Here is a 115,343-nt window from a genome sequence, read left to right as displayed (position 1 = left end):
GTTTGCTCTGCTTGTTTAGGCTCAGCGTCAGCTTTTACTGGTTCTGCAGGTACTTGCTTTTCAGCAACAGGCTGTTCTGCTTGTTCAGTTTCAACTGCTACTTTTTCTTTCGCAGGCTTAGCTGGTTTTTCAGCTTTAGGTGCTTGCTCAGTTGTTTCAGTTGTTTGTACTACTTTTGCTTCATCTGCGCTTTCATCTGTTACGCGAACTTTTTTGCGTAAGTTGCGACGTTGACGACGAACCTTAGGTTTAGTTTCCTTTGGTTGCTCAGATTTCGTCTCTGGTGCAGTGTCTTTATTCGTTTGTTCTACATCATCATTACGTTTTTCATTACGTTTTCTGTTGTTAGAATTACGACGACGTTTGTTGCGATTCTCGTTACCTTCTTTTTGCTCAGGCTTATTCGAAGTATTTGTGTTTTCTTCTTTAGCTTGTGCATCGTCAGGACGTTTATTACGAGAGTTGCGACGGCGTTGGTTGTTGCTACGACGACGGTTGTCGTTGTTGCGACGATTATTGCTACGTCTTTGTGCTGCTTTTTTCTCTTCTTGCTCTTTTTCAGCTTCTTCTTCGGCATTGCTGAATAACGACTTGAAGAACTTACCAATTGCAGCAAATAATCCACCTTCTGACTTTTTAGCCGCAGGGGTCGTTTGCTCAGCTTTTGGTGCAGCTTGAGGTGCAGGTGTATTAGGCATAACAACACCTTTAAGAACCGGCTCTTCACGAACTGGTGCTGAAGGCGCTTTAGCCATTTCAAATGCTTCTGGCTCAGGAGCAACAACTTGCTCGTAGCTTACTGTTTCGATTGTTTCGTCTTTACGTAAGCGAACTACTTCGTAATGTGGCGTTTCCATGTGTTGATTAGGAATGATCACAACATCTACGTTATGGCGCTTTTCGATGCGTTGAACACTACGACGTTTTTCATTTAATAGGTAAGCGGCAACAGCCACAGGCACTTGTGCATTTACTTGTGATGTGTTGTCTTTAATTGCTTCTTCTTCGATTAAACGAAGGATAGACAATGCAATTGATTCGTTAGAACGAATTGTACCTTGACCATTACAACGAGGACATGGACCTTGGCTTGCTTCACCTAATGAAGGGCGTAAGCGCTGACGCGACATTTCAAGCAGACCAAAGCGTGAGATCTTACCAATCTGTACACGGGCACGGTCAGGGCGAGCAGCGTCTTTTAAACGATTCTCTACTTCGCGTTGGTGGCGTGGTGGCGTCATATCGATGAAGTCGATAACAATAAGACCACCTAAGTCACGTAAACGTAATTGACGAGCAATTTCGTCTGCCGCTTCTAAGTTAGTATTAAGTGCTGTTTCTTCGATATCACCGCCTTTAGTGGCTTTAGATGAGTTGATATCGATAGACGTAAGCGCTTCAGTTGGGTCAATTACAATTGAACCACCTGATGGTAAGCGAACCTCACGTTGGAAAGCAGACTCAATTTGGCTTTCAATTTGGTAGTGGGTGAATAGTGGTACATCGCCCTGATAAAGCTTAACACGGCTCATGAAGTCAGGACGGAAACGCTCAATATGGGCTTTCGCTTCTTCAAAAACACGTGCTTTATCAATTAAAATTTCACCAATATCACGACGTAAATAGTCACGGATTGCGCGGAAAATTACGTTACTTTCTTGGTGAATTAAGAACGGAGCAGGGCCGCTATCAGCAGCTTGCTGAATCGCTTGCCAATGCACTAATAGTGCTTTTAAGTCGTACTCTAGTTCTTCAAATGATTTACCAACACCTGCAGTACGAACAATTAAGCCCATACCTTTAGGTAGTTCTAAACGGCTTAGTGCTTCTTTAAGTTCAGTACGCTCATCACCTTCGATACGGCGAGAAATACCACCGGCACGAGGGTTGTTAGGCATAAGTACTAAATAGCTACCTGCAACGCTGATAAAAGTCGTTAACGCAGCGCCTTTTTGGCCACGCTCTTCTTTATCAACTTGCACAATTACTTCTTGGCCTTCTTTGATCACGTCACGGATGTTTGGACGACCTTGGAATGTATAGCCTTGTGGGAAGTAGGTGCGAGCTATTTCTTTAAGAGGAAGGAAACCGTGTCTCTCAGCGCCATAATCAACAAAGGCAGCTTCTAGTGACGGTTCGATACGGGTAATTTTACCCTTGTAAATATTTGCTTTTTTTTGTTCGTGACCTGGGCTCTCTATGTCTAAATCATACAGGCGCTGGCCATCAACCAGTGCAACGCGCATTTCTTCTTGCTGCGTCGCATTGATTAGCATACGTTTCATATTGTTACTCTACTAATTCTGTCGCTGACATGACGATATAAACTCGTCTGTTCAGTGGTTTCTGACGGTTGTTTTTGTGCAGTCTCACGACTGGGTAAAGTCAAAACCTGAAGTTGTTTGCTTACATTGAGCATCACTAAGTGTGGCTGACAATAACATGTTCTCACGTTATTAAATTCTTATAGGTGTCAAAACTGCCGCCAATTCTGCGGTTTTAATTTACGAGTTTTGTCCCGAAGTCGACCATGTTCAAATTTTTATTCAATGTCTTGCTACAACAGCTGCTTCTGAATGACGTTGCTACGTCGTCACTATCAGTCAATTTATCTTGTTCAATTGCTTTTTATGTTCATTAATCAACATTCGTGCTCAAATTATTCAGGCAATATATTACGCGCATCGCCGATAATTGAACGCTCGTGTTGGCTGGGTAATTATAAAAGCTTTGGAAAACTTAGCGCGGATCTGTATGATCGGCAACCCAGAATATGCTTCACGAATGTATTAATGTGATAAAAGCACCGTTGTTACTTGCAAACTTTATGTTCGCGACGGTGATTATCCCACTATTACAGTCGCGTTAGCAACTAAATTATTTACTTAAATCAGTGATTAGGCAATGTCAGAAAAAACCGGCTTACAAGTTTCGTTTGTTACCATAGGTGAAGACCATCTAGGTCAACGTATTGATAACTTTCTTATTACTCACCTAAAAGGTGTGCCTAAAAGTGCAGTTTATAAAATCCTTCGTAAAGGCGAAGTGCGAGTAAATAAAAAACGCATAAAACCTGTCTACAAACTACAACTAAATGATGTGGTTCGTATTCCACCTATTAAAGTGGCCGAAAAAGAAGAGTTTGTGCCAAAAAAACTCGATAAAGTAAAACAACTTGAAGACGCCATTTTGTTTGAAGATAAGTATTTAATGGTGATCAACAAGCCTTCGGGTATGGCTGTGCATGGTGGCAGTGGCCTAAGTTATGGCTTAATCGAAGCACTTCGCGTACTTCGCCCTGGAGAGCGTAGTTTAGAGCTTGTACACCGCCTAGACCGTGACACATCAGGTTGCTTGCTTATTTCTAAACGTCGTTCAGTGTTAACTGATTTACATAAACAGTTACGTGAAAAAACCATGGAGAAAAACTATTGGGCATTAGTTGATGGTCAATGGGATTCTAAAACGAAAAATGTTACCGAAGGACTTCGTAAAAACACCTTGAAGTCTGGTGAGCGTGTGGTTCGTGTTGATAATACCGAAGGTAAACCATCACACACGCGTTTTCGTGTGCTTGAGCGATATGCTGAGTGCTCATTAGTGCAAGCGTCGCCGGTAACAGGGCGTACTCACCAAATTCGTGTACATACGCAATGTAAAGGTCATCCAATTGCGTGTGATGATAAATATGGTGTTGCAGAGTTTGATCAATACGTAAATAAGCTGACTGGTTTAAATCGTTTGTTTTTACATGCCCACGATTTACGTTTTATGCACCCTAAAAACGAAACAACCATGCATGTTGAAGCGCCACTCGATAATGCACTTCAAAACTGTATCAAAAAGCTACGTGCCGATAATGAACAAGTTTAAGCTGGTTATTTTTGATTGGGATGGCACTGTGATGGACTCTGTGCCAAAAATTGTTACCTGCTTGCGAAATACTGCGCGAGACTTAGGTATTCCTGTTCCAACAGAGCAACAAGCAAAAGATGTTATTGGTTTATCGCTGGCAAAAGCCACTGAAGTGCTGTTTCCGGCGCATTTACATTTAAGCGACGAACTCGTTGCAGGTTACAAAGCGCAGTACCGTGAGTTAGATGTTACACCTACACCTTTATTTAAAGATGTAGAATCCGTTTTAAAGCAGTTAAGTGATGCAGGTATACAATTGGCTGTGGCTACCGGTAAAGGACGTGAAGGCATCGATAGGCTTCTAAATGAGTCAGGCCTTGGGAAGTACTTTTTGAATGTAAAATGCTCTGACGATGCTGAGTCGAAGCCATCTCCAGATATGCTTGAGCAAATTTTACGTGAGCAGGGCATCGCAAAAAGTGATGCTGTGATGATTGGCGATAGCCAACTCGATATGGCAATGGCTAATGCCGCAGGTATTGCTTGTATTGGAGTGAGTTTTGGTGCTCATAGCCCGGCGCAGTTACAACAACATACGCCGTTATGTGTTGTTGATTCATATCAACAACTTTTGCAGGTTTTAACTACGCCCCTTGCAGCGCTAACACGTCAACACCAAACTCAGCCAGCACTTTAGTTAATGTGATCAGTGGCAGGCCTATCAATGTATTAGGGTCATCGCCACTGAGCTTTTCAAATAAACAGATGCCTAATCCTTCACTTTTAAAGCTACCTGCACAGTTGTATGGCTGCTCTGCATCGCAATAAGCATTGATCTGTTCAAGTGTGAGTTTTTTAAATGTCACATCAAATGGCACCACGGTGGTAATTGCTTTATTGTTTTGTATATCAAATACACTTAAACCCGTTAAAAAGGTCACTGTATGGCCACTAAACGATGATAGCTGCTTAATGGCATTCTCTTTAGTATGAGGTTTACCTAAAATTGTATCGTTGAATACCGCAACTTGATCAGAGCCGATCACTAATCCTTCGCTAAAATGTTGTTTGGCAACTCGGGCTTTTTGCTCGCCTAAACGAGCAACTAATTGCTCTGGTGTTTCAGCTGCGATAGGAGACTCATCAATATCTGGAGAAAAACTTTGAAAAGGTAAGTTAAACTTAGTTAATAATTGCTGTCTAAATGGTGAGCTTGACGCTAATATAAGTGTTGGTTTCATAATAAATTCTGGATGAAAATTGTATTTTGCCAAGGATAAGCCACAATGAATCCGAAAACAAAGCAGAAGATCGTTAAAAACCTACCAAAATTGGTTTTTTACTTTGACTAACTTACTAACTATCTATATGATGCAGCCCCTATGCAAAAGGTGAAAATTCCCATCACTCTTCATCCCAGCAAAGCAGCTCAACATCGTTTAACGTATGACGGTATTGTCCCGCTTGAAAAACTTTCTCGTTTAGAGCAAGTTGTGCAGGAGGAAGCAGGTGAAATAGCGGTAAAGATTCATTGCAAAATTGACGAGCAAGGTTTAGTGGTAATAAGTGGTAACTTATCAACACATGTAACTGTAACTTGTCAACGCTGTAATGGAGAATTAGGGTTGGATTTGGAACAAGACTTTGTGTATTCGCCAATTGGTTTGGATGCAGAGTCAGATCATCTACCTGAAGGTTACGATGAAGTAGAGCTGGACGAAAACGGTGAAATCAACGTATTTGAGTTAATCGAAGACGAACTGATTTTAGCTATTCCAATAGTGCCTACACACAACGAAGCTTCATGCAGTTATTCATCAGAGCCTACTAGCTTTGGTAAATTAGCAGCAAAAGATGACAAACCAAATCCATTTGATATTTTGAAACAACTTAAGAAAGATTCTTAGGAGAAGACTAATGGCTGTACAAAAAAGCAAAAAGTCTCGTGCAAGACGCGGCATGCGCCGTTCACACGATGCGATCAGTGGTCCAACTTTAACTGTAGATCAAGTTTCTGGTGAGACTCACCGTCGTCACCACGTAACTGCTGACGGTTACTACAAAGGCGTTAAAGTAATTTCTAACTAAGAGATTGCTATATGCTGACCAATCTAACCATAGCGTTAGATATGATGGGGGGCGATTACGGCCCCCGTTCATCTATCCCCGCTGCCGTGCAAGCGGTAAATGCTAATACCAACTTAAGACTCATCTTATGTGGTAATCAGCAAGTTATTCTAAAAGAACTCGAAGCACTCGATTCTGTTTCACACCCTCGTTTAATTATTCGCCATTGTAGCGAAGTGGTCACAAATGCGTGTGAACCTGCTTCAGCGGTTCGTTCTAAAAAAGATTCATCAATGCGAGTTGCCCTTGATTTAGTTAAATCGGGTGAAGCGCAAGCGTGTGTTAGCTCTGGTAATACAGGCGCGCTATTTTTTATGGCGCATTATGTATTAAAGATGCTTCCAGGCGTAAAACGTCCTGCATTAATTTCTGCTGTTCCAACCGAACGTAAAAACCCTGTTTATTTACTTGATTTAGGTGCGAATGTGCATTGTGATGCACAAACCCTTTATCAATTTGGCATTATGGGTTCTGTGGTAGCAGGGCAGGCACTTGGGTGTGATAACCCAAGAGTTAGTTTATTGAATATTGGCTCTGAAGACATCAAAGGGCATGAAGGAATAAAACAAGCTGCACAGTTAATGCAGCAGTGTGAATATCTCAACTACACAGGTTACAGTGAAGGTAGTGATATTTTCAGCGGAAAAGCCGATGTTATTGTGTGCGAAGGATTTGTTGGTAATGTGGCATTAAAAACCTGTGAAGGTATTGCCAAACTGATCATGCATAAACTCACCAAAGCCTTACACAAACATTTCTTATACAAAAGTTTAGCGTTTTTATTGCGTCCAGTGATAAAAAAACTCTACAAGCGGGTGAACCCCGACCAGTATAACGGCGCAAGTCTGGTAGGATTGCGCGGTATTGTTGTTAAAAGCCATGGCAATGCCTCACCAAAGGCGTTTCATGCTGCTATTGATGAAGCCGCGCGGGAAGTCGAACGCCAACTCCCTGAAAAAATCGCTGCGATTTTTGAGCAAACACATCCAACAACAAAGTAGTGCAGCATATCTAAAACTTGTTATGCTGCCTGCTACAGAATATTTTTTTGTTTAATTATAAGAGCAAAGTATGGCACATAAAATTGCACTCGTATTTCCAGGTCAAGGCTCACAAACTGTGGGCATGTTATCTGAACTATTAGCTGATTCACAAATTGCTAAAGCAACATTCGCTGAAGCATCTGAAGCTCTTGGCTATGATCTAGCTGCACTTGTACTAAATGGTCCAGAAGAAGAATTAAATCAAACCCATCGTACACAACCAGCACTTCTTACTGCTAGTGTTGCTATTTACCGTCAATGGTTAGACGCAAACCCTGATGCCGATGTTGTTATGGCTGGTCACAGTTTAGGCGAGTATTCAGCATTAGTTTGTGCTGGCGTTGTAAGCTTAAGCGAAGCAGTTAAACTAGTAGAAAATCGTGGTTTATATATGCAAGAAGCAGTACCTGCGGGTGTTGGTTCTATGGCTGCAATCATCGGCTTAGGTGACGACGAAATCAAAGCAGCGTGTGAAGCATCAGCAAATGGTGAAGTTGTTTCACCAGTAAATTACAACTCACCAGGTCAGGTTGTTATCGCTGGCCACAAAGCGGCAGTTGAGCGTGCATCAGAAGCATGTAAAGAAGCAGGTGCTAAACGTGCTTTACCACTTGCAGTAAGCGTACCTTCTCACTGTGAACTAATGAAACCAGCTGCTGAGAAATTAGCTGCTGATTTAGCCGCTTTAACATTTAATACACCTAAGTGTGATGTAATCAACAACGTTGATGTAAAAGCTGAGCAATCAAGTGAAGCAATTAAAGATGCATTAGTACGTCAACTTTACAGCCCAGTTCGCTGGACTGAAACTGTACAAGCATTAGTTGCTCAAGGTATCACACAAAGCTATGAATTTGGCCCAGGTAAAGTATTAACGGGTCTTGCTAAACGAATTGATAAAGCAATGGTATGTGGTGCGGTTAATACGCAAGCTGCTATTGATGAAGCGAAATAAGTAGGAATAGAATGACAAATTTATTTTCTCTTGAGGGCAAGGTTGTCCTAATCACTGGTGCAAGCCGTGGTATTGGTAAAGCGATTGCAAATACGCTAGTTGCACAAGGTGCAAAAGTAGCGGGTACTGCTACAAGCGAATCAGGTGCTGCTAAAATCAGTGAATACCTAGGTGACAACGGTAAAGGTTATGCCCTTAACGTTACAGATCCTGAATCGATTGAGGCGACACTTGCTGCGATCAAGGCTGATTTAGGCGATATCGACGTATTAGTTAACAATGCGGGTATTACTCGCGATAACTTATTAATGCGTATGAAAGACGGTGAGTGGGATGACATCATCGATACTAACCTAAGCTCAATTTTCCGTTTATCTAAGGCTGTTTTACGCCCTATGATGAAAAAGAAAAATGGCCGTATCATTAATATCGGTTCTGTTGTGGGCACTATGGGTAATGCGGGTCAAGCTAACTATGCTGCAGCGAAAGCGGGTGTAATTGGTTTTACTAAGTCATTAGCACGCGAAGTGGCATCACGTGGCATTACAGTGAACGTTGTTGCACCTGGTTTTATCCAAACAGATATGACAGATGAGCTGACTGAAGACCAAAAAGCAGCTACGCTTGCAAATGTACCTGCAGGGCGTTTAGGCCAACCTGAAGAAATCGCTGCTGCGGTATGTTATTTAGCATCTGACGCTGCTGCGTATGTATCAGGCGAAACATTGCACGTAAATGGCGCGATGTACATGGTTTAATGAAAGTTAGCAAAAATTTGCTAACGAAAGATTATCGAAAATTGTTGAATTTTTTGTGATCTTGCTTTAAACATACTTGAATTCGCTATTAAAATAAGCGATAAATGAACAAATACTATTCGAGAGGTTTGACCAGATAAGTAATTATCAGCAAATCCTTGAATCACAGAATTATGCGGCGTAAACTACGCCGCAATCTGAAAATAACGCATTGGCGTTTTTAATAAAGGAAAGAAGAATGAGCGACATCCAAGAACGCGTAAAGAAAATTATCATTGAGCAACTAGGTGTTAAAGAAGAAGAAGTAAAACATGAAGCTTCTTTCGTTGACGACTTAGGTGCTGATTCACTTGACACTGTAGAACTAGTAATGGCTCTTGAAGAAGAGTTCGACACTGAGATCCCAGACGAAGAAGCTGAAAAGATCACTACAGTTCAAGCTGCAATCGATTACGTTACAGCTCACGCTGAGTAATTTTACGCATTTTGATTTTAAGGGCAGCATTAAGCTGCCCTTAGTCTATCTATAGAATGATACTAATAAATTTGGTATACACCCCACCTAAAATAATTTCCTTATTGGAGGCAACCCGTGGCTAAACGTCGAGTCGTCGTAACTGGCTTAGGAATGTTGACACCGCTAGGTAATGATGTTGAATCTACTTGGCAAGGTTTGTTAAACGGTAAAAGTGGTATTCAAACTATCACGCATTTCGATACCTCAAGTTTCGGCACCAAATTCGCAGGTTTGCTGAATGACTTTGATGCATCAGCTTACATGTCACCGAAAGATGCAAAGAAAATGGATTTGTTTATCCAATATGGCATTGCAGCGGGTGTACAAGCACTACAAGATTCTGGTCTAGAGATCACTGAAGAAAACGCCACTCGTGTTGGTGTAGCAGTGGGTTCTGGCATCGGTGGTTTAACTTTAATTGAAGAAAACCACATCAAACTATTAAATAGCGGCCCGCGTAAGCTTTCTCCGTTCTACGTGCCTTCGACCATTATCAATATGATTTCTGGTCATTTATCGATTATGCACGGTTTACGTGGCCCTAATATTTCAATCGTTACAGCCTGTACTACAGGTCTACATAACATTGGTCATGCTGCACGTATGATTGCATACGGCGATGCAGATGCAATGGTAGCCGGTGGTGCTGAAAAAGCATCGACACCAATTGGTATGGGTGGCTTTAATGCTGCACGTGCATTATCAACTCGTAACGACGATCCACAAGCAGCATCTCGTCCTTGGGATAAAGACCGTGACGGTTTTGTTCTTGCTGATGGTGCAGGTGTTATCGTACTTGAAGAATATGAGCATGCTAAAGCACGTGGCGCGAAAATCTACGCTGAACTCGTTGGTTTTGGTATGAGTGGTGATGCATATCACATGACATCTCCACCTGAAGATGGTGCTGGCGCAGCTCTAGCGATGGAAAATGCCCTAAATGATGCACAAGTTAATGCAGACCAAGTTGGCTACATTAATGCTCACGGTACATCGACTAATGCAGGCGATAAAGCCGAAACATCAGCTGTTAAAACTATTTTTGGTGATGCAGCGAAAGATGTGATGGTAAGTTCATCTAAATCAATGATGGGTCACTTGTTAGGTGCAGCAGGCTCGGTAGAGTCGATCATTACTATCTTGTCACTAGTTGACCAGAAAGTAAGCCCTACTATCAACCTTGATAACCCAGATGAAGGTTGTGATTTAGACTACGTACCGCACACTGCACGTGACGCTAAATTGGATTACGCACTATGTAATTCATTTGGTTTTGGTGGTACTAATGGCTCGTTGCTGTTTAAAAAGGTATAATTCTTTTTAACAACGGACTAAAAAGAAGAGCCCAGTTGTTTAACTGGGCTTTTTTGTATGAGTAAATTAAAACAAACAATAAAAATAATCACACCAGACACCACAATAAGCACGCAAGACCGTGGCTTAAATTATGGTGACGGCTTCTTTACCACGGCCTCTGTGGTGAATTCTGTCGTTGAGCACTGGGATTTACACAAAGCGCGTTTAGAAGAATGCGCGCAAAGACTATTTTTCCCCGAATTAGATTTATCTGCAATTGAGCATGAAGTAAATCATGCAATCAGTGATACACAAACCGGTATTTTAAAAATAGTTATCACTCGTGGTGCAGGTGGGCGTGGTTATGGCTTACCAGATACACCAAGTATCCAAGTGTTGATCAGTATAATGCCTGCAGTTTCACGCTATAAAAGTTGGCAACAGCATGGTGTAAACCTAGCGGTCAGCGACGTGAAACTTGCACATCAACCTTTACTTGCAGGTTTAAAAACATTGAACCGTTTAGAGCAAGTGCTTATCAAAAAGCAAATGAGCAGCCTTGAATGTGATGACGTTGTTGTACTTGATTATGATAACAATGTGATTGAGTGCTCTGCTGCAAATATTTTTGCTATTAAAGACGGTCAAGTTATATCACCTAAGTTAGACCGCTGCGGTATCACTGGGGTTTATCTCAGCGCTTTATGTGATAAGTTAGCCATTGAATTTAAAGCAATCCAATTCGATGAGCTTTTAGCTATGGATGCCGTATTTATGTGTAATAGTTTAATGGGCGTGGTGCCCGTTGCTCGAATTGCTGATACACAGTTTGATATTGAATGCAGTAAAGCGCTATTAACGGCGCAGTTTGCCAAGGAGAGTTTGTGATAAAAGTCATTGTTAGCGTGCTGTTATTAGCATTGCTATGTTGTGGTATTGGCTATCAACAGCTTCAATCAGCATTAAAAATGCCGTTAAAGGTTGAAAACAGTACTTTATTTAAAGTAGAACGTGGCACTGGCTTTAATCAGCTTTGCCAAGCATGGCAAACAAAGCAGTGGGTTGATAGCTGCTTTAAATTTCAGGTACTCGCAAAATTAGATCCTACTCTTACCGATTTAAAAGCGGGTCTTTATGAACTGGATACAAGCGCCGTTATTGATAATATTCGTCGTATCAATCAAGGTGCACAAGTGAGCTTTAGCTTCACAATTATTGAAGGTCAGCCACTTCGTGACGTTGTTGCTAATATCCAAAAACAAGCACATTTAACACAAGACTTAGACACAGAAAATTTAGCGACGCAGATAAGTAGCACACAAGAAAATTTAGAAGGCTGGTTGTTCCCTGACACCTATCACTACCATAGTGAAGATACTGCCAGCGGCTTATTAAAACGCGCATACAACAAAATGCAGCAGGAATTAGACACCGCATGGCAAACTAGAGCTGCAGATTTAGTATTAAGTTCACCGTATGAAGCGTTAATACTGGCTTCTATCATCGAAAAAGAAACGGGCCTTGCTTCTGAGCGACCACTAATTTCTGCGGTATTTACCAATCGTTTAAAAACCAATATGCGCTTACAAACCGATCCAACGGTTATTTATGGTATTGGTGCTGATTTTGATGGCGATATAAAACGAAAAGATTTAACAACCTATACACCGTATAACACGTATAAGATAAAAGGCTTGCCGCCAACACCCATAGCCATGCCTTCGAAAGCAGCGATTTTGGCCGCGGTTAATCCACCTGAGTCTGAATATGTGTATTTTGTTGCGAAAGGGGATGGCAGCCATCAATTTTCGAAAACATTGCAAGAACATAATCGAGCGGTAAAGCAGTACCAATTAAACTAACAACCAGAATTGAGTCATATGACAGCGAAATTTATAGTGATTGAAGGCCTAGAAGGGGCCGGAAAATCAACGGCTATTGCCGTATGCCAAGCTTATTTAGAAAACAAGCAAGTCGATTTTATTAATGTACGTGAGCCTGGCGGTACAGCTATGGCTGAAGAGCTGCGTAATATCGTCAAACAGGCTCACCAAGAAAAAGTGACGGGTGAAACAGAGCTGTTAATCATGTATGCAGCACGCTCGCAATTGGTTGCTAATGTTATTAATCCGGCACTTGAAAAGGGCACTTGGGTTTTAGGTGATCGCCATGATCTTTCATCACAAGCATATCAAGGTGGTGGTCGTGGTATTGAACAAACTAAACTCTCTTTTTTAGCTGATATGGTGCTAAATGGTTTAAAGCCTGATTTAACTATTTATTTAGACATTGACCCTGCAGTTGGGCTTGCTCGTGCAAAAGGCCGTGGTGAACTTGATCGTATCGAACAAGAAGCATTAGGCTTTTTTGAGCGCACTCGCGCACGCTACCTTGAAATAGCTAAAACTGATAGCAGTATCAAAACAGTGGATGCAAACCAAACAATGCCAGAAGTACATGCGGCAATCACAACCGTGCTTGATAACTTTTTTGCAGGTTTAAATTAATATGCCTTTGCCGTGGCTTGAAGGGCTTTATCAGCAACTAGCGCAAAGTTTTGCACAGCAACGCTTTCATCATGCTCAGCTATTTAACGGTGATAAAGGTGTTGGCAAACAATGTTTAGTCGATTCGCTCGCCGATGGCTTACTTTGCGCGTCACCTGTAAATTTAAAAGCCTGTGGCAATTGTAAAAGCTGTCAACTTAATCAAGCGGGTACTCACCCTGATAAACGCGTTGTAAAGGTGGAAGGCCAAACAATAGGCGTTGATGAAATTCGTGAGATCAGTGATTTTATCAACCATTCAGCGGCGCAAAATGGTAACAAAGTAGTGGTGCTCGAACAGTGTCACAAAATGACCACTGCAGCTGCTAATGCTTTATTAAAAACCCTTGAAGAGCCAAGTTTGCGCCGTTATTTATTGTTAACGTGCGAACAAACAGCATTATTACCTGCAACAATTTTAAGTCGCTGTGCCGTACACGAAATAAAAGTTAACTCTGAATATACGAAAAAATGGTTAGCATCATTAAATATTGTTAATTATTCATGGTTAGAGTTATTCGTTAGGCAGCCACTTCTTGTTCAGCAGTGGCAAAATGACAACCAACTTGAAGCTGTCGATTCTCTTTATAAATTTGCAACTGAGATAAAAGACAGCCATAATTTCAGTGCGTTAGTCGACATCCTTAATAAAGATCATAGCTTGGTTAATGTATTTGCTTTGTTCTTAACAGAGCATCTTAAAACGCAATTAGTGTTAGGAATGGACTTTTTCAATTATCAGAAAGCACAATCTGCAATTTCAGAGTTTCTTTATAACAGTTCACATGTGCTTGGTTTAAACTTGGAACTAGCCATTTCAAAATTAGCGTTTACTTTACGTGAAAGCCAAAATTAGGAAGTATCGTGCAAGAATTATTAGTAGATATTGAAGACTTAGAAGAATTATATCGCTGTTACATGCCTTATCTAAAAAATGGTGGTTTGTTTGTTCGCACTAATATGCGCTTTGAAATGGGTCATTCATTGGCTTTAAAGGTCACATTACCAGATGCACTAGAGGATGATGTAGTAACAGGTAAAGTTGCTTGGATCACACCGCAAGGTGCACAAAGCTCAAACCCACCAGGTATCGGTGTTAATTTTATCGACGATAAAACCAATTTGAATGCGAAAATCGAAAAACTACTCGGTACTATGTTAAACTCAGGCAATCCGACCTATACCATGTAATAAAAGTAGTACCATGATTGTAGATTCTCATTGTCATTTAGATCGTTTAGATTTTGATAAACTCGACTTAGACTTAGACCAAGTACTCGATAATGCTCGTGCAAAGAAAGTAGAACACTTTTTATGTGTAAGCGTAACTTTAGATCAATTCCCAAGTATGCTGGATAAAATTAAACACTATCCAGATGTTTCTGCATCATGCGGTGTGCATCCACTTGATCAAAAAGACGCACTCGATAAGCAAAAGCTTATTTCACTTGCAAGCCACGACAAAGTGGTAGCTATTGGCGAAACCGGTCTTGATTACTATTACTCAAAAGACACCCATATTGTTCAGCAAGAGAGTTTTGTTGGTCATATCGACGTTGCCAATGAGCTAAATAAGCCGCTTATTATTCATACACGAGACGCTAGAGAAGACACTATTAACTTAATGCGCGCTCACAATGCCGAGAATTGTGGCGGTGTATTGCATTGCTTTACAGAAAATTGGGAAATGGCCAAAAAAGCCATTGATATGGGCTTTTATATTTCGATTTCGGGCATTGTTACGTTTAAAAATGCCGTAGAGTTAAAAGACGTTGTAAAGCAAATTCCGCTAGATCGCTTATTGATCGAAACAGATTCACCGTATTTAGCGCCTGTTCCATATCGTGGTAAAACAAATCAACCAGCCTATGTTGAAGATGTCGCTTATTACATCGCTGAGTTAAAAGGACTTACTTTTAACGAATTAGCTGAAGCAACAACTAACAACTTTTATTCGTTGTTTAATCAAGCTAAAAGGGCGTAATAGTGGACGGCGTATCGAACTTACCTCGGTTAGTTATGGGGCCAATGGTACGCCGAGCAGATTCAGGGCGAGTGTGCTTTCAATTTGTTACAACTAGGCCTTGCCAATACCGAATAGAGTTTAGCGGTGTTGAAACATTCTCTAGCTTAGAATCAATCCAATTAGGGCAACAGCTTTACTTAAATTTCATCAATGTCATGCCAGTCAGTGGCCAGTTTGCAGTTGATTCACTGATCTACTATTCATTACATGATGAAGATAAAAGCCTTGATTTGTCGTCGTTTTGCTATGAACGTGCTGAATCTCCTGCATTTGTGATCCCAAATCGACTCGATAGAATTCTGCATGGTTCGTGTCGTAACCCTCATCACCCTGCAAAAGACAGCCTTGTTGCTGCAGATAATTGGCAAAATGATCAGCGCCAATCTCTTAATGCAGGCGCTGATTTATTATTGTTATCTGGCGATCAAATATATGCGGATGATGTCGCAGGACCTATGCTGCTCGCGATTGAAAAAGTGATTAGCTTGTATGGTGTGTTTCAAGAGCCAGCGCTTGATTTAGATTTACCAGAAGAGTTTGATCAGCAACTTTATCAGCGCCATTTACACTTACCCAAAGTGCCTTGGCAGAAACGAAGCAAATTTGGTGTTGGTTATTGGCTTAAAAAAGATGAGCCACACTTCTCAAGCTTAAAAGCTGAAAACCACTTAATTCATTTTCAAGAATTTATAGCGCTTTATTTATTAAACTTCAGCGCTGTTACTTGGCAGCTAATTGATTTTGAATCAATTGAATGCCCAGCTTTAGCCCCTAAATACGCAAATCTTTTTAAACTTGAAAAGGACGCACTGGTTGGTTTTGCAAAGGGTCTTCAAAGTGTTGAAAGGTTATTCGCCAATGTGTCGACATTAATGATGTTTGACGATCATGATGTTACCGATGATTGGAATTTAACCGCAGGCTGGGAGCAAGCTATTTATCAGCACCCAGCTAGTCGTCGTATTGTAAATAATGGCCTGATTAGTTATTGGTTAATGCAGGGGATTGGTAATGATGCAGGTGATAACTCGCTGTCTTTATTAGCCAGTTTTAAACAAAGCCTGCAACAACAGAGCTGGCATTTTAACGACTTTGATAAGCTAATACTCAATTTTAACCATTGGCATTACGAGCTTAATACCATCCCCAAAGTTGTGGTGCTCGATACCCGAACCCATCGCTGGCGTAATGAGCAAAACTTCAATGAACCATCTGGCTTACTTGATTGGGAAAGGCTCACCGAATTAGAAGAAAGCTTATTGTCTCACGATAAAGTGATTATCGTATCTCCAGCACCGGTGTTTGGTGTTAAATCGATTGAAGCTATCCAAGCAATTTTTAATTTTTGTGGGCAACCTTTGTTGGTTGATGTTGAAAACTGGATGGCCCATGAAGGTTCTGCTAAAAAGCTGTTAGATACTTTTCGCCGTGAAGATACACCAAAAGAAACCTTGATCCTCTCTGGTGATGTTCATTATTCATTTTGTTTTTCAGTGCAAAAGCGCTTTGGTAAACATAAAAACCGGATTTGGCAGTTAACCGCCAGTGGTATTAAAAATGAGTTCCCACGCAAACTTATTAATGTACTCGATAAGCTCGACTCAATTTTATATGCGCCGAAAAGCCCACTTAACTTTTTCACTAAACGTTGGCAAATGGAAGTTGATAAACACCAAACCATAGGCGAAGGGCAAAAGTATTTGGTCAGTAATGCGGCTATCAGCTTAATTGAGCTCAATGACGGTTTGCTTGCTAAATATGAACTTATTCACGCTGATAACCAAATAACTGAATTTGATTTAAACGATAATTAATCGATTGCTTTGCGATTCGCCTCAACGTAGTCAGCAACATTACTTACTGTATCTAACCAAAAACCATTTTTAGGATCTTGTAGATAAACTATGAGCTGCTCTAGGGTGTCGGTGCCTGTAGTGTACTGATTTCGTTTGCCAATATCGTGGCCAGCCAGAATGATCCAACTATTGTTAGTTCGGTGCTGCTCTATGGTTTTTTTAATTTCTTCGAAAGTAAGCCCATCAATGGGTAAGCTAGTTAACTGCGAAAAGTCTGTAAAGTTGGGGTTATTCGCCGTTTCGTCGAGCCAAGTTCGACCTGTTTTAAAGTGCTTGGCTATTAACGGTACATAACTTTTAGTATTTGCACCACGGCCAACAAAGGTGTTACCGCAAGGGTAGGCAAAAGCGGTTGGTGTCACGTTGAGTGTGGCTTTTATATAGTCTTGCCCCTTTAAGATATCTTGCTCCATTTCTTTTAACGTAAATTGTTCAAGCGACACCCAAAGTTCACGAAGCCATTCAAAGTTGCCGGTACACAAGTGGCTTGCCGTATGATTAGCAATTTCGTGACCTGTTTTTACAGCCATTTGCCACTTTTCAACACGTTCTTTTACGTTAAAAGGGGATACATAAAATGTCGCTTTTATTTGGTATTTGTTTAAAAGCGCTAAACCGGTATCAACTTGGCTATGTCTTGCATCATCAAAAGTGATACTGACAGCATTTTTAGCCTTATTAGGGTAGTCAAAGCCTAGGTAGTCACTGCTTTTTGCCAGAGTTTGGCAGCTTATTAAAAATGGTAGTACGACGCACAAGGGTTTAAGCATAATCAATCCTTTATCATTGTTTTTACAATGAAATCAAAAAGGCTAATGCTTTGCTATGCGACTTTTGAATAAAAAAACGCCCAGAACGAATCCGCATTGTTCTGGGCTTAGGGGGTGGCTCGTGTGAGCCTGCGCTAACTATAAAAAAACACCTTCTAAATTCAGTAGGGAGAAGTAGAAAGTACTTTTAAGTGTAGTTAATCAGCAGGAAATTGCACGGTAAATGTACAAATTTTATACTAGTTTAAAATCAGTCTGTTACAGCTTTTTACCTAAATTAGCGCCTTATTTATACAGTCTTTATGCGCAACTTATACCCAAGTTATCAACTGGGTATTTTGGACTAAATCGCGAGGTAAAGAGTTCTTAATTTTATTCTTTTGCCACTTACCTAGGCCTACTGGACAACCACATAACATTAAAACTACTTCACCATTATCTTGCGTTGGTTTTTCGAGCCTAATATCTTTACCGTTAAAGTAATCGTTTGCTTGGCAAGCAGACATCTCAAAGGTATTTTTATCGCAATCTTGGCCAAAGACAGTGGCAAACTCGTGAGTTAAGCGAACACCACCTTTGTGGATCACACCAAGTTGAATACCTAAACGTGAGTATTTAATTTTATCTTGCAGTTCATCAAAGCCATCTGGAAACAACCAAAGCTCTTTATCACGCTGCATTAACGTGCCTTTGAGTGATTTTAGACCGAACTGTTTTTTAATTGTTTGCATAAACGCTTGGCTTTGCTTTTTATCAAACTCAGCAAACGGAAATGCACCTTTTTTAACTTTTTGATTAGGGTTATCGCTTGACGCTATTTTTTTAAATTTAGCGATGAAGAAACCTTCACTGTCGTAAGTTTGCGGCCAAACATGTAAATAACCTTCGCTGGTTGTCGCTTTGTCTGCGCCATCAAACAGGGTATCGAGCGATTGTACTTCGATGCAATCCGGAAACTCTGCTAATAGATACTCACAAACTTGTTGGTTTTCAAGGGGTGTTAAAGTACATGTTGAATAAACTAGAGTACCGCCAGGCTTTAGGGCATAAAAGGCACTTTTGATAAGGGCTTTTTGCACAGCAGCAATATCAATATTAGATTCGATTGACCAATTCTTTAGGGCGTCTGCATCTTTACGAACCGTGCCTTCACCTGAACACGGGGCATCTAGCAAAATGCTGTCGAAGCACTCATACATGTAATCCCCGAATATCACACCGTCAAAATGTGATAATGCACAATTACCCACACCCATACGTTTGAGGGTTGCTGCCAATACTTTTAAGCGTGACGATGACAACTCATTGGCCACTAACACGCCACTATTATCCATCATTGCGGCGATTTGTGATGTTTTTGAACCTGGAGCCGATGCCATATCAAGTACCGCATCGCTTTGCTTAACTTCGGCTCTCAGTGCTACCGGCGGTAACATTGAGCTGGCTTCTTGCACATACATAGCACCACTTAAGTGTAAATCGGTATTACCAATTGCAAGGGCGGCTTCTTCGTCGCTTGGTCGTGTTAGCCAGAATCCTTCTTCGCACCATGGAATTGCTGTTAATTCCCATCCTTTTTTGGCACATTGACGCTGAAATTCATCGACTGACATTTTTAAAGTATTTACGCGAACTGAGCGTCTAAGTGGGCGGCGACAGGCTGCAATAAAGTCGTCTAATGATAAATGTTCAGGAAGGTAGCTTTTTACATCATCAATAAATGAGTCAGGAATATATGTATTAGCGTCCACTAAATGGCTCTCACATCACGTAATAATAGCTGGATCATACCATTTATAGCGCTATCGGGGGATATTTTTAGCTTTTTAAGAGCGAGATTGAAGTGTCGACATATTACCAATATAAATGTTCTTTATAGCCATTATTTTTGATAAATATCATTTTATGTCGACATTTTGCTGGTTTTTTTAGTCTGTTTTTCCGATCTCAAGGTTGACACATGCAATGATAGGGCGCATAGTGAACTCACAAATTGTCGACAATCTTAATTTAGTACTTTGATAGACCTATTTATGACAGAGCAAAAAGCCAACGATAACTACAACGATATCACGATAACAACTGCATCAGACCAAGTGTTTGTCGACATGCGTCGTGAAATTGTACAAGGCACCATTGAGCAGGGCAGCAAAATTTCTGAGCCAGAACTTGCTAAACGCTATGGTGTAAGCCGTGCCACCTTACGTGAGGCACTAAATCGTTTAGAGAGCTGTTATTTGGTCGAGCGTAAAGCGAATGTCGGTTGTCGTGTTGTTGCGCTAACCGCCGAGCGTTTAATCGAAGTCTATCAGGTTCGTAGTGCCCTAGAAGGGCTGGCTTGTCGGTTAGCTGCCGACAACATGGAACCTGAAGAAGTGCAGGGTTTAAAACAGTTATTGAACCAGCACTTACAAACACAGCGTGTAAAAGAAGGTGAATCATACTACCAGGAAGCGGGCGACCTTGATTTTCATTATCGCATTATTAAAGGGTCGAAAAACGCACACTTAATTCATCTTTTATGTAATGAGTTGTACCAGTTAATTCGTATGTACCGTGTACAAATGGGGATGGTTGGGCCGCGTGTATCAAAAGCGTTTGATGAACACTTAGCTATTATTAATGCCATTGAAAACCATGACGGTGAATTAGCCGAAATGCTTATGAAGCGCCATATTAGTGCGTCTCAGGCAAATATTCAGACGAAGTTTGACTTACTCGCAGCAAAAAATCAGTAGCGCCGTAGTTAAACAGTCACAATTTAGATTTAAAAAATAGAGTCAGCCAAAGAGCTGAAACCGTTCAAAGATAGGAGTTATCCAATGTCAGCAGGATTAAAGTTCAAACAGGCAATCGCCAACAACAAGCCATTACAAGTGGTTGGCACCGTCAACGCGTACTGCGCAATGATGGCAGAGAAAACCGGTCACCAAGCACTTTACCTCTCAGGTGCGGGTGTTGCTAACGCATCATACGGCATGCCAGATTTAGGTATGACTAGCCTTGATAACGTACTTGAAGATATTCGTCGAATCACCAGCGCTACCGACTTACCGCTTCTTGTTGATGCTGACACAGGTTGGGGCGGTGCTTTTAATATTGCTCGTACCGTTAAAGAAATGACCAAAGCAGGCGCAGCAGGCTTCCATATTGAAGACCAAGTAGCACAAAAACGTTGTGGTCACCGTCCTAATAAAGAGATCGTGTCTAAAGATGAAATGGTTGACCGTATTAAAGCTGCGGTTGATGCCAAAACAGACAGTGATTTTTACATTATGGCGCGTACTGATGCATTCCAAAAAGAAGGCTTAAATGCAGCGATTGACCGCGCAGCAGCGTGTGTTGAAGCTGGTGCAGACGCTATCTTTGCAGAAGCGGTGCATGATTTAGCAGATTACCAAGCGTTTGCTAAAGCGTTAAATGTGCCAATTCTTGCGAACATCACCGAATTTGGTCAAACACCACTTTATACAAAAGAGCAATTGAGCGAAGTGGGTGTTGAAATTGTACTTTATCCACTTAGTGCATTTAGAGCGATGAACAAAGCTGCACTTAATGTGTATTCGTCTATTCTTAGCGAGGGCTCACAACAAAGCCAAGTAGACAATATGCAAACACGTGCGGAATTATATGAGTTTTTAGATTATCACTCATATGAAAACACACTCGATAACCTTTTCTCAGCTAAAAAATCATAACGACAACATATAAGGAGAACACTCATGGTAGATAAAGCATTAGGCGGCGCAGGTTTACGTGGTCAAGTAGCAGGTGAAACAGCACTGTGTACAGTAGGTAAGTCAGGTTCAGGTTTAACTTATTGTGGTTATGATATTAGTGAATTAGCAGATAAAGCGCAGTTTGAAGAAGTGTCTTTTTTACTGTCGCGTGGTGAATTACCAACAGAGTCTGAGCTTACTGAATATAAAGCAAAGTTAAAATCACTACGTGGTTTACCAGATGCACTAAAAACAGTGCTTGAGAACATTCCTAAAGACGCGCACCCAATGGATGTAATGCGTACGGGTTGTTCTATGCTAGGTAACCTAGAAATGGAGCAAGATTTCTCAGAAGCGAATGATGCGATTGATCGCCTAGTTGCCGTATTCCCAAGCATTATTTGTTACTGGTATCGTTTTAGCCATGACGGCGTTCGTATTGAAACTGAAACAGATGATGATTCGGTAGGTGCACACTTCTTACGTTTATTACATGACGAAGCACCATCAGCACTGTTTGAGCAAGTAATGAATGTGTCTTTAATTCTTTATGCAGAGCATGAGTTTAATGCATCAACATTCACTGCGCGCGTGTGTGCATCTACATTGTCGGATATTCACTCTTGTGTAACGGGTGCGATTGGTAGCTTACGTGGCCCATTACACGGTGGTGCGAACGAAGCCGCTATGGATATGATTGAAGGCTTCACAAGCCCAGATCAAGCTGAAGATGCATTAATGGGTATGCTTGAGCGTAAAGACAAGATCATGGGCTTTGGTCACGCCATTTACCGTGAATCAGATCCACGTAACGTGATCATCAAAAAGTGGTCAGAAAAACTGGCAGCAGAAGTGGGTGATGATGTGCTTTATCCTGTGTCTGTTCGCTGTGAAGAAGTTATGTGGCGTGAAAAGAAATTATTCTGTAATGCTGATTTCTTCCATGCATCTGCGTATCACTTCATGGGTATCCCAACTAAGTTATTCACGCCAATTTTCGTGATGAGCCGTGTAACAGGTTGGACAGCACACGTGAAAGAGCAACGTGCTAATAACCGTATTATTCGCCCAAGTGCAGATTATACGGGCCCAGAAGCGCGTAGCTATACGCCAATTTCTGAGCGTTAATCTTAATTAAATCAGTGATAGGGGTAGCTTAGCTGCCCCTTTATGAAGGGGCGAAATAAATACAAAAACAATCAGCCCATCTTTGTTCACCGTCACCAAGTACAAGTAGAATCATCATGAATACAAATTTTAGAAAACCATTAGCAGGCACCGGAGTCGATTACTTTGATACTCGCGCTGCTGTTGATGCAATTAAACCAGGCAGCTATGCCACACTTCCTTACACATCGCGAGTACTTGCCGAAAACTTAGTTCGTCGCTGTGATCCTGAAATGCTAAATGATGCACTGTCGCAGTTAATTGACCGCAAGCGTGATTTAGATTTTCCATGGTTTCCTGCGCGCGTTGTGTGTCACGATATCTTAGGTCAAACAGCGTTAGTTGATTTAGCAGGTCTGCGTGATGCTATTGCTGCAAAAGGCGGCGATCCTGCAAAAGTGAACCCAGTGGTACCTACACAGTTAATTGTTGACCACTCATTAGCGGTTGAACACGCAGGTTTTGAACCTGACGCATTTGAAAAAAACCGTGCTATTGAAGACCGTCGTAACGATGACCGTTTCCACTTTATCAATTGGACAAAAACAGCATTTAAAAATATTGATGTGATCCCGCCGGGTAACGGCATTATGCATCAGATTAATTTAGAGAAAATGTCACCGGTGATCCAAAAACGTGATGGCGTTGCATTCCCGGATACATTAGTTGGTACAGATAGCCACACACCTATGGTTGATGCGTTAGGTGTTATTGCTGTCGGTGTTGGTGGTCTTGAAGCTGAAAGCGTGATGCTTGGCCGTGCATCTTACATGCGTTTACCTGACATTGTGGGTGTTGAACTAAAAGGCAAGCCACAACCGGGTATTACTGCAACCGACATTGTATTAGCGATCACCGAATTTTTACGTAATGAAAGAGTTGTGTCGACCTACCTTGAGTTTTATGGCGAAGGTGCTGATGCACTAACCTTAGGCGATAGGGCAACAATTTCTAATATGACGCCAGAGTTTGGCGCAACAGCAGCGATGTTCTACATCGATGACAACACACTTGATTATCTACGTTTAACTGGCCGTGAAGAAGAGCAAGTTAAACTAGTTGAAACATACGCAAAAGAGACTGGCCTTTGGAGTGATAGCCTTAAAACGGCTGAATATGAGCGTGTGTTAACCTTTGATCTATCATCAGTTGGTCGCAATATTGCGGGCCCTTCGAATCCACATCGCCGTGTTGCAACTAGCGATCTTGATAAAGCGGGTATCACTGGCGTTGTTGAGAATGAAGAAGGCTTAATGCCAGATGGCGCCTGTATCATTGCAGCAATCACAAGTTGTACTAATACCAGTAACCCACGCAACGTTATTGCTGCAGGTTTACTTGCGCGTAATGCCAACGCTAAAGGTTTAACTCGTAAGCCATGGGTTAAAACATCACTGGCACCGGGTTCTAAAGCGGTTAAGTCTTACTTAGAAGAAGCAAATTTATTACCTGAGCTTGAACAACTAGGCTTTGGTATTGTTGCCTTTGCGTGCACGACCTGTAACGGCATGAGTGGTGCGCTTGACCCAAAGATTCAGCAAGAAGTGATTGACCGTGACCTATACGCAACGGCTGTACTGTCGGGTAACCGTAACTTCGATGGTCGTATTCATCCTTATGCTAAACAAGCATTCTTAGCTTCACCGCCACTGGTTGTTGCTTATGCTATTGCCGGTACTATTCGTTTTGATATCGAAAAAGATGTATTAGGGTATGATCAACAAGGCAACGAAATTCGCCTTATGGATTTATGGCCATCAGATGAAGAAATTGATGCGGTGATCAAACAAAGTGTTAAACCTGAGCAGTTTAAAAAGGTTTACGATCCAATGTTTGATTTAAGTGTAGATTACGGTGAAGACAACGACCCGCTTTACCAATGGCGTCCACAAAGTACTTATATTCGCCGTCCTCCTTATTGGGAAGGCGCATTAGCGGGTGAGCGCTCTTTGAGTGATATGCGTGCGTTAGCTGTGTTGGGCGACAACATCACTACTGACCACTTATCACCTTCGAATGCGATTTTAGCGTCAAGTGCTGCTGGTGAATACCTGGCTAAAATGGGTCTCCCAGAAGAAGATTTTAACTCGTATGCTACTCACCGAGGTGACCATTTAACAGCACAGCGTGCTACATTCGCTAACCCTAAGTTATTGAATGAAATGGTTAAAGAAAATGGTGAAGTGAAGCAAGGTTCATATGCTCGCATTGAACCAGAAGGCAAAGTGACGCGTATGTGGGAAGCTATCGAAACCTACATGCAGCGCAAACAACCGCTTATCATTGTGGCTGGTGCCGATTATGGTCAAGGTTCATCACGTGACTGGGCTGCAAAAGGTGTTCGCTTAGCTGGTGTTCAAGTGATTGCAGCCGAGGGCTTTGAGCGTATTCACCGCACTAACTTAATTGGTATGGGCGTATTACCGCTTGAGTTTAAAGCAGGCACGACGCGAACTACGCTAGGTATTGATGGTAGTGAGAGTTTTAGTGTCAAAGGTGAGCCAACACCAGGCGCAACATTGACACTAGTGATTACCCGTGCCAATGGTGAAATCGTTGAAGTGCCAATGACGTGCCGTTTAGATACCGCTGAAGAAGTGTCAATTTATTCAGCGGGTGGTGTACTGCAACGTTTCGCGCAAGATTTTTTAGAATCTGAGGAGCACTAAGCGATGGCGTTTAAACCACAAATTAAGGTGCCAGCGACCTATATGCGTGGCGGCACCAGTAAAGGGGTGTTCTTTAACTTAACTGACTTACCTGAGCCTGCCCAAGTGGCAGGTGAGGCGCGCGACAATCTGTTATTACGTGTGATTGGCAGCCCCGATCCTTACCAAAAACAAACTGATGGTATGGGCGGTGCAACCTCAAGCACTAGTAAAACGGTGATTTTATCGAAAAGTACTAAAGCTGATCACGATGTTGATTATCTGTTTGGTCAAGTTGCTATCGATAAGGCGTTTGTTGATTGGAGTGGTAACTGCGGTAATTTAACTTCAGCAGTCGGGGCCTTTGCTGTGTCAAACGGTCTTGTTGATGCCAGCAAAATTCCAGAGAACGGCGTTGTTGAAGTTAAATTATGGCAAGTCAATATTAGTAAAACCATCATAGTGCACGTGCCAATTACTAACGGTGAAGTGCAAGAAACTGGTGATTTTGAGCTTGATGGCGTGACCTTTCCAGCCGCTGAAGTGAAACTTGAATTTATGGACCCTGCAGATGGCGAAGGGGCCTTATTTCCAACAGGTAACTTAGTCGATGAATTAGAGGTGCCGGGTATTGGTATGTTGTCTGCAACGATGATCAATGCGGGTATTCCTACAGTTTTCATTAACGCCAGTGAAGTTGGCTACGATGGCACAGAGCTACAAGAAGCCATTAACGGTGATGCATCGGCACTTGAAAAGTTAGAAACGATTCGCGCCTATGGGGCGTTGAAAATGGGGCTAATTTCTCATATTGATGAAGCAAAAGCACGTCAACATACGCCAAAAGTAGCTTGGGTTGCACCAGCTAAAACTTATCATGCATCAAGCGGTAAAGTTGTAAACGAAGCCGATATTGATTTAGTAGTACGTGCTATGTCGATGGGGAAATTGCACCATGCCATGATGGGCACGGCTGCGGTTGCAATAGGTACTGCAGCTGCTATTCCTGGTACCTTGGTAAACCTTGCTGCAGGTGGTGGTGAGCGTCAGGAAGTAAACTTTGGTCATCCTTCTGGCACTTTAAAAGTCGGCGCTGCTGCAACACTTGTTGATGGCAATTGGCAAGTCACAAAAGCAAGTATGAGCCGAAGTGCACGTGTATTAATGGAAGGCTGGGTTCGAGTTCCTCAATAGTACACAGCTGTGCACAGATATAATTTAAATAAAGCGGCGGTTACGCCGCTTTGTCTAATCCGTAGCACTGTTGCTTCATACCTTCAATAAACTCGTCAAACTTGCCGCTCTGTTGCGTGAGTTCTATTTCATCATTTAAGTCTTCTAAAACTTTTTGCCAGTGCGGCGTTGATTTGCTGACAGAAAAATATAGCGGTTTGTATTCAAGCTTGGGCTCTAATGCGACCAGTGATTCTAGTATTTGTCGTTTGCCGCTAATTGATAATTCAGACTTGTAAACGCTTGCTTTTAACACTTCAAGATCTGCCACAATTAGGCTTACGCGGTTGCTAAGTAACAGGTGAATTAGTTGGTACTCATTATTAGCGACGATTGTGTCGATTTCTTTATTATCAATCATGGCATCGAGTTCTTTGGTGTTTTTATATGAGCGAACTACACCAATAGGCAAGTCTTTTACAGAGTTTAAATCCCCATTAAATGGAGTTTGAGTTCCTTTTAATGCCACGAATGATAAATCCCCACCTGGAATAGCATGACTCAAGGCGAGTAAATCGTTGCGGGTTTTATCGAGGAAATTATCTGAAATAACATCATCTTCAATGAAATATTCAGGAAAGAGAATATCAGCGCGACCTAATTCAGCTTCTCTTACGGCGCGTGCCCAAGGATAAAAGCTAATGTGCACGCCATAGCCTTTTTCAAGTAAGGAGCTTACAGCAAATTGGTAAAGCCAGCCTTTGTTGCATAAGTTTTCGTCTATATAAGGAGGCCAATCTAAAGTAACGAGCTTTAAAACATGTTTGGCATCTAAGTTATAACCATATCCGCCGTTGAAACGCACCGCTTCTTCAGTGATGATTTCGCCATTTTTTTCAAAGCTAACAGGCGTAAGGCCCGCAAGAGCTTGATATGAGGCGAATAAAAAAAATACGGTTAGTAGTTTCATAAATTGTTTAAGTTTTTGTTATTTATATAAAGCTTAGCCTTTTGCCGTAAATATACAACCTAGTAACTGTAACAATATCTAACGGATGGAGTACATTTTTCGATCACAGCTTATTTTAATAGGCTTGAGTGACAAAAAGTTTACATTTATATTATGATATCACTTAATGCTTTTGCAGCTTAAGGATAACAACAATGATAAAACCAAGTATCTATATATCACTTCTAACAAGCTCTATGCTTGCTCACGCACAATTACCGCTTAGCGTTACAAGCCCAGATGGACAAATAACTGTAAAACTCGAAAAACAACAAAATCAGCTTGTTTATAGCGTAAATTATGGCAACCAAGAGTTTTTGCAGCAATCACAGCTTGGTTTAAATACCAACCTGGGTGATTTTTCACAAAGCCTAAAATATAAAAGCCATACAACAGCTTCAGTCAATGAAAGCTATAAGCTGCATAATGCGAAGGTGAGTGAAGTAAACTACACGGCAAATTCACTCAAAGCGCAATTTGAAAACCAAGAGGGCAGAATGCTTGGCGTCGAATTTAACGTGTCTGATAGTGATGTTGCATTTCGTTATCAGATATCGGGTGCTGAAACAGATACCCGTATTAAGGTGTTAGCTGAATACAGTGCTTTTAACCTACCAGATAATGCAACTACATTTATAAGCCCACAAGCCTTACCTGAAACGGGCTGGATGCAAACAAAACCAAGTTACGAAGAGCCTTACACCTTTAACGAAGCCCTTGGAACACCGTCAGCGAACGGCGTGGGCTATACCTTTCCTGCATTATTTAAAAATAGCGATAAAGGCTGGTTATTAATTTCTGAAACCGGTGTTGATAGTCATTATGTTGGCTCTAAAATAAGCGAAGGCACAAAAGACGGTGTTTATCGTATTTCATTTCCTCAGGCTGGAGAAAACAATGGCATTGGTGCGACTTATGCCGCTATGGCAATGCCTGCAACCACACCTTGGCGCACCATCACGTTAGCAGCAAGTTTAAAGCCAATTGTTGAATCAACCGTGGCGTTTGATTTGGTTAAACCACTTTATCAAGCAAGCCAAGATTATAAAATGGGTCGTTCAACATGGAGCTGGATTGTTTGGCAAGACCCAAGTATCAACTACGATGATCAAATCAAATTTATCGATTTAGCTGCGTCATTAAACTTTGAATATGTATTAATCGACAATTGGTGGGATAAAAACATTGGCCGCGAGAGAATGGCTGAATTGGTTAAGTACGCTAATGGTAAGGGCGTTGATGTTATTTTGTGGTACAACTCAAATGGCTGGTGGAATGATGCACCACAGACCCCACAAAATAGAATGAACAGTGCACCTGCACGTCGAAATGAAATGGCATGGTTGCAAAGCATTGGTGTTAAAGGGCTTAAAGTAGATTTTTTTGGTGGTGACAAACAAGAGACCATTAAACTCTACGAAGATATTCTCACTGATGCAAATCAGTATGGTTTAGTGATCACCTTTCATGGCAGCACTATCCCGCGTGGCTGGGAAAGAATGTATCCTAACTTCGTCACATCTGAAGCGGTTCTAGCATCGGAAAACCTTGTTTTTCATCAAAATTCGTTAGATTTACATGCCTATAACGCGACTATTTTACCGTTCACTCGTAATGCTATTGGCGCTATGGATTTTGCCCCAGTGTTTTTAAACAAACGCTTATCTCAAGACCAAACCGTCGGCACTATTCGCAAAACCACAGATACATTTGAACTGGCAACAGGTGTGCTTTATCAATCTCCAGTACAGCATTTTGGCCTGACGCCAAATAACCTTGAAGAACAGCCTCAATTTGTTATTGATACTTTAAAGATGATGCCAACGGTATGGGATGAAACACGCTATATTGCAGGTCAGCCGGGTCAAGATGTAACGATCGCAAGGCGTCATCAGCAAACATGGTGGGTAGCAGCCGTGAATGGTGAAAATAAAGCCAAAACATTCGATATCGATTTACCTATGTTAGCGGGCAAAAAAGTCACCCTGTTGTTTGACAAAAAAGATGGCAGTGCTGGTACTAAGCAAGTCACAGTAAGTAACAGTGGCAAGTTAACCTTAAACTTATTAGCTCAAGGTGGCGCACTGATTGTTGGTCGCTAACTGTGAGTTAATAGGCGATAAACAAAACCAAGTAGAGAAAAGCGAGCAGGTTGCTCGCTTTTTTTTGACTATAGTTGCCTTACTAATTTGGGCGTGCTAGATTTCGTTAGGTGTGGTGATGTACTACACCGCTTTAAGGACGACCTTAAAGTTGTAATTTAAATTCGGGGACGACCCCATAAAGAGGTCGACCATGAATTGGATCCTACTTATTACTGCTGGCTTACTTGAAGTCGCTTGGGCTTATGGCCTAAAACAATCAAACGGTTTTACTAAACCACTCATTTCATTCTTTACCATCTTAACCATGGCTGCGAGCTTCTATTGCTTAAGCGTGGCGCTTAAATCATTACCACTCAGTTTGGCTTATGCAGTTTGGGTAGGTATCGGCGTAATTGGCTCTGCAATTATTGGCATGACGTTATTATCTGAAGGCGTAAGTCTATTAAAAATTGCCAGCTTACTGCTGATTGCCCTTGGCATTATTGGTTTGAAACTTGCCAATTAGTGTTTGAATAAAAATCCGATAGGCTGTTGCTCTATCGGATTTTGGGTCTAGATCAAATGCAATTTGGGATTTATTAATTAGTGTAATTTTTTATAATCAACGACTAGTTGCTGTTGTACGCCAAGGCCTTCAATGCCAAGTGTAACTGTGTCGCCGTCTTTTAAGTAAACCGGTGGAGTTTGCCCTAAACCCACACCTGGTGGCGTGCCGGTAGAGATAACATCACCCGGTTGTAAACTCATAAATTGGCTGAGATAACTAACTATAAACGCTGGATCAAACACCATGGTTTTTGTGTTGCCGTTTTGATACTGGGTATCGTTCACCTTTAACCACATATCTAAATTAAGTGGATCAGGAATTTCATCTTTGGTGACTAACCATGGGCCAAGTGGTCCAAATGTGTCACAGCCTTTGCCTTTATCCCATTGTGAACCGCGTTCTAATTGAAAATTTCGTTCAGACACATCGTTACATACACAATAACCGGCAATGTAATCATAAGCGTTTTCAACATCGACATACGAGGCGTGTTTACCAATGACAATGGCAAGTTCAACTTCCCAGTCTAGCTTTTCGCTATTTTTGGGCTTGATTATATTGTCGTTAGGGCCGCTAATAGCGCTGGTGGCCTTGCTAAATACTTCAGGCTCATTGGGAATGGCCATGCCAGATTCTGCAGCGTGATCAGCATAGTTTAAGCCAATGCAAATAAACTTACCTACATCAGCAATACATGAACCGATACGCACCGGCTCTTCAATAAGCGGCAAGGTGTTTAAGTCGATTTGACTAATAAAATTGAGTGTTACTGGTGATAAAGCTTGGCCATTGATGTCTTTGAGCACGTTACTTAAACAACGTAGCTTACCATCGCTATCAATGATGCCGGGTTTCTCTTGGCCAAAAGGGCCGTATCTTAGTAGTTTCATGATGATTCTCTTTACTTCTATTAGTTATTCAAGGTGACGAAACCGCCATCAATGGGAAAATTACTGCCGGTAATAAAGGCTGCATCATCCGAGCAGAGGTAATCGACCAGTCCGGCAATTTCTTCTGGTTTGCCCATACGACCTATAGGTTGACTTTTGGAGAGCTTTTCAAACATTTCAGCTTGATTATCTGGGTAACTTTGGGCTAAAAAATTATCAACAAATGGGGTGTGCACTCGACCAGGCGCAATGCAATTACAGCGGATGCCATCATTTATATAGTCTTTTGCAACGGAATAGGTCATGGTTAATACCGCGCCTTTCGTCATTGAGTAAGCAAACCTCTGAGCAATACCAACCGAAGATGCAACCGAAGCAAGGTTAATAATGACGCCGCTTTTTCGAGATTTCATGCTCTCGATAGCTGCATGAATACAGTTATAAACGCCCTTAACATTAATGTTATAGAGTCTGTCTAAATCAGCTTCTGTGGTGTTTTCGATATTGCCGATATGGGCAATACCGGCGTTGTTAACCAAAATATCAATGGGGTAGTGCTTGGTAATCGTATTTAATAACTCGTGAACTTGTTGATGGTTTGCAACATCGACGGCGTACGCATCGGCACTGCCACTGTCGCGAAGAATTTCATCTTTCACTAAGTTTGCAGCGTCAAGGTTTAAATCAACCACCATGATATGAATGTCTCGTTTTGCCAAACGCAAGCAGATGCTGCGCCCTATGCCACTTCCACCACCGGTTACTAGGGCTATTTTTTTTGTGTTTTGCTGGCTCATAAAAAGTCCTTAACTGGGGAAATTAAAATAATTGGTAAAGTCTCTTGGCATTATCGGACCAAATCTTTCGCTGCTCAGAGACTGGTAGAACACTTATCAGCACATCGCTGATGTAATGCCAGTCGGTATAACAGCCATTCATGTTAACCACTGGCCAGTCGCTGCCCCATAAAATTCGGTTGGCTCCAAATAACTGATAAATGAGTTCGAAGTAGGGGCGATATGTATCGATATCGACACAACCTGCTTTAGCTTGTGACATAAGCCCAGAAAACTTAATTGCAACATTTTTTAAGCATGCAAGTTGATAGAGCATGTCTTCCCAATGTTCAGATTTTGGCTTTGTTAAATCTGGTTTAGCCAGATGATTAATAACGATGTTTAGATGAGGATGCTGCTTAGCAATAGTGAGTACGTGCGGTAAGTGACACTCATGCACTAGGGCATCAAAACAGAGCTTATGCGCCGCTAAAAATTGGAAAATTGGTGTAAATTTAGGGTTTAAGATCCAATCAATTTGCTCAATGTCTTGCAGCATCGGCCGTACACCTTTGAAGTAAGGATCTGAAGCAAATAAGTTTAACTGTCTTATAGCGTTTGTATCGGTAAAGTCGACCCAACCAACAACACCAGCAATAAAACTATGGGACCTAGCAAGTTTCAGTAAAAAACGCGTTTCATCATGTGAGTCGGCCGCTTGCACCACAATAGTGTTAGCAATGTCATTAATAGCAAGGGTCGTAGTGAGCCTTTCTGGTAAATAATCTTGATAAAGCACTGTTAAATCTTCACTTAACCAGCGATAGTCGCCACGGCTCAATTGCCAAAAATGTTGATGGCTATCTATTTTCTTAATCGGGTTGAGTGTGCTGATTGTGTTCATGATGCGTCTCCGCTTTCTGGAGTCGGTGCATGCTGTGCAATGAGACCCGCTGTTTTTAAATCTTGCCAAAACTGGTTCGGGATCACCTGATTAAATAATTCGACGGTTTTGTGCACCCGTTTTTCGTTACCAAGCCCAGGTATAACCGAGGCAACGGCGGGATGCGCCAGTGGAAACTGTAAAGCTGCAGCTGCTAATGTGACATTATGATCAACACAAACAGCTTCAATTTTGGCGACTTTGTCGATGATTTCTTGTGGCGCTGTTTGATAGTTGTAGTATGGGTTTTGAAAATGACGAACGCCCGTTGCTAATATTCCCGAGTTATAGGGCCCACCTAAGATAATAGACGCACCATGCTCTATACATGCAGGTAAAAAATCATCGAGAGGTTGCTGCTCTAATAGTGAGTAACGACCGGCTAATAAAAAGCAATCGAACAGACCAATTGCCATTGCACGTTGGCATATTTCAACTTCGTTAACCCCTAAACCGATAGCTTTAATTTGCCCACTTGCTTTGAGCTCTTCTAACGCGCGGTAGCCGCCTTGCTCAAATTGCATAAAATAAAAGGCATCTCGCTCGCCATGTGTATCAACCCCTAAGTCATGGACGAGTAAAATATCAATTTCAGCTAAGCCTAAGCGTTGCTGGCTATCTTCAAAAGAGCGCATAATGCCATCGTAGCTATAGTCATATTGAGCATCAAAAGGCATTGGCGTGGCAAAGCCATGACGCAGCTGCGTTACATCAGCATGGGGATCAGGTTTGATCAATCTGCCAACCTTGGTTGATAGAATATACTCTTTTTTACCAAGACCGCGCAGGGCATCACCAACACGACGTTCACTTAAGCCAGCGCCATAGCGAGGGGCGGTATCGAATAATGAAATGCCCACATCAATTGCTGCAGTTAAGGTGTTTTTAGCTTCTTCATCGCTCACTGCTTGATATAGGTTACCCATAGAGGCCGCGCCAAAACCGAGGGTTGAAACCTCAATGCCGGTTTTTCCAAGCGGACGCGTTTTAAATGTGTTTTTCATAACCTACCTCTTAAGCAGTTTGTGTTACTTCACCAAAAAATCAGGCAGTTCAGATACAGTGGCACAGCATAGCTGATTCATGATCTGAGTAATTTGCATCATCAAGGCATTGATGGTGTGAATGCCGCCTTTATCGCCAAGGGCACCCACGCCATACACAAAGGGCCTGCCTAGAAATGTAAAGTCAGCGCCGCTTGCAAGTGCACTCACAATATTTGTTCCGCTACGAAGCCCACTATCCATAAAAATTTTGATGTCGTTTGAATACTTGGCAGCGACTGTTTGCAGTGGTTTGACGGGAGATTCACCGGCATCTAGCTGACGCGCGCCATGATTTGACATAACAACCCCATCTGCGCCGAGCGCAATGGCCGCTTGTACATCAGACTCATTAATCAATCCTTTAATGATCAAAGGCCCTTGCCATAAATCGCGAATCGGTTTTAAACCTTCCAGATCAACGCGGCCCATGACGGTTTTATTCATAAAGGCTGCGAGTTCATCGGTAGGCATATTTTTTGGCATATAAGGCTTGAGCGTTTCCATTTCTGGTTTACCAGCAAGCGCTGTTTCATAAAGCCAACGGGGTCTTGCTAGCATCTGCAAAATATTAGACAGTGTCATCTTCGGTGGCATGGCTAGGCCATTTCGAATATCACGTGGCCTGTAGCCAAAGGTAGGCACATCAACGGTGACAACTAGCACAGGGTAATGAGCTGCTTTGATGCGATTGAGTAAATCGAGCCTAATCTTTTTATCGGTCGGGTTATAAAGCTGAAACCACGCATGGCCTTCTGATACTTCTGCGATTCGTTCTAGGCTAGATGATGAAACCGTGCTTAGTACATAAGGAATGTTTTTTTCAGCGGCGGCTTTAGCAAGAATCTCAGGGGCTTTTGGCCACATTAACCCTTGTAAACCAACAGGCGCAATACCAAATGGGGCAGCGTAAGTATGGCCAAATAATTCGACAGTTTGACTGCTACCTGCAAATGGCTTTAATAGTTCACTGCGTAATTGCACACTATTGATGTCATCTCTATTTCGCTTTACACCATGCTCTTGCATACAACCGCCTTCAAGGTAATCGAAGGCAAAGCGAGGAATACGTTTCTTGGCTTTTTTCTTAAGGTCGGCAACGTCTGGGTAAAGGTGGTTAAAGTAATTGCTCATGATGAATTCCTCAGCTTTATTTCAAACACGCAGGCCCAATGCTATCGAAGGTTTTATAGGTTAATAAAAACTCTTGATGTCCCATTTGCTCAGATTTGGTTTGTTCACCATTGCCAACTCGAACAATCAACTCAAAAATCTCATCACCCACTTGCTTAACGGTTTTACTGCCTTCAATAACAGCGCCGGCATTTATATCCATATCATCACTGAGATTTGCATAGGTTTCTGGGTTAGCGCAGATTTTAATAACCGGTGAAATAGCAGAACCAACAACAGAGCCGCGGCCTGTGGTAAATAAGGTGATATGAGCTCCTGAGGCTATCATTTCGACAATTTCTTGGTTGTCTGAAATATTTGGAAAACCAAACATAGGTTCGCCATCGGGCACCACATCCATTAAGAACAAGCCTTTTTTATTTGGCTTTTCTCCTGGTTTGATAATGCCGTTTATTTGCGATGCGCCAGACTTGGCATAGGCGCCCATTGATTTTTCTTCTTGGGTTGTTAAACCGCCTTCAGCATTGCCTGGGGCAAAACTGCCATAGCCCATTTTGGTGTAGTAATTTTCTGCTTTTACAACACAATTAATAAGTTGCTTGGCGAGTTCTGGGCTTTCGGCTCGATGAGCCATGATTTGCTCACAACCGACAAGTTCACCGGTTTCTTCAAAAATGCAGGTAGCATCCGCGCTAATTAATCGGTCAAAACATTTTCCAACTGCCGGATTTGCGCTTATGCCACTGGTGCCATCAGAGCCACCACAAATAGTGCCAATGACAAGTTCATCGATATGCATGTACTCAATTGGGCATTGAGCAAGCTGCTCAAGCATGATTTGGCTTTGCATAATGCCTTTGGCAATAGTGTTTTTTGTGCCACCATTTTGTTGGATCACTAGGGTATTGACTGGGCGACCAGACTCAGCAATCGCATCGCTTAAATATTCACGGTTAAAACCTTCACAGCCTAGTGACACTAATAAAACACCGCCCACATTAGGGTGAGTACAAATGCTTTTCATCATTGCCAGCGCATAGTTATTTGGGTAGCAGCCCGGAAAACCGATTAGTTGCACATCAGGATGATCCATCTTATTGACGATAGAGCGTGCCACATGATGCGCACATTCCACCAAATAAACCACGACTAGGGTATTTCGAATGCCTTTTGAACCATCGTTTCTTAAGTAGCCGCGCATATTATTCTCCCGTTACTGAATGGCGAGTGTGACTGGCAATGTAGTCACTTTTCATATTGTGAAGATGAACATGTTGGCCTGTTTTTATAGCTTCAGTCGAAGAACCAATTGAAGCGCCATACTTTAAAACCTGCTCACCAGCGGCAATATCTTGGCAGGCAATTTTGTGTCCGATAGTGACACTTGAATCGAGTGGTATTACCTGATTTGCAATGTTAATTTGTTCGCCTTTTTGCGCCGATTGGCAGCAAACAATGACATTATCGTGTGGGTGTAACTGTACAAATTTATTCTCAGCCATAGCCATCTCACGTTGTTAATCTGCAACGATTTGAAAAATGAATTTCTTTGTAAAATATGTTTGGGCTTGAAGTGAGTCAACGCGTTTAGCACGTATTTTAAACAGGTTTTTGTATATGAAATTTTGGCTGTGGCGATGTTTTATGTTTAATCATTTGTACAAAAATCACTCTGGCTGATGGTGATTTTCTACATGAAATATGTGCGACTCTATAAACTGGTTTGACATTGTTTTAATCGATTTTACATGGCATAGCGAGTAATCAGTGAGCCTTGTATTAAAAAAACAGGCTTGATTATGAACACACATAAAAGAACACACACAAAACGTAACAAGGACCGCGTCGTATCAAATGACATGCTGATCCCTTTTATTTTGGTTGCGGCACTATTTCCGCTTTGGGGTTTTGCAAACGATATAACCAACCCTTTAGTTAAAGCATTTAAAGATATTTTCTTGATCTCAAACACGCAAAGTAGCTTGGTGCAATTTGCGTTTTATTTAGGCTATGGCGTAATGGCAATTCCTGCCGCGTTGTTTATTCGACGCTTTAGTTATAAATACGGCATTGTTTTAGGGCTTGGTCTTTATGCCGTTGGGGCTTTATTGTTTATTCCAGCAAGTATATATGGCGAGTTTAACTATTTTCTTGCGGCATTATGTATCTTGACCTGCGGTTTAGCGCTGTTAGAGACAACGGCAAACCCGTATATTTTATCAATGGGCAGCCCACAAACTGCCACCAAACGGCTTAATTTAGCACAAGCATTTAACCCAGTTGGCTCTTTATTTGGCATGTTTGTGGCCTCAAACCTGATTTTAAATAATCTTTATATTGCAAAGTTTCGAGCAGCAGAAAAAGCAGCACATCCCGAGTATGCGCAAATGCTACCTTCGGTTGTCGATGGTAAATTAACCGATGCACTACAGCAGTTTGCAGTAACCAACCCTGTACAACACCAACTCATGCAAAGCGCTGATTTAGCGACTATTCGCACTCCGTATGTGGCAATTGCATTGGTTGTGATCTGTTTACTGTTTGTATATTTGTTTTATCGGTTGCCGAATACACAGCTCATGGCATCAGATAAACGCAATCAAGCATTAAAGCCTTTATTTATAAGGCTTATAAACAACAAACCCTATCGTGAAGGGGTAGTAGTACAGGTGTTTTATGTAGGTGCTCAAATTATGTGTTGGACCTTTATTATTCACTACGGCATGGCTGAAGTAGGGCTAAGTGCAGCAGAGGCGCAGCATTTTAATATTATTGCTATGTGCTTTTTTCTTGCGAGCCGATTTTTATGCACCTACCTACTTAATTGGTTTAAAGCGGGGCTGTTATTAATGTGGTTTGCAATAGCCGCTGCGAGCTTGATGTGTTTGGTGGTTTTTATCGGCGGTGAAGTAGGGCTCTACTCTTTGGTCGCCACCTCTGCCTGTATGTCTTTAATGTTTCCAACTATTTATGGCATTGCTCTGAATGGCTTAAAAGCGGATGCAAGTATTGCCTCTGCGGGGCTGGTAATGGCAATCGTTGGCGGGGCATTAATGCCCCCATTACAGGGGATGATTATTGATGCGAACCCCATTGCCTTTTTAAGTGCTGAACAAGCGTCATTTTTAATGCCCATGTTGTGTTTTGTTGCAATTACAATTTTTGCTTATCGCGTTGTATTTATTCATAAACAATAAAAGGAGAGTAAGATGCAGTACTGCCTTACATTAGAGCTAAAAAACGACCCAGAGCTTATAGCTACCTACGAGCAATACCATAGCCCTAAACAAGTTTGGCCTGAAGTCATAAGTGCTATTCGCGATTCAGGAATTACCGACATGGCTATTCATCGTGTTGGCACAACCCTTATCATGATACTGCAAACCGATGATTCATTTAGCTTTACAGAAAAAGAAAAACAAGATGCAATGAACCCAAAGGTGCAAGCATGGGAAAGCCTAATGGAGCAGTTTCAGAATGTAGATAGCAATAATCAACAAGGAAAGTGGCAGTTAGTCGAGAGGATATTTTCTCTAGAAGAGCAGGTGGGTTAGTTTCCGAATATAAGTTTCGAGGGGCTAGTTTCTAGGGGCTAGGAGCTAGGTACTAGGTGTTAGGTACTAGGCGCTAGGCGCTAGGCGCTAGGTGCTAGGTGTTAGGAGCTAGGTGTTAGGAGCTAGGGTAGACCGAGTGGATTCTAACCACCGATTTCGGCGTGGGTCATAGAGAGCGGTAGTGCTCTAACCAACTGAGTAAATCTTTTTAGGTTAATGTACTTATTAATAGAAGTTGTGGAATTAAAAAGAAGCAATAAAGATATAATTGGTACGACCGAGTGGATTCGAACCACTGATTTTGGCGTGGGTCATTGAGAGCGGTAGTGCTCTAACCAACTGAGTAAATCTTTTTAGGTTAATGTACTTATTAATAGAAGTTGTGGAATTACAAAGAAGCAATAAAGATATAATTGGTACGACCGAGTGGATTCGAACCACCGACCTCTACCATGTCAAGGTAGCGCTCTAACCAACTGAGCTACGGTCGTACTGGGATGTTAAAATCAAGATTGGTACAACCGAGTGGATTCGAACCACCGACCTTTGGACCGGGCCATTAAGAGTGGTAGTGCTCTTTCCTTTGGTTATACCTAAATCATGGTACAACCGAGTGGATTCGAACCACCGACCTTTGGACCGGGCCATTAAGAGTGGTAGTGCTCTTTCCTTTGGTTATACCTAAATCGTGGTACAACCGAGTGGATTCGAACCACCGACCCCTACCATGTCAAGGTAGTGCTCTAACCAACTGAGCTACGGTTGTATTTTGATTTAAAACTGTTGTTAGCGTGGCTAAACAACGGAGGCTAATATATAGCGACTAGTTGTGTGAATCAAGCAGCTTTAGCTATTTTTGTGCTAAGTGCTGGTTTTTTATTCATAACGGACTAATTTCGCACGTTCTGTAAAAACCTTGCCACCAAGTAACATGGCTTTTCGCAGAGCGCTTAAGACTTTGTAAAATTGCGGCATTACTGCCGCTATCTACAAACTGGGCCATTTCGGTGTCATGCCATATTTGCTGGTAAAGAGGTTGTAGGGTTTCTAATCGACCCACTAAGAATGATTGATAAGGCTGTAATTGCTCTAAATAAAACTTTTTAAACACATTACTAAGCGTTTGCGCTTTTTGTTTATTCTTGTTGGCAGGGCAGAGATCATCTTTTGAATACTTCATGAGCAGCGCTGTTAATTGTTGATTGTAATGTGTTTGCACCCTTGCTGCCGAAATAAGAAGCTTGTTGTATTTAAAGCGATTTAATACTTCGAGTTGGTTGATGATTTGCTCAGGGTCTACAGCGTTTATTTTGCCGTTATTAATATGCTTGTTTAATTTAGCAATTTGCTCCATCGCGCTCACGGTTTCACTAAAACCTGCGGTGTTTTCATCAATGTGTGTCGAACTTAGCTGCCAGCTTTGCTTAAACTCGCTTTCGTTGAGCAGCATAGCTTTAAAGTAATTTGATAGGTTTGCTTGCTTTTGTACTGCGGTGAGTTTTATTTTTTCAACTAGCTCACCTTGCTCATCAAAGCTTTCTAAGCATTCATTTGCGCTTTGAATAAACTTAATTTGATAACTAAGAACATTAGCAGGCGTTGCTGTTTTGCCAAGCTGGTTATTGTGCTCAGCAATAAGGTTTGCAAGTTTACATTGGCGTAATTGGGCAAGTTCAAGCATGCCAATGGTTGCTTTATCTTCAGTATTTTCAGAAAAGTGGTTAACAGTGAGTGTACTTGGTTTAGAGAGTTTAAAACTTTCAGTTTTAAGTACGTTTTCTAATCTTTGCGCATAGGTGTGATTTACATCACCGGAGGAGGGCGTGCAGGCAATAAGTGCCACACACGCTGTTGCGATGATAGAGTTTAAAAGGCTATTGGTTTTGCAAAAAAGGTGCATGTTTAAATCGCCTATGAACAGTGAACATCAACATAATTGCTGCGGCACTTAACCCCACAATAATGCCTATCCAAAAGCCATGAGGGCCCAGTGCTGGAACAATTAAATCTGTACGAGCAAGTACGAAGCCAAGCGCAAAGCCGATCAACCAATAGGATACAAAGGTGATATAACCAATTGGTGCCGTGTATTTCAATCCACGTAAAATACCATTGGCAGAAACTTGCAGGGCATCTGGTAACTGGTAGATACAAGCAAGTACCATGATTGAAGAGGCAAGGGCCAATACTTCAGGGTTGTCAGAATACAATTGGCTTATAATATCACGGGCAAAAAAGGTCACACTTGCCAGTAAAAAAGCAATAATTGCCGCGAGAATATAACTCGTTTTAACGGCATTTTTTAACTGCTGATAATGTTGTTGGCCAAACAAATTGCCTATTCGAATGCTAATGGCAATTGAGAGGCTTAACGGCATCATAAACAATAATGTCGTTACACTAGCCGCAATTTGGTGACCGGCAACAGCAACCGCACCTAAGTGCGCTATAAACAAAGGAATACAAGCAAATAGTGTAACTTCAAAAAAAGTAGCTAATGAAATTGGAATACCTACTTTGGTGATAGTCCACAAAGTAGCGGGCTTTGGCGCTTCGAAATTGGCTAGCAATGCTTTGGCATCAATCTTTTTGTTAAAGTGACAATAAATAACCTGAGTTAATGCCATTGCTGTAAATACCAGCGCCGTGGCAATACCACAGCCCGCGCCACCGTACGCTTGAAAACCTAATTTACCGTGTATAAATACGTAGTTGGCCGGAATATTAACTGCTAGGCCAATTAAACTAATGTAAAAAGCAGGTTTGGTCATTCCCATACCTTCAGTGATATTTCGGTACACACTGAAAAGTAAAAAGCCAAAAATACCCCATTTAACAAAATGAATATATTGCTCGGCTAATTCTGTAATAGACTGTGAGGTGTCTAATTGACTAAGCACAGTATCAGCAAGGCTTGCCAGCCCTAAACCGATTATGGCAAGTACTAACGCCAGATACAGGCCCTGTTGAAAATAATGACTAATACCTTGTTTATCGTTTGAACCAGCAAACTGCGCTATGATCCCGGTTAACGCCAATAATATGCCTTGCAGTGCAAGCATCAACGGATTCCAAATACCCGTTGCAATAGAAAGTGCTGCCAAGTCTGTTGCACTTACTTGGCCTGCCATCACGGTATCTACAACCGTCATTAAAATAAGGGTTACCTGTGCCAAAAAAACAGGAATGGCTAACGAAATTAACCTTTTGGCTTCCCAACTACAAAAAGACATAAATTACACGACTAAATAAACAGACAGCCATTGTAATCTATTCATAGATCAATAAAAATCGCAGTTATCCATTTAATGAAAAAAGAGAAAGCGATGTTCACTGGAATTGTGCAAACGCAAGCCGTTGTGGTTGATGCTACTAACCAAGGCGGTGTACTAAGGCTAGCTTTAAAAGTAGAGCAGCAATATGCTGAAAACCTGAATATCGGCGCAAGCATAGCCATTAATGGTTGTTGTTTAACCGTGGTGAAGTTTGCATCAGACACTCAAGGGTGCTGTGTTATAAATTTTGATGTGATTGATGAAACATTGAAGTTAACCAACCTAGGTATGCTGGCTGTCAATGATACGGTAAATTTTGAACGTTCAGTGACTTTTGGGACTGAACTAGGTGGGCATATCGTGTCGGGTCACATTCATTGTATGGCCGAGATACTTTCAATTAACCATTTTCAAGATAACTGTAAGATGCAATTAGCATTAGCAAAAGAGTGGCAAAAATACGTTTTGTATAAGGGATTTGTGAGCGTTAACGGGGCAAGCCTCACTGTAGGTGAAGTTGATGAGCAGGGCCTTTGGCTACACCTGATCCCAGAAACACTCTCTATTACCAATCTCGATAACTACCGCGAAGGTGATAAGTTAAATATCGAAGTTGATCAGCAAACTTATACCATTATCAACACGGTCGAAAATTATCTTTCGCAACAAGCAAAATAAATACATCAAACGAGCAAATTAAAAAATTTGCTCGTCGTCACTATCGACATGTAATTCGAGTTTGTTATGTGCGTAATCTATATGCATATTTAAATGAATGGGATTGCAACATGCTGCGCAATCTTCATAGTAATCTTGATCACCGTCACTTGCATCAAGTGCAACATGAATGTGGTGACCACAGTGAGGGCATGAAATCCGTTGTGTGTATTGGTCTTTCATCAGCTTTTACCTTAATCAGGCATGCCTGAGTTCGTTAAATTGCAATCTTCGTTAAACCCTAACTCATCAAAAATGAATCTAGATTTAATTAGATTGATATAACTCACTAACCGAATAGATGTAAGCGTAGTGCTACCAATTCGGTTAGCATCTTTATTAATACGCTTTATAAGCTAAATATAGCTGTGTTTAGCGGTTTGTGACATTCCTTTTACAGTGAATTCTCGCTTATTTCAGTAGCTGATCAATTTGTTGTTTTGCTTCAGTAAGATAGTGCCCAGCAAATATATTGGCATTATTGAGCATAGGGTATAGTTGATAGATGGCTCTACGTTGCTCGTAACCTACCTGCAGAGGATAGATTTCGTTATAGGCATCATAAAAGCTATCAGGCAGTGGCGCATATAGCTCACTCATTGCTATATCGCATTCCCGATCACCATAATAACAAGCAGGGTCAAATACACTGGGTACATTATTATAAAAGCCCATATTTCGACGCCAAAAATCACCGTGCAATAACGAAGGCTCTACAACATGGCTATGCAGTGCGTCTTTAACAAAAGTGATGAAGGAGTCTTGGTTGACAAGCTCAATACCTTTTTCTTGTAATAACTGTAATTGCCAACCAATGCGCTCTTCAGCAAAAAATACATCCCATTTTTTGTGCCAACGATTTGGTTGTAGAGTAGGGCCAAGGAAGTTGTCGTTATCTAAGCCGAACATAGCTTGGGTATGCTTTTGGTGTAAATGGGCAAGGTGCTCTCCCATTTCATGCCAATTGGTATGGGGCTGTTTATCAAGCTCTAACCATTCAAGCACGATAAATGAAAACTCAATATTGCAACCTGTGGTGATGCAATCTGGGATCATAAATAAGCTTTCTTGGGTTAATAGCTCAAGATTAAAGGCTTCGCACTCTAGGCGCTCCAGATCACTCAAGTGAGCAACTTTCACAAAGAAGTGGTGTAGATCATCACCAATTTGGAAGTATTTGTCGTTATTGGGTGATTGTAATTGGCGCTTAAAGGTATGCTTAAAATCAAAGTGCATCGCTTGGCTAATCTGTTCATTCACCGAATTCCACATAATTTTGTTCACCTTTTAACCATATAATTAAACTATGGCAAAAAGACGATGAATTAACAAACCCATAGCGTTAATATTGTTAAAGTTTATCGAAGTATTTATGAGGGGTCAGATGAATAAAAGTCTCATTACTAATTTAGTGGCGCTTGCCTTAGTATTAGTCGGATTTTTATTTGAACAAGCAATTGTGCTTTCTGTTGGTTTATTTGCGTTATCGGGCGCAGTAACTAACTGGCTTGCTATTCACATGCTATTCGAAAAAGTACCATTTTTATACGGCTCTGGGGTTATAACTTTAAAGTTTGCGTCTTTTAAGGTGGCTATTCGTAACTTGGTAATGACCGAGTTCTTCGCCGAAGAGAAAATAGATCAGGTTATGGCGCTCGCTAAGCCAAATATTGATTTAGAGCCAGTGATCAGTGAAGTTAATTTAAGTCCGGCTTATGATTCATTAATTGAGGTTATCGAAAACTCACAATTTGGTGGCATGCTATCAATGTTTGGTGGCCGTGATGCGCTTGAGCCGATGCGTGAACCTTTCATTGAAAAAATGAAAGCAGCGGTGATTGATATTTCAAAGAGCGACGAATTTAAAACGATTCTAGATGAAAAGCTATTTGCCAACTCTCATCTTGGTGGCTCATTGCACAGTACTGTTGAGCGTTTAGTTGATGAGCGTTTGAATGAGCTTACGCCAACCATGGTGAAAGATATTATTCAAACCATGATCAAAGAACATTTAGGTTGGTTAGTGATTTGGGGCGGAGTATTTGGTGGCCTATTTGGCCTGATCGCTGCGCTAGTTTAACGAAGAAGGAATTTGTAGCAGGCCTTTAAAGACCTGCTACAGTGAATTCATCATTATTTAGAACCAGCAATAACAATCACTGTGTCATCAGATACTTTAGCAATATCTTGAATACTTGTTTTTGTTGCTGTTTCAAAATTTAAGTATTTCGCAGAGTTATGAAAACCATAAGTGCTTGCAAACTTATCAGTCGTCATATCATTGCAAAGTAGTTTTTCTGTCATTACTCGTTTGCTTAAGCGTAGATCGCGCATTGTGCTTGATACGTTTAATGGTTTGTTAGAAGCAATGGCCATGCAAGCTTGCGTGCCTACAGAGTCATCTGCTGCGACAAATTGTGCTGCAGTTGCATCAGTTGCTGCTAATGAAGAACCTAAAATTAATGCTGTACCTAGTGCTGTAGTTAACGTATTCATCTTTCTCTCCAGTTGTTGTCCGTATTACGTTTAGTATGTGCGACCTCGCTTTTATGGATACTTCACACTTCCTGTTTGCAGGGCACATTTAAAGTATTACGCTAAACAAGAACAATTGCTGTTAATGAAAATCGACAAGATGTAAGTAAGTATGTAGATGTGAACAAGTAAAACTAACCGCTTGATAAGTGCTATTTTAAAGTGTGAATTTTGACACAAATAGGCTGAATTTTTTTTCATTTATTTTTTTAAAACGTGTTTTGGCTCGTATTAAAGGCTTAATTTTTACGTAGCTGTTACATTTAAGTATTAACTCTAGCTTTTCTTAAAAAGGCTAATCAGAGTATAAGGAGCATGAGTGACCACAAAATTAGCAGGCTATTATCAACAAGCCTATGCATCTGAATCAAAACACTTTAATCAATGTTTTTATTGTGGTTGTGAAGCAACTGAGCGAGATTTTTGTCCGCCACTGCATATGCTGCAAAGCATTATAGATTTAGGCGAAGAGGCTGAATTTATATCAATTCCAGCATGTTATGAGTGCTTTGCATTACTGCATAACGAACGAGTGCTGACGATTGATGGGCGAGTTACAAAGCTTAAAAAGAAACTTTCAACAAAGTATGCAAAAGCGCTGAGAATTTATCACATGTGGCATGAGAGTGAACTTCACGATATGAGTGATGAGTTTGTGCACAGTATTAAAGCAGGCATGAAGTTAGGTGCAGAGGCAGCAGAGCGAGTAGCATTTCAAGGTTATAGCTATGCAACTGAAGATGCCAGTGTCACTATTCGTGAGAAGCGTGCCGAATTTGATGTGCAAGGCAAAGTCTTTTATGACTTTAAAGACGCGCTTAATTACTGCATTAATGATTTACAAGTCGACAGAACAGAATTCTATAAGCTGGTGGTAGAAGATTATAACGGCGATTTTAACCGTGCATTGAGTCAATACCGCCATCGACACGAAAAAGTAACCGCAGCTAACGATGCAGATTCACTAATTAAAAGTTTTGCCAAGCAGCATAAGCAAAACTCTGATTTTGTAACTCGAACTGTGAAACATTTTATCAACAAAGATCCGAGCTTGACGACCGAAGGTGCGTTAGAGCAGCTATATAACAACTACATAAAGAAATAGTGCTCTGTGAGGCTGGTTGTTCGTCTTGAATATTGGTGACTGGCCTCGTTTACTCGCATTAGAATTAACAATTAGTTAAAGTAATTAAATAATAAAAAAGAGGAACGTAAGAATGCAAAAATTTGCACCATCCTTGTTGGTTATGGCGCTTGGTGTCGCGTTAGCGGGTTGCCAAGACAATGGCCCACAAGATCCAAAAGTCTCAATTAACAAAAACCCATACCCAAGCACTTATCAACCACTTGCATCACAAAGTACGTTAATCACTAATGCCACTGTTTTAACCGGCACAGGTGAACGTTTAGATGACGCAGATGTATTCTTTGTTGATGGCAAAGTACAACAAGTAGGTAAAGACCTTTCTGTACAAGCTGATAAAACAATTGATGCAGAAGGTAAATGGGTAACACCAGGTATTATTGACGTGCATTCACATTTAGGTGCATACCCAACTCCATCGGTGGCATCTCACCAAGATGGTAACGAAATGACCAGCCCTGTGACTGCAGAAGTATGGGTTGAGCATTCAGTATGGCCACAAGATCCTGGCTTTAACCGTGCTCGTGAAGGCGGTATTACGTCATTACAAATTCTACCAGGTTCAGCAAACTTAATTGGTGGCCGTGGTGTAACGCTTAAAAACATTCCTTCGCACACGATGCAAGGTATGAAGTTTCCTGAAGCACCGTATGGTTTAAAAATGGCATGTGGTGAAAACCCAAAACGTGTTTATGGCCGTAAAGGTGTTTTACCATCAACGCGTATGGGTAACATGGCGGGCTATCGCACAGCGTGGATTGAAGCGACTGAGTACAAACGCGAGTGGGATAAGTACGAAAGTGATTATGCCGCGGGTAAAAACCCTACAGCACCTCACCGTGACATTAAGCTAGATACGCTAGCTGGTGTGCTAGAAGGTGACATTTTAATCCATAACCACTGTTATAAAGCAGAAGAAATGGCCATGATGATCGACCTTGGTAAAGAGTTCGGTTATCACTCAGGTACTTTCCATCACGGTGTTGAAGCATACAAAATTGCTGACTTACTTGCTGAGAACGGTAACTGTGCGGCACTTTGGCCAGATTGGTGGGGCTTTAAAATGGAAGCCTACGACATGGTTCAAGAGAACGTAGCAATTGTAGATGCTGTTAAAAATTCATGTGCCGTTGTTCACTCTGATTCAGATACAACTATCCAACGCTTAAACCAAGAAGCCGGTAAGGTGATGTATCGCGCGAATGATGTGGGTTATGACATCTCTGAGCAACACGCAATCAAGTGGATCACTTCAAACGCGGCTAAATCGCTAGGTATTGATGATAAAACAGGTTCACTTGAAGCAGGTAAGCAAGCTGATGTGGTTATTTGGAACCAAAACCCATTCAGTGTTTATGCAAAAGCTGAACAAGTATTTATCGATGGTGCCAAAGTTTATGATCGTAACGATGATAAATACCAAGCACAAAGTGATTTCATGCTAGGTCAAAAATAGGAGTAACATTGATGACAAAATTAACTAAATCATTAAAGCTGTCACTTGTTGCTGCTGGCTTATTTTCTGCGACAGCAAGTGCTGCATCGGTAGCGATTGTAAATGCAACACTACACACTTCAACAGAGCAAGGCGTACTTGAAGGCGCAAGCGTTGTTATTGAAGATGGCAAAATTGTTGCTATTAACCCTGCGTCTATCAACGCGGATACAACCATTGATGCAAAAGGCCAAATCGTGACTGCTGGCTTTATTGGTACTATGAACCAATTAGGCTTAGTCGAAGTGGGTGCTGTTGCAGGGTCACGCGATGGTGGTGACGACAAAGCGGGCATTGATTTTGATCCAAGCCTTGCATTCAACCCACGCAGTAGCTTAATTCCTTATGCTCGCAAAGGCGGCATTACTCAAGACGTGATTGTACCAAACGGCGGTGACAGTATCTTTGCGGGTCTTGCATCTGTAGTTGATCTATCAGGTAGCTTTGAAAGCGTAAATAAAAAGCAAGTTGCACTTGTTGTTCATTTAGGTGAAAAGAGTAAAGGCTCACGTGCTATGTCGATGAAAACACTTATCGACAAGCTTGAAGGCGAAAAGTCAGCTAAAAAAGACGACAAAAAAGAGCCATCAACAGAGCAAAAAGTGCTAGCAGCTGTGCTTGCTGGTGATATGCCACTGATTGCGAGTGTTCAACGCGCATCTGACATCTATGAACTTGTTAAGTTAAAAGAAACCTATGGCATCAATTTAGTGATTCATGGCGGTGATGATGCTGTTGTGGTTGCGGATGCTCTAGCTAAAGCGGATGTTCCTGTGATCATCAGCTCGATGGCTAACTTACCGGGTAGCTTTGACTCATTACATGCAAACCTTGCTAACGCAGGTAAGCTTGAAAAAGCCGGTGTAAAAGTCATTATTGGTGTTGCTGGTGATTCAAGCCACAATGTATACCAATTACGTTTTGATGCAGGTAATGCTGTGTCATACGGTATGAGCCAACAAGGTGCACTTAGCGCAGTAACCAGCAATATTGCTGATGTTTTTGGTTTAAACTCAGGCGCAATTGCCAAAGGTAAACGTGCAAACCTAGTTATGTGGTCTGCAGATCCATTTGAGCTTAACTCACACGTAAGCAAAATGTGGATCAACGGTGAAGAGGTTTCAACCGAAGCGCGTCAAGACAAACTACGCGACCGTTATACAACTGATTCAGCGATGCCACGCGCTTATACTAAATAAGCGTTTAAGCATTAAAAAGGCCGCAAATTTGCGGCCTTTTTTTAATACCAATCAGCAATAATACTTAAACATTTTGAGGGATTAAACCTGTCGCTACCTGCGTTAAAAACTTCTCATTTAGAACAACTAAATAACGAAATTTTTGCCTTGTTATCAACGAGGTTTTATTGCCTCAAAATAGCTCACTTAATTAAGCTAATTGGTATAATATTTTTTCAAACTAAAAACTAAAAAATTAGATTACTTAGTTTATAAAGGCTAAGGCCAAATATAAGCAGTATTACTGGCACAATTACAAGGTTAAGTAAAAGCGAATTTGTGTAGCCTTTCATCACCGATTTTTGATTCACTAACCAAACAAGGTAACAGGTCACAATTGGTAGTAATAAACCATTGGCAGCTTGCGCAAAGATGATAACCGCAACCGGATCAAGCCCAAGCGATGCGACCAGTGCACCGAAAACAAGGATAGTGATAGCAACCAGTTTAAAACGTGTATCACTCATTTGTGTTGACCAACCAAGCATGCCGCAAACAGCGTAAGCACCCGCAAGAGGTGCTGTGATTGCGCTAGTAAGCCCGGCAGCACATAAACCGATAGCAAAGAAATAATGAGCCATACCACCTAGAAGTGGCTCAAGCTGCACAGCCATATTGGCCGCTGAAATTTTACCTGCATCGGTACCGTAAAATGCCACAGAGGCTGTTGATAAGATAGCTAACGTGATTATACCACCTAAAGTTATCGAAACACCGGTATCAAGGTTTGTTTCTTTGATTACTTTGTCGATATTTTTTGAACTATCGTGTTTTTCTGCAAGTACCCCGGAGTGTAAAAACAGGTTGTAGGGCACAATTGTTGTGCCTATCAAGGCAAGTACCGTGGTAATTGAATTATCAGGTAAGCTAGGTATAAATCCTTTTAGCACTTCACCAAGTGGCGGAGCTGCCATCACCAGCGTTGAAATAAACACTAAACTCATCAACACCACTAAAACAATTAACGCACCCTCAATGACTTTATGTTTGCCAGTGTACAAAAGTACTGCACTTAAAATTGCAATAAGGGGAGTCCAGAGTAGTGGGCTTACAGAAGGTAGTATTTCTTGCAGTCCTAAACTTGCACCAGTCAGATTGCCTGCTTCATAAGCTGCACTGCCAATGCCAATCGCACTTATTACTAATATTACAGCCAGGGCTTTAAATACCGGTGTTTGAATGGTGGTTCTAAGTGCTGAGGCTAAATCTAGCCCTGTAGCCACACCAAGACGAGCTGCCATAGATTGCAACAAAATAGTCGCTATGACAGAGAACAATAACGTCCAAATAAGAGCAAAGCCAAAATTAGCACCAGCAACACTTGCCGTGGTGATGGTACCTGGGCCAATAAAAGCAGCGGTGACCAGAAGTCCGGGACCTAAACGCATAAAAAACCTTTATTATTAGAGTTTTAGTATTTTTGTGGTGAAATATTATTCATACCACAAAATGATCAATAGGTAAGGGTAAAGGCTCTTAAGGCTGCGGTAAAGTAGAAATAGCAACAAGGCTAACCTGAATCGAAATTTAAGAAAGTTGAATAATGCTAATTGCAAGTAAATCTTATTTAAGTTATTTTGTTGTATATGCAACTATATGTGGTGAACGCTTTTGGAAAACAATAAACACCAAGTAGAAGTGCCTTTAACGGTCTCTATGGGACATTTAACAGGTTTAGCGAGTCGTTTATTTAATCGGCTTTTAACTTCTCGGTTTAAGCAGGCAGGTATAAATATCACTGCGGAACAATGGGGAGTGATCTTAACTTTAAAGCAATATGGCTCCATATCACAGAGCCAAATCTGTGACATTTTGTATCTTGAAAAATCAAGCGTAAGCCGCTCAGTAGAAGTATTAGAGAAAAATGGCTGGATTATGCGAGTTAAGTCGGAAACAGATAGCCGTACTAAATTGGTTAACCTGACAGAGCAGTCACTCGATGTTGTAAGCGAATGCACAAAAATTGCTCAGGGTGTATTAGATGATTCTCAAAATCATATTGATCTTAAAGGTTTAAATGAATCGCAAGAGCTATTAGTTAAGGTTGTCTCAAATCTTCGATCTTTGCTCAAATCTTAAATTATATTTTTTATTAATTAAGGAATTAGTATGTCTAAAAGAAATGCATTAATTACAGGTGGTGCGCGTGGTATTGGTGCAGCTTGCGCAAAGGCATTGGCTGCTGAGGGTTACCGAGTATTTATTAATTATGTAAATAGTTCAGAAGTTGCAAACAAGCTTGCTGATGAAATTATCGCAAATGGTGGTGAGGCTTTTGCTGTTAAAGCAGACGTCCGAGATCCGCTTCAAGTTGAACAAATGATCAACAATATTAGCCAGCATGGCGGAGTTGATGCACTTATCTCAAATGCGAATATGAGTTTTACTTCGAAGCCATTTCTTGATCAAACTTGGCAAGAATTTTCTCAAAAATTAAATGATGAAATGTTTGCGGCTTACAACACAGCTCAACTTGCAGCTAAAGTAATGAAAGAAAAGCAGTTTGGTCGATTAATATTTATTTCAAGTACTTTATCAGAAATGCCAGCACCCGCTTTTATTGCTCACGGTACTGCAAAAGGCGCGCTTGATAGTTTCAATAAATATTTGGCTCAAGAGCTTGGTCCTTATGGGATCACTTCAAATATCGTTGCGCCTGGCCTTGTAGAAACAGATGCAACAAAAGAAGCGCCAGAAGAGTTTAAAGAAATGATTAGGCAACACACACCGACGCAAAAAATTGCTCAACCGGAAGATGTTGCGAACACAGTGCGCTATTTAGCAAGCGAGAAAAGTGGCCATATCACAGGCACTTACAACCCTGTTTGTGGTGGGGCTTATATTCAATAATTTGAATAAACGCACAGCAAAACTAACGGTGCTTTTTAAAGCACCGTTTTAGTTTAGCGACCTGTTAAAATAAATTTAGTTTTCTTAAGTTTCAAATAATACTCACATTTATTATTACTTCATAAATTGCTCAGCAACGCTGTAAAATTTATACACTTTGCGAACAATTGGTACTGAAAAAGCTAAATCATATAAATAACCAATTATAAATCAGTGCTTTAAATTGGTTGGTTTTTTGCAAGGAATAGGCATTCATGTTGTTATAGAAAAGGAAATGAAGATGCCTGAACTTACTTTTTCAGCTTATGCGGCTGTGTATGTTTTTCTAATTATGCTCACTATTCAGTGGATAGTTGCAGCTGTCACAAAAGCCAAACAACCCAATGCGGTGCCTGGTAAACTCGATAATTCATTAAGTCATGACAGCTTTGTGTTTCGTTCACATCGCACGTTTATGAATACCTTAGAAAATACCCCGTTATTTTTAGGTACCGTATTTCTGGGGTTCTTTTTAAACTTGAACAGCAGCGCATTTGCACTGTGTATATGGGTGTATGTGATAGCCAGAATCATTCATATGCTGCTGTATTATGGTGTGGCTACTGAGAAGAACCCAAGCCCACGCAGCTATTTCTTTTTAATCGCTGCTTTGGCAAATATTGTGATGCTCGTTCTGATTGGTTTACGTTTGATTTAAACAGCATTGCTAACAAAAAAAGGCATTGAACGAAAATTCATTCAATGCCTTTTTTAATAGTGAAAACCTAGCTACTCAACGCCGATAAAGCCACCGGTTTGATGTGACCACAGGGCAGCATAGATGCCACCTTGTGCGATTAATTGCTCATGAGAGCCTTGTTCAACCACGCCACCTTCATCAAGCACAATGAGCCTATCCATTTGCGCAATAGTTGATAAACGGTGTGCAATGGCAATTACAGTTTTGCCAGTCATTAAATCGTCTAGGCTAGTTTGAATCGCGGCTTCAACTTCAGAATCAAGAGCACTGGTTGCTTCATCCAATATAAGAATTGGCGCATCTTTTAGAAGGACTCGTGCAATAGCAATACGTTGACGTTGACCACCAGAAAGCTTCACACCGCGTTCACCAACTTGTGCGGCAAAGCCTTTATTGCCTTTACTGTCTTCAAGGTCTTCGATGAACTCAATTGCTTCTGCTTGCTTTGCGGCCGCAAGCATTTCATCTTCAGTTGCATCGGGTCTACCATAAAGAATGTTATCTTTTACTGAGCGGTGTAACAGTGATGTATCTTGCGTCACCATCGCAATGTGCTTACGTAAGCTTTCTTGGCTTACCTCAGCGATGTTTTGACCATCAATACGAATTGTGCCCGAGTCAACATCATAAAAACGCAGTAATAAATTCACTAAGGTAGATTTACCCGCGCCAGAGCGACCCACTAAACCTATTTTTTCACCAGGTTTAATGTCTAAATTTAAGCCATTGATAACAGGGCCGCGATGGGTTTCGTTGGCAGCTTTACCATAGTTAAATTGCACATTCTCAAAGCTTATCGACCCTTCATTAACAGTAAGAGTGCTTGCGTTTTCTTTATCATCCACTTCAATCGGCGTTGATAGTGTTTTCATACCATCAGCAACAGTACCAATGTTTTCAAATAGGCTACTGATCTCCCACATGATCCACTGTGCCATACCGTTTAATCGCAGTGATAAACTCACCGCAATGGCGATAGCACCAACACTAATGGCGCTAATTGACCATAGATATAAAGAGAGGGCAGCAATACTAAATACCAATAAGTAATTTAGCGTGTTGATAGAGAAGTTTAGGCTAGTAACTAAGCGCATTTGCTTATATACCGGTTGTAAAAACACATCCATGCTATCTTTTGCATATTGTTCTTCTCGCTGCGTGTAGGAGAATAATTTGATAGTCGAAATGTTAGTGTAGCTATCAACTACACGTCCGGTCATTTCTGAGCGCGCATCAGCCTGCGAGCTGGCTACTTTCTTGAGCTTTGGTACAAAATACATTTGAATAGCTGCATAAAGAACTAACCAAACTAATAATGGCAACATTAAACGCCAGTCAGATTCTGCGACCAAAAACACCATGGCGCCGAAGTAGACCACGATATACATTAGAACATCGAGCAATTTCATCACTGATTCACGAACAGCTAATGAGATTTGCATTACTTTTGTCGCAATACGGCCGGCAAATTCGTTTTGATAAAAACTAACACTCTGACGAAGCAAATAACGGTGTGCTAACCAACGGATAGACATAGGATAGTTGCCAAGCAGCGCTTGATGTAACACCGCTGAGTGAAAGAACACGACAATAGGTAACACCACCAGCAACATAACCGCCATTTTTGTAAGCTCAGCCTGCTGTTCAACAAACAAGGTATCTGGGGTGTATTGACCAAGCCAATCGACAAGCTGGCCCATGTAACTAAATAGCGATACTTCTAAAATAGCGAGTGCTGCGGCACTTAACGACATCAGCAGCAATGAAAGCTCCATGCCACGGGTATAATGACGGCAAAAAGCAAATAAGCTATTAGGTGGCTGAGAGGGTTGCTCTTTAGGAAACGGATTAGTCATCCGCTCAAATAAACGATACATAGACGACGCTTTTTAAAAATCAAAGTGGCGTTACTATACCATTTGAGTGGTTTTTTAGCAGTTCATTTAATTTAAAAACTAAGATTAAAATCTATCAACTATTCAGTTATTTACATCTAGTGTGAGAAATGAAAATATAATAATAAAAAGGAATTAATGATGAAAAAGTTGCTTTATACGCTGTCCCTCGTTTTTAGCTTACCGCTTTGTGCCTACCAAACCGATACCCACATATTTAAGGGCAAAAAAACTGCCATCGAAAAACCCGTAACGGTGACATTACCTGACGGCTATCAAAACTCAAAAAAGTACAATGTTATCTATGTATTACATGGCTACAGTGGAAATCACAGCGATTGGACTAAGCTAACAAACATTGAAAAACTGGCAGACCAATATGATGTCATCATTGTTAACCCTGATGGCAATTTTGGTTCGTGGTATCTCGATTCTGATATCGACAAAAGCTCGCAATACGAAACCTACATCGCAGACGATTTACTAAATTATGTAGATTCCAAATATTCGACTAATCGGTCTAAAACTGGTCGTGCAATCACAGGCCTATCAATGGGGGGCTTTGGTGCCTTGCATATTGCAATAAATCACCCAAACCAGTTTGCAGCAGTTTCAGGGATGTCTGCTGGGGTCGATGTTAGGCCGTTTAGTGCAGAGTTTGACCTTGCAAAAGTACTCGGGAGTTACGCTGAAAACAAAGAAAAATGGGATAACATAGCCATTATTAATAACCTTCATAAAATTGCTGCAGGCAATACGGCATGGAAAAAGGGCGCTGATACCTTACCTATTATGCTTGATATAGGCGTTGATGACTTTTTTATTGAGCAAAACCGAGCGCTACACCAGGCGATGTTGAAAATGCGCATCCGCCATGATTATGTTGAACGTCCGGGCATTCATGACTGGCACTATTGGAATAAAGTGATTGCCTATCAATTTTTATTTTTAACCTCTCATATGGCGCCATAAAAGATGTTTCAACGTATTCTTGTGTTAATTGCTATCGGCTTTTTTGGTTTTATTGGTTGGGTTATCTATCTTGCCAATACTGGGCAAAAGTCGGTGTTTTTCGAACTCGTTGCGGCAATTCCTTACGGTGATAAGTTGGGGCATTTTTGCTTATTTGGACTACTTACGCTATTCATCAACCTTGCCTTTAAGTTTAAAACAATGAACGTTGCTGGGCGGCCTATTTATTTAGCTGTGCTGATTGTAAGTACATTTGTGATTTTAGAAGAGCTAAGCCAGTATTTTGTAGAATCTCGAACGCTAGACTTTGTCGATTTAATTGCTGACTTTGCGGGTATTGCGGTATTTAGCGCTATTTCAGCTTGGCTTTGCAAAAAGTTATATCCAATTAAGGTCTAAACTTTCAGTGACTTGTTAGGTTTCGTCTATACTCAGTGTAGACCTAGCTTAAAAGTTGCGTATGAACATAGATACATCGGATTACTTGTCAGACATTATTGAGCTTCTACTCGATGCAGTATGCGTAGTTGATGCCAAAGGCACGTTACTTTTTACTAATCCAGCCTTTGAAACAATTTTCGGATACGCGCCAGAAGAAGCCATCAATAGAAACATGTTGGACTTTGTTTATCCAGAAGACAGAGCCAAAACCATCAATGCCATTAATCAAATTGTGGTCAATGATCAGCATCCACGATTTGAAAACCGCTGGGTTAGAAAAGATGGCAGAGTAGTGCATGTTTTGTGGTCTGTTTATTGGTCAAAAGAAAAGCAAGTTAGAGTAGCTATTGCTTATGACATTACAGAGCAAAAAAAGCTCGAACAAAAACTGATTTATATGGCAGGGCATGACCCTCTGACCGATCTTCCCAACCGCAGTTTCTTAACCACCCAGCTCGAGGAATCATTGTCAATTGCGAACACCATTTCAACCGTGATTGCAGTACTGTTTATCGATATTGATGGCTTTAAGCAAGTAAATGATATTCATGGTCATGGCGCTGGCGACAAGCTCTTAAAAACTATTGCTATGCGTATTCGTCATGTCTTAAAAAAAGAAGATAGTGTAGGGCGCTTAGGGGGCGATGAATTTGTGGTGATCCTCAATAGCATTAAACACAAAAAAGACGTCATCGAAATGGTTGATGAATTGATAGCTGAAATTTGCCAACCCTTAATTTATAACGACGCAGAGCTTATTTACTCGCCAAGTATTGGTGCCGTATTGTTCCCCGAGCATTATGGTGACGCAGAATATCTCATTCAGTGTGCCGATAAAGCCATGTACAAAGCAAAGTATGAAGGGGGTAATCGCATGGTGTTTTATAATGAAGGAATAAAGTTACCCGGCGCTAAAAGCACAGGGTAACTTTGGAGTGAACGCAGTGTTATTTACAATAAGTACTTGGCACGCAGGATTTGAATGTCTTCATCGCTTACGTCTAATTCGGCTTGAATGTAATTAAGTACACTTCCGTGTTGCTGCTCCATGCTCTCAATTGCAGATTCAAGTAAAGGCTGAGTGACCCCTTTAAGTGGCATCGCTACTTCTTTTGGTAGGCTGGCAAAAAACTGCATCATTGCTGCATATTTTGGGTCCATTTTGCCAGTGTCTTTAGCAAGCATATTTTCAAAATCGAGGTAGTCGTTTGATGCAAGATAGTCATTCATAATTGTCTGTTGATCAACGCCTAGCACAGTTAAAATCAATGCAGCACTGATACCTGTACGGTCTTTTCCTGCCGTACAATGGAACAATAAACCGCCGTCTTTATTTACTAAGCGGTCGAACATTTGTGTGTAGTTTTGCTTTTGGTCTTCTACAATTCGCGGGTACATTTGTACCATCACATTTTCGAGCTTTTCACGGCTTAGGTTAGGGTCACGAAGCACTTTGCCGATTTGTCCCATATCAAAGTCCATTTCGTAATCACGGTCGATGATTTCAACCTTATCAGCAGCCCACACTGTGACTTCTGAATCTCGCTCTGAATTAGCACGAAAATCAACAAGGGTATCGATATTTAAGCTATTGATAAGCGCATAGTCGTCGTTTGTTAGATTCGATAAAACCCCAGAACGGTAAATTTTGCCCCATTTTACAGTGCGGCCATCTTGGGTTTTGTAGCCGCCTAAGTCGCGGAAGTTACGGCCACCTTCAAGTGGAATTAGTCGCGTTGTGGTCATAGTTACTTCACCATTTTCTGGTTTTATAAAAAAGTAGTAACGCTGATGCTCATCACTTGATGACCAATTAAATACATTGGTAGAAATATCATCAGCAATGAGTATTGCATTCGTTAAATCTGGTGTTGTTGATACCAGAACATCAACAGCTGCAGGGACATCTTGCTGCCAGCTAATTTGGTAGTTTTCATTATTAAAATTAGTTTGTGCAGATTCAATAGCGACTTTAGGCGCAGTTGCTGTGCAAGCTGCAAGTGTTGATGAGACTAAAGCAGCAATGGCAATCTTTTTAAATATTGTTTTCATGGTTATTCCTTAGTTATTACTCGGCTCAGAGCGATTAAACTCTGAGCGGTAAATTCAAAAGTAAGTTAGAAGTTGATGCGAACACCCGCCATATAGCGGCGACCATAGCGTTCAATTTGGTTAGGAGTGGCTTCTGTGCCGATGTAACGCACGTCAATTTCATCGGTAAGGTTGTTGATGTTGGCGTAAAAGCTCACATCTGAGCCATACACTGGCTCTGCTAATGTGTAACTCAGTGAAAGGTCTAAACGGGTTTGTGCAGCCCAATATTCACCCATGCTGTCGTTTTCTGTGGTTGATAACCAATCATCACGATACTGATAATTCAATCGCGCAGAGAATAGGTCGTTTTCGTAGTAAACAGAGCTGTTGAAAATCATGTCTGATGTGCCCGGTAAACTAAAGCTGCTACCTGAAAGCGTGGTAAATTCACTGTCTAAGAGGGTTAGGTTGGCAGAGAAACCAAAACCATCCCAACTCTCAGAAATAAAATCGCTGGCTTGGCCAATAAAGTTAAGCTCGATACATTGGAAGTGACCTTCGTCACCATTGATAAACCCTGTGTATTTCCATTGTTCACCGGCAAATTCACTGATGTAGTTACCTGCATCTACATAGGTCGTATCCGCATAAATGACATCATCAATGTGTCGGTAGAAAGCGCCTACTGCAACAAGACTTGCATCGCCTGCATACCACTCTAATGACATATCAGCACCATATGAAGACTCTGCCTCTAAGAACGGATTACCCCCCGAGATGGTTTGCTCTGTGGTATCAATCGATGCTGATGCGCGCCATTCATTGTAAGTAGGGCGGCTCATACCCGTTGAAAGTGCGGCTCTGAATTTAACTTGATCAGATAAATCAATATTTAAATTCACACTCGGTAATACTTCGGTGAAGGTATCAGAATGTTCTCCTTCTGGACCACTGCTGGTGTAGTCAGTACTTTCAATACGTACCCCACTGACTAAAGAACCCCATTTGAATTGATTGGTCACCATGGCATAGGCGGTAGTGATGTTTTCATCAATATTTATTTTGCTGGCGTTATCTGGGGTGACTGTAAGTCCACCTGATGCGCTTTCTAAATCTGCTCTAAGCTGTTTATTGTCGAAGTAAGTGCCGTTAATGCTGTTTGTGAAATCTGTATGCCACGCTTGATCAGTTACATAGTCACTTGGATTGATCCCATATAGTGATCCCATGCCACCATTTGTGCCATAGCCCTGTGCTTCACGCTGGTCATGGCCTAGCCCCATTTTAAAGGTGTTGTTAAGCCCTGCGAAAGTAAAGTCAGTTTCTGCGTCTAGTTTAAATTGCAGGCTATCAATCGATAACGCACTGCCGTAAACCAGCAACATTTCGTAGCCATAATCTATATCGTTAAGGGAAGTGCCTGGTGCAAGTGTGACAAGAGGGTCGTTAATATCTGTTACATCATAGCTTGCGACCGCTGTGCCATATAAACTATAAGGCAGGGGTAAAAACACATCGTTTTCGGTTTTTGTGAAGTTTGTACGCGCTTCTAAAAACCAATCACCTAACTGGAGATCAGCACCAAGTGTGTTGGTCCATGTTGAGTTCTCATACAAACCATACTCTAAAGAGCGGCTTACCATGGCAAGGCCTGTGCCTGTTTCACCTGCAGCTAGGTTGCTGCCCGCAGCTTCTGCACCGCCTGCAAAATCAAATACATATTGGTTGCGCTCTTCATGATCTTGGAATTTACTGTATAGCGTGCTGAAGAAAAAACGGTTCATTGAATCGCTCGGACGATATTCAAATCGGCCACCATAGGCTTCGTCTTCACGTTTTACTTTATAGCTACGCATATCAAGTTCGTTAACAAGAAGCTCTGAATCCACTTGTTCTAAGTCGAATTCGCGGTTATCCGTGATTTGTTCACGGCTGTTTTGTGATGCGAATAAACTAATGCCTACATTTTCACCAGACCATGATGTTCGCACTGAAAACTTACTAATATCGCCATCGCCTAATTCTTGATTACCTAAACCTACATCAGTGGCTAGTGAGAAACCTTCAACATCAAACGGGTTAAAAGTTTCGATATTAATAAAACCAGCAATCGATTCGCCTGGCATATCAGGCATAATTGCTTTATTGGCAGATAAACGACTAGTAATAACAGACGGGAAGCTGTCAAAACGCGGAATACGGCCATTTTCAGCGCCAGGAATGGTCATGCCATCTATGGCAATTGTCGTGTAACGAAATGGTGCACCGCGAAAGTTTATATAGCGTGCTTGGCCTTGATCGCGTTCAATAGCAAGGCCCGGAACGCGACCTAAAGAATCTGCTAAGTTTTGATCAGGAAAGCGGCCAATGGTATCAGCAGCGACAATATCAACAAAGTTAGAGGCAGATTGCTTTGCCATAATAGCTGCTTTTTGGCTGTTTTTGATAGGGGATGCAACAGCAACGACTTCTTCTATTTCGTTATAGTCGTTTGTTTGTGCTGCATAGCTATACGACGATGAACAGGCAAGTACTACGCAAGCCGCTAATCGATTTCGAGCAAATGGTGTCACTTGAATACTCCGGGTTATTTTGGATGTTTTAAAAAGTTGGGCAAAGAATGGAATAGAAATATTGCAGTTTGGTTAAACCGGCATCGATATAAAATACAGGGATATCTATTAAATTTTTGTGTTTATTAAACAATGGGTTGGTAATTTTTAGAGATGTCTTTTTGGTTAATTTACTTAACCAAATAAGGGGACATGAAAAGTTAAATTTGATGTTTTTATGACAAATAAACTAACCCAAACGCTTTTCATAAGTTTGTAATACAAATGCTATAAATTAGTCATTTAAAAGATACTTTTAACAATAAAAAATGCCACGTAATTTTGTTTTCACTATTTTAAGACTGCTTATTGCCACACTGGTTTTACTGCCTGCCATGGTGTTTTTAAGCCAGCAAACAATTGAGCCTGTGGTTTTAAAAGAGCAATACAGTTACAGCTGCAAAGTAAAAAATACGAGCGGTAAAAAGCATTTTCATATTTATATGCCGACTAATTGGCAGGTTGAAGAGTTTGCGCAGACCTTATGCGATACGTTGCTCGCTAAGCAGAGTTTTGAAACTGTCACTGTGTCTTGGCAACCCAGAGAAATGCTCAGCACAGAACAATTACTCAGTGACAATTATGCGCTTTTTCTAAATCGTGATTATGCCTTAAGTGGTCTACTGCCAAATTGGGATGATTTTTATACAGCAATATTAAGCTTGCCAAGTTATCAGATTTCATGGTTTTCACATCAAGACAATATGCAGCTTTCAGCAAATTCATTAAAGAATAAACGAATAGGTTTACTCGAAGACAAGCGCAGTGAGTCTGGTTATTTAGCCCCTATGAGTGAATTAAAACAGTTTGGTCATGGGCTTGATAATGCACAATTGGTTTTTTACCCGAATAGAGAAAGTTTGGTTAATGATTTCTTGGCAGAAAAACTCGATATTATTCCGAGTGTCGGTCACCATGGGCAATTAAAGCGTTGGCCAGCGTCAAAAACACAGCCTTTACAGCATGTTTCATCAACCTTATCTTGGTACCTTAATGATCAATATGCTGATTTAGCGCCGTCCCTTGTAACCTATTTACAGCAATATCAGTCAAGGCTGTTAAAGGTTCATACCACGCATCCTTATAGTCTCGATAAGGGGCTAAGATGAATTACTTAAAAGCCCTTGTATTATTTTTACTTATTTTTGTTGGGCTGATTTATTTATCTGGGCAAAATGCTAAGCAGCAACTAATGATGACACTTGCAGAGCAGCTTCCTCAGGTTGTTAACCCTTCACTCAATAATGCCATAGATGAAAGCCAAGAACTTTCGCGCATGAGCCACTCACTATTAGATGATTTGCATGACATTACTTTTGTATCAAAGCTACCGGGGGATTTAGTTGCTTCTTTGACTGTGACTGAATTAAACCTAAGTAAAATACAGCTCTCAGGAAGTGACACACTTAACTGGCAATTTGGTAATCACACTCTCTATGCAAGCATTGATAGCTCGGTTAACTTTAACTATTGGCTGGTGGCTTTTTGGGCAAGCGCATTTACTGCAGTAGGTCTACTTATTGATTATTTGTTCAAGTTTATATTTAAGCTCCAGACTAACAGGCAAAAAGTACCTATACCCGTTCAAGTAATGACTGCGGAAGATAAGTTAAGCACTGCTATTGAAGAGTTACGCTGGTTTGATGGTTTAAAGCAACAGGGTTTAATAAAGGGTTTAACGGCACAGCAAGAATTACAATTGGCATCGTTTAAAGAGCAGCAACAATGTTGGTTTAGCATAGCCCTAAAGCAAGGTTTAAACATTGAACAAGCATTAAAAACAGCAGAGGCTGATGATGCGTTATGCTTTGACTTAGCAAATCAACAAGTGATTATCCATGGAGTACCTATCCGGCTTTCAAAGACACCTTTACTTTATTATTTTTGGTATGCAAAAAGAAAGTTTGAAGCCGAGCCTGCTTATTTAAATCCGCCACAGGGTAAACCTGATCATAAAAATGGCCAGCAGCTAGCCAAATTAATGCAGCAGTATGGTGGTCACCAAAAAGCGATACGTGATCTTGATGAAGGCTTAAAAGGCAAAACCTTAGATCAAAACCGCAATAAAATTAAAACTGAGCTGCAACGCGTGCTTGAAGGATTGGCATGTGATTATCTTTTTGATAGTGAAAGGGACGAGCGAACTGCTCGCTATCGTTATAGCTTGAAGTTACCAGCGTCTAAATTAAAGCTTGGCCCGTAGTTTTAACCTAGTAATTTGTTTTCTAACTCATAACTATTGCGCGAATTGAAATATTAGTTAGCCTTTAATGATTCATTGAAGGAGTGAAACTATGTTTAAGCGTAAAAAAATAACAACAACGGGTGCTTTGTTTAGCTCATCGCTGTTATTGATCTCGGCAGCTCATGCCACAACACCTCAATATAAAGATCAACAAGCTTTGCATGATATTGCAAATGCCGTTTCTAAAGCACGTATAGAGCAAGATATTCAAACGCTGGTTGATTTTGGCACTCGCCATACTCTATCTGAGACGAAATCAAATACGCGTGGTATTGGTGCTGCAAGACGTTGGATCAAGTCTGAGTTTGAGGCGATTTCTAAAGCCTGCGGTAACTGCCTAGAAATCATCGAAGTAAAAGACACTATTTCTGGTGAAAAGCGTATTCCAAACCCTGTTGAAGTTGTCAATATTGTGGCTATTCAGCGCGGTCAAGTTGATGCGGATCGTATGGTTATGATGTCGGGTGATATTGACTCGAGAGTGTCTGATGTAATGGACTATACCTCAGATGCGCCAGGGGCTAATGATAATGCATCTGGTGTGGCTGGCGTGCTGGAATCGGCGCGTGTTTTATCAAAGTATAAATTTAATGGCTCAATTGTTTATGCAGCTTTATCTGGTGAAGAGCAAGGCTTGTTTGGCGGTAAAATTTTAGCTAAATATGCACAAGAGCATAATTGGCGTGTTCATGGTGTTTTAAACAACGACATGATTGGTAATTCAACCGGCATTAATGGGGTAACAGATAACACAACTGCACGTATCTTCTCTGAAGGTACTCGCGTTATTGAAACCAAAGAGCAAGCCCATAAACGCCGTTTTACGGGTGGTGAAGTTGACTCTGCAAGTCGTAACCTTGCACGTTACATTGATACAATCGCAGATCGCTACATTGAAAATCTGGATACCATGTTGGTATATCGACTCGATCGTTTTGGTCGAGGAGGGCATCACCGTCCATTTAACGATGTTGGCTTTGCAGCTGTGCGTATAATGGAAACCAACGAAAACTATAATCAACAGCATCAAGACTTGCGTACTGAAAATGGTATTACCTACGGTGACACCATTGACCATGTTGATTTTGCCTATGCGGCGAAGTTAACGTCACTTAATGCAGTGACAATGGCTTCAATGGCATGGGCTCCAGCGCCACCAACGGGCGTTAGTATTTCAGGTGCAGTAAAACCAAGTACAACATTAGCGTGGCATAAAAGCGATGATCCAACGGTGGTCAGTTATAAAATCTATTGGCGTTACACGAGTGAGCCACAATGGCAATTTAGCCGCGATGTTGGCAATGTAACCGAAGCAACCCTTAAAAATGTTGTTATCGATAACTACTATTTTGGTGTTGCCGCTGTAAACAAAGACGGTATTGAATCACCAGTTGTCTTTCCTGGTGATGTTGGCGCGTTCGAATGGCCAGACAAATCAACTAAATAGGAATCGTTAAGTCATAGCGGACACCACCCAGTTCGCTATGAGCTGCTGTAATCCGCCAGTTATGGGCTTCGACAATTTGTTTTACTATCGCAAGCCCAATTCCTGAACCTGATTGTTTTACTGTTTTTAAGTCTGGCACTCTATAAAGATGGTCAAAAATCTTTGCTAAACTCTCGTCGCTGACACCAGGGGCTGAATCTTCATAGCAGATTAAGAGCTGAGTTTGGTTTTGGCTAATCCTCAAATTAAGCTTACCAGGGTGATTTGTGTACTTAAGTGAATTACTGATTAAGTTTGCAAATAACTGTGAAAGCCGTGTTGCATCGCACTCAAAGTTTAATTCATCAGCAACATTTTGTGAGAATCTCACTTCAAATTTATCAAGCTGGATTGCCATATCTGCGTGTAAGCTTTGGAAATACTCAGCTGCATTAAGTGTTGTTACGTTGAGCTGAAAGCTGCTTTGCTCTAAAAGTGAAATTTTATTTAAATCAGTGACTAAAGTTGCCATATCGGTGATTTTTTGGTTGAGTTTTTCGTATGTAAGCTCATTAAATTGAGTTAAGCCTGCTTGGAGCGTTTCAAGGTGTAAGCGCAACCCGGTTAATGGACCACTTAACTCGTGAGCAACTTGTGATAATAACTTACTACGTTGACTGATTTGTTTATCTAGATAATTTCGGCGCTGTTCAATAAGCTGTTTTCTCTGTCTTATTCTTAATAAAGCAATGCCCATTACAGCTAAAAGCAGGCTAAATAATAAAATGCTGTATAAGATAGTTTGGCGCTGTGAAGCAATTGCTTGGCTTTTTTCATTGTCTTGGAGCTTTAAATCTTGAATGGCCAAATCACGGTCGCGCATCGCAATGGAGTTTTGCAGCTCCGCTAAACGTTGATTGTAGTTGTTGCGGGCAAAACCTTTTTCAAGCTCTGTAATAGTCCGTTGGTACGACAATGCCTGTTTGTAATCAGCTTGTTGTACTGCCACAGTGATCAAATGTTCTAGGGCTGTGATTTGCTTTTGCAGCTTATTTTTTTGGTTGCTTAACTTGTAGGCTTGCTCAGCAAAATGTTCAGCTTGTTCGTGCTCAGTAGAGCCAATGTATAGCTTTGCTAATGTGAGTAATACATCAATATATAAGTGATCGTCTTGCTTGAGTTCAGTGATCACTTGTTTTTCAATGGTTAATGCTTGAGTTGCTTTATCGACTTCGAGCAAATTTATCGCAATATTATGGTTTGCCCAGGCAGTATTTCGTGCGCTGTTATAACTTGCGAACACCTGTTGAGCTTCTTGTGCGTATTCAAGTGCTGCATCGTAGTTTTTTAGCCCATATTCGCATTGGGATAGTTTAACTAAACTATGTCCGATATCAGAAAGTGAACCTGTTTGCCTATCAAAACTAAGGGCTATAATAAATTCGCTCTTTGCTTTTTCGTATTGTTCTAAATCTAAATAACTTTGGGCAATTGAATAACTTATGCCAGCTTGTAACGAGATAGACGGCGACATCTGTTGAATAACTTCACGGCGTTTTAGCTTATATTCGAGTGCAAGCGTTAAGCGGTCTAACTGTTCAAGATTACGCGAATAACCATGATAGAGCATTTCTTTTTGCTTTAAGGTTAATTCGCGATTGTTGTCGTGAATATAAACTTCAAGCAAGTTTAAGGCTGCTTGATACTCGCCAGCATTATGATAAGCACTGACAAGACTCGCCACGGCATCAATTTCATAATGGGTAAGTTGTAAGCGCTGAAATAGGGCGACATTTTGTTGCGATAAATAAATTGCGGTTTCTAAGTCACTTTTTCTATATGCCAACCGCGCTTTCGCTAGATACAACTCGCTGTAAATGGGGGCGTCTTTTTTGTATTTTGGGCCCGCTTCAAGTTCATCAATGATAGTTTGCGCTTGTTGAAATTGGCCGAGGTGTATGTGAACGTGAATTAATCTAACGTTATAACTTACTTGTTCTGCAAGGCTGGCAGACTCAATAAGCTTTTTATCGATGGCTTTTAAATAGTCATATCGTTTTTGGTAGTCACTGATTGTTCTGGCTTCATCAATGTTTTGTTGCAGTGTTGATGCAGAAGCACTGTTCATTGATAAGGCAAAGTACAGAATTACAGAGGCTTTAAGTTTCATAGTGGGGTTTATTATTATTTTTATTCCTAACTAGTCTAGCATGCCATTCTTTTAAGTGGGAATGATTTGCTTTTATAGCTAAAAAGAATTGCATTATGCAACTATGCCTCTTGCATCTTGCAAATACTCAGTCTGATTTTTCATAACACCTTGTTATAGCGTGAGTTATATTTTGGAATGGTTACTGCTTTGAGTAATAACACATCCACAGGAGAGTGTAATTATGAAAAGTAACATACCCGCTTACCTAATAACCGCACTTGCAACAGGCTTTGTAAGTGCTGCACCATTTGAACAGTGCCCTAGTAAAGCATTTTTGATTCAAGGTTCGCCTGCGCAAATGTTTGGCGTTGACCTAGTTTCTGCCAAAACCACCGTGCTTGCAGCGTCATTGGATTTTACAACAGAGGCGAATAACGACAGCGTAAATGCGGTTGGCTTTAATTATCAAGACCAGTACATGTATGGCTTTAGCAAACAAGCCCCGAGAAGTGTTGTACGTATTGGTGACGATTATGTTTTACAACGTTTGATTGTAAATGGTCTGCCAGATACCAATTTTTATGTTGGTGATATTCATGTGAATAGTGAAACTAATCAGGCGGTTTACTATTTATACCACCCTAAATTTGGTCTATATGGCATTGATTTAACAGAAGAGGCCGACGAGTATCAGGCGCAATTAGTTGCAGGCTCAGCGAACTGGAATTTAGCTATTTATGATTTTGCTTTTCATCCACACAGCAATCTTTTGTATGCGGTTGAGTCAAACGGCGACCTTTATGAAATCAACTTAGATAATCAGACACCCACTTTTGTCGCTAACCTCGACATAGCCGGCGATACTGGCGCTAATGGTGCAGGTTACTTTGATGTGCAAGGTCAGTTTTATTTTAGTAATAACCGCAGCGGTAAAATCCATAAAGTAGATTTAAGCACCAGCCCTGTGGTTGGTTATACACCTACCGCTGCAGTGTTCACCTTAGGGCCAACATCGAATCAAAATGATGGTGCACGCTGTGCTATTGCGGAAGTAAAAGTAACTGATAACTCGATCGACTTTGGCGATGCCCCTATGCCATATAAAACAGCGCTTGCTGATAGTGGTGCCCGCCATCTGTTTGACCCTAATGAAGACCAATCAAATTTAGTTTATTTAGGAGCCGTTGTTGATGGTGAAAATATTAACACTCCGGCAGATTTACAGGCTTCACCCGTCGATAGCTCAGATGATGGTGTTAAATTTTTAACTGATTTTGTTGCAGGCTCTACCAGCCAGATAATTGTGACCGCTCCTAATGATAATGGTTATTTATATGCTTGGTTCGATTGGGATCAAAATTTCCAGTTTGATCCAGACGAAATCACAGTAAGTAAATACAGCTTAAATCAAGGTGATAACAGTGTGCTGGTTGATGTACCGAGTGATGCAGTGATGGGAGCAACATGGGCACGCTTTCGTGTAACCGATGGCAGCGAGGCTAACCCAATTACCGCAAGTGGTGGGGTAACAGGCGGCGAAGTCGAGGATTACCCGGTAACAACATATGGAAGTTTGGTATATCCAAGTGAGAATGGCTGGGTAACCCTTGCCTATGAAGATCAATGGCCTTTTGCTGGTGATTATGACTTTAACGATTTAGTTGTAAATTACCGGACTACATTGATTGATAAAGAAGGTCAGGCCATTGGTTACAAAATAGAAGGGGAGTTGGTTGGAATTGGTGCTGATTTTCATAATGGCTTTGCAGTTCGTTTGTATCAAACGATAGCCGATGATGTTAATAAACGAATATTAAGAAGTCAGATAGATACAAGTTCAATAAATTTAACGATAAATGGCGAAATACAATCACATTCTATATTAGAACAAGGGGTTGAAGATGCTATTTTCATTATCATGCCAGACACTTGGGATTATGCAGATAAGCAGTCAAGTTGTAGTTATTTTAGAACTGAAACAGGCTGTGATACCAACAGCAAAGTTTCGTTTAGTTTAACCGTTTCACTTCAAAGTGGAGTGACCACAATTGAAGCGCCAAAATATACTTTAGACCCATTTATTTTCGCGGCTCAAGATCACTATCATGGTGAGTTTTTAGTTGGACAAAACCCACGTGGTTGGGAAGTTCATATTAAGAATCAACAACCAACCGAAAAATTCAATTCACAGTTATTTTCAATCACTGACTCTGATGATGCCAGTAATAGTGCTCAAAGTTATTATTTCCAAACTGAAACTGGTCTACCTTGGGCAATGGAGATTGGCAGTTCATGGGCACACCCAAAAGAGAGTGTTGATATAACACATGCGTATAGTGACTTTAGAGCATTTGCTGAATCAGAGGGACGAGAAAAACCGCTTTGGTTTAATAATGCAAAACTTGCAAATGTTATTCTACGAGGAGAATAGTCATGAAACATTATACTTTATTAATCATAAGCTTATTGTTATCTGCGTGTGGTGGCGGTGGTGAAGGTAGCTCTTCAACTGAAGCGGTAAATACAACTGTTACGCAGACACCCACAACAAGCACGCCGCCACCAGAAACAACACCTCCTGACACGAGTGTAGAAACAGAGACAATGGCTGACCTAACGATTGCTCCTCAATTTGATTTAAGTAGCAAGATAGAACTAAACATAGATGTTGATTTGAACATGGGTGATAGCAGAGCGTATTTAAATATCTGCTTGAAAGGCGATGATAATAAGGCTGATTACGATCAATGCTTATTGCGGGCACCTCTAAAACAAAGCAAATTAACGTCGACTGTGATGCTGGCAAATAGTGCCTTAGAGCTTGTGGCAGAAGTTTGGTTTTATGATTCTCAAAATGAACCACTGCGTTTTGAGTGGCAATATGATGGGGAGCAATCAGCGGTGTTCACTATTCGTTAAACATGAGTGATCGATATTATGTCTTAGTCAGTTTAATTCTAATAGACTGAATATTTTCAACAGCTTGAAAGAGGATTTTGTAATGCAATATATCGAAGAGGTACTGCAATCAGTTAAAGAGTCTAATCCAAATGAGCCTGAGTTTTATCAAGCTGTTGAAGAAGTGCTTTCATCAATAAATCAGGTAGTAGAAGGGAATAGTGAATATCAACAGCAGGCAATTCTAGAGCGGTTAGTTGAGCCTGAAAGGCAAGCAATATTTAGGGTTCCTTGGCTTGATGATGACGGCAAAGTGCAAGTTAATCGTGGTTTTAGAATCGAATTTAGCTCAACTCTAGGCCCTTATAAAGGGGGCTTGAGGTTCCACCCGAGTGTCAATCAAAGTGTGGTGAAGTTTTTAGGCTTTGAACAAGTTTTGAAGAATGCACTCACAGGGTTGCCATTAGGAGGCGCTAAAGGCGGTGCTGACTTTAACCCTAAAGGAAAAAGTGACAATGAAATTATGCGTTTTTGTCAGTCATATATGACTGAACTCTATCGTCACATAGGTGCTAACACAGATGTTCCTGCTGGTGATATTGGCGTTGGGGCGAGAGAAATTGGTTATCTATTTGGTCAATATAAACGGATCACTAATCAATTTGAAGGGGTACTAACTGGTAAGCCTGAGGTTATGGCGGGTTCTTCACTGAGAACCGAAGCTACTGGCTATGGTGTTGCATATTTTTTAAGTGCCATGCTAGATGCTAAAGGCGATTCTTTAAGAGGTAAACGATGCCTAGTTTCTGGTGCTGGTAATGTAGCATTGTATTTGATGGAAAAGCTTGACCAATACGATGCTGTTATTCTTAGCTGTAGTGATTCAAAAGGGACCTTATATTGTAAAGATGGGCTTGATGTGGCTCTCGTAAAACACTTAAAAAATGAACGAGGTGCTGAGCTTAGGGATTATTTGAACGAGCACAAAGATGCTGAGTTTACGCCAGTAAATCAATATCCTAGCGACGGACATCATGTATGGCGATATGAGGCAGATATTGCACTTCCTTGTGCAACTCAAAATGAAATTACCGAAAAAGATGCTGAAGCCTTGGTTGAAAATGGCTGCTCTGTTGTATGCGAGGGGGCAAACATGCCGACCACAGCTGATGCGTTAAAAGTATTTAAAGACAATGATGTATTTTTAGGGCCAAGTAAGGCTGCAAATGCTGGTGGAGTTGCTACCAGTCAATTTGAAATGGCTCAAAATGCAAGTATGCAAAAGTGGCGAGCTGAGCAAGTTGATGAGAAACTTCAACAAGTTATGAAGTCTATTTTCGATACAATTTCAGCTACCGCCAAGCAGTACTCCCATGAACACGACTTGGTACTTGGTGCGAATATAGCGGGTTTTGAACGAGTTGCAGATGCTATGTTAAAACAAGGAGTTGTGTAATAAATAAAAGACATCCATTTTTTTAAAACGAATTAAGGAGACATCCATTTTTATAAAAAGACACCCAATTTTGGTAGTTAAAAGCTAGATAGCCACAGCTTTTGGTTGACTTCATTTATGTACAAATTATGTTTAGTTCTTTGTTGTTATTTAAATTTAAAAATTAGTTATTTAATTCTAGATGAAATTAAATTCAGTACGTAGAAATTTTCTATTTTTTAAAATAGATGAATAAAAGTAGTAAATGAAAAGTTTAAGTGTTTAGCAAAACAAAGCTTGGCTATTAGTTATTGAGCTTCTTCTCTTTCGTTTCATCTGTTTTGCATACTCAGTTATAGCTTGCTCTTTACCCGCTGTATTTTTAAACGAGCGGGTAAAGGAAGTGGTGAGTGTGAGCCAGTTTTCAGTACAAATGTTTAACCTTTCAAGTATTGGTAATGCCTCCTCTGGGATTTTCCCTGGCTTATTTTCTCGTATTGAGCGGCCTGTCCAATCTACAAGTTGCAGATATGTCTTGAGTTCAAATGGTAGTCCCTTAGGCATATGTTTACGAGGTTTACCTGCAAAGCGCATAAGCGATTTTGGTTGCTTATTGTTTTGAGCTAACTGAATTCGTACTTTAATACTGGTGTAGTCAGATTGCTCAGGTAAATCAGCCGCTTTTGCTCTAACAGGGTTTAAATCAACATATGCAAGACAAGCGGCAAGTGCTGCTTCATCAAGTAAAGCTTGTGATTTAAAGCGACCTTCCCAGAACCGCCCTTTACATTCATCTTCTTGATTTGCTTTTCGTGCAATACCCTCGTTAAGAACTCGCATAAACCAACTAATGCTGCAGAGCCGTTCTCGATATAAATTTACTCTGGTATTAACCGCAACGAGCTCAGCTTGTGTTAGCAATTCGCCATTTAAGAATCGTTGGCATAGGAATGTACTTTTGAATAACTTGTGCCACCTAATTAGAATCGCTTTATTATTTAGACGCTTAGCTTTTGCTATATCAATGTGAAGAACCAGATGAGTGTGATTACTCATTACAGCGTAGGCACAAATATCAATACAAAACATCCTGCCAAGTTGAAGTAGTTTCTTTTCAACCCAATCTCGCCGGTGTTCATATGAACGACCCGTTAGTGGATCTTGCCCGCACAAATAAGCGCGACGAACGCAGCGTGAAATGCAGTGATAGTAAGGTGTGTTTGAAACGCTAATTAAGTTTCTACGTGGGGTTGCCATGCTCTTCTCCTCCATGAGTTGAACAATTTAAGTTTAGTCATAATTTTGTGAAGTGAGAAATATTAAGTTGGGTGTCTTCTTAAATTTATTCTTTAGATATGAAGCTCGGTTAACTCCTTAAATAAATATGGGCGTCTTAATTTAATTTGGGTGTCTTAATATCTTTTCATAATATGGGTGTCTTAATAAATTAAAAAGCTCAGCGGTGCTGAGCTTGGTTGAAATTTTTTTTGGGGGGGCAAGTAAATGATTACGAAAAGGCTGTTTCGCTTAGGAGTTCTTGCATTTGTTCACGCATTTTGAACTTTTGAAGTTTGCCAGTCACTGTCATAGGGTATTCTTCAACAAAGCGGATGTGCTTTGGTACTTTGAAATAGGCTAGTTTGTCTTTTAAGAAATCACGAATGGCATTTTCATCAAGTACTGCATCATCTTTAGGTTGGATCCAGGCACATACTTCTTCGCCGTATTTTTCATCGTTAATACCAAATATAGCCGCATCTTGAATACCTGGGTAGGTGTAGAGAACTTCTTCTATTTCTCTTGGGTAGATGTTTTCACCACCGCGGATGATCATGTCTTTTATTCGGCCAACGATAGCAACAAAGCCATCTTCGTCCATTACACCTAAGTCACCAGAATGTAACCAACCGTCTTGATCAATTGTTGCTTTCGTTTTCTCTTCATCATTCCAATAGCAGCGCATAATTCCAGCACCACGACTACATACTTCACCCGGTATGCCAACTTTTTGAATATCACCCAGCTCGTCGATAATTTTCACTTCAGTATGGGCTAATGCACGGCCCACTGTGGTAACTTGTTTTTCGAGAGGCGAGTCGGTTTCGGTCACGTTATTTATCGGGCTACACTCAGTTTGGCCATAACCAATTACAACTTCTTTCATATGCATTAATGAGTGAACTTTACGCATAACTTGCTCAGGGCAGGTTGAGCCGGCCATTACGCCTGTTCGTAGGCTAGATAAGTCATAGTTTGCAAAATCTTTAAGCTCTAACTCGGCGATAAACATAGTTGGAACACCATGCAGGCCGGTACAGCGTTCTTTTTCAACAACTTCTAGGGTTGTTTTAGGGTCGAAAGAATCACCCGGAAAAACTGCAGTAGCACCTTTACTTATACATACTAAATTGCCAAGCACCATACCAAAGCAGTGATATAGCGGTACAGGAATACAGAGTTTATCCTCATGTGTCAGCTTCATCGCTTGGGCCATCAAAAATCCGTTATTGAGGATGTTTTTATGCGATAAGGTCGCTCCTTTTGGATTACCCGTAGTACCAGAAGTAAATTGAATATTGATATCTTGGTCACAGCTTAAAGTAGCAGCTATTGCATCAAGCTCTAGCTTATGGGCATCTGTTGCGCGCTGCATGATATCGCTGAAGCTAAACATGCCAGTAGCAGGCTCATCACCAATACGAATTATATTTTTTAGATGTGGCAGGGCGTTTAAATTTAATTCACCTGCTTGTGAATCTTTAAGTTCCGGTGCGAGCTCATTGAGCATGCTTATATAATTACTGGCTTTAAATTCACTTGCTGTGATAAGTGTTGAACACTCAACACTATTGAGTGCGTATTTTAATTCGCTTGGTCGGTATGCAGGGTTGATGCACACCATAATTGCACCAATCTTGGCTGTAGCAAATTGGGTTAAGCACCATTCAATATTGTTAGGAGACCAAATACCAACCCGGTCGCCAGGTTTTACGCCAAGTGATAATAATCCCATTGCTAACTGGTTAATCTGCTGCTGGTATTGTCTATAGGTTAATCGGATCTGTTGATGATGAACCACAATTGCGGGGTGATCAGGGTGATTGTCGACAATGTTGTCAAGGTACTGTCCAATTGTTTGTTCTATCAATGGAATGTCTGTACGGCCTTGATAATAGCTTTGAGTAAGTGGAAGCGCATTACAGTGTGTGTTCTTTGTCTGCATTGTATTCTCCGTGTCCGGTTAATTTGTTGTTATGGACTTGATGCAAAAGAATTGAAACAATCAATTAGGATGATTTCAAAACATGCGTACCTGATTAACTAAACACAGATTGTCGACAAAGAAAAGCTTTATAAGACTAATGTACAGAGTGTAATTTTAATAAAGCAGAATAAAGAATGGGTTTTGAGGTATAAAAAAACGTGCCGTAGCACGTTTTTTTAAGAATAAGCAGCAATTAAGCTTTTGGCTCATCTTGCTTATAAGTTTTACGCATGATGTACACGTAAGCACTAATGAATGCGTTTTCTTGGAATTTTTTCAGGCCTGTGTCTTCAAAATCAATAGGTACTGGGTTGCGCTTAAGCTGCTCTTTGATTTCAGTTGCAGATAAAACTTGCACATCTAAGTGCTCGATTAACTGAATAGCCGTTTCCATTTTGAAACCTTTAGCACTACCAGCGAATTTACCTTTAGCTTGGCGCTCTTTGATTGCTACAGAGTCAATTTGGTAATCTTCCATTAATTTTTTGAAATCAAATTGGAATTTACGCATTACTTCTGTGTCATTACCGTTACCTAAGGTAAAACGTGTTTGTCTGACATCACGGATATCAAATACGTCATTGTCTTTGGTTAAAATACACAGTAGTACGTCGCTACCTGTAATTTCTACACCGCATGTTCTCATGGTCATTCTCTAAATAACTTAATTTGCGCAATTATAGCAAGTAACGTTATGAAAATCAGTTGCTTTAAAAATGAATTTTTATAGCGATAACACTATGGTCACTTACACTAATGTCTTCGGTCAGTTGTGTAGGGGAAATATGCTTGTCATAACTTTCATAGTCGAGCGCTTTCACCTTTGAAACTTGGCAGTCGGGATTAAAATGTGCAGAGGCAAGAATATAATCTAGTACATTACCTTTACCTTGGTAATAATGGCTAAAGGGTTTGTTTTTCTCATCATAAAACGACCGACTAAACTCGTAGCTGTCGGTTAGGCCAACAACGGGTTCGTTATGTTCTATGCAGGGCTCACAGCGTGTAGGATGAAACCCTTGTGTCATGAACGATAAAGTAGGGCTAGTAAGTACATCGTTAAAGTCACCCATAACGAGCGTTGCACATTGCTTTTCGCGTTGGGTTTTTAGCGCATCATAATAAACAATAGATGCTTCCAATGAACGCGATATTTGCGACTGCATGGTACCCACCGTCTGGTGTAACAACTGCAGCAACGGATCTTCAAGGTTATGAATATTAAGAATATGCGCCATTGATTGCACACGTTGTGACTTAAAGTGAACAACATAAAAGCAGACTTCACCAAAATCTGGTAAATCAATCATGCATTTAATCGGGGTGCGGTTAAATTTGAACTCATTTTGATTGTTTAAGTACTCAAGTAATTCAGGGCATGGTGTCAATGCATCGGCCGATTTAAACGGGTATTTACTGGCAATCGCAACCACAGGATTGAATAACACTTGCGGATAAAGGCTATCATGGGACGGGCTATCGACCGTTTTAAAATAATCATATCCCGCTTCTTTGCATTGCACTTCTAGAGCATGCTGACTAAACACTTCTTGAAACGCCACCACATCAGGGTTTGCCTCATTTAAGAAATTAGCTACAAACAATTGTTTTTGCTGCCATTGCGTATTGTTATAGCGTTCATGTAACTGGTAAAACGAGTAGGGTGGCGCGGTGTAATTTAATAAATTAAACGTTGCGAATTTGAACGTACGCGTGTTTGGCATTTTCATCACTCTAAAAGTACTGACTCACTAAGTATGAAATGACTTAACTAATTGTCAATTTAGTCTTCTAACTACTTGTATTTGAGAACGTGAGCGGCGACAATAGCTGCTTGTATTTGCGAAGACTCAGTAAATACAAGCTTAAATAGCAATGCTTATTCGTAAAAGCGTTGCAGAGTTACATAAAATTTTTTTAAAAATATTACATGTGATGCATTGTAGGCATCACCACTGTATTAAGGATTTATAATGCCAGTTATTACCCTCCCTGACGGTAGTCAGCGTAGTTTTGAAAACCCAGTAAGTACATATGACGTAGCGAGCGATATCGGTCCAGGTCTTGCCAAGGCAACGATTGCAGGCCGTGTTAATGGTACTCGTGTTGATGCATGTGACTTAATCACTGAAGATGCGCGTTTAGAAATTATCACAGCAAAAGATGATGATGGTTTAGAGATTATCCGTCACTCATGTGCGCACCTTATTGGTCATGCAGTTAAGCAGCTTTTCCCTGAAGCAAAAATGGCAATCGGTCCGACCATCGATAACGGATTCTATTACGATATCGATATGGAACACTCTTTAAGCCAAGATGATTTAGATGCTATCGAAAAGCGTATGCTTGAGCTTGCTAAAACAAACTACGACGTTGTTAAAAAGACCGTAAGCTGGCAAGAAGCACGCGATACTTTTGAAGCGCGTGGTGAAACCTATAAAATGGAAATCCTAGACGAGAACATCGCGAAAGATGATCGTCCAGGCTTATACCATCACGAAGAATACATCGACATGTGTCGTGGTCCACACGTTCCAAACATGAAGTTCTGTCAACATTTCAAAATCATGAAAGTGGCAGGTGCTTATTGGCGCGGTGATTCTGAAAACAAGATGCTGCAACGTATCTACGGCACTGCATGGGCAGATAAAAAGCAACTTAAAGCGTATTTAAAACGCTTAGAAGAAGCTGAAAAACGTGATCACCGTCGTATTGGTAAAGCGCTTGATTTATGGCACTGGCAAGAAGAAGCACCAGGCATGGTGTTTTGGCACAACGATGGTTGGAGCATTTACCGTGAACTAGAAGACTTCGTTCGTGAAAAACTACGTGAGTACGATTACGAAGAAGTTAAAGGCCCATTAATGATGGACCGTGGTTTATGGGAAAAATCAGGTCACTGGGACAAATACGCAGATGCGATGTTCACAACTGAATCTGAAAAGCGTGAATACGCAATCAAACCAATGAACTGCCCAGGTCACGTACAAATCTTTAACCAAGGTTTAAAATCATACCGTGATCTTCCATTACGTATGGCAGAGTTTGGTTGTTGTCACCGTAACGAACCATCAGGTGCATTACACGGCTTAATGCGTGTACGTGGCTTTACTCAAGATGATGCGCATATCTTCTGTACTGAAGAGCAAATCATGGATGAAGTTTCTGCATGTATCAAAATGGTTTACGACACATACGAAACGTTTGGCTTTGAGAAGATCGTTGTAAAACTATCTACTCGTCCAGAAAAACGTATCGGTGAAGACGAAATGTGGGATAAAGCTGAGCTTGCACTAGCTGATGCATTAAAAGCAAACGACATTGAGTTTGATTACCTACCAGGTGAAGGTGCATTCTACGGTCCTAAGATTGAGTTTACACTTTATGACTGTTTAGACCGTGCATGGCAATGTGGTACTGTACAGCTAGACTTTGCATTACCAGGTCGTTTAGGTGCAACTTATGTTGCTGAAAATAACGAACGTCGTACACCAGTTATGATCCACCGCGCAATTTTAGGTTCAATTGAGCGTTTCATCGGTATTTTAACTGAAGAATACGCTGGTTTGTTCCCAACGTGGCTTGCTCCTAAGCAAGTTGTGATCATGAACATCACGGATAAACAAGCAGATTATGTGCAAGAAATTGTACAAAAATTAAATAAACTTGGAATTAGAGCCGCTGCTGACTTGAGAAATGAGAAGATTGGCTTTAAAATCCGTGAACATACGTTAAAACGTATTCCATATTTACTTGTTGTTGGCGATAAAGAAGTTGAACAACAAGAAGTGGCAGTACGCACTCGCACAGGTGAAGACCTAGGCAAATTTAGTGTTGATGATTTCGTTGCTAAAGTAAGCGAAGAAATTAAAAATCGACAATAAATCATGAGCGTGTAGGGCAAAACAAACAGCCAACTACACGCTTTTTATTTTATATTCTTGGAGGATCGTACCATTAGAGGCGGCAAGAAAGGGCAACAAACAGCTCAAAAAAATCGTATCAACGAAGATATTACAGCTAAAGAAGTTCGTTTAATTGGCATCGACGGCGAGCAAGCTGGCATCGTGTCATTAAAAGAGGCGCAAGCTATCGCTGATGATGCGGGTGTAGATCTTGTAGAAATCAGTCCTAATGCTGAGCCACCTGTTTGTAAGGTTATGGACTACGGTAAGTTCATCTTTGAAAAAAGCAAAGAACTAAAAGAACAAAAGAAAAAGCAAAAGCAAATCCAGGTTAAAGAAATCAAATTCCGTCCAGGTACGGATGAAGGTGACTACCAGGTTAAGCTACGCAACTTACGCAAGTTCTTAGAAGCGGGTGATAAAGCTAAAATCACTATCCGTTTCCGTGGTCGTGAAATGGCTCACCAAGAAATTGGTATCGAATTATTAAACCGTGTTAAAGCCGATTTAGAAGATGTTTCACAAGTTGAATCATTCCCAAATCGTGTTGAAGGTCGCCAGATGGTTATGATGATGGCACCTATTGCTAAAAAGCAATAAACAGGGTATATTACGCACCGATTTTATTTCAGGTCTGCAAGTAACAGTTTACTGTTCACCTGAAATAACCGGTTATAAGTAAGGTTGCACTGCTTTTGTAGTGAGCCTTCACCGGACTATGGCAGTAAGTTAGGCCTTAAAAGTAGAGCTATTTTTATATCTCTCGCCTGCTTGCTAATTTTTAAGCAATACATTTGGAGTTATTGCAATGGCTTACAAGCTAAAAACTCACAGAGGCGCGGCTAAGCGTTTCAAGAAAACTGCTTCTGGCGGTTTCAAGCGTAAACAAGCGCATCTTCGTCACATTCTGACTAAGAAAACTTCTAAGCGTAAATTACACTTACGTCCTAAGATGATGGTTCATAAGAATGACCATGGTCTAGTTTCACGTATGTTACCATTCGCTTAATAGGAGTCTTCAGAAATGGCAAGAGTTAAACGCGGTGTTATCGCACGTGCACGTCACAAAAAAGTTTTAAAGCAAGCTAAAGGTTACTACGGAGCACGTTCACGTGTTTACCGCGTAGCTTTCCAGGCAGTTACTAAAGCGGGTCAATACGCTTACCGTGACCGTCGTGCTAAGAAACGTACTTTCCGTCAACTTTGGATTGCACGTATCAATGCAGCAGCTCGTCAAAACGGTCTTTCATACAGCCGTTTTATCAATGGTCTTAAAAAGACTTCTGTAGAAATCGATCGTAAGATCCTTGCAGATATCGCTGTTTATGACCAAGTTGCATTCGCAGCGCTTGTTGCAAAAGCAAAAGAAGGCCTAGCGGCTTAATTTCGCTTTTCATAAAGTTTAAAAAGGAGCCTAGTGCTCCTTTTTTTGATCTTAATTAATATTCATAACTAACAACGATTTTGCATAGCGTATGTCGTTTGCTCCATTTTTTTGTTGAATCACCGCAGTTTACGCAATCCATTCAGATTAGTTGTTATAATTTCCCCAATATAGAATAAGTACCGCACTTGAGAGTGATATGTTTGCGAGTTTAGTGTTTTTATCTGCTGCAGTAACTTTAGACAGCCACTTACCCCCACTGTTGCCATGGCAAGGCGATAGTGTGTCTTTAATGCAAGAAAAAGGACCTTTAACCACAGATTTTGAATTAAGCGAAGGCACTTTATCGCCTGATTATGCAGACACTATGGCGTTCGTAGATCGCCTTGTTGCCGCAAACCCAACACAATTCAAAGTAACGACAATTGCAACAAGCAGTGCGGGTCGTGCGGTTAAGATGTTAGTGGCGAATGAGCAAGGTTTGTTTGATGCCAAACAACTTGTTGCTGATACAAAACCAACCATCTTTATTCAAGCAGGCATTCACAGTGGTGAAATTGATGGCAAAGACGCCATGTTTATGTTGCTACGCGATATTGCAACAGGTAAACGCCGCGATATTCTCAGCAAAGTCAATATTCTGTTTATTCCTATTTTAAATGTTGATGGTCACGAGCGCAGTAGCCAATACAACCGTATTAATCAGCGTGGCCCGGTAGAAATGGGCTTTCGAACGAATGGTCTAAATTTAAATTTAAATCGCGATTACACTAAGCTTGATACACCCGAAGTACGCGGTGTGATGCAGGTTATTAATCAATTTAAGCCAGATTTATACGTGGATGTCCATGTAACCGATGGCGCTGATTACCAATATGATGTTACCTACGGCTATAATCCGGTTTTTTCTAGTGAATCACCAAGTGTGTCACAAGCGCTGGATAATCTATTTAAACCTGTTATTGATGCCAAACTCGAAAAAGCAGGGCATATTCCTGGTCCACTGGTTTTTGTAATGGACAAGCGTGAATTTAAAAAAGGTTTAGCAGGTTGGGTGGCAACACCACGTTTTTCAAATGGTTGGGGTGATTTACGTTCATTACCGACAATCTTAGTTGAGAACCACTCTTTAAAACCTTATAAGCAGCGCGTATTAGGTACTTATGTATTTATTGATGGTGCCATTGACGCTTTAGCTGCAAACGATAAAGCCCTTAATGAAGCGGTTCAAAAAGAGCTCGATTTTAAACCGACACAATTAGTTGTTGAACGTGGTTATGCTAAAGAGCCAGATACCATCGAATTTAAAGGGATCGCTTATTCAAGAACTGAAAGCGCATTGTCTGGGCAAGCTGAAGTTAAATATTTAGGTGAAGCTAAAAACTATGACGCATTACCGGTTTTTTGGCAAAAAGACGTTAAAAAGACCGTTAATGTTCCTACAGCGTTTTATATTCCGCCAGCATACAGCCAATTGGTAAGTAAGCTTAAATTACACGGCGTAGAGGTAACGACAGTGAATGGTTTTGCTTCTGAGCCATTAACGCAAGCAAGCGTTGCTGATTACTCATTTGCAAAAGCACCTTTTGAAGGACGTTTTCGTGTAGAGGCGACATTTGATTACAACACCGTAGAAAATGTCGATATGACCGGCTGGTACAAAGTCTCAACTGAGCAGCCATACTCAGAACTGGCTACACACTTACTACACCCAGAAGCGCCAGATTCATTCTTTGCTTGGGGCGAGTTTAATACTATTTTTCAGCGCACTGAATACGTTGAGAATTACGCTTTAATGCCTTATGCACGACAAATGCTTAAAGAAAAACCTGCATTGGCTTTAGAGTTCGATAAAAAAATTCGTGAAGATAAAAGCTTTGCAAAAGATGCTGATGCGCGCTTGCATTGGCTCTATGAGCGTACACCGTTTTATGATCAAGGCTATTTAAAATACCCAATTTTAATGGCGTTTGAACAGTTACAAAAAGGACAATAACATGAAAGTGATTGCTGTTCCTGTTACTGGCTTTGCGCAAAATTGCCGCATTATCATTTGCGAGCAAACGAATAAAGCGGCCTTGGTTGACCCAGGTGGTGATGCAGACAAACTTCAAGCAGAACTTGCTGCTTTAAATTGCCAATTAGAGGCAATTTACTTAACACATGGTCACTTAGACCATGTGGGCGCTGCAAAGCAACTCGCAGAGCATTTTAGCGTTGATATCATTGGCCCACATTTAGATGATAAATTTTGGTTTGATGCCTTGCCAATGCAAGCGCAAATGTTTGGTTTTGCACCAATTACACCATTTTATCCAACGAAGTGGCTAAATCATGGCGATACAATCACCGTAGGTGAACTTGAATTATCTGTACGCCATTGCCCAGGGCATACGCCAGGTCATGTTGTTTTTTACCACCAAGGTTCAGAACAGGTGATAGTGGGTGACGTGATTTTCCAAGGCTCTGTCGGTCGTACTGACTTTCCAAAAGGGGATAGTGCGCAATTACTCGAATCAATTAAGTCGGAGATTTTATCATTCTCTGATGAAGTTGCTATTTTGCCAGGCCACGGTCCGAATACCACCGTAGGGCATGAGCGAAAAACAAATCCATTTATTAGCGGACGTTTTGGTTAATGCCAACGTGTAACAATAGTTAAGTAGTTTGTAAGTGGAACGGTATAAAATTGCAATTTTTTTGCATAAATAGTAGAAAATAGGCAGACTGATTTTTAAATCAGTTATATAATTTAACCAGTATTTTTACAGAAAAAGAAATAAAATGTCTCTGAACCAAGTAGATCGCCAAATTTTGGCATTATTACAGCAGGATGCTAGCTTATCTACGGCAGAAATTGCCGATAAAGTTGGTTTATCTCAATCTCCATGTTGGCGTCGTATTGCTAAGCTTGAGCAAGATGGCTATATCAAAGGTAAAGTTGCTTTGCTTGACGAGAAAAAGCTTGGCTTTGATATGTTGGTCTATGCCCATGTTCGTCTATCTAACCACGGTAGAACGAATCTAGCTGAGTTTGAGCGTTTAATTATGAGCTATGATGAAGTAACCGAGTGTTACAGCATGGCGGGTACCATGGACTTCATGCTTCGAATTATTTCAAAAGGTATTGAAGGGTATGAGCAGTTTGTTCGTGATAACCTACTAAACCTTGAGTTTGTTCAAGAAGTTCACTCAAATGTGACCATGACATGCGTTAAGCGTAGTACGTCTTTACCTCTTTAATCTTTTTCTACTACGTTTTATTTTTTCGAAAACGGTTAGTGCTTTTAGGTACTAGCCGTTTTGTTGTTAATAATTGTTAACTTTTGCGGATTTTGCTAGAATTCTGCGCCTTGCCGAAATGCATTCACTATAAAGAGGAACTTAATGTTTAACTTACTCAGCAAAGCGCCAAGCTCTGCTAAAAACGATATTCTATCAGGCTTGACCGTTGCGTTGGCATTGGTACCAGAAGCGGTTGCGTTTGCTTTTGTTGCTAATGTTGAGCCTTTGGTTGGTTTATATGCCGCATTTATTGTTGGCTTAATTACGGCTATTTTTGGTGGTCGTCCAGGTATGATTTCTGGTGCTACCGGTGCACTAGCCGTTGTAATGGTAAGTTTAGTTCTAGATCATGGCGTAGAGTATTTATTTGCTACCGTCTTATTGATGGGGATACTGCAAGTACTCGCAGGTATCTTCAAGCTCGGCAAGTTTATTCGCATGGTTCCGCACCCAGTAATGCTGGGCTTTGTAAATGGTCTTGCGATTGTTATTTTCTTAGCTCAACTAGGGCAATTTAAAGTACCGGACGGTATGGGCGGCCAACAGTGGATGGAAGGGCAAGCACTTTATATTATGCTTGGCTTAGTAGCGTTAACTATGGCTATTATTCATTTCTTACCTAAGCTAACCACTGCTGTACCTTCATCGTTAGCTGCCATTGTAACTGTAACAGCGATTGTAATTGGTTTTGATTTAGAAGCGCGCACTGTACTTGATTTCTTAAAAGGAATGACAGGCAATGAGCAAGCAACGATTGCCGGTGGCTTGCCTGAGTTCCATATTCCTATGGTGCCATTTAATCTTGAAACATTAAAAATTATCTTCCCTTATGCATTAGTTTTAGCGGCGATTGGTTTGATTGAATCGTTATTAACACTGACCTTAATTGACGAAATTACTGAAACCCGTGGTCACAGTAATAAAGAGTGTATTGGTCAAGGCGCTGCAAATATTACCTGTGGTTTCTTTGGTGCAATGGGTGGTTGTGCGATGATTGGCCAATCTATGATCAATATTAATTCAGGTGGTCGCTCACGTTTATCTGGTATTAGTGCAGCATTAATACTGCTAGCATTCATTATTTTTGCAGCCAGCCTCATTGAGATGATCCCACTTGCTGCCTTAGTTGGCGTTATGTTCATGGTTGTACTTGGTACCTTCGAGTGGGCAAGCTTCAAAATGATGAAGCGTGTGCCTAAGTCTGATGCTTTTGTTATTGTGCTTGTTTCAGGCGTAACCGTAGTAACAGACCTTGCGATTGCAGTATGTGTGGGTGTGATTGTTTCGGCTTTAGTTTTTGCTTGGCAGCATGCGAAACACATTTACACAAGCAATTACATCGATGAGCAAGGCTCTAAAGTGTATGAGCTTCATGGTCCTTTATTCTTTGGTTCGGTTAAGAACTTTGCCGAGCTATTTGATGTTAAAAATGACCCAGAAGACGTGATCATTGAATTCAAACATAGCCGTGTTGCTGATCACAGTGCGATTGAAGCGATTGACAGCCTTGCAGACAAATACGCAAAAGTGGGTAAGAAACTGCATTTACGTCATTTAAGCCCTGATTGTATTCAACTTTTACACAATGCGCGTGATTTAGTTGAAGTGAATGTGATTGAAGATCCAAATTATAAAGTGGCTTCAGATAAACTAGCTTAAAAATAAAGCATAGAAAAAGCGAAGGTTGTTGTGGCCTTCGCTTTTTTAATGTCTGAAGAATGCGGTAAGGCTATAAAAAATTAAGATAGGCGGCAGTGCTTTGTTCTCGTGACTATCGGTATAATAAAAATAATTATGAAAGGTAATCTGATATTTTGAATTGGCAATCATTAGTTGATAATCGACAACGCTTTTTCTGGGTTTTGCAAATTGCAGGCTGGATAGGTTATGCGTTAGTTAATTATATCGGCTCAAAAGTCTTTGAAATGCGTGATATTTACGTATTTGTTATTGTATTAAACGCTTATGCAGGCTGTTTAATGACAGTACCTTTACGTTATATGTATCGTAAAGTTTGGAATGCCTCACCTTGGGTATTAATGCTTGTCGTTTTTGGTGCTTCCTATGTCACAGGCACATTATGGGCCGTTGTACAAAAATTCAATTTATGGGAAATCTACCGTCACGGTTACCGTCCAAATGAATGGTTTTATTACTTTCAACAAGGTTTAGATTCGGTTTATATCATTCTTTGTTGGAGTGGTTTGTATTTTGGTATTAAGTATTACCAGCTATTGCAAAGTGAGCGACAAAAGGCCCTCAAAGCAACCACTATGGCTCACGAAGCTCAGCTGAAAATGCTGCGCTATCAACTTAATCCGCACTTTTTATTTAATACCCTAAATGCAATCTCAACCTTAATTTTGGTAAAAGAGAACAAAGATGCAAATTTAATGGTGTCAAAATTGAGTGACTTCTTACGATACACACTCAATACAGACCCAATAAAAAAGGTGCCATTAGAGCAAGAAATTCATGCCCTCATGCTGTACTTAGAAATTGAAAAAGTACGCTTTGATGAACGTTTACAAGTTAATGTAGATGTAAGCGAGCAGGCAAAAGAAGCCTTGGTACCAAGCTTGATCCTCCAACCTATTATCGAAAACTCGATAAAGTATGCGATAGCGCAACTAAATGAAGGTGGTGTGATTGATATTAAAGCACAAGTTTTTGCAAATGAACTATTATTGGAAGTAGGCGATAATGGTCCTGGCACTGAGCTTAAAAATGGCCAACTGGTTAATTCTCAAGGCGTTGGCATAGCTAATACACAGGACCGCTTAAAAACACTTTATGAGAACAACTACTCGTTTGTTCTCTCTGACAATACGCCAAGTGGATTAAAAGTTAATCTGCGCGTTCCGTTTGAAAAGGCTGTTAAGAAATGAGCAAAATTAGAACTTTGATCGTTGATGATGAACCGCTAGCAAGAAAAGGCTTAGCAGTTCGACTTTCTGAGTTTGACGATTTAGAAGTCATTCGTTTATGTAGCAATGGTCAAGAAGCAATTGATGAATGCTTATCGGGCAATATTCAATTGGTTTTCTTAGATATTCAAATGCCAAATATGAACGGTTTTGAAGTTGCAAGAGCACTTAGTGAGAGCGTAAATCCATTACCCGCTATTGTGTTTGTAACGGCTTTTGACCAGTTTGCAGTTAAAGCATTCGAGATTCATGCGTTGGATTATATTCTTAAACCAGTCGATGACAACAGACTAAAACAGGCGGTAGAAAAAGTGCATACCTATTTAAAAACGCAACAAGATAACGCCCATAAGAAAAAACTAGCGAGCTTTGTTGCAGGTATTACAGGCAATAATTGCGAAGAAATTTTAAAGAAGTTAGCAACGGGCGATAGCCTTGCTGACCGTCGTTATCCAGAATCATTAGCTGTAAAAGAGCAGGGTGAGATTGTTCGTGTGCCTGTTATTACAATTCAATGGGTTGATGCGGCTGGTGACTATATGTGCCTTCATTGCCAAGATGGGCAAACGCATATCCTTCGTAAAACAATGAAAGAGCTTGAACAAGAGCTTGATCCACAACTATTTGTGCGAGTTCATCGCAGTGCCATTGTGAATACTAAGCAAATTAGCAAACTTGTAACTCAAGTAAGCGGTGAGTATCTTTTAGTGCTAGATAACGGCCAAGAACTAAAAGTAAGCCGTAGCTATCGCGATAAAGTGAAAGCAGCGCTCGCGAGCTAATAGCTATTCAAAATTTAATAAGTTAAAAACAAAAAAGGCGCAATTATTAATTGCGCCTTTTTTAATGAAAATTCGTAACAGATTAAACAGTTACAATCTTCATAGTGTTTGTTGCACCAATAGTTTCCATTGCATCACCGTGAGTTAAAATCACAGTATCACCTGCTACTAGTGAGCCTTGCTCAACAAGTGTGTTTAATGCATCACGTACCATGCTTTCGTCTTCACACTTCGTTGAATCGAAAAATACAGGATAAACACCACGGTAAAGTGCTGTTTGACCCAGCGTGCTTGGATGACGTGATAATGAATAAATTGGTAAACCAGAGCTGATGCGCGACATCAATTTAGCTGTGCTACCTGATTCAGTTAGAGTCACAATTGCTTTAACAGAATCTAAGTGGTTAGCTGCATACATCGCAGATAATGCAATTGATTCAGCATTTGATGAAAAACGGCTGTCTAAACGATGCTTAGAAACGTGAGTTTCTTTTTGTGATTCAGCACCTAAACAAACGCGAGCCATAGTCGCTACGGTTTCTTCAGGGTAGTCACCAGCGGCTGTTTCAGCAGATAACATAACTGCATCAGTACCATCTAATACGGCGTTTGCTACGTCCATAACCTCTGCACGTGTTGGCATAGGGTTATCGATCATTGATTCCATCATTTGTGTTGCAGTAACAACAGTACGGTTAAGTGAACGAGCACGGCTAATGATAAGCTTTTGTTTACCAACAAGCGCCGCATCACCAATTTCAACACCTAAGTCACCACGCGCAACCATTACAGCGTCAGAAGCAAGTACGATATCATCAATTGCTTCAACAGTTTCAACGGCTTCTGCACGTTCGATTTTTGCTAATAGTTGTGCGTTTGAGCCAGCTGCTTCTGCTAAAGAGCGAACATAACGCATGTCATCACCACTGCGTGGGAATGAAACAGCAATATAATCAACGCCAATCTCAGTGGCAGTGATTAAATCTTCTTTATCTTTATCAGTGAAAGCAGGGGCTGTTAAACCACCACCTAAACGGTTGATACCTTTGTTATTTGAAAGTACGCCACCAACAGTAACAGTCGTGTGAACTAGGTCACCGTCAACGCTATCTACTGTTAATTGAATTAATCCGTCGTTTAATAACAGTAAGTCGCCTGTTTTAACGTCGTTAGGTAGCTCTTTATAGTCGATACCTACTGCATTAACGTCGCCTTGGCCTTTTTCCATTTTCGCATCAAGGGTAAATTTTGCGCCAACTTCTAGGTTTACTTTACCGTCTTTAAACGTTGATACACGAATTTTAGGACCTTGTAAGTCTGCAAGGATAGCAACGTGTTTGCCTAAACGCTTAGCAATGCTGCGTACCGCTTCAGCGCGGTCTTTGTGATCTTGTGCTACGCCATGTGAGAAGTTCAAACGAACCACATTTGCACCTGCACGAATAATTTTTTCTAGGTTGTTATCGCGATCGGTTGCCGGTCCAAGGGTCGCAACAATTTTTGTGCGTCTTAGCATCAAATTCTCCTGTGCGCTCAAATATATTAAGCGAATTGATGGTTATCTATTAAAATGTCGTGCTATAAACCTTTAATATAGGCTTATACATAAGCACAATGTAGAACTCATAAGTAAAAAATGATTGTTTTTACTTATGAGAATCTGGCTCTTTGTATTAATTATAGAGTATACAAAGGGTGAATGACGTTATTATGACACCGGTGTCAGGTAGCGTCAATACACATACCTTTTTAAAGGGTATTATAAAAATCTGGTCCGATGCCTTGGTTATTTTGATATAATGAGGGCAACGTCGCTTCATGATTTCGATGATTTATCTCAAGTTGGCTGTCAAGCTCGCATTTTTGGGCTGCTTGGGTATAATGCGCGCGTAATTATTTTGATTAACTAACCAATAGTTGTTACCGAGGAGGACACTAAATGCAAGTTGCATTAGTAGGGTTAGGCGTTATGGGTAAAAATCTTGCCCTCAACCTGATTGAAAAAGGGCTGACATTAGTAGCTTATGATAAAAACCCAGATGCGGGTGCCGAGTTACTAAGCTGTGCGAAAGCACTAGGTTTGGCAGACCGTTTACATATTGTGTCTGATTTAAATGATATGGTTAGACGCTTAGAGCCGCCTCGTTCGATTCTTCTTTTAGTTCCTGCTGGTGAATTGGTTGATAAAGTATGTACAGAGCTTGCAGAAGCAGGTGTTGACTGTGATGACATTATCGTAGATTGCGGCAACAGTAACTACAAAGATGGCATTAGCCGTAAACTTAAATATCAAAACAAATTTGAATTTGCCACTATGGGTATTTCTGGCGGTGCAGAAGGCGCACGTCACGGTCCTGCAATGATGGCAAGTGGTTCAGAAGGCGGCTGGGAGCGTGTTGAGCCGTGGTTTGAAAAAGTAGCGGCAAGCTACAAAGGTGAGTCGTGTTTTGCACGTGTAGGACAATCTGCAAGTGGTCACTTTGTGAAAATGGTGCATAACGGTATCGAATATGCGTTAATGCAATTAATTGCAGAAATGTATCAACTATTACGTTTAGGTACTAATCGTTCACCAAAAGAAGTGGCTGACATTTTCAATGAATGGTCTGAAGGCACTTTAAATAGCTACTTATTGTCAATTTCAAGCCATATCTTAAGCCTTGAAACGACAGAAGGTGAGCCGCTAGTTGATTTAATCGACAATAAGGTTGGCGCGAAAGGTACAGGTTTATGGACTGCACAAAATGCCTTAGAGCTTGGTATTGCAGTGCCATCACTAGTTGCAGCTGTTCAAGCACGTCACTTAACAAATACTTGTGATACGCATGCTGCTAAAGAAATGACTTACGCTGCTAAAGCAACTGATACCGTTGATTTAGACTTAGCAGAGCTAAAAGATGCATTCACATTGGCAAGTTTACTTGCTTACCGTCAAGGTTTAGCCCTTATTAAAGGTGCGTCTCGTGCCCATCAGTGGAAAGTAGATCTTTCTAAAACGCTACAAACGTGGCGCGCAGGTTGTATCATCCGTGCTGATTACTTAGACAATGTAGCTGAAGGTGTAGAATTTATTGATTCTATGCAGCGTGAATCAGCAGCATTACGTAAGGTAACGGGTGCAGCAGTTGCATCTGGTCTTGCATTCCCAGTGTTAACTGCAACGCAAACTTACATTGCGACGTTAACAACACCAAGTAATGGTCACCTTGTTCAAGCACAACGTGACTACTTCGGTGAGCATGGTATTAAAACTCATAGTGGTGAGATTTGCCATTTAACAGACTTAGTTGAGATTGACGAAAAAGTTCGTTAATTATCAAAAAGCATAAAAAAGGCACCAATTGGTGCCTTTTTTGTATTTACTGTATTAACGACTTAGCTCACCGCGCAGGTTGTCTTGCATCAAGTGACGAATTGTTTCTACTTCAAGCTTTTGACTAAATAAGTAGTGTAACTTGGTCAAACAGGCTTCTAATGTCATATCGTAGCCACTGATCACACCACAATTTAATAAGGCATTACCGGTTGCATAACCGCCCATATTAACTTGGCCTTTTAAGCACTGCGTTAGATTAACAATTACCATACCGCGTTTACTTGCATCATTAAGAATATCTAAGAATGCCGGATCTTGCGGGGCATTACCCACGCCAAAACTTAATAAAACAAGTGCTTTGATGTCGTCATTAACTAAACTTTTAACCACTTTTGGGCTGATCCCAGGATAGAGATAAAGCACACCTATTGGCTGTGGCGTGATATTTGACACCTGTAGTTCATTATCAACGTAAGGGCTTAGTTGCCCTTTAATAAGTTGAATATTAATTCCTGACAGTGCTAATGGTTCAAGGTTCGGTGATGCAAAGGCATCAAAGCCATCAGCATGGGCTTTTGTTGCACGGTTACCACGGAATAATTGGTTATTAAAAAACAGGCTTACTTCAGCAATTGGGTAATTAGCGGCTAAATACATGGCATTAAGTAAGTTTACTTGGCCATCAGAACGAAGTTGCGACAATGGAATTTGTGAGCCTGTCACAATCACAGGTTTTGTTAGGTTTTCGAACATGAAAGACAAAGCAGAAGCTGTGTAGGCCATAGTATCGGTACCATGCAAAACCACAAATCCATCATAGTCTTGGTATTTACTTTTAATATCGTCAGCAATTAATTGCCAGTGGGCAGGGGACATATCTGAAGAATCAATGAGCGGGCAATATTCGTGAATATCAAACAAAGGCATTTCATCACGATTAAACTCTGCATTATTGACCACTGTTTCGGTTAAAAAACCTTCTGCCGGAACATAGCCGCGGCTCGATTTTTTCATACCGATAGTACCACCCGTATAGGCGATATATATACGTTTACGTTTCATAAAAAAAGCCCAGTTAAATAACTGGGCTTAGTATACCTAAAATCGCTTAGCTAAGTAACTTATTGAATTACATTACACACTAAACAACGAGCGTAAACGCCTTGTGGATCGTTGTAATCTTTTAGGTTATCAATTTCACTACTTAACTGATTAATAAGGCTTTGTAAGTTAGCTTGTGTTGCTAGTACTGATTGTGATGAATCAGACTTAGCAAAGAAGCTCTTAACAGCCGCGGTGCCAAAGATATCTTGCAGCATTTGCTCTTGTGGTGTTAATGACTGTTTGATGGTCTTAACATCATAATGATTAAGCTTAGCAAGCTCAGCTGCCGCCTTAATTGCATCTTGCTTATCACCAAGTTTATCAACTAAACCTAGTTCTTTTGCTTGAGTTGCAATCCATACACGGCCTTGGGCAATTTTATCAACTTGCTCAGGGGTCATGTTACGCGCTTCAGCCACTACATTTAAAAAACGTTTGTATGCATTTTCAACGCTCATTTGAATGATATCTGACATCTTCTCATCAAGTGGGCGTGCAATAGAGAAGCCAGCGAGGTCTGTTGTAGCAACGCCATCTGAGTAAATACCTAATTCAGCCATTGTGTTTTCAAATGTCATGAAAGTACCGAATACACCGATTGAACCTGTAATTGTGCTAGGGGCTGCCCAAATTTCATTGGCTGCAGATGCAATCCAGTAACCACCTGATGCTGCCACTGAGCTCATTGAAGCGATAACTGGTTTACCCGCTGCCTTAAGAGCTAATACTTCAGCACGGATAACTTCAGAAGCAAACATACTACCACCACCTGAATCGATGCGTAGTACTACGGCTTTTACTTTGTCGTCAAGACGCGCTTTGCGAAGTAGGGCTGCTGTAGAGTCACCACCAATTTCACCTGCTTTACGCTCGCCATCAACAATGGTGCCTTTCGCAACAACCACAGCTACTTTTTCAGTGATTGGGTTATCGAACTCAACAGGCGGTTTTACCAGCGATAAATACTCACGGAAGCTTACTTGCTTAAAGGTTTTGCCTGTTTCTTCTGCACCAACTAACTCAATAAGCTGTTGGCGAATTTGTTGTGAGGTTTTTAAAGAATCAACCCACTGATTATTTAACGCGTACTGACCCGAGTTACCGTCAACTGCTTGCATTTTTGCAAGGTAAACATCCATATCTTCATCGAAATTACTTTCATCGAATGGACGGCTTGCAGCAACGTCAGTTTTATACTCGTTCCAAAGTGCAGTTAACCAAACGCTATTCGCTTCTTTTGCCGCATCTGACATGTCATTACGAATAAATGGCTCAACCGCTGACTTGTAAGTACCCACACGGAAAATATGTTGAGTCACTTTTAACTTTTCAAGCGCATCTTTGAAATAAAGCGGGAACATACCGTAGCCTTCAATGCTTACACCACCATAAGGGTGCATAGACACTTCATTAGCGTGGGCTGCAATATAGTATTGAGCTTGTGTATAGTAATAGCCCGTTGCAATAACTTGCTTGCCTGCCTCTTTAAAGGCATCAATAGCTTTAGTTATTTGTTTTAGCTTATTGATGTGTGCACTTGGCATTTTTTGTAGATCAAGAAGCATTACACTGATGCGATCATCTTTAGTTGCTTGGTTGATCACTTCAACAACATCATCAAGAAGAATTTCTGATGGTGCTTCTTTACCCATAGTTGCATCGTTGATTGCTGCTTCTACAGGATCAACATACGTTTTTTCTTCAACAATAGGGCCATTTAAGTTTAGGCGTAGCACGGTTCCGTCTGCTACTTTTACTTGGTCTTCTTCACCTGTGATGGCAACAAAGAAGAGTATTACTAGTAATAGAAATAATATGTTTAGGACCAAACGGCGGGAGAAATTAATCCCGGTCCAAATGCCTTTAAATATCTTTGCTAGCAAAATAAATCCTTAATTCAGTACAGCTTAGTAGTGATCTCATCTTAGCTTAGAATAACTTTAAATTTAACTGTTAAATAGTAACAGAGTGTTTAAAACGACAATTTGCTACAGAATAATTACCGGTGAAAAGTTGATTATTCTAAGTTATTGCCGCAGAATCTATTTCAAATAGAGGTTCGACCAGTTAACGGGGCACACAATGTTAGAACAAAAATTACAATTACCGCATACCGAACTTCGTAATCGTTTGGTTATGGGCTCAATGCATACCGGCTTAGAAGAAGGCTGGCATAACCGTAAACGCTTACGTGCATTCTACGAAGCACGTGCCAAAGGCGGCACGGGTTTAATCATTACAGGTGGTTATAGCCCAAATATTCGTGGCAAGCTATCTCCGTTCGCATCAACATTTAACTCATTTTATGATGTGATCAAACACAAAGCATATACTGATGCAGTGCATCAGCATGGCGGAAAAATTTGCTTACAATTATTGCATGCAGGTCGCTATGCTTATCATCCATTCAATCAAGCGCCAAGCTCAATTCAGGCACCTATTAATCCGTATAAACCTAAAGAAATGTCGTTAGGTTCAATTAAAAAAACCATCAAAGACTTTGCTAACTCTGCAAAATTGGCTGAAAAAGCAGGTTATGACGGTGTTGAAATCATGGGTTCTGAAGGTTATTTGATTAATGAATTCATGGCTAACCACACTAATAAAAGAACAGACAACTATGGCGGTAGTTTAGAAAACCGCATGCGCTTGGCGGTAGATATTGTTAAAGCTGTACGCGCTAAAGTAAGTCAAAAGTTTATTATTGTATTTCGTTTGTCTGTTATGGATTTAATTCCTAATGGATCAACACCTGATGAAGTAAAACAACAAGCCCTAGCACTTGAACAAGCAGGCGTTGATATCTTTAACACCGGTATTGGTTGGCACGAAGCTCGTGTACCAACGATTGCCAGTATGGTACCACCAGGTGCATTTAAAGAAGCATCAAAACGCTTGAAAGAAACGGTGTCTGTGCCTGTTATCGCGGTCAACCGTATTAATACTCCAGAAATTGCCAATGGAATTTTAGAAGCAGGCGAGTCTGATTTAATTTCGATGGCACGTCCTTTATTAGCAGATCCAGAGTTCTTCAATAAATACGTTAATAATAAGTCTGAGCAAATTAATATTTGTATTGGTTGTAATCAGGGCTGTTTAGATCATGTGTTTAAAAATAAACGTGCAACCTGTTTGGTTAACCCACAAGCGGCTTTTGAGTTAGATTACAGCCTTGAAAAAGCACCATCTTCTCGATTAGTACTGGTTGTAGGGGCAGGCCCTGCTGGCCTTGCTGCAAGTTGTTACTTAGCAGCGAAAGGTCACAAAGTGACTTTAATTGAACGTAAAGAACAAATGGGTGGCCAATTTAATTTAGCCATGCAAGTGCCGGGTAAAGAAGACTTTAACCATACCCTTAACTACTTTACTAATGAATTAAAGCGTTTAAATGTCGATTTACAGCTCGGTACTGAGTTTACTGACAATATGATCAATCAATACGATGATGTGGTGTTTGCAACAGGCGTACGTCCGCGTGAAGCCAAAATAGAATGCAGTGATGGCAAACGTGTATTCGCTTATGATGAAGTAATTCGTGGTGAAGTAGAACTAGGCGAGAAAATTGCGATTCTAGGTGCCGGTGGTATCGGTTTTGATATGGTTGCCTTTTTAAGTGAACACAAAGGCCAAACAATTGAGCAATTCAAAACTCAATGGGGTATTGAATGCGAAGCTGCGCCTGAAAAAGACAATCGCCAAATTTACATGCTTAAGCGAAGTGCAGGGCGCTTTGGTAGTGAACTGGGTAAAACAACGGGGTGGATCCATCGTCAAGTTGCTAAACAACACGGTGTTAAACAAATCGCTGAGTGTCAGTATCTAAGCTTTGATAAGCAAGGTTTGAAAATTACTGTAAAAGGTGAAGAGCAAATCCTCGATGTTGATACTGTGATTGCCTGTATTGGTCAGGTGTCAAATACTGAAACGTTCGATAATCAAACCGAAAACGCTAAAGTACACGTTATTGGTGGCGCAAAACTAGCTGCTGCTATTGATGCTAAACGTGCGATTTTTGAAGCGCTACAAGTTGCTCGTAAAATTTAATTGAAAGTAAACTAGAAAACGTGCGGTCTGTGTGATTAATCTATTTAGTCACGAGACCGCTATGTTGAACACACACCTAATACCCCTTTACCATCGCATTTTAAATAAACTGCAGTTTTTAGATGGGCTCCCGAGTCTATTAATTCGCTTAATTTTAGCACCAGTGATGATCATTGCCGGCTTTAATAAACTAGCTTTAAGCGGTGATGTAACTCATTTTTATCAATACTTTTTAGCATCAGATGATATTGTTGCTTGGTTTGGAAATAGTGACTGGGGTTTAGGCCTACCTATGCCCTCTGTATTAGCCTTTTTAGCTGCATGGACTGAGTTTTTAGGGGGGATCTTTATATTATTGGGTTTATTTACTCGTTTAACAGCTATTCCTTTGATGATCACCATGCTGGTTGCAGCGACAACAGTACATGCCAGTAATGGCTGGTTTGCTGTAACACCCACAGATGCCAGTACCAGCCCTGCGAGAGTACTGAATTGGCTAGCAATACCAGGAAGTGAAGCCAGTTTAGTCAATTCCAATGAAGCCAGTGAGCGATTAACCAAAATGCGCGAGTTGCTAGAAACGCATGGTTATACAGAGTACCTCTATGCGAAAGGAAAACCTGTGATTTTAAATAATGGTATTGAGTTTTCCGCAATATACTTTGTTATGCTCTTAAGTTTATTTTTTGTAGGGGGCGGTCGTTACGTTAGTTTAGATTATTGGTTAACTAGAAAAGCATCGAATAGCTTTATTGCTATTAAAGATAAATGATAAGCTTGGGTTTTCTGCCCCGATTATTCAGGGGCATCGTACTTAAGCATTTACGGAATATTCATGGACGCTTTAACGCTATTACAAACTCGACAATCAGATCCTCGCCTTGCCGCACCAGGACCAACTGCAGAACAACTTGAAATTATTAAGCGAGCGGCCATAAAAGTGCCTGATCATGGCTGTATTGCGCCTTGGCGGTTTATTGTGGTTGAAGGCGACGCACGTAATAAATTAGGAGATATCTACCATCAAGCCGCTGTTGCTGAAAACCAAGATGATAGAACCATTGAGCGCGCTAAAGAGCTACCGCTGCGTTCGCCTATGATGATCATTGCCATTGCTGATGTAACTGAAAACCCAAAAGTGCCACGTATTGAACAAGTACAAAGTGCAGGCTGCGCTGTACTTGCAATGCAACAAGCGGCCTTTGCTCAAGGTTTAGGGGGCATTTGGCGTACAGGTTATTTTGCACAGAGCCCAGCTGTTAAAGCGGCACTTGGTTGTAAAGAAGATGATGAGATTGTTGGCTACCTATATTTAGGTACGCCAGAAGTAGACATTAAAAAACCAATCAGACACAAGCCAGAGACATTTTTTGAGAATTTATAAATATTAGGAACTTTTTTGCAGTTAAGCAGTCAGACACTATTAAGCTTACTTATGTTAGTTTTTTTAGATTTAGCTTAGCTGTAAGAAGCGCACGGATGCAAAAAACGAAATAATTCTTCTTCAGTGTGTTTTTTAATCGGTTATTTTTTGTTAACGTATGGATAGTCTTAAAAAAATAACGATAAAGAAGACGAGAACGATGGGAAACTTATTTTTACGTGAAAAAGAAAATTGGTTCGCTTGGTCAATTTGGGGCTTAGTTGGCGCCGTGGTCACTTTTTTTGTTGCCATGTCTACGAAGCAACCTCATTACCTTGGCTTGTCTGCTGTAGTGGTATTACTCCTACTGACTTGGTGGATGCAAAGCACTAAACGTTTCGATTTCGGCCGCGCTTTTAAAATTTGTTGCTACGTTTTAACGATCACCTGCTTACCAGCCTTTGCATTAGTCATTATACCTAGCTATAACCTCAATAAAATTGACGTAATAGTGCAGGGTTCAGGCTTTGCAATTGTTAGTTTAATTGTTTGTTTAGTTTGCTCTTTAATCGCAAAGCGCCCTAAGCAGTACTATTAAAATTACTTTTTTAAAGTTTTTTACATTTAAGGCTTTACAACGAACGCAGTAAACACTATTATGCGCGCCGTACGGAGAGATGGCAGAGTGGTCGAATGCACCGGTCTTGAAAACCGGCAGGGGTTTGTAGCCCCTCTAGGGTTCAAATCCCTATCTCTCCACCATTATTTAGAAAAACCGCCTTCAGGGCGGTTTTTTGCTATCTGGAGAAAAGTAATGTCAGCAAGCGAGTCTTCTTCTACACTAATGCGCATTGTTAAACATGTTCTGCTTTGGTGTATCTTTTCTTATTTTTATCACAGCGGGATCAATGTACTTGTAGCTATGGCCCATGATGCGCAGCCTGATTACGGGCTAATATCTTCAATCGCTTATGGTATTGGCTTTAATGTGTTAGTAGGGCACCTTATTGGCAAATACGACAAGCATTGGCCTGTCATTGCTGCATGTGTGATTTCGACTGTGGGTCTTATTGCCGTGCCTTTAGTTATGTTAGGCAAAGATGGTTTAATGAGCGGCTTTTTTATTGCTTCGATGATCGCTACATTACCTGTTGCGACATTTGTAATTGATAAAATAAAGCAGCGAATTAGTGCAAACACTGAGCAAACGCAGTAAAACTAGGCGATATTCGTTGTTTTTTTATGTTAGTATGAGCACGTCTTTTAACTAAATAAACGTGAATTAAAACATGTCAGATAATTTTACAACAGACGCTGAAAAAGCAAGTTACGGTATTGGTTTACAAATGGGTGAGCAATTAAAAGCGAATCCATTCGAAGGTTTAAACTTAAATTCTGTATTTGAAGGTATGAAAGACGCATACACTGGTAACGATTTCCAAGTTGAAATCCCAGCAATTCAAGCAGCTTTTGAGAAAATCAACGCTGAGATCCAAGCTCGTCGTGAAGAAGAAGCTAAAGTTCTTGCAGCTGAAGGTATTGCATTCTTAGAAGAAAATGCAAAACGTCCTGAAGTAACAGTAACTGAATCAGGTCTTCAATACGAAGTACTTACTGCAGGCGACGGTGAAAAACCAACTGCAGATTCAACAATCCGTGCACACTACCACGGTACACTAATCAACGGTACAGTATTTGATAGCTCATACGAGCGTGGTCAACCAGCTGAATTCCCAGTTGGCGGTGTAATCAAAGGTTGGACTGAAGCAGTACAAATGATGGGTACTGGTTCTAAGTGGCGCTTATACGTACCACACGAACTTGCTTACGGTGAGCGCGGTGCTGGTGCAGCAATCGCTCCTTTCTCAACGCTAATCTTTGACGTTGAGCTATTAGAAATCATCTAATCGATTTCAAATAGACATAAAAAAACCTGCTTAAAGCAGGTTTTTTTATGTCTGAAACAAATAGCTAATTAGCTATTTGATTCAGCGTATTCTTTACACGCAGCAGTGTCTTCACATTCACCATATAGGTAAAGAGAGTGGTTAGTCAGTTTAATACCATTCCCTGTTGCGATTTCTTCTTGACGACGTTCAATAGTATCGTCTTCAAACTCAACAACCTTACCACATTTTAGGCACACTAAGTGGTCATGGTGAGTGCTACCTGATAATTCAAATACTGACTTGCCGCCTTCGAAGTGGTGGCGAGATACAATACCTGCATCATCAAATTGGTTAAGAACACGGTAGACAGTTGCAAGACCAATCTCTTCGCCTTTGTCTAAAAGAATTTTATAGACATCTTCAGCGCTGATGTGTTGGTTGTCTGGAGATTGCAGAATCTCTAAAATTTTAATACGCGGCAGAGTTACTTTTAACCCTGCTTTTTTTAATTCCAAGTTGTGATCAGTCATTCAATCTGTCTCAATTTTATTTAGTTATACTAGGCATCATCAAGATGCACACGACACATTAGCAACTATTAGAATAACGTGCCTAGTTACTAAGTGCAAAGAACAATTCGTCTATTTGCCGATTTTTCAAACAAAAATGAACTGGTTGTGCATCTTTACATCAGCTAGTAAATGCGAGTAGTACTTGTTATTAATCAGCAAGTTCCGCTAAACACATTTCGTCATAAACCTGAGCACACCAGTCTTTAACACGCTTTTCAGTAAGCTCTGGTTGACGGTCTTCATCAATACCAAGGCCAACAAAATTGCTGTCATCTACTAGTGCTTTTGAAGCTTCAAAGTCGTAGCCTTCAGTTGACCAATGACCCACTACGATTGCGCCACGCTCAGTAACGATATCGTTGATCATGCCCATTGCATCTAAGAAGTATTCTGCATAGTCTTCTTGGTCACCGCAGCCGAAAATAGCAACAAGTTTACCTTCGAAGTCAACTTCTTCTAATTCAGGGAAGAAATCATCCCAGTCACATTGAGCTTCACCGTAGTACCAAGTTGGAATACCGAATAACAATAAATCGAATTCAGCAATCTCTTCTTTAGAACTTTTTGCAATGTCGTGAACCGCTACAAGCTTTTTACCTAATTCTTTTTGAATCATTTTAGCTACGTGTTCAGTATTGCCTGTGTCACTTCCGAAAAAAATACCTACGCTTGACATGGATTTAAAACCTTCTATCTATCAATAGCCAATCTTTCTTGTAAAATTGTTTCAATCAACGCGCTACGGCTAATATTCTGCGCATCTGCCATATCGCTTAATGCTTGATATAACTGTGATGAAACCTTAAATTCTACACGCTTTAAACCACGTGCTTTATCTCGCTTTATTTGATTACGTTTATTTACTTTTAATTGCATATCGCGAGGTAGGGGATTTGTTTTCGGCCTACCTGGACGCTTTTCGTATTCAAATAAATCGGGTGTTGTTCTATCTGTTTCTGACTTTGCCATGTCTAGCCCACACCTGCGCCTTGCCAGAAGACTTGAATAAGTCCTTTCGCTATAAACCCAGAACAGCCTAAAAATAGCACTAACCAAACGATGTATCGGCCAAATCGTGGTACATCACCTTTTTTAAGGACGTCTTGAATTGCCATTCCAATAAAAAAGAAAATACCGGCTAAGCCAAAATACAACCCTAAGGTATCAAATTCGTTAATTAACTGACTGACCATCAACGTATAAACCTTTAAATTAAACGGCGCGTACTATAGCACACAAATTTGTAATAATTTAGTGCGCACGATCAAAAACAGCGAATTTTATCAGCCCAATTAATGAGCTAAAAAATCGCTGATTGCTTTATTTACAGCAAGTGGTTTTTGGGCATGTAGCCAGTGACCAGCACCATGAATAATTTTTGCTTTTGCATTAGGGAATAACGCCATAATAGCAGGGCGGTGTTCTGCTAAAATGTAGTCAGAATCATTACCTTTAATGAATAAAGTATCACATAAACAAGAATCATTTTCACTAACTTGCGCTAAAATATTTTCATATTGCTGGTATAAAACAGCTAAATTAAAGCGCCATTGATATTGACCTTCATCATTTTTAGCAAAGCTTTTTAATAAAAACTGACGTACGCCCATTTCATCAATGTGCTTGGCAAGTATTTCATCAGCCGCTTTTCTATCTGTGATATTAGACTGTGCAACTTCGTTTAGGCCTGCAAAAATAGCGCTGTGACGCGGGTTATTAGCAACAGGAGAAATATCTAACACTACAAGCTTATCGATAAGCTCTGGGTGATTAAGTGCTAATTGCATGGCCACTTTGCCACCCATTGAATGACCTATAATGTGAGCTTTACTAATATTTAGATGTTCAAGTAACTCACTGACATCTTTAGCCATAGCGTGATAATTCATGGTATCGCTATGGAATGATTTACCGTGGTTACGTAAATCAATATTCGTTACACGATAATTTTCAGCTAATGCTTTTGCGATTACATTGAGGTTTTCAAGTGAGCCAAACAAACCGTGGATCAATACAACGTCTGAACCTTGACCCATTTGTTGGTAGTTTAATAGCATTTTCAACTCCTAATTTTAATGGCAGTATTTTGCCTAGTGAAATTACAAAATGCAAAACATAGAGAATTGCTGCGAGCTTAGGTATAATCATTGAGAACTTTTAAAATGTGACCCGTAAAGACAGGAATAACATGAAAAAAATCGACATAGACGACGAGTTATATCAATACATTGCAAGCAACACGCAAAGTATTGGTGAAAGTGCATCAACCATTTTGCGTCGTTTATTAAACCTCTCTGATGGCGCCAATGCCCCAGTTGAAACAACTACTAAAACTGAACAAGAAACCCCAGTTGTTGAAGTACAAGATCAAGCAGAACAAGAATCAAGCCCTGAACCAAGCGATGAAAATGTTGAAGAGGCTGCACAAACTGTCACAGCATCGACACAAGTGAAAGGTAATGTGTTTAATGTATTAAACAAAGAAGAGCTGGCAATGCAAAAAGGTGTTGTTGGTCGATTCTTATTTATACTAGCTGCTTTATATAGAACGCATAAAAAAGATTTTGCTAACGTGCTTGAAATTAAAGGCCGTGACCGTGTTTATTTTGCCACTAGCAAAGAAGCACTTCTGGAAAGCGGTAGCAGCATGAATCCAAAAAATATCACTGATACTGAGTATTGGGTGATGACAAATTCAAATACAACCAGAAAAAAAATGATGCTTCACGAAGTAGCACTGTGCTTAGGCTACAGCGCAGATGAAGCAGAAAAAATTCGTGATTACTTATAATCCATAAGGAAATAATATGGCGATTCATCCAGATGCAGGTAAACCTGCACCGCAATCAAGCTTAGTGAATGTACCAAAACTGATCTCGGCTTATTACTTAAATGAACCTGACCTAGAACAAAACCCAGAGCATTGTGTTGCTTTTGGTACGTCTGGCCATCGTGGTTGTTCGTTCGATGTAAAATTTAATGAATCGCATATTTTAGCGATCACTCAAGCAATTTGTGATTACCGTAAAGAAAACAATATTTTTGGTCCACTTTTCTTAGGTAAAGATACACATGCATTGAGTGAAGCGGCTTTTAACTCTGCTATTGAAGTACTCGTTGCAAACGAAGTGCAAGTCATTGCACAAGAAAATGACGATTACACGCCAACGCCGGTAATTAGTCATGCTGTTGTTTGCCATAACAAAGAAAACCCAAATGAACTTGCTGATGGTATTGTGGTAACTCCTTCACATAATCCGCCAGAAGACGGTGGTTTTAAATATAACCCGCCAAATGGCGGCCCTGCAGATACTGATGTTACTAAGTGGATTGAAGACAGAGCAAATCAATTACTTTTAGAAGACTTAGTTGAAGTAGAGTTATTTCCATTTGCTAAAGCATCACGTTCTGGTTTTATTAAGTACCAAGACTTAATTACCCCTTATGTTGATGACTTAGTTAATATCGTTAATCTAAAAGCAATTAGCGATGCGAAAATCAAAATTGGTGTGGATCCGCTTGGTGGCTCTGGTATCAACTTTTGGCCAGTCATTGCAGAAAAATATAATTTAGACTTAACGGTCGTAAATGAGTCTGTTGATCCAACATTTTCGTTCATGCCTTTAGATAAAGACGGCAAAATCCGTATGGATTGTTCATCACCTTATGCAATGACAAACCTTATTGCATTAAAAGATGACTATGATATCGGTATTGGTAACGACCCTGACTATGACCGCCATGGTATTGTTACACCTGACGGCTTAATGAATCCAAATCACTTTTTAGCAGTTGCAATTGACTACTTATTAAATAACCGCGAATGGTCAAAAGACGTCGCAATTGGTAAAACGCTGGTATCAAGCGGCATGATTGATAAAGTAGTTACACGTAATAACCGTGAAGTAAAAGAAGTACCGGTAGGCTTTAAATGGTTTGTTGAAGGCTTAAGCAAAGGTACCCTTGCTTTTGGTGGTGAAGAAAGTGCAGGGGCGTCATTCTTACGCTTTGATGGTACAGTTTGGAACACTGATAAAGATGGTTTCATCTTAGGTCTACTTGCTGCAGAGATTTTAGCCGTAACGGGTAAAACACCTTCACAGCTTTATAAAGAACTTGAACAAGAGTTCTGTGCGCCTATTTATAAACGTATTGATGCGCCAGCTAGTGCAGAACAAAAATCACGTTTAAAAGCGTTATCAGCTGATGATGTTACTGCAAGTACATTAGCGGGTGATGCCATTACGCAAAAACTAACCCATGCCCCTGGTAATAACGCTGCTATCGGCGGTTTAAAGGTTGTTACTGAAAACGGTTGGTTTGCTGCACGTCCATCGGGCACTGAAGATATTTATAAAATTTACCTTGAATCATTCAAAGGTGAAGAACATCTAGCATTATTAGAAAAAGAAGCGAAAAAGCTGGTTGATTCAGTAATTAGCTAATTCCTTTTTTACCTATTAAAACGGCTGAGATTCTCAGCCGTTTTTGTATTCTACTCTCACGCATTTTTAGGATAGAACAATGAGCTATTCAACTCCTTCATATCTCGAAGAATTAAAAAGTACCGGCGACTTTTTAACCCTGACTCGCAACAATGAGTTTTCACTCGAATCTTGTACATTTACCCTTGCAAATGGTACTGATGTCACTGTTCACGACACGGGTATCATTGAGTTTCAACCTGCGCAGCAAACAAACAAAGATATTGTTCTTTCAAGTGCGGTACATGGTAACGAAACTGCGCCAATTGAAATCTGCGATCAATTAATCAAGTCAATCGTTACAGAACAACTTACCTTGAAGCAGCGTGTACTGTTTATTTATGGCAATCCTAAATCTATTAATATCGGTAAGCGTTTTGTAGATGAAAACTTAAACCGTTTGTTTAATGGTCATCATACTGTTGAAGGCATTGCTTCTAACCCTGAGCGAGTTCGTGCAAAGCTACTTGAAGATGTTGTTTCTGATTTCTTTTCTAGAGGCAACCAGGACAGTGAGCGTTTTCATTATGATCTTCACACTGCAATTCGTGGCTCTAAAAATGAAAAGTTCGCAGTCTATCCTTTCTTACATGGTAAACCGTGGAAAAAATCACAACTGCAATTTTTACTTAGCTGTGGCGTAAACACGGTACTAATGATGAAATCAGCGGCAACTACCTTCAGTTACTACTCGTCGTATGTACATGGAGCTGACTCATTTACGGTAGAACTTGGCCAAGTAAAACCATTTGGCGAAAACGACATGTCGCGATTTGAGAAAACCAAAAAAACCTTAACTGCATTAATTAGTCAAGAATCTGTAGAATATAAAGAATTCAATGCAGAGGATTTCGAGTTGTTTTCAGTATATAGAACAATAAACCGTACTTGCGAAGACTTTAGTTTTCCATTTGCTGATGATGTAGAAAATTTCACCGGTTTCGCAAAGGGCGAATTAATGGCAACTGATGGTCAGACCAGATATGAAGCGGAAGTAGACGGTGAAGCTATTATCTTCCCAAACGCTGATGTAGCCTTAGGTCAGCGCGCTTTGCTTACTGTTATTCCAATGCAAGTTGATAGCAACTTTATTTAAAATCTCTGCATTAACACCCATCTAAATTTAGTTAACTATATGACTCTAAAGAATTTATCTTGTTGTATAGTTAACTTTCCATGCGTTTTTAGCCATTTGTCATCTATTCGTCTATGATTAGTTGAATAACAACTTACGTTAACGTAAAGTGACGGCAGTTTAATTTAATTAGATTGAATATTGCGCAAACTTTATCCTTACAGCTCATGCTGATAAAAATATAATTAAGGGCAGTAGCGTAGGTTTCTGACAACGAAAGAAGGTAGGTTATGAGTAATCCAAATAACGTATCGCTAAACATTAATCATGAACTGTCATTTATTGACGGTCACGCATTAACGATCCCTACATTAAGTATTCTTAATGAGGAAGGCGACATCTACGAAGGTGCAACCGCACCTGATATCGACAAAGCAACGGCAATCCGTCTATATGAAACAATGCGTTTTATTAGAGCACTTGATGAGCGTATGCAAGCAGCACAGCGTCAAGGCCGTGTTAGCTTTTATATGCAATGTCTAGGCGAAGAAGCGGCTGTAACAGCATCAGCTGCAGCGCTTGATCAAAACGACATGATCATGGCCCAATACCGTGAGCAAGCAGCTTTACGTTATCGTGGTTTTAGCCTTGACCAATTCATGAATCAAATGTTCTCAAATGAAAAAGATTTGGGTAAAGGTCGCCAAATGCCAATTCACTATGGCTCACGCGAACTTAACTACATGACTATTTCATCACCGCTTGGTACACAAATTCCGCAAGCAACAGGTTATGCATATGGCCAAAAAGTTCGTCATATTGATGTCCAAACAGGTGAGTTAAACAGCACTATCGATAACATCACTATTTGTTACTTTGGTGAAGGCGCTGCATCTGAAGGTGATTTCCATGCTGGTTTAAATATGGCCGCAGTTCACGAAGCACCGGTTATTTTCTTTGCTCGTAACAATGGTTATGCGATTTCTACACCTGCGGATGAACAGTTTAAAGGTGATGGTATTGCATCACGTGGTGTTGGTTACGGCATTAAAACAATTCGTGTTGATGGTGCTGATGCACTTGCTGTTTATGCAGCAACAAAAAAAGCCCGTGAAATTGCGACTACCAAAGGTGAACCTGTTTTAATTGAATCGATTGCCTATCGTTTAGGCGCTCACTCAACCAGTGACGACCCAAGCGGTTACCGTACAAAAGATGAAGAAGCAAAACATAAAGGCTGTCCAATCGAGCGTTTCCGTAAGTGGTTATTAAAACAAGGCTGGTTAGACGAAGCGCAAGACGCGAAAGACAAAGAAACAATTCGTGAAGAAATTTTAGCGGCTCTTAAACGCGCTGAAAAAGTTGAAAAGCCAGCATTAGAAGACCTTATTTCTGATGTTTACGATAAGCCAATCCCATCACTGCAAAAACAATATGAAGAACTAAAAGAGCACATTTTGCAGCATCCTGATGCTTATCCAACAACTGCAGGGAGATTAAAGTAATGGCTAAAATGAACATGCTTCATGCAATTAACTCTGCCCTTGATATCACCATGGCAGAGCATCCAAATGCATGTATTTTCGGTGAAGACGTTGGTTATTTTGGTGGTGTATTCCGTGCTACATCTGGCTTACAAGAAAAATATGGTAAGCATCGTGTGTTCAATACACCGTTAACTGAGCAAGGTATTTTAGGTTTTGCTAATGGTTTAGCGGCGTTTGGTGCCCCTGCATTAGCTGAAATTCAGTTTGCAGATTATATTTTCCCTGCATTTGACCAAATCGTGAATGAATCAGCTAAGTTCCGTTACCGTAGTGGTAATGAATTTAATGTTGGTAATCTAACAATCCGTACTCCATACGGTGGTGGTATTGCAGGTGGTTTATATCACTCACAATCACCAGAAGCTTATTTTGCTCACACACCGGGTTTAAAGTTGGTTGTGCCACGTAACCCATACCAAGCAAAAGGTTTGCTTCGTGCATCGATTAAAGATGATAACCCTGTTATTTTCTTTGAGCCGAAACGTTTATACCGTGCATCAACAGGTGAAGTTCCAGAAGAAGATTACAGCATCGAGCTTGGCAAAGCTGAGATCGTGCAAGAAGGCACTGATGTCACTGTACTTGCTTGGGGTGCTCAGATGGAAATCATCGAAGACGCCGCTAAAAAAGCTGCAGAGCAAGGTATTAGCTGTGAAGTGATCGACTTACGTACCATTTTACCATGGGATGTTGAGACCATTGCTAAATCAGTGACTAAAACAGGTCGTTTAGTGGTAAGCCACGAGGCACCAATCACGAATGGTTTTGGTGCAGAAATCGTTGCAACAATTCAACAAGAGTGTTTCTTACACCTTGAATCGCCAATTGCTCGCGTGTGTGGCTTAGATACGCCATACCCATTAGCACTTGAAAAAGAATATGTGCCGGATGCACTTAAAGTGCTTGCTGCGATTAAGCAATCAGTAGAGTTTTAGGAGTCAGTATGTCTAAAGATTTTATCTTGCCAGATATCGGCGAAGGCATCGTAGAGTGTGAAATTGTTGAATGGTTAGTTGCAGAAGGCGATTCTGTAAAAGAAGATCAGCCTATTTGTGATGTTATGACCGACAAGGCGCTTGTGCAAATTCCTGCTGTTCATGATGGTGTGATCAGTAAGCTCTATTATGCAAAAGGGGATATTGCGAAAGTACATGCACCATTATTTGCAATGGATGTTGATGGCGAAGCACCAACACAAAGCGAAGAAGCGCAAGCTCCTGCAACTCCAACTGAAGCATCATCTGAGGCGGGTGAGCACTTAGAAGATTTCATTTTACCCGATATCGGTGAAGGTATCGTTGAGTGTGAAATCGTTGAGTGGTTAGTGAGTGAAGGCGATGAAATCGTAGAAGACCAAGCTGTGTGTGATGTAATGACAGACAAAGCATTGGTGCAAATTCCGGCTAAATACACAGGTAAAGTTGAAAAGCTTTATTATCAAAAAGGTGATATTGCAGCGGTTCACAGCCCATTATTCCAAATGAGCATTGCAGGCCAAAGTGCAGAGCCAGATGTAAGTTCTGCGGTAGTTAAAGCACAAACAAATGCAGCAACTAAACCAGCACAGAAACCTGCGGCTTCAGCAAACTCTAGCAAACAACTTAATAAGAAAGCAGTTGCTTCACCTGCTGTTCGTCGTAAAGCCCGTGAACTTGATGTTGATTTAACGCAAGTACCAGGCTCTGGTAAAAATGGCCGTATTTATAAACAAGATATCGAAGATTTCTTGAATGAAACACCAAGCCAAACAGCATCACAACAAGCTGCGCCAAAAGCGGCAGAGCCTGTCTCAACTGTGGCGTCTTCTGGTGGTAATCGCGTAGAGCCTATTAAAGGCATTAAAGCGGCAATGGCTAAGCAGATGGTTGCTTCAGTTTCGACAATTCCTCACTTTACTTTCTGTGATGAAATTGACCTAACTAAACTGATTGCAATGCGCAGTGAGCTTAAAGAGCAGTATAAGCAACAGGGCGTTAAGCTCACTATGATGCCGTTCTTTATCAAAGCACTGTCGCTAGCGATTAAGCAATTCCCAGTACTAAACTCGCAAGTAAATGATGATTGCAGCGAGCTAACTTACTTTGATGACCATAACATCGGTATGGCGGTTGATTCTAAGATTGGTTTACTCGTACCAAATATTAAATCGTGCCAGTCAAAGAGCATCGTAGATGTTGCAAACGAAGTGACCCGCTTAACTGAAGCTGCACGTGATGGTCGTGTTTCACCGGATGATTTGAAAGGCGGCACTATTAGCATTTCTAACATCGGTGCGATTGGCGGCACAATTGCAACCCCGATCATCAATAAACCTGAAGTAGCGATTGTTGCTTTAGGTAAACTGCAGCATTTACCTCGCTTTGATGCACAAGGCAATGTTGTTTCAGCTGCTATTATGCAAGTAAGCTGGTCTGGAGACCACCGAGTTATTGATGGCGGTACAATTGCCCGCTTCAATAACTTATGGAAGTCTTACTTAGAAGACCCTGCGAAAATGATGATGGCGATGAGCTAACATTAGTAAGTATTAAAAAACCAGCCTCGGCTGGTTTTTTTAATTGTAAATATTGTCTTTGCTATATGCTGTAAAAATACAATCCATAACCGAGTAACAGCGCTGGAATTGTTGAATACACCGTCGCGATTAAGGCCGCTTTTGGCGCTAATGCAATAGCTGGGAATAGGGCATCGCCGTCATTTGAAATTGCATTAGCTGCCATCGCACTAAATGGAATAATACCTTGAATATAGAGTGTCATTACAACGATTTGTGGTCCGCAGCCAGGTAATAAGCCAATAGCCACAGCCACCAGCGGTGCAAGATAAGCATACTCAGAAAACCAGGCTGTTAAATCAACACCGACTAGGTTAACGAGAATTTCAAACAGCATAAAACTGGCAACAACCCAGGCAGTAACAAAGTGCGTGTCCATTAACACTTTCGTTAGTTTTGAGGGAGGTGTGCAAGGCGCTTCTTCACTGGTTACTTGCTTATAACTGCTGCCTTTAGAAGACAGCGACCACACAACCACGGTTAATAGCGCCATGATCGAGCCAAACAGGGTGACGCCAGTATTAACGCTTTGACTAAATTCGCTAAGGTCAGAATTGGTAGCAATAACAAAAGCAATAATCAAGCTTGGTACTAGGGTAAATTTCCAAATAGGGCGGCTAAATTTCAAAGCCTTTGGTTGGCATTGAGGCTGCTCGTAGTATTCACCTGCTTCGTCAGGTTGAAATTGATTGGGGCTATGAAATGTATTAACTATCTGACCGCTAATAATACCTACAGCAACACCGATTAACATCATTAATAAACCATCAAGCGGGCGGGTTGCTAATAGTAAAAAGGCGGCATCGCCCATGGTTGCGGTTAAGACAGCAACAACAGAGCCAAAGCTAGCCTGCTTTTTAGTAAATTGGGTAACCACAATAATGGCACCCCCACAGCCAGGTAAAGCACCTAAAATAGACGCAAAGCTCACCTCTAGAATGCCTGATTTAGCACGTAAATAGCTAAGCTGTAATTGAGGAAGTCGATCAATAAGGTAGTAATAGATTAATAAGGTGGCTGCAACAAATACAGATACTTGAAAAAAAGCATCACTAAGCGCTTGTAGGGTGAATTCTCGGCTTGCAGGTACCGCTAAAGAAATCAGTAATAAAAGGGGTAAAATTAAGCGTTTATTGTCCGTAATGTAACACCTCGCTTTATTAGGAATAAACCTCGTTTGTGTTAGTGAGAGCATACAGTGCAACCTAAAAATTAATCAGGTTACACTGTATTACGATCTTAAATGAAAATCAATCTCATTTGTATCTATTTGCGTTGAAACTCAGAAGTGGCATTCCAGGTCGGCCATTCTTTTCGTTCTGAGATATCAAAACCTACTTGATAGAATAACTGAAGGTCCTGAACGGCACCTGATAAATCCCATTCATCACGGTAACGGTCGCAAGGCTGATGATAACAACCACGAAGCACTAAGCTCATACGCTTACGGTAATTTGCCGTTTCTTCGTCAAGGGCTTCACTACCACCACCGGCATACATTGCTGGTACACCCATGTTTGCAAATGCAAAGTGATCAGAGCGGTAGTAACCACCTGAAGACGGTTTAGGGTCACCAGATACTGTACGGCCTTGTGCTTTAGCAGCTGTTTCTAGCAGGCTATCCATTTCTGATTTACCAATACCAACAACACTGATGTCTTTTACTTTACCTAATAGGTTTAAGCTATCCATATTGATGTTAGCAACCGTTTGTGATGCTGGGATCACTGGATTTGCAGCATAATATTTCGAGCCAAGTAAACCTTGTTCTTCAGCAGTAACGGCTAAGAAAGTCATTGAACGGCTAGGGTGCTCAGGTAAGGTAGCGAATGCTTCAGCAACTTCGATTAAACCAGCAGTACCCGTTGCATTATCATGGGCACCATTATAGATTTGGTCACCTTTACGCGTTTTATCTGTACCAAGGTGATCCCAGTGAGCTGAATAAATGATGTGCTCGTCTGGCTTTTCGCTACCCGGTAACGTCGCGATAAAGTTATACGAAATTGACTTTTTGATTGTGTTATTTACTTCAACACTTGCAGTTAGGTCGCCCATATCAACATGGTAAGCGCCTTTTGCCGCATTAGCTTTCATGGTATCGAAATCTAAGCCTGCTTTTGTGAAAAGCTCTTTAGCAACATCAGTTGTTACCCAGCCTTCAACAGCAACACGGTCCATGTTGTTATTTTCTTTTTGGAAACCAAATTGCTCACCGCTCCAAGAGTTTTCAACAACAGACCATGGGTAAGAAGCCGGTGCTGTTTCGTGGATGATAATCGCACCAGCTGCACCTTGACGGCTTGCTTCTTCATATTTGTATGTCCAACGACCGTAATAGGTCATGGCATCGCCGGTGAATAAATCAGGGTTTTTCGTCGCAAAACCAGGATCGTTTACCAGCATAACAACTGTTTTGCCTTTAACATCTAGGCCTTCGTAGTCGTTCCAGTTGTACTCTGGTGCATTAACACCGTAGCCAACGAATACTAATTCAGAATCTTTAATGCTTTGCTTAGCACTAATACGGCTGCTACCCATTACCATATCTTTTTTATATTGGTAATCTTTGCCGCCAATGGTAAGTACCATGTCTGAATCTGCTTCTAGTGAAACAAGCGGTACTTCTTGTAAGAAGCTATCACCGTTACCCGGCTCAAAACCCAATGCTTTAAATTGGTCGGTTAAATAGGCAAGCGTTAGCTCTTCACCTTTAGAAGATGGTGCTCGGCCACCGAACTCATCAGAGGCAAGCACTTTAATATGCTCTGCAAGTTGCTCTGCGTTAATGCTTTGATAGGCTTTTTCGACATCACTTGATGTGATACTTGTTGAAGCACAGCCCGCAAGAATGGCACTTGCAAGGACTGTCATTGGAAAATAGCGTTTCATAATAGCTCTTTTTTTGTTTTATGGTGGCATTAGTATATGAGGTTCTATTAATGAGAACCAGTTTTTACGGTAAACTACCCACAATACATCAAGAAGTTAAAAAATAAGCAATGAAACGATTTACTGCTCCCGAGCAATGGTCAACACAATACCTCACAACGGGTGCTTTTAGTGACCTAGCGACGCTATTTAATTTAGATAAACTGTCAGATTGGCCATCTTGCCAGTGGTTTAATCAATATCTAAATGCGAAAACTACACAGGGCAAAGCCATAACCTTTGTTGAAGATGAAAAGTTTGCTGATGAAACCCGTTATTATGAGCAAATCATATTTGAGACAGGGCAAGTACCAACAAGACAACAAAATTGGCATGACCTTTTTGGTGGCTTTATTTGGTGCTTATTTCCAAAAACCAAAGCGCTGATTAATCATCAGCATATCGAAGAAATTAAACTGCATGGTCTAAAAGAGCGTAGTAAACACCGAAATGCGCTTACTTTATTTGACGAATGTGGTGTGGTGCTGGCAATTACTGAGCAAAGCTGGCAGCAGCAATTACGCGACCACCAATGGCAGCAAGCCTTTGTAGAACAACGTGAACATTGGGGTAAAAGCATTAGGCCATTTATGTTTGGTCATGCTAACTACGAAATGCTCACTCAGCCGTATATTGGTTTAACGGGTAAAGCATTATTTGTAATTGTTCCTGATGACATATTTTGTAAAGATTTAAGCGAGCAATATGCGTATCTAGATCAACGTCTTTATGAGATGATAAAGCTTGATGATTGTTTGCGTGATAATAAAAACTTATCACCCTTACCCTTGTTAGGCGTACCAGGATGGTGGACTGACAATGAAAATCCAGAATTTTACAGTAACACTGATTACTTTAGACCGAAACGAAGGAAACGCACATGATTGAAGTGGCCGGGCTTAAAAAGAAGTTTAAGCTAACAAAAGATCATAAAAAAAATAAAACGGACAACGTAGACCCCCGTGAAGATAAAGAGTTTTTTCATTCTGTAAGAGACGTCAGCTTTCAATGTAACAAAGGTGAAGTACTCGGTTTACTCGGCCCAAATGGTGCCGGTAAAACAACCACCCTTAGAATGATTTCAACAGCCTTAAAACCAGATGAAGGCAGCATTACCATCTCTGGTCACGATATCGTTAAAAAGCCGTTAGTTGGCCGCAAATCAATTGGATTTCTGTCAGGTAGTACCGGCTTATATGGGCGTTTAACAGTTAAAGAAAACGTTGAATACTTTGCCCGTTTACATGGCATGAGTAAAAAAGCGGTAGCCGCTCGTTGTGATGAGCTATTCACCTTACTTGATATGCACAGCTTTATTGATAAACGCGCCGAAAACCTTTCAACAGGTATGAAGCAAAAAGCCAATATTGCCCGTGCTGTTGTTCATCATCCTGATGTGGTTATTCTTGATGAGCCGACAACTGGTTTAGATATCATGACTACGCAAACCGTAATTAACTTTATTCGCGGCCTTAAAGAGCAGGGCACACCAGTTATTTTCTCAACGCACCATTTAGATGAAGTTGCCTTACTTTGTGACCGTGTTGCAGTGATAAACCAGGGAATTAGTTGCTTTGATGGCACCTTAGATGAGTTTAAACAAACAGGTCAAAGTGAAGAATTAAACCAAGCGTTTATGAATATTTTAACGGAGAGCCGTGATGTTTGAAGTATTTAAAAAGGAATTAAAAGAGCTATTACGTGACCGTAAAACATTGATATTCGTTGTTGCACTACCGGTTGCTATCTTCCCACTGTTATTTGCTGTTATGGCCTTTATTAGTTCACAAGCGGCGTTAGAGGCAGAACAAGAGGTACATACTTACGCTATTATCAATGGCAATTACGCGCAAGATTTTACCGATAAGGTGTTTTACCATAAGAGCTTTGCTTTATATAAAGGCGACGAAACCTTTAATACGGTAGAAGATCTCACTAAAGCGGTAAAAGCAGGCACCATAGACATGGGTATCTATTTACCATCAGACGCTAAGCAAACCTTAGATGATGCCAAGCAAAGCGAATGGCAAGTTGTGTATAACGACGCAAAAGCAATTAACTTCTTATTTGACCGTGTAAAAGAACTGGCAAAAGAATATGGCGATACGCTGCGTACAAACAAACTATTAAGCTTTGGTGTATCAGAAGAGCAACAAGCTGCCATTATCGAGCCTATTAAAGTTGTGAAGGTCGACACTGCAGATAAACGTGAAAATCTTGGCGAGAAAATAGGTGGGTTTATTCCTTATCTACTTATTCCTCTGGTATTGATGGGCGCAACGTATCCGGCGATTGATTTAGGAGCTGGTGAAAAAGAGCGTGGTACGCTCGAAACCCTTCTACTTACCCCAATCACCCGTACACAGCTGGTGTTAGGTAAGTTTGTAACCTTACTTGCTTCTTCTATTGCGACAACCACCATTACTGTACTCAGTATGGGTGTGTGGATATCAGTGGCCATTGCATTTGTTGATTTAGCAGTTGTTAAAAACGCATTTAGCTCTTTAACCGTATTAGATTTAGGGCTGATTTTTGTTTTGTTATTACCTATTGCTGCAATCTTCTCATCATTAGCGTTGGCTATTTCAATTTATGCGCGAACCTTTAAAGAAGCGCAAAACTACATGGCACCACTTAGCATGGGTGTAATTTTTCCAATTATGGTTGCCTTGATGCCAAATGTTGAACTGACGAGCAAAACAGCATTCATTCCTGTTACGAATGTAGCTTTGGCAATCAAAGAAATCATTAAAGGTACAGTTGATTACACACTCGTGGGTTTAATTTTCTTAGCGACAGTGATTGTGGCAGGTGCATTACTCGCGTTTTGCGTTAAATGGTTTAATAAAGAAGATGTCTTATTTAGATAAGAGATACTGATTTTACCTAATAATAAAGCACCATTTTGGTGCTTTATTTGTTTGTAAGCCAAGCTAAGTACCTACGAGTTCTTATTACTTAATATATTTTCTGTATACTCCGCTTTTATTACTATTCTCTCCTATACTCTAAAGCAGAGTAGAAAAGAAGGCTTTCGATTCAATGGATTCTGGACATTCAGCGCATTTCTATCAACGTCACAAATTACCAATACTCGCTTTTTGTATTCTCTTGCTATTGGCAATTTTTGTAACTGTAAAGTATGAATACGACCTTAGAGAGGATGTGTTCAGCCGCACCTTTGAACAGATGCAGAGAGAGCTCGACACTAAAGAAAGTGTACTAAAAACAAGTTTAAGAGAGAATATTTCTGCACTTAACTTTTTAGATTCAACGCCGCCAGTGCTTGCAATTATGCGCGCTACCAATGATCAAAATATAGATCCCGTGTTAGGCACGCCTATCTCGGCATGGAAAGATCGCCTAGCAAAAATCTTTACTGGTTTTATGTCAACAGATAAAGACCTCGCACAAGCTCGCTACATTTATATTGCTGATAATGGCAAAGAGGTTGTACGTGTTGATAATGTAAATGGTCAAGTCGATAGAATAGGTGAGGAAAAGTTACAACATAAAGGCCAACGTGATTACATGCAAATCACAGCACAGCACAGCTTGAAAATGGCCAAATTTATATTTCACCTATTAACTACAATCGTGAAAATGGCCGTTTACAAAAGCCCTATACAAGTACATATCGGATTGCAAAACTTGTAAAAGATGCTGAAGGTAAGCCTTTTGCAGTTTTGATCTTAAACTATTATGCAGCCGATCTGCTTAATAAGCTTAGCAGTAACATCGCTGATAATATGTCAGTGTATTTATTAAATGCGCAGCAACAATTTATCTATCATCCAAAGGAATCATACCGTTTTAGTTTTGAGCTAGATGATGCTCATTATTGGAATGAAGAGTTTAGAACTCAACAACAAATGGCAGGCGTTGATTTTTTTGACGTAGTAAACCTACCTGAAAAACTATATATAGATAAAATTATTGAGTTTAAAAATGGCGTTCAAATGCAGCCACTGACACTGGCTGTCTCAATAAATACCGATACATTGCTGCATGAAATACATCACAAGCGATTCAGATTTATTGGCATTTTATGCTTAATGATTTTAGTCGTGCTGATGTTATTTATTATCTACCAACGTGACATCAACAGAAAAATTGAGCTGAGTTTTCTAAAAGAAAAGAATAGTAAAATCATAGAAGACTCGACAGATGCCATTATTATGGTTCAGCCAAATGGTGTTATTTGTAATGCGAATGAAACGGCAAAAACGTTTTTTGGTATTACAGAGCAAACCACCCATTTTGATACCTTGTTTAATTATAACGATGAAGATTTTCAAGGGATTGCACAAGCCATTAAAGAAGGGCAGCGTTGCTCGTTTGAAGCGGTTCACATTA

The 115,343-nt window shown here is 40.7% G+C and carries 106 protein-coding genes and 3 tRNA genes (2 of these 109 cut by a window edge); 71 read left to right on the top strand and 38 right to left on the bottom strand.

Annotated elements, in window-relative coordinates; genetic code table 11:
* Positions 1–2,285, bottom strand: the 5' portion of a protein-coding gene (gene rne / locus WA256_RS11245; protein WP_335991422.1) for a ribonuclease E. Its footprint begins 877 nt before the window's first position; the window shows 2,285 of its 3,162 coding nt (coding positions 1–2,285); it begins with the start codon at positions 2,283–2,285; its stop codon lies off the left edge, out of view.
* A 619-nt stretch (positions 2,286–2,904) separates the two neighbouring features.
* On the opposite strand from rne, the gene rluC reads away from it, so the two are divergent.
* Positions 2,905–3,873: a 23S rRNA pseudouridine(955/2504/2580) synthase RluC gene (rluC, locus tag WA256_RS11240; RefSeq protein WP_335991419.1), complete on the top strand. Its 969-nt coding sequence runs from the start codon at positions 2,905–2,907 to the stop codon at positions 3,871–3,873.
* Positions 3,860–4,552, top strand: coding sequence for an HAD family hydrolase (locus tag WA256_RS11235; RefSeq protein ID WP_335991416.1), 693 nt, complete (start codon positions 3,860–3,862; stop codon positions 4,550–4,552). Before rluC ends, WA256_RS11235 begins: the two co-directional genes overlap by 14 nt.
* Here WA256_RS11235 and WA256_RS11230 read toward each other — a convergent pair.
* Positions 4,500–5,096, bottom strand: coding sequence for a Maf family protein (locus tag WA256_RS11230; protein WP_335991413.1), 597 nt, complete (start codon positions 5,094–5,096; stop codon positions 4,500–4,502). The two genes, WA256_RS11235 and WA256_RS11230, sit on opposite strands and share 53 nt — an antisense overlap.
* Positions 5,097–5,237: 141 nt before the next feature.
* On the opposite strand from WA256_RS11230, the gene yceD reads away from it, so the two are divergent.
* The 14 genes from yceD (at position 5,238) to WA256_RS11160 (ending at position 16,937) form a co-directional block, all read left to right on the top strand.
* Positions 5,238–5,762 carry a 23S rRNA accumulation protein YceD gene (gene yceD, locus WA256_RS11225; protein WP_054554711.1) on the top strand — a complete coding sequence of 175 codons (525 nt, stop codon included), beginning with the start codon at positions 5,238–5,240 and terminating at the stop codon, positions 5,760–5,762.
* A 10-nt stretch (positions 5,763–5,772) separates the two neighbouring features.
* Positions 5,773–5,943, top strand: a complete 171-nt coding sequence (gene rpmF, locus WA256_RS11220; protein WP_036967969.1) for a 50S ribosomal protein L32 — start codon at positions 5,773–5,775, stop codon at positions 5,941–5,943.
* A gap of 11 nt (positions 5,944–5,954) precedes the next feature.
* Positions 5,955–6,983, top strand: coding sequence for a phosphate acyltransferase PlsX (gene plsX / locus WA256_RS11215; protein ID WP_054554712.1), 1,029 nt, complete (start codon positions 5,955–5,957; stop codon positions 6,981–6,983).
* A gap of 70 nt (positions 6,984–7,053) precedes the next feature.
* Complete coding sequence (gene fabD / locus WA256_RS11210) at positions 7,054–7,980, top strand: ACP S-malonyltransferase (protein ID WP_054561366.1); 927 nt, start codon at positions 7,054–7,056, stop codon at positions 7,978–7,980.
* A gap of 11 nt (positions 7,981–7,991) precedes the next feature.
* A complete protein-coding gene (gene fabG, locus WA256_RS11205) occupies positions 7,992–8,738 on the top strand; it encodes a 3-oxoacyl-ACP reductase FabG (protein ID WP_054554714.1) in 747 nt (248 codons plus the stop codon).
* Between the two features lie 238 nt (positions 8,739–8,976).
* On the top strand, positions 8,977–9,213 hold the full coding sequence (gene acpP, locus WA256_RS11200; protein ID WP_016707440.1) for an acyl carrier protein: 237 nt from the start codon (positions 8,977–8,979) through the stop codon (positions 9,211–9,213).
* A gap of 117 nt (positions 9,214–9,330) precedes the next feature.
* Positions 9,331–10,569, top strand: coding sequence for a beta-ketoacyl-ACP synthase II (gene fabF, locus WA256_RS11195; protein WP_054554715.1), 1,239 nt, complete (start codon positions 9,331–9,333; stop codon positions 10,567–10,569).
* Positions 10,570–10,626: 57 nt separating this feature from the next.
* Positions 10,627–11,439: an aminodeoxychorismate lyase gene (gene pabC, locus WA256_RS11190; protein WP_335991392.1), complete on the top strand. Its 813-nt coding sequence runs from the start codon at positions 10,627–10,629 to the stop codon at positions 11,437–11,439.
* Positions 11,436–12,413, top strand: coding sequence for an endolytic transglycosylase MltG (gene mltG, locus WA256_RS11185; protein ID WP_335991388.1), 978 nt, complete (start codon positions 11,436–11,438; stop codon positions 12,411–12,413). Before pabC ends, mltG begins: the two co-directional genes overlap by 4 nt.
* Positions 12,414–12,431: 18 nt before the next feature.
* A complete protein-coding gene (gene tmk / locus WA256_RS11180) occupies positions 12,432–13,058 on the top strand; it encodes a dTMP kinase (protein ID WP_252948319.1) in 627 nt (208 codons plus the stop codon).
* Position 13,059: 1 nt separating this feature from the next.
* The gene (locus tag WA256_RS11175; RefSeq protein WP_335991381.1) at positions 13,060–13,953 is read left to right on the top strand and encodes a DNA polymerase III subunit; all 894 of its coding nucleotides are present in this window, start codon (positions 13,060–13,062) and stop codon (positions 13,951–13,953) included.
* An 8-nt stretch (positions 13,954–13,961) separates the two neighbouring features.
* Positions 13,962–14,288, top strand: a complete 327-nt coding sequence (locus WA256_RS11170) for a PilZ domain-containing protein (RefSeq protein WP_054554720.1) — start codon at positions 13,962–13,964, stop codon at positions 14,286–14,288.
* A gap of 13 nt (positions 14,289–14,301) precedes the next feature.
* Positions 14,302–15,081 carry a TatD family hydrolase gene (locus WA256_RS11165; RefSeq protein WP_062565264.1) on the top strand — a complete coding sequence of 260 codons (780 nt, stop codon included), beginning with the start codon at positions 14,302–14,304 and terminating at the stop codon, positions 15,079–15,081.
* Positions 15,081–16,937 carry an alkaline phosphatase D family protein gene (locus WA256_RS11160; RefSeq protein WP_442961429.1) on the top strand — a complete coding sequence of 619 codons (1,857 nt, stop codon included), beginning with the start codon at positions 15,081–15,083 and terminating at the stop codon, positions 16,935–16,937. Before WA256_RS11165 ends, WA256_RS11160 begins: the two co-directional genes overlap by 1 nt.
* Here the strand turns inward: WA256_RS11160 and WA256_RS11155 are convergent.
* Together WA256_RS11155 and rsmF are read right to left on the bottom strand one after the other, a co-directional pair.
* Entirely contained in the window at positions 16,934–17,749 is an 816-nt protein-coding gene (locus tag WA256_RS11155) for a polysaccharide deacetylase family protein (protein WP_335991373.1), read from the bottom strand. The genes WA256_RS11160 and WA256_RS11155 overlap by 4 nt on opposite strands.
* A gap of 311 nt (positions 17,750–18,060) precedes the next feature.
* Positions 18,061–19,500, bottom strand: coding sequence for a 16S rRNA (cytosine(1407)-C(5))-methyltransferase RsmF (gene rsmF / locus WA256_RS11150; RefSeq protein WP_335991370.1), 1,440 nt, complete (start codon positions 19,498–19,500; stop codon positions 18,061–18,063).
* 282 nt (positions 19,501–19,782) lie between these two features.
* Between rsmF and WA256_RS11145 the strand changes: the two genes are divergently transcribed.
* From WA256_RS11145 to prpF, 5 genes are all read left to right on the top strand, one after another.
* On the top strand, positions 19,783–20,487 hold the full coding sequence (locus WA256_RS11145) for a GntR family transcriptional regulator (protein ID WP_054554723.1): 705 nt from the start codon (positions 19,783–19,785) through the stop codon (positions 20,485–20,487).
* An 84-nt stretch (positions 20,488–20,571) separates the two neighbouring features.
* Positions 20,572–21,447, top strand: coding sequence for a methylisocitrate lyase (prpB, locus tag WA256_RS11140; protein ID WP_054561375.1), 876 nt, complete (start codon positions 20,572–20,574; stop codon positions 21,445–21,447).
* 24 nt (positions 21,448–21,471) lie between these two features.
* Positions 21,472–22,596, top strand: a complete 1,125-nt coding sequence (gene prpC / locus WA256_RS11135; RefSeq protein ID WP_130166420.1) for a bifunctional 2-methylcitrate synthase/citrate synthase — start codon at positions 21,472–21,474, stop codon at positions 22,594–22,596.
* Positions 22,597–22,712: 116 nt separating this feature from the next.
* A complete protein-coding gene (gene acnD / locus WA256_RS11130; protein ID WP_335991361.1) occupies positions 22,713–25,304 on the top strand; it encodes a Fe/S-dependent 2-methylisocitrate dehydratase AcnD in 2,592 nt (863 codons plus the stop codon).
* Positions 25,305–25,307: 3 nt separating this feature from the next.
* Positions 25,308–26,477, top strand: a complete 1,170-nt coding sequence (prpF, locus tag WA256_RS11125) for a 2-methylaconitate cis-trans isomerase PrpF (RefSeq protein WP_335991358.1) — start codon at positions 25,308–25,310, stop codon at positions 26,475–26,477.
* 40 nt (positions 26,478–26,517) lie between these two features.
* Here prpF and WA256_RS11120 read toward each other — a convergent pair whose 3' ends face one another.
* A complete protein-coding gene (locus WA256_RS11120) occupies positions 26,518–27,426 on the bottom strand; it encodes a substrate-binding periplasmic protein (protein ID WP_335991355.1) in 909 nt (302 codons plus the stop codon).
* A 194-nt stretch (positions 27,427–27,620) separates the two neighbouring features.
* Here WA256_RS11120 and WA256_RS11115 point away from each other — a divergent pair, with 194 nt between their 5' ends.
* On the top strand, positions 27,621–29,567 hold the full coding sequence (locus WA256_RS11115) for a glycoside hydrolase family 97 protein (protein ID WP_335991350.1): 1,947 nt from the start codon (positions 27,621–27,623) through the stop codon (positions 29,565–29,567).
* Between the two features lie 193 nt (positions 29,568–29,760).
* On the top strand, positions 29,761–30,075 hold the full coding sequence (locus tag WA256_RS11110) for a DMT family transporter (RefSeq protein ID WP_304637236.1): 315 nt from the start codon (positions 29,761–29,763) through the stop codon (positions 30,073–30,075).
* A gap of 77 nt (positions 30,076–30,152) precedes the next feature.
* Here WA256_RS11110 and WA256_RS11105 read toward each other — a convergent pair whose 3' ends face one another.
* The 7 genes from WA256_RS11105 to WA256_RS11075 are packed head-to-tail and all read right to left on the bottom strand — an operon-like array spanning position 30,153 to position 36,405.
* Positions 30,153–31,007 carry a fumarylacetoacetate hydrolase family protein gene (locus tag WA256_RS11105; protein ID WP_130166411.1) on the bottom strand — a complete coding sequence of 285 codons (855 nt, stop codon included), beginning with the start codon at positions 31,005–31,007 and terminating at the stop codon, positions 30,153–30,155.
* A 20-nt stretch (positions 31,008–31,027) separates the two neighbouring features.
* Positions 31,028–31,804, bottom strand: coding sequence for an SDR family NAD(P)-dependent oxidoreductase (locus WA256_RS11100; protein ID WP_335991343.1), 777 nt, complete (start codon positions 31,802–31,804; stop codon positions 31,028–31,030).
* Positions 31,805–31,826: 22 nt separating this feature from the next.
* Positions 31,827–32,687 (bottom strand): amidohydrolase family protein, encoded by an 861-nt coding sequence (locus WA256_RS11095; protein ID WP_335991339.1) that lies wholly within the window; start codon positions 32,685–32,687, stop codon positions 31,827–31,829.
* Positions 32,684–33,730 (bottom strand): aldo/keto reductase, encoded by a 1,047-nt coding sequence (locus tag WA256_RS11090; RefSeq protein WP_335991336.1) that lies wholly within the window; start codon positions 33,728–33,730, stop codon positions 32,684–32,686. Before WA256_RS11090 ends, WA256_RS11095 begins: the two co-directional genes overlap by 4 nt.
* A 24-nt stretch (positions 33,731–33,754) precedes the next feature.
* Positions 33,755–34,903 (bottom strand): alpha-hydroxy acid oxidase, encoded by a 1,149-nt coding sequence (locus tag WA256_RS11085; protein WP_335991333.1) that lies wholly within the window; start codon positions 34,901–34,903, stop codon positions 33,755–33,757.
* A 16-nt stretch (positions 34,904–34,919) separates the two neighbouring features.
* The gene (locus WA256_RS11080) at positions 34,920–36,104 is read right to left on the bottom strand and encodes a UxaA family hydrolase (RefSeq protein ID WP_335991331.1); all 1,185 of its coding nucleotides are present in this window, start codon (positions 36,102–36,104) and stop codon (positions 34,920–34,922) included.
* A 1-nt stretch (position 36,105) separates the two neighbouring features.
* Positions 36,106–36,405, bottom strand: coding sequence for a UxaA family hydrolase (locus WA256_RS11075; protein ID WP_335991328.1), 300 nt, complete (start codon positions 36,403–36,405; stop codon positions 36,106–36,108).
* 297 nt (positions 36,406–36,702) lie between these two features.
* Between WA256_RS11075 and fucP the strand changes: the two genes are divergently transcribed.
* Entirely contained in the window at positions 36,703–38,100 is a 1,398-nt protein-coding gene (fucP, locus tag WA256_RS11070) for an L-fucose:H+ symporter permease (protein WP_442961428.1), read from the top strand.
* 12 nt (positions 38,101–38,112) lie between these two features.
* On the top strand, positions 38,113–38,457 hold the full coding sequence (locus tag WA256_RS11065) for an L-rhamnose mutarotase (RefSeq protein ID WP_335991326.1): 345 nt from the start codon (positions 38,113–38,115) through the stop codon (positions 38,455–38,457).
* A gap of 414 nt (positions 38,458–38,871) precedes the next feature.
* Here WA256_RS11065 and WA256_RS11060 read toward each other — a convergent pair.
* The 4 genes from WA256_RS11060 to WA256_RS11045 form a co-directional block, all read right to left on the bottom strand.
* Positions 38,872–38,948: transfer RNA gene (locus tag WA256_RS11060), tRNA-Val, on the bottom strand.
* Between the two features lie 198 nt (positions 38,949–39,146).
* Positions 39,147–39,223, bottom strand: a tRNA-Val gene (locus WA256_RS11055).
* Between the two features lie 114 nt (positions 39,224–39,337).
* Complete coding sequence (locus WA256_RS11050) at positions 39,338–40,357, bottom strand: DUF3080 family protein (RefSeq protein ID WP_335991323.1); 1,020 nt, start codon at positions 40,355–40,357, stop codon at positions 39,338–39,340.
* The gene (locus tag WA256_RS11045) at positions 40,332–41,690 is read right to left on the bottom strand and encodes an MATE family efflux transporter (protein WP_062565280.1); all 1,359 of its coding nucleotides are present in this window, start codon (positions 41,688–41,690) and stop codon (positions 40,332–40,334) included. The genes WA256_RS11050 and WA256_RS11045 overlap by 26 nt, the downstream gene beginning before the upstream one ends.
* Positions 41,691–41,783: 93 nt before the next feature.
* Here WA256_RS11045 and WA256_RS11040 point away from each other — a divergent pair, with 93 nt between their 5' ends.
* Positions 41,784–42,410, top strand: coding sequence for a riboflavin synthase subunit alpha (locus tag WA256_RS11040; RefSeq protein WP_335991319.1), 627 nt, complete (start codon positions 41,784–41,786; stop codon positions 42,408–42,410).
* A gap of 18 nt (positions 42,411–42,428) precedes the next feature.
* Here WA256_RS11040 and WA256_RS11035 read toward each other — a convergent pair whose 3' ends face one another.
* On the bottom strand, positions 42,429–42,632 hold the full coding sequence (locus tag WA256_RS11035; RefSeq protein WP_054561385.1) for a CPXCG motif-containing cysteine-rich protein: 204 nt from the start codon (positions 42,630–42,632) through the stop codon (positions 42,429–42,431).
* A gap of 228 nt (positions 42,633–42,860) precedes the next feature.
* Positions 42,861–43,721 carry a fructosamine kinase family protein gene (locus tag WA256_RS11030; protein WP_335991316.1) on the bottom strand — a complete coding sequence of 287 codons (861 nt, stop codon included), beginning with the start codon at positions 43,719–43,721 and terminating at the stop codon, positions 42,861–42,863.
* Between the two features lie 112 nt (positions 43,722–43,833).
* Between WA256_RS11030 and WA256_RS11025 the strand changes: the two genes are divergently transcribed.
* Positions 43,834–44,529: a hypothetical protein gene (locus WA256_RS11025; RefSeq protein ID WP_054561387.1), complete on the top strand. Its 696-nt coding sequence runs from the start codon at positions 43,834–43,836 to the stop codon at positions 44,527–44,529.
* 53 nt (positions 44,530–44,582) lie between these two features.
* Here the strand turns inward: WA256_RS11025 and WA256_RS11020 are convergent, their stop codons facing one another.
* Positions 44,583–44,945: a DUF3718 domain-containing protein gene (locus tag WA256_RS11020; RefSeq protein WP_062565283.1), complete on the bottom strand. Its 363-nt coding sequence runs from the start codon at positions 44,943–44,945 to the stop codon at positions 44,583–44,585.
* Between the two features lie 358 nt (positions 44,946–45,303).
* Here WA256_RS11020 and WA256_RS11015 point away from each other — a divergent pair, with 358 nt between their 5' ends.
* From WA256_RS11015 to WA256_RS11005, 3 genes are all read left to right on the top strand, one after another.
* Positions 45,304–46,089 (top strand): hypothetical protein, encoded by a 786-nt coding sequence (locus WA256_RS11015; RefSeq protein WP_058584922.1) that lies wholly within the window; start codon positions 45,304–45,306, stop codon positions 46,087–46,089.
* 112 nt (positions 46,090–46,201) lie between these two features.
* A complete protein-coding gene (locus WA256_RS11010) occupies positions 46,202–47,584 on the top strand; it encodes an amidohydrolase (protein ID WP_335991312.1) in 1,383 nt (460 codons plus the stop codon).
* A gap of 11 nt (positions 47,585–47,595) precedes the next feature.
* Complete coding sequence (locus tag WA256_RS11005; protein ID WP_058584924.1) at positions 47,596–48,822, top strand: amidohydrolase family protein; 1,227 nt, start codon at positions 47,596–47,598, stop codon at positions 48,820–48,822.
* 227 nt (positions 48,823–49,049) lie between these two features.
* Here the strand turns inward: WA256_RS11005 and WA256_RS11000 are convergent, their stop codons facing one another.
* Positions 49,050–50,249 carry an Nramp family divalent metal transporter gene (locus WA256_RS11000; protein ID WP_335991308.1) on the bottom strand — a complete coding sequence of 400 codons (1,200 nt, stop codon included), beginning with the start codon at positions 50,247–50,249 and terminating at the stop codon, positions 49,050–49,052.
* Positions 50,250–50,472: 223 nt separating this feature from the next.
* Here WA256_RS11000 and WA256_RS10995 point away from each other — a divergent pair, with 223 nt between their 5' ends.
* From WA256_RS10995 to WA256_RS10985, 3 genes are all read left to right on the top strand, one after another.
* Positions 50,473–50,940 (top strand): MarR family winged helix-turn-helix transcriptional regulator, encoded by a 468-nt coding sequence (locus WA256_RS10995; RefSeq protein WP_335991306.1) that lies wholly within the window; start codon positions 50,473–50,475, stop codon positions 50,938–50,940.
* 30 nt (positions 50,941–50,970) lie between these two features.
* The gene (locus WA256_RS10990; protein ID WP_335991304.1) at positions 50,971–51,711 is read left to right on the top strand and encodes an SDR family oxidoreductase; all 741 of its coding nucleotides are present in this window, start codon (positions 50,971–50,973) and stop codon (positions 51,709–51,711) included.
* Between the two features lie 280 nt (positions 51,712–51,991).
* The gene (locus WA256_RS10985; protein WP_062565288.1) at positions 51,992–52,408 is read left to right on the top strand and encodes an MAPEG family protein; all 417 of its coding nucleotides are present in this window, start codon (positions 51,992–51,994) and stop codon (positions 52,406–52,408) included.
* 71 nt (positions 52,409–52,479) lie between these two features.
* Here the strand turns inward: WA256_RS10985 and WA256_RS10980 are convergent, their stop codons facing one another.
* A complete protein-coding gene (locus tag WA256_RS10980; RefSeq protein WP_335991300.1) occupies positions 52,480–54,327 on the bottom strand; it encodes an ABC transporter ATP-binding protein in 1,848 nt (615 codons plus the stop codon).
* A 156-nt stretch (positions 54,328–54,483) separates the two neighbouring features.
* Between WA256_RS10980 and WA256_RS10975 the strand changes: the two genes are divergently transcribed.
* The 3 genes from WA256_RS10975 to WA256_RS10965 all read left to right on the top strand — a co-directional run bounded on the left by WA256_RS10975 (position 54,484) and on the right by WA256_RS10965 (position 56,686).
* Positions 54,484–55,317, top strand: coding sequence for an alpha/beta hydrolase (locus WA256_RS10975; RefSeq protein WP_335991298.1), 834 nt, complete (start codon positions 54,484–54,486; stop codon positions 55,315–55,317).
* A gap of 3 nt (positions 55,318–55,320) precedes the next feature.
* On the top strand, positions 55,321–55,716 hold the full coding sequence (locus WA256_RS10970; RefSeq protein ID WP_130166393.1) for a VanZ family protein: 396 nt from the start codon (positions 55,321–55,323) through the stop codon (positions 55,714–55,716).
* Positions 55,717–55,777: 61 nt separating this feature from the next.
* Entirely contained in the window at positions 55,778–56,686 is a 909-nt protein-coding gene (locus WA256_RS10965) for a sensor domain-containing diguanylate cyclase (protein ID WP_175078260.1), read from the top strand.
* Positions 56,687–56,709: 23 nt separating this feature from the next.
* Here the strand turns inward: WA256_RS10965 and WA256_RS10960 are convergent, their stop codons facing one another.
* Both WA256_RS10960 and WA256_RS10955 read right to left on the bottom strand, forming a co-directional pair.
* Positions 56,710–57,810 carry a tyrosine-protein phosphatase gene (locus WA256_RS10960; RefSeq protein WP_335991294.1) on the bottom strand — a complete coding sequence of 367 codons (1,101 nt, stop codon included), beginning with the start codon at positions 57,808–57,810 and terminating at the stop codon, positions 56,710–56,712.
* 65 nt (positions 57,811–57,875) lie between these two features.
* Positions 57,876–60,365 (bottom strand): TonB-dependent receptor, encoded by a 2,490-nt coding sequence (locus WA256_RS10955; protein WP_335991293.1) that lies wholly within the window; start codon positions 60,363–60,365, stop codon positions 57,876–57,878.
* Between the two features lie 308 nt (positions 60,366–60,673).
* On the opposite strand from WA256_RS10955, the gene WA256_RS10950 reads away from it, so the two are divergent.
* From WA256_RS10950 to WA256_RS10940, 3 genes are all read left to right on the top strand, one after another.
* Entirely contained in the window at positions 60,674–61,513 is an 840-nt protein-coding gene (locus WA256_RS10950) for a hypothetical protein (protein ID WP_062565295.1), read from the top strand.
* On the top strand, positions 61,510–62,607 hold the full coding sequence (locus tag WA256_RS10945) for a hypothetical protein (RefSeq protein WP_335991290.1): 1,098 nt from the start codon (positions 61,510–61,512) through the stop codon (positions 62,605–62,607). The genes WA256_RS10950 and WA256_RS10945 overlap by 4 nt, the downstream gene beginning before the upstream one ends.
* Before the next feature lie 91 nt (positions 62,608–62,698).
* A complete protein-coding gene (locus WA256_RS10940; RefSeq protein ID WP_304637293.1) occupies positions 62,699–64,096 on the top strand; it encodes a M28 family metallopeptidase in 1,398 nt (465 codons plus the stop codon).
* Here the strand turns inward: WA256_RS10940 and WA256_RS10935 are convergent.
* The gene (locus WA256_RS10935; protein ID WP_335991284.1) at positions 64,089–66,245 is read right to left on the bottom strand and encodes an ATP-binding protein; all 2,157 of its coding nucleotides are present in this window, start codon (positions 66,243–66,245) and stop codon (positions 64,089–64,091) included. The two genes, WA256_RS10940 and WA256_RS10935, sit on opposite strands and share 8 nt — an antisense overlap.
* A 223-nt stretch (positions 66,246–66,468) precedes the next feature.
* Between WA256_RS10935 and WA256_RS10930 the strand changes: the two genes are divergently transcribed.
* The 3 genes from WA256_RS10930 (at position 66,469) to gdhA (ending at position 70,581) form a co-directional block, all read left to right on the top strand.
* A complete protein-coding gene (locus WA256_RS10930; protein ID WP_335991281.1) occupies positions 66,469–68,658 on the top strand; it encodes an LruC domain-containing protein in 2,190 nt (729 codons plus the stop codon).
* 2 nt (positions 68,659–68,660) lie between these two features.
* Entirely contained in the window at positions 68,661–69,146 is a 486-nt protein-coding gene (locus WA256_RS10925; RefSeq protein ID WP_335991279.1) for a hypothetical protein, read from the top strand.
* Positions 69,147–69,228: 82 nt separating this feature from the next.
* A complete protein-coding gene (gene gdhA / locus WA256_RS10920) occupies positions 69,229–70,581 on the top strand; it encodes an NADP-specific glutamate dehydrogenase (RefSeq protein ID WP_130166384.1) in 1,353 nt (450 codons plus the stop codon).
* 261 nt (positions 70,582–70,842) lie between these two features.
* On the opposite strand, the gene WA256_RS10915 is transcribed toward gdhA, so the two are convergent.
* The 4 genes from WA256_RS10915 to WA256_RS10900 all read right to left on the bottom strand — a co-directional run bounded on the left by WA256_RS10915 (position 70,843) and on the right by WA256_RS10900 (position 75,549).
* The gene (locus WA256_RS10915; protein WP_335991276.1) at positions 70,843–71,817 is read right to left on the bottom strand and encodes a transposase; all 975 of its coding nucleotides are present in this window, start codon (positions 71,815–71,817) and stop codon (positions 70,843–70,845) included.
* Positions 71,818–72,067: 250 nt separating this feature from the next.
* Positions 72,068–73,783, bottom strand: a complete 1,716-nt coding sequence (locus WA256_RS10910; protein WP_335991274.1) for an AMP-binding protein — start codon at positions 73,781–73,783, stop codon at positions 72,068–72,070.
* 235 nt (positions 73,784–74,018) lie between these two features.
* Positions 74,019–74,471: a DUF3010 family protein gene (locus tag WA256_RS10905; RefSeq protein WP_175078269.1), complete on the bottom strand. Its 453-nt coding sequence runs from the start codon at positions 74,469–74,471 to the stop codon at positions 74,019–74,021.
* A gap of 64 nt (positions 74,472–74,535) precedes the next feature.
* Positions 74,536–75,549, bottom strand: a complete 1,014-nt coding sequence (locus WA256_RS10900) for an endonuclease/exonuclease/phosphatase family protein (protein WP_062565304.1) — start codon at positions 75,547–75,549, stop codon at positions 74,536–74,538.
* A gap of 249 nt (positions 75,550–75,798) precedes the next feature.
* Here WA256_RS10900 and thrS point away from each other — a divergent pair, with 249 nt between their 5' ends.
* The 10 genes from thrS (at position 75,799) to WA256_RS10850 (ending at position 86,108) form a co-directional block, all read left to right on the top strand.
* Entirely contained in the window at positions 75,799–77,709 is a 1,911-nt protein-coding gene (gene thrS, locus WA256_RS10895; RefSeq protein WP_054561407.1) for a threonine--tRNA ligase, read from the top strand.
* Positions 77,710–77,766: 57 nt separating this feature from the next.
* Positions 77,767–78,330: a translation initiation factor IF-3 gene (infC, locus tag WA256_RS10890; protein ID WP_082389338.1), complete on the top strand. Its 564-nt coding sequence runs from the start codon at positions 77,767–77,769 to the stop codon at positions 78,328–78,330.
* Positions 78,331–78,538: 208 nt separating this feature from the next.
* Positions 78,539–78,739, top strand: a complete 201-nt coding sequence (gene rpmI / locus WA256_RS10885) for a 50S ribosomal protein L35 (RefSeq protein WP_054554888.1) — start codon at positions 78,539–78,541, stop codon at positions 78,737–78,739.
* Positions 78,740–78,754: 15 nt separating this feature from the next.
* Complete coding sequence (rplT, locus tag WA256_RS10880) at positions 78,755–79,114, top strand: 50S ribosomal protein L20 (protein WP_036968189.1); 360 nt, start codon at positions 78,755–78,757, stop codon at positions 79,112–79,114.
* A 199-nt stretch (positions 79,115–79,313) separates the two neighbouring features.
* Positions 79,314–81,110: a M14 family metallopeptidase gene (locus WA256_RS10875; protein WP_335991264.1), complete on the top strand. Its 1,797-nt coding sequence runs from the start codon at positions 79,314–79,316 to the stop codon at positions 81,108–81,110.
* A 1-nt stretch (position 81,111) separates the two neighbouring features.
* Positions 81,112–81,753: an MBL fold metallo-hydrolase gene (locus WA256_RS10870; RefSeq protein WP_062565306.1), complete on the top strand. Its 642-nt coding sequence runs from the start codon at positions 81,112–81,114 to the stop codon at positions 81,751–81,753.
* 145 nt (positions 81,754–81,898) lie between these two features.
* Positions 81,899–82,357, top strand: coding sequence for an Lrp/AsnC family transcriptional regulator (locus WA256_RS10865; RefSeq protein ID WP_036968198.1), 459 nt, complete (start codon positions 81,899–81,901; stop codon positions 82,355–82,357).
* 144 nt (positions 82,358–82,501) lie between these two features.
* A complete protein-coding gene (locus tag WA256_RS10860; RefSeq protein WP_062565307.1) occupies positions 82,502–84,058 on the top strand; it encodes a SulP family inorganic anion transporter in 1,557 nt (518 codons plus the stop codon).
* A 155-nt stretch (positions 84,059–84,213) separates the two neighbouring features.
* The gene (locus tag WA256_RS10855) at positions 84,214–85,287 is read left to right on the top strand and encodes a sensor histidine kinase (protein ID WP_054554884.1); all 1,074 of its coding nucleotides are present in this window, start codon (positions 84,214–84,216) and stop codon (positions 85,285–85,287) included.
* Positions 85,284–86,108, top strand: coding sequence for a LytR/AlgR family response regulator transcription factor (locus WA256_RS10850; protein ID WP_054554883.1), 825 nt, complete (start codon positions 85,284–85,286; stop codon positions 86,106–86,108). The genes WA256_RS10855 and WA256_RS10850 overlap by 4 nt, the downstream gene beginning before the upstream one ends.
* A gap of 82 nt (positions 86,109–86,190) precedes the next feature.
* Here WA256_RS10850 and pyk read toward each other — a convergent pair whose 3' ends face one another.
* Entirely contained in the window at positions 86,191–87,624 is a 1,434-nt protein-coding gene (pyk, locus tag WA256_RS10845) for a pyruvate kinase (protein ID WP_138601084.1), read from the bottom strand.
* A 423-nt stretch (positions 87,625–88,047) separates the two neighbouring features.
* Here pyk and gndA point away from each other — a divergent pair, with 423 nt between their 5' ends.
* Entirely contained in the window at positions 88,048–89,421 is a 1,374-nt protein-coding gene (gene gndA / locus WA256_RS10840; protein ID WP_054553937.1) for an NADP-dependent phosphogluconate dehydrogenase, read from the top strand.
* 54 nt (positions 89,422–89,475) lie between these two features.
* On the opposite strand, the gene ansA is transcribed toward gndA, so the two are convergent.
* Positions 89,476–90,486: an asparaginase gene (ansA, locus tag WA256_RS10835; protein WP_054561413.1), complete on the bottom strand. Its 1,011-nt coding sequence runs from the start codon at positions 90,484–90,486 to the stop codon at positions 89,476–89,478.
* A 59-nt stretch (positions 90,487–90,545) separates the two neighbouring features.
* The gene (gene sppA, locus WA256_RS10830) at positions 90,546–92,411 is read right to left on the bottom strand and encodes a signal peptide peptidase SppA (protein WP_054561414.1); all 1,866 of its coding nucleotides are present in this window, start codon (positions 92,409–92,411) and stop codon (positions 90,546–90,548) included.
* 199 nt (positions 92,412–92,610) lie between these two features.
* Between sppA and WA256_RS10825 the strand changes: the two genes are divergently transcribed.
* The 7 genes from WA256_RS10825 to WA256_RS10795 all read left to right on the top strand — a co-directional run bounded on the left by WA256_RS10825 (position 92,611) and on the right by WA256_RS10795 (position 97,842).
* Complete coding sequence (locus WA256_RS10825) at positions 92,611–94,572, top strand: NADPH-dependent 2,4-dienoyl-CoA reductase (RefSeq protein ID WP_335991250.1); 1,962 nt, start codon at positions 92,611–92,613, stop codon at positions 94,570–94,572.
* Positions 94,573–94,633: 61 nt separating this feature from the next.
* Positions 94,634–95,344 carry an HvfX family Cu-binding RiPP maturation protein gene (locus tag WA256_RS10820; protein ID WP_253108588.1) on the top strand — a complete coding sequence of 237 codons (711 nt, stop codon included), beginning with the start codon at positions 94,634–94,636 and terminating at the stop codon, positions 95,342–95,344.
* A 63-nt stretch (positions 95,345–95,407) separates the two neighbouring features.
* Positions 95,408–95,956: an NAD(P)H nitroreductase gene (locus tag WA256_RS10815; protein ID WP_335991247.1), complete on the top strand. Its 549-nt coding sequence runs from the start codon at positions 95,408–95,410 to the stop codon at positions 95,954–95,956.
* Positions 95,957–96,155: 199 nt separating this feature from the next.
* On the top strand, positions 96,156–96,533 hold the full coding sequence (locus tag WA256_RS10810) for a hypothetical protein (RefSeq protein ID WP_054561417.1): 378 nt from the start codon (positions 96,156–96,158) through the stop codon (positions 96,531–96,533).
* Positions 96,534–96,606: 73 nt separating this feature from the next.
* Positions 96,607–96,697: transfer RNA gene (locus tag WA256_RS10805), tRNA-Ser, on the top strand.
* A 52-nt stretch (positions 96,698–96,749) separates the two neighbouring features.
* Positions 96,750–97,151, top strand: coding sequence for a hypothetical protein (locus WA256_RS10800; protein ID WP_130166376.1), 402 nt, complete (start codon positions 96,750–96,752; stop codon positions 97,149–97,151).
* A 73-nt stretch (positions 97,152–97,224) separates the two neighbouring features.
* On the top strand, positions 97,225–97,842 hold the full coding sequence (locus WA256_RS10795; protein WP_054553930.1) for an FKBP-type peptidyl-prolyl cis-trans isomerase: 618 nt from the start codon (positions 97,225–97,227) through the stop codon (positions 97,840–97,842).
* A gap of 68 nt (positions 97,843–97,910) precedes the next feature.
* On the opposite strand, the gene fur is transcribed toward WA256_RS10795, so the two are convergent.
* From fur to WA256_RS10770, 5 genes are all read right to left on the bottom strand, one after another.
* Positions 97,911–98,354: a ferric iron uptake transcriptional regulator gene (gene fur, locus WA256_RS10790; RefSeq protein ID WP_335991238.1), complete on the bottom strand. Its 444-nt coding sequence runs from the start codon at positions 98,352–98,354 to the stop codon at positions 97,911–97,913.
* A gap of 190 nt (positions 98,355–98,544) precedes the next feature.
* Positions 98,545–99,072 (bottom strand): flavodoxin FldA, encoded by a 528-nt coding sequence (fldA, locus tag WA256_RS10785; protein ID WP_054553928.1) that lies wholly within the window; start codon positions 99,070–99,072, stop codon positions 98,545–98,547.
* Between the two features lie 14 nt (positions 99,073–99,086).
* Complete coding sequence (gene ybfE, locus WA256_RS10780) at positions 99,087–99,365, bottom strand: LexA regulated protein (protein ID WP_004586673.1); 279 nt, start codon at positions 99,363–99,365, stop codon at positions 99,087–99,089.
* A 2-nt stretch (positions 99,366–99,367) separates the two neighbouring features.
* Positions 99,368–99,589 (bottom strand): DUF2788 domain-containing protein, encoded by a 222-nt coding sequence (locus tag WA256_RS10775; protein WP_036968243.1) that lies wholly within the window; start codon positions 99,587–99,589, stop codon positions 99,368–99,370.
* Between the two features lie 99 nt (positions 99,590–99,688).
* On the bottom strand, positions 99,689–100,453 hold the full coding sequence (locus WA256_RS10770; RefSeq protein ID WP_253108586.1) for an alpha/beta fold hydrolase: 765 nt from the start codon (positions 100,451–100,453) through the stop codon (positions 99,689–99,691).
* 131 nt (positions 100,454–100,584) lie between these two features.
* On the opposite strand from WA256_RS10770, the gene seqA reads away from it, so the two are divergent.
* The 6 genes from seqA (at position 100,585) to WA256_RS10740 (ending at position 108,017) form a co-directional block, all read left to right on the top strand.
* Positions 100,585–101,187, top strand: coding sequence for a replication initiation negative regulator SeqA (gene seqA, locus WA256_RS10765; RefSeq protein ID WP_269407966.1), 603 nt, complete (start codon positions 100,585–100,587; stop codon positions 101,185–101,187).
* Positions 101,188–101,203: 16 nt separating this feature from the next.
* Entirely contained in the window at positions 101,204–102,841 is a 1,638-nt protein-coding gene (gene pgm, locus WA256_RS10760; RefSeq protein ID WP_335991218.1) for a phosphoglucomutase (alpha-D-glucose-1,6-bisphosphate-dependent), read from the top strand.
* 79 nt (positions 102,842–102,920) lie between these two features.
* A complete protein-coding gene (astE, locus tag WA256_RS10755; protein ID WP_335991215.1) occupies positions 102,921–103,976 on the top strand; it encodes a succinylglutamate desuccinylase in 1,056 nt (351 codons plus the stop codon).
* Between the two features lie 269 nt (positions 103,977–104,245).
* Complete coding sequence (locus WA256_RS10750; protein WP_335991213.1) at positions 104,246–105,460, top strand: thiamine pyrophosphate-dependent dehydrogenase E1 component subunit alpha; 1,215 nt, start codon at positions 104,246–104,248, stop codon at positions 105,458–105,460.
* The gene (locus tag WA256_RS10745) at positions 105,460–106,437 is read left to right on the top strand and encodes an alpha-ketoacid dehydrogenase subunit beta (protein ID WP_058584964.1); all 978 of its coding nucleotides are present in this window, start codon (positions 105,460–105,462) and stop codon (positions 106,435–106,437) included. Before WA256_RS10750 ends, WA256_RS10745 begins: the two co-directional genes overlap by 1 nt.
* Positions 106,438–106,445: 8 nt before the next feature.
* Positions 106,446–108,017: a dihydrolipoyllysine-residue acetyltransferase gene (locus WA256_RS10740; protein ID WP_335991209.1), complete on the top strand. Its 1,572-nt coding sequence runs from the start codon at positions 106,446–106,448 to the stop codon at positions 108,015–108,017.
* A 61-nt stretch (positions 108,018–108,078) separates the two neighbouring features.
* Here the strand turns inward: WA256_RS10740 and WA256_RS10735 are convergent, their stop codons facing one another.
* Both WA256_RS10735 and WA256_RS10730 read right to left on the bottom strand, forming a co-directional pair.
* On the bottom strand, positions 108,079–109,251 hold the full coding sequence (locus WA256_RS10735) for a putative manganese transporter (RefSeq protein WP_253108579.1): 1,173 nt from the start codon (positions 109,249–109,251) through the stop codon (positions 108,079–108,081).
* 71 nt (positions 109,252–109,322) lie between these two features.
* Positions 109,323–110,948, bottom strand: coding sequence for a M28 family metallopeptidase (locus WA256_RS10730; RefSeq protein WP_062565322.1), 1,626 nt, complete (start codon positions 110,946–110,948; stop codon positions 109,323–109,325).
* A 110-nt stretch (positions 110,949–111,058) separates the two neighbouring features.
* Between WA256_RS10730 and WA256_RS10725 the strand changes: the two genes are divergently transcribed.
* The 5 genes from WA256_RS10725 to WA256_RS10705 all read left to right on the top strand — a co-directional run.
* On the top strand, positions 111,059–111,871 hold the full coding sequence (locus WA256_RS10725; protein WP_130166367.1) for a DUF3025 domain-containing protein: 813 nt from the start codon (positions 111,059–111,061) through the stop codon (positions 111,869–111,871).
* Positions 111,868–112,656: an ABC transporter ATP-binding protein gene (locus WA256_RS10720; protein WP_054561430.1), complete on the top strand. Its 789-nt coding sequence runs from the start codon at positions 111,868–111,870 to the stop codon at positions 112,654–112,656. The genes WA256_RS10725 and WA256_RS10720 overlap by 4 nt, the downstream gene beginning before the upstream one ends.
* Positions 112,649–113,857 (top strand): ABC transporter permease subunit, encoded by a 1,209-nt coding sequence (locus tag WA256_RS10715; protein WP_054553916.1) that lies wholly within the window; start codon positions 112,649–112,651, stop codon positions 113,855–113,857. Before WA256_RS10720 ends, WA256_RS10715 begins: the two co-directional genes overlap by 8 nt.
* A gap of 172 nt (positions 113,858–114,029) precedes the next feature.
* On the top strand, positions 114,030–114,644 hold the full coding sequence (locus tag WA256_RS10710; RefSeq protein WP_335991201.1) for a hypothetical protein: 615 nt from the start codon (positions 114,030–114,032) through the stop codon (positions 114,642–114,644).
* A gap of 29 nt (positions 114,645–114,673) precedes the next feature.
* On the top strand, positions 114,674–115,343 hold the start of the coding sequence (locus tag WA256_RS10705) for an ATP-binding protein (RefSeq protein ID WP_335991199.1). 1,730 nt of this gene lie beyond the right edge of the window; the window shows 670 of its 2,400 coding nt (coding positions 1–670); its start codon is at positions 114,674–114,676; its stop codon lies beyond the right edge, outside the window.

It is taken from the genome of Pseudoalteromonas sp. CH_XMU1449-3, from assembly GCF_037027245.1.
GTDB lineage: Bacteria > Pseudomonadota > Gammaproteobacteria > Enterobacterales > Alteromonadaceae > Pseudoalteromonas > Pseudoalteromonas shioyasakiensis.
This window is presented reverse-complemented; position numbering and strand designations above follow the sequence as displayed.

Excerpts from the sequence above, each read along its gene's own strand:
- WA256_RS10960 (WP_335991294.1), bottom strand. The coding sequence starts at position 57,810 with ATGAAAACAATATTTAAAAAGATTGCCATTGCTGCTTTAGTCTCATCA.
- acpP (WP_016707440.1), top strand. The coding sequence starts at position 8,977 with ATGAGCGACATCCAAGAACGCGTAAAGAAAATTATCATTGAGCAACTA.
- WA256_RS11100 (WP_335991343.1), bottom strand. The coding sequence starts at position 31,804 with ATGAGCCAGCAAAACACAAAAAAAATAGCCCTAGTAACCGGTGGTGGA.
- WA256_RS10730 (WP_062565322.1), bottom strand. The coding sequence starts at position 110,948 with ATGAAACGCTATTTTCCAATGACAGTCCTTGCAAGTGCCATTCTTGCG.
- WA256_RS11120 (WP_335991355.1), bottom strand. The coding sequence starts at position 27,426 with ATGAAACTACTAACCGTATTTTTTTTATTCGCCTCATATCAAGCTCTT.
- rpmF (WP_036967969.1), top strand. The coding sequence starts at position 5,773 with ATGGCTGTACAAAAAAGCAAAAAGTCTCGTGCAAGACGCGGCATGCGC.
- WA256_RS10815 (WP_335991247.1), top strand. The coding sequence starts at position 95,408 with ATGGACGCTTTAACGCTATTACAAACTCGACAATCAGATCCTCGCCTT.
- WA256_RS10925 (WP_335991279.1), top strand. The coding sequence starts at position 68,661 with ATGAAACATTATACTTTATTAATCATAAGCTTATTGTTATCTGCGTGT.
- WA256_RS11090 (WP_335991336.1), bottom strand. The coding sequence starts at position 33,730 with ATGAAAAACACATTTAAAACGCGTCCGCTTGGAAAAACCGGCATTGAG.
- WA256_RS11030 (WP_335991316.1), bottom strand. The coding sequence starts at position 43,721 with ATGTGGAATTCGGTGAATGAACAGATTAGCCAAGCGATGCACTTTGAT.
- WA256_RS10825 (WP_335991250.1), top strand. The coding sequence starts at position 92,611 with ATGTTAGAACAAAAATTACAATTACCGCATACCGAACTTCGTAATCGT.
- WA256_RS11165 (WP_062565264.1), top strand. The coding sequence starts at position 14,302 with ATGATTGTAGATTCTCATTGTCATTTAGATCGTTTAGATTTTGATAAA.
- WA256_RS10940 (WP_304637293.1), top strand. The coding sequence starts at position 62,699 with ATGTTTAAGCGTAAAAAAATAACAACAACGGGTGCTTTGTTTAGCTCA.
- prpC (WP_130166420.1), top strand. The coding sequence starts at position 21,472 with ATGGTAGATAAAGCATTAGGCGGCGCAGGTTTACGTGGTCAAGTAGCA.
- WA256_RS11065 (WP_335991326.1), top strand. The coding sequence starts at position 38,113 with ATGCAGTACTGCCTTACATTAGAGCTAAAAAACGACCCAGAGCTTATA.
- WA256_RS11075 (WP_335991328.1), bottom strand. The coding sequence starts at position 36,405 with ATGGCTGAGAATAAATTTGTACAGTTACACCCACACGATAATGTCATT.
- fabD (WP_054561366.1), top strand. The coding sequence starts at position 7,054 with ATGGCACATAAAATTGCACTCGTATTTCCAGGTCAAGGCTCACAAACT.
- pabC (WP_335991392.1), top strand. The coding sequence starts at position 10,627 with ATGAGTAAATTAAAACAAACAATAAAAATAATCACACCAGACACCACA.
- WA256_RS11050 (WP_335991323.1), bottom strand. The coding sequence starts at position 40,357 with ATGCACCTTTTTTGCAAAACCAATAGCCTTTTAAACTCTATCATCGCA.
- astE (WP_335991215.1), top strand. The coding sequence starts at position 102,921 with ATGAGCTATTCAACTCCTTCATATCTCGAAGAATTAAAAAGTACCGGC.
- WA256_RS11005 (WP_058584924.1), top strand. The coding sequence starts at position 47,596 with ATGACAAAATTAACTAAATCATTAAAGCTGTCACTTGTTGCTGCTGGC.
- WA256_RS11175 (WP_335991381.1), top strand. The coding sequence starts at position 13,060 with ATGCCTTTGCCGTGGCTTGAAGGGCTTTATCAGCAACTAGCGCAAAGT.
- WA256_RS10865 (WP_036968198.1), top strand. The coding sequence starts at position 81,899 with ATGTCTCTGAACCAAGTAGATCGCCAAATTTTGGCATTATTACAGCAG.
- acnD (WP_335991361.1), top strand. The coding sequence starts at position 22,713 with ATGAATACAAATTTTAGAAAACCATTAGCAGGCACCGGAGTCGATTAC.
- fldA (WP_054553928.1), bottom strand. The coding sequence starts at position 99,072 with ATGTCAAGCGTAGGTATTTTTTTCGGAAGTGACACAGGCAATACTGAA.
- WA256_RS10775 (WP_036968243.1), bottom strand. The coding sequence starts at position 99,589 with ATGGTCAGTCAGTTAATTAACGAATTTGATACCTTAGGGTTGTATTTT.
- WA256_RS10950 (WP_062565295.1), top strand. The coding sequence starts at position 60,674 with ATGCCACGTAATTTTGTTTTCACTATTTTAAGACTGCTTATTGCCACA.
- rplT (WP_036968189.1), top strand. The coding sequence starts at position 78,755 with ATGGCAAGAGTTAAACGCGGTGTTATCGCACGTGCACGTCACAAAAAA.
- WA256_RS11095 (WP_335991339.1), bottom strand. The coding sequence starts at position 32,687 with ATGAACACAATCAGCACACTCAACCCGATTAAGAAAATAGATAGCCAT.
- WA256_RS10725 (WP_130166367.1), top strand. The coding sequence starts at position 111,059 with ATGAAACGATTTACTGCTCCCGAGCAATGGTCAACACAATACCTCACA.
- tmk (WP_252948319.1), top strand. The coding sequence starts at position 12,432 with ATGACAGCGAAATTTATAGTGATTGAAGGCCTAGAAGGGGCCGGAAAA.
- WA256_RS10820 (WP_253108588.1), top strand. The coding sequence starts at position 94,634 with ATGTTGAACACACACCTAATACCCCTTTACCATCGCATTTTAAATAAA.
- thrS (WP_054561407.1), top strand. The coding sequence starts at position 75,799 with ATGCCAGTTATTACCCTCCCTGACGGTAGTCAGCGTAGTTTTGAAAAC.
- fucP (WP_442961428.1), top strand. The coding sequence starts at position 36,703 with ATGAACACACATAAAAGAACACACACAAAACGTAACAAGGACCGCGTC.
- WA256_RS10850 (WP_054554883.1), top strand. The coding sequence starts at position 85,284 with ATGAGCAAAATTAGAACTTTGATCGTTGATGATGAACCGCTAGCAAGA.
- pgm (WP_335991218.1), top strand. The coding sequence starts at position 101,204 with ATGGCGATTCATCCAGATGCAGGTAAACCTGCACCGCAATCAAGCTTA.
- pyk (WP_138601084.1), bottom strand. The coding sequence starts at position 87,624 with ATGCTAAGACGCACAAAAATTGTTGCGACCCTTGGACCGGCAACCGAT.
- WA256_RS10970 (WP_130166393.1), top strand. The coding sequence starts at position 55,321 with ATGTTTCAACGTATTCTTGTGTTAATTGCTATCGGCTTTTTTGGTTTT.
- WA256_RS10875 (WP_335991264.1), top strand. The coding sequence starts at position 79,314 with ATGTTTGCGAGTTTAGTGTTTTTATCTGCTGCAGTAACTTTAGACAGC.
- WA256_RS10870 (WP_062565306.1), top strand. The coding sequence starts at position 81,112 with ATGAAAGTGATTGCTGTTCCTGTTACTGGCTTTGCGCAAAATTGCCGC.
- WA256_RS11085 (WP_335991333.1), bottom strand. The coding sequence starts at position 34,903 with ATGAGCAATTACTTTAACCACCTTTACCCAGACGTTGCCGACCTTAAG.
- WA256_RS11040 (WP_335991319.1), top strand. The coding sequence starts at position 41,784 with ATGTTCACTGGAATTGTGCAAACGCAAGCCGTTGTGGTTGATGCTACT.
- WA256_RS11025 (WP_054561387.1), top strand. The coding sequence starts at position 43,834 with ATGAATAAAAGTCTCATTACTAATTTAGTGGCGCTTGCCTTAGTATTA.
- WA256_RS10985 (WP_062565288.1), top strand. The coding sequence starts at position 51,992 with ATGCCTGAACTTACTTTTTCAGCTTATGCGGCTGTGTATGTTTTTCTA.
- yceD (WP_054554711.1), top strand. The coding sequence starts at position 5,238 with ATGCAAAAGGTGAAAATTCCCATCACTCTTCATCCCAGCAAAGCAGCT.
- prpB (WP_054561375.1), top strand. The coding sequence starts at position 20,572 with ATGTCAGCAGGATTAAAGTTCAAACAGGCAATCGCCAACAACAAGCCA.
- gdhA (WP_130166384.1), top strand. The coding sequence starts at position 69,229 with ATGCAATATATCGAAGAGGTACTGCAATCAGTTAAAGAGTCTAATCCA.
- ybfE (WP_004586673.1), bottom strand. The coding sequence starts at position 99,365 with ATGGCAAAGTCAGAAACAGATAGAACAACACCCGATTTATTTGAATAC.
- WA256_RS10930 (WP_335991281.1), top strand. The coding sequence starts at position 66,469 with ATGAAAAGTAACATACCCGCTTACCTAATAACCGCACTTGCAACAGGC.
- WA256_RS10795 (WP_054553930.1), top strand. The coding sequence starts at position 97,225 with ATGTCAGATAATTTTACAACAGACGCTGAAAAAGCAAGTTACGGTATT.
- WA256_RS10715 (WP_054553916.1), top strand. The coding sequence starts at position 112,649 with ATGTTTGAAGTATTTAAAAAGGAATTAAAAGAGCTATTACGTGACCGT.
- fabG (WP_054554714.1), top strand. The coding sequence starts at position 7,992 with ATGACAAATTTATTTTCTCTTGAGGGCAAGGTTGTCCTAATCACTGGT.
- plsX (WP_054554712.1), top strand. The coding sequence starts at position 5,955 with ATGCTGACCAATCTAACCATAGCGTTAGATATGATGGGGGGCGATTAC.
- WA256_RS11115 (WP_335991350.1), top strand. The coding sequence starts at position 27,621 with ATGATAAAACCAAGTATCTATATATCACTTCTAACAAGCTCTATGCTT.
- WA256_RS10945 (WP_335991290.1), top strand. The coding sequence starts at position 61,510 with ATGAATTACTTAAAAGCCCTTGTATTATTTTTACTTATTTTTGTTGGG.
- WA256_RS11105 (WP_130166411.1), bottom strand. The coding sequence starts at position 31,007 with ATGAAACTACTAAGATACGGCCCTTTTGGCCAAGAGAAACCCGGCATC.
- WA256_RS11020 (WP_062565283.1), bottom strand. The coding sequence starts at position 44,945 with ATGAATACGTTAACTACAGCACTAGGTACAGCATTAATTTTAGGTTCT.
- prpF (WP_335991358.1), top strand. The coding sequence starts at position 25,308 with ATGGCGTTTAAACCACAAATTAAGGTGCCAGCGACCTATATGCGTGGC.
- ansA (WP_054561413.1), bottom strand. The coding sequence starts at position 90,486 with ATGAAACGTAAACGTATATATATCGCCTATACGGGTGGTACTATCGGT.
- seqA (WP_269407966.1), top strand. The coding sequence starts at position 100,585 with ATGAAAAAAATCGACATAGACGACGAGTTATATCAATACATTGCAAGC.
- WA256_RS11110 (WP_304637236.1), top strand. The coding sequence starts at position 29,761 with ATGAATTGGATCCTACTTATTACTGCTGGCTTACTTGAAGTCGCTTGG.
- WA256_RS10935 (WP_335991284.1), bottom strand. The coding sequence starts at position 66,245 with ATGAAACTTAAAGCCTCTGTAATTCTGTACTTTGCCTTATCAATGAAC.
- WA256_RS11230 (WP_335991413.1), bottom strand. The coding sequence starts at position 5,096 with ATGAAACCAACACTTATATTAGCGTCAAGCTCACCATTTAGACAGCAA.
- WA256_RS11045 (WP_062565280.1), bottom strand. The coding sequence starts at position 41,690 with ATGTCTTTTTGTAGTTGGGAAGCCAAAAGGTTAATTTCGTTAGCCATT.
- WA256_RS10990 (WP_335991304.1), top strand. The coding sequence starts at position 50,971 with ATGTCTAAAAGAAATGCATTAATTACAGGTGGTGCGCGTGGTATTGGT.
- WA256_RS10740 (WP_335991209.1), top strand. The coding sequence starts at position 106,446 with ATGTCTAAAGATTTTATCTTGCCAGATATCGGCGAAGGCATCGTAGAG.
- WA256_RS11155 (WP_335991373.1), bottom strand. The coding sequence starts at position 17,749 with ATGCTTAAACCCTTGTGCGTCGTACTACCATTTTTAATAAGCTGCCAA.
- WA256_RS10770 (WP_253108586.1), bottom strand. The coding sequence starts at position 100,453 with ATGCTATTAAACTACCAACAAATGGGTCAAGGTTCAGACGTTGTATTG.
- WA256_RS11235 (WP_335991416.1), top strand. The coding sequence starts at position 3,860 with ATGAACAAGTTTAAGCTGGTTATTTTTGATTGGGATGGCACTGTGATG.
- rpmI (WP_054554888.1), top strand. The coding sequence starts at position 78,539 with ATGGCTTACAAGCTAAAAACTCACAGAGGCGCGGCTAAGCGTTTCAAG.
- WA256_RS10810 (WP_054561417.1), top strand. The coding sequence starts at position 96,156 with ATGGGAAACTTATTTTTACGTGAAAAAGAAAATTGGTTCGCTTGGTCA.
- WA256_RS10720 (WP_054561430.1), top strand. The coding sequence starts at position 111,868 with ATGATTGAAGTGGCCGGGCTTAAAAAGAAGTTTAAGCTAACAAAAGAT.
- WA256_RS11035 (WP_054561385.1), bottom strand. The coding sequence starts at position 42,632 with ATGAAAGACCAATACACACAACGGATTTCATGCCCTCACTGTGGTCAC.
- WA256_RS10915 (WP_335991276.1), bottom strand. The coding sequence starts at position 71,817 with ATGGCAACCCCACGTAGAAACTTAATTAGCGTTTCAAACACACCTTAC.
- WA256_RS10900 (WP_062565304.1), bottom strand. The coding sequence starts at position 75,549 with ATGCCAAACACGCGTACGTTCAAATTCGCAACGTTTAATTTATTAAAT.
- WA256_RS11000 (WP_335991308.1), bottom strand. The coding sequence starts at position 50,249 with ATGCGTTTAGGTCCCGGACTTCTGGTCACCGCTGCTTTTATTGGCCCA.
- WA256_RS10750 (WP_335991213.1), top strand. The coding sequence starts at position 104,246 with ATGAGTAATCCAAATAACGTATCGCTAAACATTAATCATGAACTGTCA.
- WA256_RS10910 (WP_335991274.1), bottom strand. The coding sequence starts at position 73,783 with ATGCAGACAAAGAACACACACTGTAATGCGCTTCCACTTACTCAAAGC.
- rluC (WP_335991419.1), top strand. The coding sequence starts at position 2,905 with ATGTCAGAAAAAACCGGCTTACAAGTTTCGTTTGTTACCATAGGTGAA.
- WA256_RS10745 (WP_058584964.1), top strand. The coding sequence starts at position 105,460 with ATGGCTAAAATGAACATGCTTCATGCAATTAACTCTGCCCTTGATATC.
- WA256_RS10735 (WP_253108579.1), bottom strand. The coding sequence starts at position 109,251 with ATGCTCTCACTAACACAAACGAGGTTTATTCCTAATAAAGCGAGGTGT.
- WA256_RS10710 (WP_335991201.1), top strand. The coding sequence starts at position 114,030 with ATGGATTCTGGACATTCAGCGCATTTCTATCAACGTCACAAATTACCA.
- WA256_RS11080 (WP_335991331.1), bottom strand. The coding sequence starts at position 36,104 with ATGCGCGGCTACTTAAGAAACGATGGTTCAAAAGGCATTCGAAATACC.
- fur (WP_335991238.1), bottom strand. The coding sequence starts at position 98,354 with ATGACTGATCACAACTTGGAATTAAAAAAAGCAGGGTTAAAAGTAACT.
- WA256_RS10860 (WP_062565307.1), top strand. The coding sequence starts at position 82,502 with ATGTTTAACTTACTCAGCAAAGCGCCAAGCTCTGCTAAAAACGATATT.
- WA256_RS10980 (WP_335991300.1), bottom strand. The coding sequence starts at position 54,327 with ATGTATCGTTTATTTGAGCGGATGACTAATCCGTTTCCTAAAGAGCAA.
- WA256_RS11010 (WP_335991312.1), top strand. The coding sequence starts at position 46,202 with ATGCAAAAATTTGCACCATCCTTGTTGGTTATGGCGCTTGGTGTCGCG.
- WA256_RS11145 (WP_054554723.1), top strand. The coding sequence starts at position 19,783 with ATGACAGAGCAAAAAGCCAACGATAACTACAACGATATCACGATAACA.
- gndA (WP_054553937.1), top strand. The coding sequence starts at position 88,048 with ATGCAAGTTGCATTAGTAGGGTTAGGCGTTATGGGTAAAAATCTTGCC.
- WA256_RS10975 (WP_335991298.1), top strand. The coding sequence starts at position 54,484 with ATGATGAAAAAGTTGCTTTATACGCTGTCCCTCGTTTTTAGCTTACCG.
- WA256_RS10965 (WP_175078260.1), top strand. The coding sequence starts at position 55,778 with ATGAACATAGATACATCGGATTACTTGTCAGACATTATTGAGCTTCTA.
- WA256_RS10905 (WP_175078269.1), bottom strand. The coding sequence starts at position 74,471 with ATGAGAACATGCGGTGTAGAAATTACAGGTAGCGACGTACTACTGTGT.
- WA256_RS10800 (WP_130166376.1), top strand. The coding sequence starts at position 96,750 with ATGTCAGCAAGCGAGTCTTCTTCTACACTAATGCGCATTGTTAAACAT.